Source organism: Lientehia hominis (assembly GCF_021044755.1).
Taxonomy (GTDB): domain Bacteria; phylum Bacillota; class Clostridia; order Lachnospirales; family Lachnospiraceae; genus Lientehia; species Lientehia hominis.
This window is the reverse complement of sequence record NZ_JAJNOR010000005.1, coordinates 227,505-313,614: the sequence shown is the minus strand read 5'-3', so window position 1 is coordinate 313,614 and position 86,110 is coordinate 227,505. Positions and strand designations below refer to the sequence as shown.

General features: G+C 46.3%; 82 protein-coding genes, 12 tRNA genes, 1 rRNA gene, 1 pseudogene and 1 riboswitch (1 of these 97 running past the window's edge). Of the genes and pseudogenes, 84 read left to right on the top strand and 12 right to left on the bottom strand.

Going from position 1 to position 86,110, the window contains the following annotated elements; genetic code table 11:
- The 8 genes from LQE92_RS10445 to LQE92_RS10410 all read left to right on the top strand — a co-directional run.
- Positions 1–118: ribosomal RNA gene (locus tag LQE92_RS10445) — 23S ribosomal RNA — on the top strand; the annotation flags it as partial.
- A gap of 91 nt (positions 119–209) precedes the next feature.
- Positions 210–281: transfer RNA gene (locus LQE92_RS10440), tRNA-Asn, on the top strand.
- Between the two features lie 375 nt (positions 282–656).
- A complete protein-coding gene (locus LQE92_RS10435) occupies positions 657–1,997 on the top strand; it encodes an aspartate aminotransferase family protein (protein WP_231062897.1) in 1,341 nt (446 codons plus the stop codon).
- Between the two features lie 28 nt (positions 1,998–2,025).
- Complete coding sequence (locus LQE92_RS10430; protein ID WP_231062896.1) at positions 2,026–3,045, top strand: sugar ABC transporter substrate-binding protein; 1,020 nt, start codon at positions 2,026–2,028, stop codon at positions 3,043–3,045.
- A gap of 93 nt (positions 3,046–3,138) precedes the next feature.
- Complete coding sequence (locus LQE92_RS10425) at positions 3,139–4,620, top strand: sugar ABC transporter ATP-binding protein (RefSeq protein ID WP_231062895.1); 1,482 nt, start codon at positions 3,139–3,141, stop codon at positions 4,618–4,620.
- Positions 4,621–4,633: 13 nt separating this feature from the next.
- Positions 4,634–5,599: an ABC transporter permease gene (locus LQE92_RS10420; RefSeq protein WP_231062894.1), complete on the top strand. Its 966-nt coding sequence runs from the start codon at positions 4,634–4,636 to the stop codon at positions 5,597–5,599.
- A 10-nt stretch (positions 5,600–5,609) separates the two neighbouring features.
- Positions 5,610–6,572 (top strand): ABC transporter permease, encoded by a 963-nt coding sequence (locus tag LQE92_RS10415; RefSeq protein ID WP_231062893.1) that lies wholly within the window; start codon positions 5,610–5,612, stop codon positions 6,570–6,572.
- A 148-nt stretch (positions 6,573–6,720) separates the two neighbouring features.
- Positions 6,721–7,794 (top strand): LacI family DNA-binding transcriptional regulator, encoded by a 1,074-nt coding sequence (locus tag LQE92_RS10410; RefSeq protein ID WP_231062892.1) that lies wholly within the window; start codon positions 6,721–6,723, stop codon positions 7,792–7,794.
- Positions 7,795–7,823: 29 nt separating this feature from the next.
- Here LQE92_RS10410 and pdaA read toward each other — a convergent pair whose 3' ends face one another.
- Positions 7,824–8,636, bottom strand: a complete 813-nt coding sequence (gene pdaA / locus LQE92_RS10405; protein WP_231062891.1) for a delta-lactam-biosynthetic de-N-acetylase — start codon at positions 8,634–8,636, stop codon at positions 7,824–7,826.
- A 248-nt stretch (positions 8,637–8,884) separates the two neighbouring features.
- On the opposite strand from pdaA, the gene LQE92_RS10400 reads away from it, so the two are divergent.
- The 7 genes from LQE92_RS10400 to LQE92_RS10370 all read left to right on the top strand — a co-directional run bounded on the left by LQE92_RS10400 (position 8,885) and on the right by LQE92_RS10370 (position 11,453).
- A tRNA-Glu gene (locus LQE92_RS10400) sits at positions 8,885–8,956 on the top strand.
- Between the two features lie 13 nt (positions 8,957–8,969).
- Positions 8,970–9,042, top strand: a tRNA-Thr gene (locus LQE92_RS10395).
- Positions 9,043–9,055: 13 nt separating this feature from the next.
- A tRNA-Ile gene (locus LQE92_RS10390) sits at positions 9,056–9,129 on the top strand.
- Positions 9,130–9,185: 56 nt separating this feature from the next.
- Positions 9,186–9,259: transfer RNA gene (locus tag LQE92_RS10385), tRNA-Asp, on the top strand.
- Between the two features lie 39 nt (positions 9,260–9,298).
- Positions 9,299–9,383: transfer RNA gene (locus LQE92_RS10380), tRNA-Leu, on the top strand.
- A gap of 73 nt (positions 9,384–9,456) precedes the next feature.
- A tRNA-Arg gene (locus tag LQE92_RS10375) sits at positions 9,457–9,530 on the top strand.
- A gap of 225 nt (positions 9,531–9,755) precedes the next feature.
- Entirely contained in the window at positions 9,756–11,453 is a 1,698-nt protein-coding gene (locus LQE92_RS10370) for an FUSC family protein (RefSeq protein ID WP_231062890.1), read from the top strand.
- Positions 11,454–11,525: 72 nt separating this feature from the next.
- Here the strand turns inward: LQE92_RS10370 and LQE92_RS10365 are convergent, their stop codons facing one another.
- Complete coding sequence (locus LQE92_RS10365; protein WP_231062889.1) at positions 11,526–12,146, bottom strand: response regulator transcription factor; 621 nt, start codon at positions 12,144–12,146, stop codon at positions 11,526–11,528.
- Positions 12,133–13,575, bottom strand: a complete 1,443-nt coding sequence (locus LQE92_RS10360) for a sensor histidine kinase (RefSeq protein ID WP_231062888.1) — start codon at positions 13,573–13,575, stop codon at positions 12,133–12,135. The genes LQE92_RS10365 and LQE92_RS10360 overlap by 14 nt, the downstream gene beginning before the upstream one ends.
- Positions 13,576–13,819: 244 nt before the next feature.
- On the opposite strand from LQE92_RS10360, the gene LQE92_RS10355 reads away from it, so the two are divergent.
- Genes LQE92_RS10355 through LQE92_RS10335 form a run of 5 tightly spaced genes read left to right on the top strand, consistent with a single transcriptional unit; the run spans position 13,820 to position 20,249 of the window.
- Complete coding sequence (locus LQE92_RS10355) at positions 13,820–16,360, top strand: DUF5050 domain-containing protein (protein WP_231062887.1); 2,541 nt, start codon at positions 13,820–13,822, stop codon at positions 16,358–16,360.
- 17 nt (positions 16,361–16,377) lie between these two features.
- Positions 16,378–16,962: an FHA domain-containing protein gene (locus tag LQE92_RS10350; RefSeq protein ID WP_231062886.1), complete on the top strand. Its 585-nt coding sequence runs from the start codon at positions 16,378–16,380 to the stop codon at positions 16,960–16,962.
- A complete protein-coding gene (locus LQE92_RS10345; RefSeq protein ID WP_231062885.1) occupies positions 16,947–18,095 on the top strand; it encodes a PP2C family protein-serine/threonine phosphatase in 1,149 nt (382 codons plus the stop codon). The genes LQE92_RS10350 and LQE92_RS10345 overlap by 16 nt, the downstream gene beginning before the upstream one ends.
- A gap of 12 nt (positions 18,096–18,107) precedes the next feature.
- On the top strand, positions 18,108–19,514 hold the full coding sequence (locus tag LQE92_RS10340; RefSeq protein ID WP_231062884.1) for a PrsW family glutamic-type intramembrane protease: 1,407 nt from the start codon (positions 18,108–18,110) through the stop codon (positions 19,512–19,514).
- Positions 19,515–19,529: 15 nt separating this feature from the next.
- Entirely contained in the window at positions 19,530–20,249 is a 720-nt protein-coding gene (locus LQE92_RS10335; RefSeq protein ID WP_231062883.1) for a PP2C family protein-serine/threonine phosphatase, read from the top strand.
- Here LQE92_RS10335 and dtd read toward each other — a convergent pair.
- A complete protein-coding gene (dtd, locus tag LQE92_RS10330) occupies positions 20,236–20,670 on the bottom strand; it encodes a D-aminoacyl-tRNA deacylase (RefSeq protein WP_231062882.1) in 435 nt (144 codons plus the stop codon). The two genes, LQE92_RS10335 and dtd, sit on opposite strands and share 14 nt — an antisense overlap.
- Before the next feature lie 31 nt (positions 20,671–20,701).
- Positions 20,702–21,202: a DUF1700 domain-containing protein gene (locus LQE92_RS10325; protein WP_231062881.1), complete on the bottom strand. Its 501-nt coding sequence runs from the start codon at positions 21,200–21,202 to the stop codon at positions 20,702–20,704.
- 355 nt (positions 21,203–21,557) lie between these two features.
- Here LQE92_RS10325 and LQE92_RS10320 point away from each other — a divergent pair, with 355 nt between their 5' ends.
- From LQE92_RS10320 to LQE92_RS10245, 16 genes are all read left to right on the top strand, one after another.
- The gene (locus tag LQE92_RS10320; RefSeq protein ID WP_231062880.1) at positions 21,558–21,785 is read left to right on the top strand and encodes a hypothetical protein; all 228 of its coding nucleotides are present in this window, start codon (positions 21,558–21,560) and stop codon (positions 21,783–21,785) included.
- Positions 21,786–21,895: 110 nt separating this feature from the next.
- Positions 21,896–22,180, top strand: a complete 285-nt coding sequence (locus tag LQE92_RS10315) for a rhodanese-like domain-containing protein (protein WP_231062879.1) — start codon at positions 21,896–21,898, stop codon at positions 22,178–22,180.
- 70 nt (positions 22,181–22,250) lie between these two features.
- Complete coding sequence (locus LQE92_RS10310; protein WP_231062878.1) at positions 22,251–23,417, top strand: THUMP domain-containing class I SAM-dependent RNA methyltransferase; 1,167 nt, start codon at positions 22,251–22,253, stop codon at positions 23,415–23,417.
- 2 nt (positions 23,418–23,419) lie between these two features.
- Positions 23,420–24,820 carry a lectin like domain-containing protein gene (locus LQE92_RS10305; RefSeq protein WP_231062877.1) on the top strand — a complete coding sequence of 467 codons (1,401 nt, stop codon included), beginning with the start codon at positions 23,420–23,422 and terminating at the stop codon, positions 24,818–24,820.
- A gap of 16 nt (positions 24,821–24,836) precedes the next feature.
- Positions 24,837–25,448, top strand: coding sequence for an XTP/dITP diphosphatase (locus LQE92_RS10300; RefSeq protein WP_231062876.1), 612 nt, complete (start codon positions 24,837–24,839; stop codon positions 25,446–25,448).
- Positions 25,445–25,924: a metallophosphoesterase family protein gene (locus LQE92_RS10295; RefSeq protein ID WP_231062875.1), complete on the top strand. Its 480-nt coding sequence runs from the start codon at positions 25,445–25,447 to the stop codon at positions 25,922–25,924. The genes LQE92_RS10300 and LQE92_RS10295 overlap by 4 nt, the downstream gene beginning before the upstream one ends.
- 97 nt (positions 25,925–26,021) lie before the next feature.
- A tRNA-Gly gene (locus tag LQE92_RS10290) sits at positions 26,022–26,092 on the top strand.
- Between the two features lie 6 nt (positions 26,093–26,098).
- Positions 26,099–26,172: transfer RNA gene (locus tag LQE92_RS10285), tRNA-Arg, on the top strand.
- 44 nt (positions 26,173–26,216) lie between these two features.
- Positions 26,217–26,290: transfer RNA gene (locus tag LQE92_RS10280), tRNA-His, on the top strand.
- A gap of 47 nt (positions 26,291–26,337) precedes the next feature.
- Positions 26,338–26,409 (top strand) — tRNA-Gln (locus LQE92_RS10275).
- Positions 26,410–26,450: 41 nt separating this feature from the next.
- Positions 26,451–26,523, top strand: a tRNA-Lys gene (locus tag LQE92_RS10270).
- A 400-nt stretch (positions 26,524–26,923) separates the two neighbouring features.
- Positions 26,924–27,547, top strand: a complete 624-nt coding sequence (locus tag LQE92_RS10265; protein ID WP_231062874.1) for a TetR/AcrR family transcriptional regulator — start codon at positions 26,924–26,926, stop codon at positions 27,545–27,547.
- Positions 27,548–27,627: 80 nt separating this feature from the next.
- On the top strand, positions 27,628–29,370 hold the full coding sequence (locus tag LQE92_RS10260; RefSeq protein WP_231062873.1) for an ABC transporter ATP-binding protein: 1,743 nt from the start codon (positions 27,628–27,630) through the stop codon (positions 29,368–29,370).
- Positions 29,367–31,106, top strand: a complete 1,740-nt coding sequence (locus tag LQE92_RS10255; RefSeq protein ID WP_231062872.1) for an ABC transporter ATP-binding protein — start codon at positions 29,367–29,369, stop codon at positions 31,104–31,106. Before LQE92_RS10260 ends, LQE92_RS10255 begins: the two co-directional genes overlap by 4 nt.
- 434 nt (positions 31,107–31,540) lie before the next feature.
- Positions 31,541–32,137, top strand: coding sequence for a recombinase family protein (locus LQE92_RS10250; RefSeq protein ID WP_231062871.1), 597 nt, complete (start codon positions 31,541–31,543; stop codon positions 32,135–32,137).
- A gap of 352 nt (positions 32,138–32,489) precedes the next feature.
- Complete coding sequence (locus LQE92_RS10245) at positions 32,490–32,744, top strand: hypothetical protein (RefSeq protein ID WP_231062870.1); 255 nt, start codon at positions 32,490–32,492, stop codon at positions 32,742–32,744.
- Between the two features lie 147 nt (positions 32,745–32,891).
- Here LQE92_RS10245 and LQE92_RS10240 read toward each other — a convergent pair whose 3' ends face one another.
- Together LQE92_RS10240 and LQE92_RS10235 are read right to left on the bottom strand one after the other, a co-directional pair.
- Positions 32,892–33,068, bottom strand: a complete 177-nt coding sequence (locus LQE92_RS10240; RefSeq protein ID WP_231062869.1) for a hypothetical protein — start codon at positions 33,066–33,068, stop codon at positions 32,892–32,894.
- A 162-nt stretch (positions 33,069–33,230) separates the two neighbouring features.
- Entirely contained in the window at positions 33,231–34,424 is a 1,194-nt protein-coding gene (locus LQE92_RS10235) for a metallophosphoesterase (protein ID WP_231062868.1), read from the bottom strand.
- Positions 34,425–34,550: 126 nt separating this feature from the next.
- Between LQE92_RS10235 and LQE92_RS10230 the strand changes: the two genes are divergently transcribed.
- The 14 genes from LQE92_RS10230 (at position 34,551) to LQE92_RS10165 (ending at position 47,406) form a co-directional block, all read left to right on the top strand.
- Complete coding sequence (locus LQE92_RS10230; protein ID WP_231062867.1) at positions 34,551–35,228, top strand: response regulator transcription factor; 678 nt, start codon at positions 34,551–34,553, stop codon at positions 35,226–35,228.
- A 1-nt stretch (position 35,229) separates the two neighbouring features.
- Complete coding sequence (locus LQE92_RS10225) at positions 35,230–36,231, top strand: sensor histidine kinase (protein ID WP_231062866.1); 1,002 nt, start codon at positions 35,230–35,232, stop codon at positions 36,229–36,231.
- A gap of 73 nt (positions 36,232–36,304) precedes the next feature.
- Entirely contained in the window at positions 36,305–36,937 is a 633-nt protein-coding gene (locus LQE92_RS10220) for a 3D domain-containing protein (RefSeq protein WP_231062865.1), read from the top strand.
- Between the two features lie 95 nt (positions 36,938–37,032).
- Positions 37,033–37,383, top strand: coding sequence for an Hpt domain-containing protein (locus tag LQE92_RS10215; protein ID WP_231062864.1), 351 nt, complete (start codon positions 37,033–37,035; stop codon positions 37,381–37,383).
- A gap of 49 nt (positions 37,384–37,432) precedes the next feature.
- A complete protein-coding gene (locus tag LQE92_RS10210; protein WP_231062863.1) occupies positions 37,433–39,556 on the top strand; it encodes a bifunctional diguanylate cyclase/phosphohydrolase in 2,124 nt (707 codons plus the stop codon).
- Positions 39,557–39,841: 285 nt separating this feature from the next.
- Positions 39,842–40,054 (top strand): hypothetical protein, encoded by a 213-nt coding sequence (locus LQE92_RS10205; RefSeq protein WP_231062862.1) that lies wholly within the window; start codon positions 39,842–39,844, stop codon positions 40,052–40,054.
- 337 nt (positions 40,055–40,391) lie between these two features.
- Positions 40,392–41,273: a DegV family protein gene (locus tag LQE92_RS10200; protein ID WP_231062861.1), complete on the top strand. Its 882-nt coding sequence runs from the start codon at positions 40,392–40,394 to the stop codon at positions 41,271–41,273.
- Between the two features lie 47 nt (positions 41,274–41,320).
- Positions 41,321–41,548, top strand: coding sequence for a hypothetical protein (locus LQE92_RS10195; RefSeq protein WP_147596811.1), 228 nt, complete (start codon positions 41,321–41,323; stop codon positions 41,546–41,548).
- Positions 41,549–41,722: 174 nt separating this feature from the next.
- Positions 41,723–43,270: an NAD(P)/FAD-dependent oxidoreductase gene (locus LQE92_RS10190; RefSeq protein ID WP_231062860.1), complete on the top strand. Its 1,548-nt coding sequence runs from the start codon at positions 41,723–41,725 to the stop codon at positions 43,268–43,270.
- Positions 43,257–44,576: an NAD(P)/FAD-dependent oxidoreductase gene (locus tag LQE92_RS10185; protein WP_231062859.1), complete on the top strand. Its 1,320-nt coding sequence runs from the start codon at positions 43,257–43,259 to the stop codon at positions 44,574–44,576. The genes LQE92_RS10190 and LQE92_RS10185 overlap by 14 nt, the downstream gene beginning before the upstream one ends.
- The gene (locus tag LQE92_RS10180) at positions 44,560–44,940 is read left to right on the top strand and encodes a DUF1667 domain-containing protein (RefSeq protein ID WP_231062858.1); all 381 of its coding nucleotides are present in this window, start codon (positions 44,560–44,562) and stop codon (positions 44,938–44,940) included. The genes LQE92_RS10185 and LQE92_RS10180 overlap by 17 nt, the downstream gene beginning before the upstream one ends.
- Before the next feature lie 17 nt (positions 44,941–44,957).
- Positions 44,958–45,545: a glycerol-3-phosphate responsive antiterminator gene (locus tag LQE92_RS10175; RefSeq protein WP_231062857.1), complete on the top strand. Its 588-nt coding sequence runs from the start codon at positions 44,958–44,960 to the stop codon at positions 45,543–45,545.
- Between the two features lie 3 nt (positions 45,546–45,548).
- On the top strand, positions 45,549–47,051 hold the full coding sequence (gene glpK / locus LQE92_RS10170) for a glycerol kinase GlpK (protein ID WP_231062856.1): 1,503 nt from the start codon (positions 45,549–45,551) through the stop codon (positions 47,049–47,051).
- Positions 47,052–47,178: 127 nt separating this feature from the next.
- Positions 47,179–47,406 carry an HPr family phosphocarrier protein gene (locus LQE92_RS10165; protein ID WP_147596817.1) on the top strand — a complete coding sequence of 76 codons (228 nt, stop codon included), beginning with the start codon at positions 47,179–47,181 and terminating at the stop codon, positions 47,404–47,406.
- 376 nt (positions 47,407–47,782) lie between these two features.
- Here LQE92_RS10165 and LQE92_RS10160 read toward each other — a convergent pair whose 3' ends face one another.
- Positions 47,783–48,325 carry a helix-turn-helix domain-containing protein gene (locus LQE92_RS10160; RefSeq protein WP_231062905.1) on the bottom strand — a complete coding sequence of 181 codons (543 nt, stop codon included), beginning with the start codon at positions 48,323–48,325 and terminating at the stop codon, positions 47,783–47,785.
- A gap of 132 nt (positions 48,326–48,457) precedes the next feature.
- Here LQE92_RS10160 and LQE92_RS10155 point away from each other — a divergent pair, with 132 nt between their 5' ends.
- The 4 genes from LQE92_RS10155 to LQE92_RS10140 all read left to right on the top strand — a co-directional run bounded on the left by LQE92_RS10155 (position 48,458) and on the right by LQE92_RS10140 (position 53,925).
- The gene (locus LQE92_RS10155; RefSeq protein ID WP_231062855.1) at positions 48,458–48,946 is read left to right on the top strand and encodes a GNAT family N-acetyltransferase; all 489 of its coding nucleotides are present in this window, start codon (positions 48,458–48,460) and stop codon (positions 48,944–48,946) included.
- 342 nt (positions 48,947–49,288) lie between these two features.
- A complete protein-coding gene (locus LQE92_RS10150) occupies positions 49,289–51,751 on the top strand; it encodes an ATP-dependent DNA helicase (protein WP_231062854.1) in 2,463 nt (820 codons plus the stop codon).
- 107 nt (positions 51,752–51,858) lie between these two features.
- Positions 51,859–52,098: a polya polymerase gene (locus LQE92_RS10145; protein WP_147596824.1), complete on the top strand. Its 240-nt coding sequence runs from the start codon at positions 51,859–51,861 to the stop codon at positions 52,096–52,098.
- 221 nt (positions 52,099–52,319) lie between these two features.
- Positions 52,320–52,446, top strand: a riboswitch (glycine riboswitch).
- Between the two features lie 105 nt (positions 52,447–52,551).
- Positions 52,552–53,925 (top strand): alanine/glycine:cation symporter family protein, encoded by a 1,374-nt coding sequence (locus LQE92_RS10140; protein WP_231062853.1) that lies wholly within the window; start codon positions 52,552–52,554, stop codon positions 53,923–53,925.
- Between the two features lie 69 nt (positions 53,926–53,994).
- On the opposite strand, the gene LQE92_RS10135 is transcribed toward LQE92_RS10140, so the two are convergent.
- Both LQE92_RS10135 and LQE92_RS10130 read right to left on the bottom strand, forming a co-directional pair.
- The gene (locus LQE92_RS10135; protein WP_231062852.1) at positions 53,995–54,342 is read right to left on the bottom strand and encodes a hypothetical protein; all 348 of its coding nucleotides are present in this window, start codon (positions 54,340–54,342) and stop codon (positions 53,995–53,997) included.
- 101 nt (positions 54,343–54,443) lie between these two features.
- On the bottom strand, positions 54,444–55,523 hold the full coding sequence (locus LQE92_RS10130) for a serine/threonine protein kinase (protein WP_231062851.1): 1,080 nt from the start codon (positions 55,521–55,523) through the stop codon (positions 54,444–54,446).
- A gap of 89 nt (positions 55,524–55,612) precedes the next feature.
- Between LQE92_RS10130 and LQE92_RS10125 the strand changes: the two genes are divergently transcribed.
- The 21 genes from LQE92_RS10125 to LQE92_RS10025 all read left to right on the top strand — a co-directional run bounded on the left by LQE92_RS10125 (position 55,613) and on the right by LQE92_RS10025 (position 77,093).
- Positions 55,613–56,044, top strand: coding sequence for an XRE family transcriptional regulator (locus LQE92_RS10125; RefSeq protein WP_231062850.1), 432 nt, complete (start codon positions 55,613–55,615; stop codon positions 56,042–56,044).
- Positions 56,045–56,207: 163 nt separating this feature from the next.
- The gene (locus LQE92_RS10120; RefSeq protein WP_231062849.1) at positions 56,208–56,810 is read left to right on the top strand and encodes a GNAT family N-acetyltransferase; all 603 of its coding nucleotides are present in this window, start codon (positions 56,208–56,210) and stop codon (positions 56,808–56,810) included.
- 472 nt (positions 56,811–57,282) lie between these two features.
- On the top strand, positions 57,283–58,314 hold the full coding sequence (tdh, locus tag LQE92_RS10115; RefSeq protein ID WP_231062848.1) for an L-threonine 3-dehydrogenase: 1,032 nt from the start codon (positions 57,283–57,285) through the stop codon (positions 58,312–58,314).
- A gap of 18 nt (positions 58,315–58,332) precedes the next feature.
- Positions 58,333–59,655, top strand: coding sequence for a four-carbon acid sugar kinase family protein (locus LQE92_RS10110; protein WP_231062847.1), 1,323 nt, complete (start codon positions 58,333–58,335; stop codon positions 59,653–59,655).
- Complete coding sequence (locus LQE92_RS10105) at positions 59,603–60,679, top strand: Ldh family oxidoreductase (RefSeq protein ID WP_231062846.1); 1,077 nt, start codon at positions 59,603–59,605, stop codon at positions 60,677–60,679. Before LQE92_RS10110 ends, LQE92_RS10105 begins: the two co-directional genes overlap by 53 nt.
- 14 nt (positions 60,680–60,693) lie before the next feature.
- Positions 60,694–61,452 carry an RraA family protein gene (locus LQE92_RS10100; protein ID WP_231062845.1) on the top strand — a complete coding sequence of 253 codons (759 nt, stop codon included), beginning with the start codon at positions 60,694–60,696 and terminating at the stop codon, positions 61,450–61,452.
- 34 nt (positions 61,453–61,486) lie between these two features.
- Complete coding sequence (locus LQE92_RS10095) at positions 61,487–62,737, top strand: ABC transporter substrate-binding protein (protein ID WP_231062844.1); 1,251 nt, start codon at positions 61,487–61,489, stop codon at positions 62,735–62,737.
- Positions 62,738–62,761: 24 nt separating this feature from the next.
- Positions 62,762–63,643 carry a branched-chain amino acid ABC transporter permease gene (locus LQE92_RS10090; protein WP_231062843.1) on the top strand — a complete coding sequence of 294 codons (882 nt, stop codon included), beginning with the start codon at positions 62,762–62,764 and terminating at the stop codon, positions 63,641–63,643.
- Entirely contained in the window at positions 63,640–64,653 is a 1,014-nt protein-coding gene (locus LQE92_RS10085; protein WP_231062842.1) for a branched-chain amino acid ABC transporter permease, read from the top strand. Before LQE92_RS10090 ends, LQE92_RS10085 begins: the two co-directional genes overlap by 4 nt.
- Positions 64,637–65,362, top strand: coding sequence for an ABC transporter ATP-binding protein (locus tag LQE92_RS10080; RefSeq protein ID WP_231062841.1), 726 nt, complete (start codon positions 64,637–64,639; stop codon positions 65,360–65,362). The genes LQE92_RS10085 and LQE92_RS10080 overlap by 17 nt, the downstream gene beginning before the upstream one ends.
- Positions 65,355–66,059, top strand: a complete 705-nt coding sequence (locus LQE92_RS10075) for an ABC transporter ATP-binding protein (RefSeq protein ID WP_231062840.1) — start codon at positions 65,355–65,357, stop codon at positions 66,057–66,059. The genes LQE92_RS10080 and LQE92_RS10075 overlap by 8 nt, the downstream gene beginning before the upstream one ends.
- A 9-nt stretch (positions 66,060–66,068) precedes the next feature.
- Positions 66,069–66,425 carry a cupin domain-containing protein gene (locus tag LQE92_RS10070; RefSeq protein ID WP_231062839.1) on the top strand — a complete coding sequence of 119 codons (357 nt, stop codon included), beginning with the start codon at positions 66,069–66,071 and terminating at the stop codon, positions 66,423–66,425.
- Between the two features lie 38 nt (positions 66,426–66,463).
- Positions 66,464–67,483, top strand: a complete 1,020-nt coding sequence (pdxA, locus tag LQE92_RS10065; RefSeq protein WP_334301395.1) for a 4-hydroxythreonine-4-phosphate dehydrogenase PdxA — start codon at positions 66,464–66,466, stop codon at positions 67,481–67,483.
- A gap of 237 nt (positions 67,484–67,720) precedes the next feature.
- Positions 67,721–70,702, top strand: coding sequence for a DUF3427 domain-containing protein (locus tag LQE92_RS10060; RefSeq protein ID WP_231062837.1), 2,982 nt, complete (start codon positions 67,721–67,723; stop codon positions 70,700–70,702).
- A gap of 26 nt (positions 70,703–70,728) precedes the next feature.
- The gene (locus tag LQE92_RS10055; RefSeq protein WP_331001281.1) at positions 70,729–71,115 is read left to right on the top strand and encodes a (deoxy)nucleoside triphosphate pyrophosphohydrolase; all 387 of its coding nucleotides are present in this window, start codon (positions 70,729–70,731) and stop codon (positions 71,113–71,115) included.
- Between the two features lie 296 nt (positions 71,116–71,411).
- The gene (locus LQE92_RS10050) at positions 71,412–72,389 is read left to right on the top strand and encodes an NERD domain-containing protein (RefSeq protein ID WP_231062836.1); all 978 of its coding nucleotides are present in this window, start codon (positions 71,412–71,414) and stop codon (positions 72,387–72,389) included.
- Between the two features lie 93 nt (positions 72,390–72,482).
- The gene (locus LQE92_RS10045; RefSeq protein ID WP_231062835.1) at positions 72,483–72,797 is read left to right on the top strand and encodes an HNH endonuclease signature motif containing protein; all 315 of its coding nucleotides are present in this window, start codon (positions 72,483–72,485) and stop codon (positions 72,795–72,797) included.
- A gap of 17 nt (positions 72,798–72,814) precedes the next feature.
- Positions 72,815–73,633, top strand: coding sequence for an HNH endonuclease (locus tag LQE92_RS10040; protein WP_231062834.1), 819 nt, complete (start codon positions 72,815–72,817; stop codon positions 73,631–73,633).
- On the top strand, positions 73,602–73,922 hold the full coding sequence (locus LQE92_RS10035; RefSeq protein ID WP_231062833.1) for a nucleotidyltransferase domain-containing protein: 321 nt from the start codon (positions 73,602–73,604) through the stop codon (positions 73,920–73,922). Before LQE92_RS10040 ends, LQE92_RS10035 begins: the two co-directional genes overlap by 32 nt.
- A 667-nt stretch (positions 73,923–74,589) precedes the next feature.
- On the top strand, positions 74,590–75,945 hold the full coding sequence (locus LQE92_RS10030; protein WP_231062832.1) for an N-6 DNA methylase: 1,356 nt from the start codon (positions 74,590–74,592) through the stop codon (positions 75,943–75,945).
- Entirely contained in the window at positions 75,945–77,093 is a 1,149-nt protein-coding gene (locus LQE92_RS10025; protein ID WP_231062831.1) for a restriction endonuclease subunit S, read from the top strand. Before LQE92_RS10030 ends, LQE92_RS10025 begins: the two co-directional genes overlap by 1 nt.
- A 56-nt stretch (positions 77,094–77,149) precedes the next feature.
- Here the strand turns inward: LQE92_RS10025 and LQE92_RS10020 are convergent, their stop codons facing one another.
- Together LQE92_RS10020 and LQE92_RS10015 are read right to left on the bottom strand one after the other, a co-directional pair.
- Positions 77,150–78,298, bottom strand: coding sequence for a BstXI family restriction endonuclease (locus LQE92_RS10020; protein WP_231062830.1), 1,149 nt, complete (start codon positions 78,296–78,298; stop codon positions 77,150–77,152).
- A 326-nt stretch (positions 78,299–78,624) separates the two neighbouring features.
- Positions 78,625–79,026, bottom strand: a complete 402-nt coding sequence (locus LQE92_RS10015) for a helix-turn-helix domain-containing protein (protein WP_231062829.1) — start codon at positions 79,024–79,026, stop codon at positions 78,625–78,627.
- A 319-nt stretch (positions 79,027–79,345) separates the two neighbouring features.
- Here LQE92_RS10015 and LQE92_RS10010 point away from each other — a divergent pair, with 319 nt between their 5' ends.
- The 9 genes and pseudogenes from LQE92_RS10010 to LQE92_RS09970 all read left to right on the top strand — a co-directional run.
- On the top strand, positions 79,346–79,519 hold the full coding sequence (locus tag LQE92_RS10010; RefSeq protein WP_231062828.1) for an excisionase family DNA-binding protein: 174 nt from the start codon (positions 79,346–79,348) through the stop codon (positions 79,517–79,519).
- A gap of 21 nt (positions 79,520–79,540) precedes the next feature.
- Positions 79,541–81,448 carry a YfjI family protein gene (locus LQE92_RS10005; RefSeq protein WP_231062827.1) on the top strand — a complete coding sequence of 636 codons (1,908 nt, stop codon included), beginning with the start codon at positions 79,541–79,543 and terminating at the stop codon, positions 81,446–81,448.
- 76 nt (positions 81,449–81,524) lie between these two features.
- The gene (locus tag LQE92_RS10000) at positions 81,525–81,779 is read left to right on the top strand and encodes a hypothetical protein (protein WP_231062826.1); all 255 of its coding nucleotides are present in this window, start codon (positions 81,525–81,527) and stop codon (positions 81,777–81,779) included.
- Positions 81,760–81,969, top strand: coding sequence for an excisionase (locus LQE92_RS09995; protein WP_231062825.1), 210 nt, complete (start codon positions 81,760–81,762; stop codon positions 81,967–81,969). Before LQE92_RS10000 ends, LQE92_RS09995 begins: the two co-directional genes overlap by 20 nt.
- 55 nt (positions 81,970–82,024) lie before the next feature.
- Positions 82,025–82,288, top strand: coding sequence for a MerR family transcriptional regulator (locus LQE92_RS09990; RefSeq protein WP_231062824.1), 264 nt, complete (start codon positions 82,025–82,027; stop codon positions 82,286–82,288).
- Positions 82,288–83,422, top strand: a pseudogene (locus tag LQE92_RS09985) (integrase DNA-binding domain-containing protein). Before LQE92_RS09990 ends, LQE92_RS09985 begins: the two are co-directional and overlap by 1 nt.
- Positions 83,423–84,105: 683 nt before the next feature.
- Positions 84,106–84,210 carry an SEC-C metal-binding domain-containing protein gene (locus LQE92_RS14700; protein ID WP_408611454.1) on the top strand — a complete coding sequence of 35 codons (105 nt, stop codon included), beginning with the start codon at positions 84,106–84,108 and terminating at the stop codon, positions 84,208–84,210.
- 167 nt (positions 84,211–84,377) lie between these two features.
- Positions 84,378–84,839, top strand: a complete 462-nt coding sequence (locus LQE92_RS09975) for a low molecular weight protein-tyrosine-phosphatase (RefSeq protein ID WP_231062822.1) — start codon at positions 84,378–84,380, stop codon at positions 84,837–84,839.
- 291 nt (positions 84,840–85,130) lie between these two features.
- Positions 85,131–86,110 carry the 5' portion of a glycosyltransferase family 2 protein gene (locus LQE92_RS09970; RefSeq protein WP_231062821.1) on the top strand. Its footprint extends 277 nt past the window's final position, so 980 of the gene's 1,257 nt are visible here — the first part of the coding sequence; it begins with the start codon at positions 85,131–85,133; its stop codon lies off the right edge, out of view.

Genomic DNA, 86,110 nt, shown 5'->3' with positions numbered 1-86,110 from the left:
GATATCTCATAGCAAAAGCTAGTAAGGCCCCTTGAAGACGACGAGGTAGATAGGCTGGAGGTGGAAGTGCAGCAATGTATGGAGCTGACCAGTACTAATCGGCCGAGGGCTTGTCCAGGCGGTTTAGGATGTTCTGGAGATGGATGACAATGTGCAGTTTTGAAGGTATGGGAAGCCCGGAAGGTGGGCAGACTAGCCTTCAGAGATGATCCTCGATAGCTCAATGGTAGAGCACTCGGCTGTTAACCGAGTTGTTGTAGGTTCGAGCCCTACTCGGGGAGCTAAAAAGTCCTCAAATTTAATAATGATAAATTAAGGTACAGAAAAAGTCCCGAGTAGCACTCGGGACTTTTTATTTCACAATTTTTGCATTATACAATAATAATAACGTTGTATACAAAAAAATCATAATAAAATCATGAAATACATCAAATTATTAAAAAAGAAGATAGACGTAGAGGGGCATTACAAAGGAAAAATACAGTGAAACGGAGATGAAAACCACATTAATATTGAAATAAAGAGATAAAACGATTGAATTATCAAAAAACAGTTGACAATAATCAAAAAGGAGTGATAAGATAAAATCATAAATTTTTGTTGGCCACAAAAATAATAACGTTGTAAATAGAAAACGGAAAGAAAGGTGAGGAGAGATGATTAATGACTGCGCGAAAAGCAAGGAACTATCTAAAAGGTTCAATGAAATTTATCCTGCGGGCCATTCAAACAACAAAGACCCCTATGAAGTGGCGGATTATCGTCTTTTTATCAAAAAGGCAAAGGGATCGCATGTGTGGGATATTGACGGAAATGAATATATTGAATTCAACAGTGCTTTTGGGCCAACCTTGCTTGGACACTGCAATGACGAGTACATAAGAGCTTTGGAAGATGCTCTGGAGACATCGGCGACCTTGTCAGGAAGCAATCTTCTGTTTTCCGAGGACGATGTAGAAGTGGGCGAGGTTATTACAAAATATGTACCCTGCGCCGAGCAGATTAAATTTAATATGACAGGCAGTGAGGCGGTGCAGATGGCGATCCGTATTGCAAGGGCCTATACAGGGAAAAACATGATTTTACGTTTTACCGACAATTACCACGGATGGATCGATAATATCTACGGCGGCAGACCGGGCGATCTGAAATCAGAAAAGATGCCTGTAGCCGAGGAAGATCCGGACAGTGATTACCAGACTCTCGGAAAATTTCCCGGAGCGATCAGGGAAAATATCATTCTTCCGTGGAATGACTTTGATGTTTTCAAGAAGACGATGGAGAAATATCATGATGAGATTGCCATTGTACATTTTGAGCCGATCGTCTGCAATCACTTTGGATTTTTCCCCAAGCCGGGTTTTCTGGAACTGATCCGCGAACTTTGCACCAAGTACAACGTAGTCATGAGTATGGATGAGATCATCACTGGTTTTCGGCTTGGCTTCGGCGGCGCTCAGACATATTTCGGTGTAACGCCGGATATTTGTACTCTGGCAAAATCCATTGCGGGAGGACTTCCCATGGCCTGCGTAGCCGGTCGGAAAAAAGTTATGAGCATTTTGGATGGCAGAAAGGTGGCTGCTTCCGGTACATTTAACGGATGGAATCTCGGTATGCGCGCGGTCCTGGCCACGACAAAAATCCTGGAAAGGGACGGCGGAGCCGCTTACAAGAAAATGTACGCACTAGAGGATAAATTGATTGAAGGAATTCTCACAAGTGCCGGAAGGCACGGCATAAAGATGCGGATCAACGACTGCCCCGGAGCATTCTTCACGTTGTTTGGCGTGGAGGGCGGCAGACAGCGGGTATATACTCCGGAAGATATGAAGGAGATCGATATCCCTTTGTTTAAAAAATTCCGCAGAATCCTACAGGAGGAAGAGGGAGTTATTACACTTCCTGCTGCCAGGTGGTATATGAATATTTCCCATACGGAGGCCGACATTGATTATACGATCGCCGCGGTTGACCGGGCAATGGGAAAACTTTAAGATCAGTAGAGGAAAAAGGGAGGAGAATATGAGTAAACGATATAATATTATGATCACCATAGTTCTTATTTTGACTCTGTTCTGCGCCGGATGCGGAGGAGGAAAGGTCAGACAGGAGACAAAGGAAGCGTCGAAAAGTGCGGAGGAAAGTACAGGCGGATCCAAAGAAGAAGGATTAAAGGAAGGTTCACTGGTCGCTATTATCCCCAGCGATATGTCGGACCCGAATTTGGTCTACGTTTCCAAATGCCTTGAAAAATACTGCGATGAAATGGGATATGAATCTGCGTTGTTTGATCCCCAGGCCAACGCGCAGACACAGGCAAATATGATCAGCAACGCGGTAGCTCAGGGAGCGTCGGCTGTGGTGTTTGATCCGATTGATTCTGCCGCTTTGGGAACCGCGATGATGGAAGCGAAGGAAGCCGGCGTATTAGTCATAACGACAGTGGGGGATATTGATGAGATGTACCATGAATACCGCGACGTATATGTTGGTCCGGACGATCTGGTGGCGGGAGAAATGGCGGCGGAGTGTTTCAAGGAACATTTTCCCGACGGGGCCGAGGTGGTCTGCATAGAAGGGGCGGCGGGTCACAGCGCACAGATCCGCAGGCGCGATGGATTTGCGGCAGGTATCGAAGGCGGCAATATAAAAATCCTGGACAGCAAGTCCTGTACTTCTTGGTCAACTTCCGACGCGATGACCATTGCAGAAGATTTCATTGTGATGCACGGAGATAAAATGGATGGGATCTTCTGCCATTGGGATAACGGCGGCGTCGGCGTGGTAGAAGCCCTGGAAGCGGCAAAGTATGAACCGGGCGATGTTTTTATGGTGACAATTGACGGCTGCTACAATGGTTTTGACCTGATCCGGGAGGGCTGGGTATACGCATCTATTATGCAGGACTGCAATACAATGGCCAGAGTATGCATTGAGTCCATTAAAACTTTGCAGGAGGGCGGCGAAGTAGAAGAAATTATTCATCCCGATTTGATTCTCGTGACAGAAGAAAACGTGGACAGCATCGATCCAGGCTGGTGATCTGCGCGCCATATGGGGACGCCGCTATGTATCCAGTCTCTGCACAAAAGCAGAGACTGGATTCTCGTCATGACAGATGAAAGGAGAAGACACATGGCAGACGAAATAACAGATAATATTTTAAATATCTGTAATGTAAACAAATCATTTCCGGGAGTCAGGGCGCTGAACAATGTCAGTATCCGCATCCGGCGCGGAGATATCCATGGAATCGTAGGGGAAAATGGCGCTGGAAAATCTACGCTTATGAAGATTCTGTCAGGTGTATATGAAAAGGATTCCGGCACGATAGAGTTTGATGGTGAAACGGTGGAGAACACGACGCCGGTTAAGTCGCTGCGGAGCGGCTTGAGTATTATATATCAGGAATTTAATCTTGTTAATACCATGAGTGTAGGAGAAAATATATTTTTGGGACGTTTCAGAAAGATGAAGGGAATGAGAGGGACTCACGGGGAGGCAAGGAAACTTTTGGACAGCATTAATTGTTCTGTCGACACCCATGCGCCGGTGGAGAGCTTAAGCGTTTCAGAAAAACAGATGGTAGAGATTGCGAAAGCCCTTTCTTTTCAGGCAAAGCTGATTATTATGGATGAACCCAGCAGCAGCTTGACCACTGAAGAAATACGGCATTTGAGCGTCATTATTAAGGATCTGCACGAAAAGGGGATCACGATCATCTACATCAGCCATAAACTGGACGAGATTTTTGAATATTGTGACAGAGTTACCATCATGCGCGATGGGTGCGTAGTGGATACCAAACCGATCAAAGAACTGGGGCGGGATGAGATGATCGCAAAAATGGTCGGAAGAACCATTGAAAATGAATATCCCGAACGGCCTCATTGTGTTGGAGAGTCTTTACTTGAAATCAGCAATTTAAATTCCAGGAAGCTTAAGAATATATCATTTACTTTGAAACGCGGCGAGATTCTGGGAATGGTAGGGCTGGTGGGATCCGGACGTACGGAAATCGTCCGGGCGATTTTTGGAGCGGATAAGGTGAAAGGCTTGATTCTTCAGATAGACGGTAAAACTGTTTCCATAAAAAAGCCCGCAGACGCAAAAAAAGCCGGCATTGCCCTGGTTCCGGAGGACAGGAAACAGCAGGGGCTTATCCTGCCTTTTTCAGTGAAATCGAATATTTCCATGGCGGCTCTTAAAGGCCTGGCGAAGAGGATCTTCCTGAACAGAGGGAGCGAAGTTTGTATGGCAAAGCGTCAGATGGAGTCACTGGCGATAAAAACACCGGGAATCAATGCCAGGGTAGAAAATCTTTCAGGAGGAAATCAACAGAAGTGCGTACTGGGGAGATGGCTGGAGACGGACTCCAGAATTTTAATTCTGGATGAGCCGACCCGAGGGATTGATGTGGGCGCTAAATATGAAATTTATCTGCTGATGAAAAAAATTGTGGAAAACGGCGGTTCTATCATTATGATCTCTTCTGAGCTTCAGGAAGTGCTCAGTATGAGCAATCGGATCCTGACTATCAGCGATGGACGTATAACCGGTGAGTTTGATCCTGAGGATACGTCGGCGGAAGAGATTATGAAGAGTGCGTTGGCGTAACGGAGGAAAGAATATGAAAAAAGAACTTAATCTCAAAAACGCCTTTTTTTCATTCATTAAAAATTATTTTGTGGGTTTTTGTATTATTCTTCTTGTCGTGATCACCATGATTTATCAGCCGCGTTTTCTCAGCGCGTCAAATCTGCTCAATATTATTCGGCAGCTTGGCCCTCTAAGCATCGTGTCCCTTGGAATGAGCTTTGTTATTTTTGCCGGATACCTGGATCTTTCCGTGGCCGGGACGATTTCCCTGGTGGCGGTAGTGACGGTCTCCTTGATCGAACCGCTTGGCCAAATGGGCGCGATCTTGGCTGGAATCGTAATCGGGACTGCAGCGGGGGCCCTGATCGGGGCGGTAGTACTGGTGGTCGGTGCGAACAGAAAATCAGAAGCACTTTTTATTTCCTATGGGATGGGGATGGCATACAGCGCGCTCGCTCTGATGTACAGCGGAGGCGTAACACAGAAGCTTGGAGAAAATCAGAAGATTTTCGAGGTGATCGGTAAAGGAGGGTGGGGAATTCTATCTGTTTCTCTGGTTATCTTCATTGTCTGCCTGATCATACTGCAGATTTTACAGAGTATGACTTATATCGGCCGTTCTGTCATGCTTGCGGGAGGAAACCCGGTCGCGTCCAGATTATCAGGGATTCCGGTAAATGCTGTCGTTGTCCTTGTATACACACTTTCAGGGCTGCTGGCGTCCATAGGTTCTGTAGTACTTGTCTCCCGCGTTACGACAGCGTCTCCGGTGATTGGAAAGACTTATGAGACAAATGCGATCACCGCGGTATTGATAGGCGGCACCTCGCTGAAGGGCGGGAACGGAAGCGTGATGAGAACGGTGCTGGGTGTAGTCCTGATCTCTTTAATGTCCAATTGTATGAATTTGCTGGGGATTTCCAGTTATATGCAGAGTGTGGTGCGGGGGCTGGTCTTGATCCTGGCCATTTGGCTGGACAGCAAAAGGAATAGTTAGGAGGCGCGGCATGAAAACAAAATGGGTTGCGAAAAAGATATTAACGGCAGTTTACCGGCAAAAAGCGATTGCTGCACTTATCCTTGTCTTTGCTGTCATGCCTTTAGTGAATACCTCTTTTTTTACGGTATACAATATGGTTGATATGTTAAAGTCGGCTTCGGTGTATATTACAATCGGCTGCGGAGTTACAGTGGTCGTCATAAGCGGCGCCTGTGATCTGTCAGTCGGCGGGATCATGTGCCTGGCGGGAATCATCACAGTAAAAATGATGGGAAAATATCCTCTTTTCATTTGCATAATCTTCGCGCTGCTGATGGGAGTTCTGGTTGGTGCGGTCAATGGATTTTTTGTTGTGCGGCAGAAGTCAGAAGCATTTGTCATTACGCTGGGAATGGGGGCTTTATTGAAAGGAGTGGCGCAGCAGCTGACAGATGCCCATCCCATTGCCGGAACAAATAAAGCTTTTTTTGAATTTGGGACAGGCAGCTTTTTAGGACTTCCCAATATAACGGTGATGATGTTCCTCATTTTGATCACTACCTGCTGTCTGCTGCGTTTTACCCAATTTGGGCGGAACTGCTACGCGGTGGGAGGCGACTATGACGTGGCGGAATATTCGGGGATTCCTGCGCTCAGGACAAAATGGCTGGCGTTTGTGATCAGCGGTTTTCTGGCTGCACTGGGAGGCGTGCTGCTCACAGCCCGTTTAAATACAGGTGCTTCTACTTATGGGGACACGACGGCGCTGCTGGTGAACTGCGGCACGGTGCTTGGCGGGACCTCTTTTGCGGGAGGGATTGGAAATGCCTGGAAGACAGCATTGGGACTTCTGCTGTTTACCGTTCTGGAAAGTGCGTTGGGAATGGGTTCCTTGAACGCATATGCGAAAGAATTGGTGATCGGAATCATCATAGCGGTCATTATCGGTATAGATTCCTACGATCAAAAGAGAAAAGCAGAAATGGTCTAGAGGAATCTTGGAATAAAGACAGAAGGAATTGACAAAATTTGGAAACAAACGGATAATGGTACTATCGTTATAAATAGCGTCGATTGACAGGAGCCAAATGCAGGGTGTCGATCGACGCTAGTGTTTCCAAAGGGATGTGAGGAAAAACATGAAAAAAAGTAAATCTTCCAGTACGGAGGGGAAATCCAGCAATGTAACCATAAAAACCATAGCGAATGAACTGGGCGTTTCCTTTTCTACTGTGTCAAAGGCCTTGAATAACAGCAATCTGGTTAAAGAGGAGACGAGACAGATTGTGTGGGAGAAAGCTAAGGAGCTCCATTATTCTCCCAATATGCTGGCCAGGGGACTCAGAGGAAAAGAAACCAAGATAATCGCCGCAATCATAAACGACACGGTTAATTCGGTGATCAGCTATATGCTGAACGCCATTACCTGTGAAATGAACAAATACGGTTATACGCTGCTGGTATGCGATCCGCAGTTTGATAAGGATACGGAGCGGAATATTATACTCTCTATTTTGTCAAAACAGCCGGATTTCGTGATTTTTTCGCCGGCGACTTGTAATATGGATAATTTACGCCTCTTTTCCGGAAGGGAAGGGGAACTTATTTTGATGGGCCGGAAGATACAGGGAATCGACTGCAACTATGTGGACGTAGATTATGAAGCCGGAGGATATCTGTCGGGCAGTACGATATTGGCTCAAGGACATAAGGATGTGATAATCCTCTGTGAGCCTCTGGACTTTCCGCTTAGCAGACGTTTTGTTTCTGGGGTGGAGAGGGCATTTAAGGAATACGGACTTCCTTTTGACTCTTCCAGGATCCGGTATACCCAAACGACTGTGGAGAGCGGATTTGGGGTGCTCAACAGCATGTGGGACGAGGAAGCTCAGGACTATAGTCCTAAATTCACGGCAGTGATCTCGTTTTGCGACATCGTAGCTCATGGAGCTTATAAATCTCTGTATATGCACAAAAAAAGGATTCCGGAAGATGTCAGCGTTATCGGGTTTGACGACAACCCTTTAAACGAGTTTTCCATGCCCCCTCTTACCGCTGTCCGTCTGCCCAGCGAAAGTATCACAAGAAACTGCGTTTCAATCTTGAAATCAAAACTGCTGCAAAAGAGCAGCAATATCTATTGTGATTCGATCATGCCGGTCTTAAGCTGGAGAAAATCAGTGGGCCCCGCGCCGGACAGACGAAAAGAGTGATCAGGTCCTCGAGCCTTTCCTCTTTGAATTTATGATGGCAGATTGTTCAGAGAATCGAAATGATAGCCCATTTCCTCCCACTTGGTCAGAAGCTCATCCAGAATCTGTGCGTTGGTGGAAGAAGTGCTGTGGAGAAGGACGACTGCTCCGGGATGGATACGCCCCAGCAGCTTTTCAAAGGCGGCTTCTTTTGTAGGCTGGTCATCCTGATACCAGTCTACATAGGCCAGGCTCCAGAAAAAGGTCCGGTAGCCCATTTCATTGGCCATCTGAAGATTGCTTTCGCTGTATTTTCCTTGAGGCGGCCGGTAGAATTTGGTCATGGTCTGACCGGTGGTTTCTTCGAAGAGCTTTTCCAGGTCTCCCAATTCTTTTTCAAAGGCTTCCTTTGTGGAGATTTGGGACATATTCGGATGATGATACGTGTGGTTTCCGACGGTGTGGCCTTCCTCTACCATTCGTTTGACCAGATCCGGACTTGTTTCTATGTAATTGCCCACCACAAAGAAGGTGGCCGGCGCCTGGTGCTTCTTCAGCGCATCCAATATGGCGGCCGTATTTCCGTTTTCGTATCCGGCGTCAAAGGTCAGGTAAATCACTTTATCTTCGGTTTCCTGGACGAAATAGGCATTGAATTTCTTCAGATAATCGGCAGTAGCATTGCCGACAGGCGCTTTTCCTTCCTGTTGGAAGCTCAGTCCCCAATTGCTTTCGGCGGAAGAGGATACGGCTTTGGAGGGGGCCGGCCTGGTGAAACGGGCGGCTGCATATCCCACTAGATAAGCCAGGGCAAAAATAAAGACACGTATTATGATTTTTTTTCTTTGAGACGATTTATTCATGGCATTCACCAAGGGCAGTATTGCTAAAATATATGAGTAAGACATCCGGGATAGTACCATGAGGACTTACGCCCTAAAAGAAAAAGTGTTAATTTTTCAGATAAAAGAAAAAAGTTCTTGCAAACCCCCCGAGTTTATGGTATTATCGTTTCGTTGAGTATATGAAAATGAGATAGTTTCCCCGTGTGGTAGTTTGAGCTGTACACGGGAAGTCAGCAGACTCCACGGAGTTTTTTTAGCAGACATGAGGCTCCATGGTCAAGCGGTTAAGACACCGCCCTTTCACGGCGGTAACAGGGGTTCAAATCCCCTTGGAGTCACTTGAATGATTTTGCCGATGTGGCTCAATTGGCAGAGCAGCTGATTTGTAATCAGCAGGTTATCGGTTCGAGTCCGATCATCGGCTTTGCTTCTTATATGGACCTTTAGCTCAGTTGGTTAGAGCAACCGGCTCATAACCGGTCGGTCCTGGGTTCGAGTCCCCGAAGGTCCACTCTTTTCCCACAAAAGCAGATAAATCATATCATCAGTTTTACAGCGTCAGATTTTGGCCCGGTGGCTCAGCTGGTTAGAGCGCCGCCCTGTCACGGCGGAGGTCGTGGGTTCGAACCCCATCCGGGTCGTTTTACAAGTTTTGTTCCGTTGTTTTAATAAAACATCATGCCGGCGTGGCGGAACTGGCAGACGCACAGGACTTAAAATCCTGCGGCCTTTAAAGCCGTACCGGTTCGATTCCGGTCGCCGGCACTGTTTTTAGAAATTTGATGGAAAGCTTGTAATTTTTGGAAATATGTATTATAATCAGTATTTGGAATGATGTGCGGCAGTAGCTCAGCTGGATAGAGCACTTGGCTACGGACCAAGGTGTCGGGAGTTCGAATCTTCTCTGCCGCGTGAAAAAAGAAACGTGTTGTTCAGACAACTGTTTTAGACAGTTGGGGCAAAGCGGCCATGCAAAAGTGAGAATCTTTTGTGGGGCTGTTTTTTTATTCTCCAAAACAGTCGATATATGCCTGTAACATAAAGGTCCCCAATTTTGCTGCCATAAGTCTATGCATAAAGGGAATTGTTGTTTCATGCGAAGCGTGCTATAATAGATAGTCAAAGGAGATGTTATATATGCGTAAAATTGCGCAGAATGTCAGGGCGAAATTCATTTTTGCCACATTGAGTTTTATCTTCATCATTATCTATGTCAACTTATTCCCACGTATCTTCGGCCAGGAAAACAACATCGTTGCAGTGATATTTACAATCATGATGTCCGCTTCCATGGTTCGCGATCTGACGGCTGTCCCTCTGAAGCATCTGATGATTCAGGCGTTTACAATGGTGATGATGGCAGTATGTGCGTGCCTCGTATCCAACTTGGATCCATGGCTGGCGCTGCCGGTCAACTTCATGATGATTTTTGCCATTTTGTATGCGTTTACTTATGAATATGCGGATCATCTGTACTTTCCCTACATATTGTCCTATTTATTTCTGGTGTTTATCTCGCCTGTCGGATTCAGCCGGCTGCCTGTGCGGATGCTGGCGATGGCGGCAGGGGCGGTATCGGTGATTGGTTATCAGCTGGTCATGGGACGGAAACGTGTGGCAGTGACAGCACGCGGCATATTGTGCAGTCTTATTGATTTTGCCCAGGAGAGCATCAGCTGCCGGCTGGAAGAGTGTGATTCCATGCCCGACCGGAATGAAGTTCATCGTCAGGTCTGCGGGCTCAGCCAGACCGTACATGATCGTAGAAAAAAGCTCTTTCAGGTATCAGATGCCGGCTTTGCCATGATTGATGCGGGCCGGGGGCTCGAACACGTTCTGCTGCTGCTCTCTGAGAACGAATTATGGTCCGAGCCAGAAAAACAGGAGGAACTGAAAGCGGTGCGCTCTGTATTGAATCAATACCGTGCGTTTCTTGACGGGAGAAAAGACGGTCTTCCTACGGAAGACGATGGGATGTTTGAAAGAGTGGGGGAGATAAAGGACGCTCTATTATATGTGCGTGATAAACTGCAGGAAATGACCAGTCCTAAGAGACGCACTCACATTTGCAAAACTGCGTTGTCTCCGAAAGCGCGCTTGAAGGCCGCCATTGGCGTAAGCCCGGTCCGTTTGACTTACGCGCTGCGGACGGCTATCCTGCTGTCGGCGTTTACGCTGTTTGTGCAGACTCTGGCTCTTCCACATGGCAAATGGCTGCTGTTCACGCTGGCTTCTTTATCTCTTCCGTATTCGGACGACGTACAGCCTAAAATGAAAAAGCGTGTGCTGGCTACGGTGATCGGCGGCGTATCCTCTGCAACGATCTATTCGCTCATCCCTTCGGCCGGTGGACGTACCGCAGCCATGATGGCTTCCGGATATCTGTCATTTTATTTTGCTGATTATACGGGCACTTTTGCGTGTTCAACAGTGGGCGCGCTGGGAGGTGCTGTGTTCATGAGTTCGTTCAGCTTTGCGGATGTGGGCGGCATGGTACTTGTCCGGCTGTGTTATATTATTCTGGGGGCGCTGATCGCATATGGAGCTAATTGTCTGATATGTCCTTACAGCCGTGAAAAAGCAACAGTGCAGCTTCTTAAAAAGTATACCGAGACAGCGGAGCTCATAAAAAAATTGTGCAGACAAGGGATCTGTGACATACAGATGTATTATGATCTGGTGATGAATGTCCATATGCAGGAGGAGAAACTGCGCAGGAACGCACAGATTTCAGGCTGGAAGGAAATGGATGTGCTATTGGAACGGATCAGAAGCCAGGTAAGGCAGGAGCACCGGCGGTATGCGGACCGGCCGGCGCTGCAGACCGCGGAATAAGGATAAATGTGGCGTGCCCCCGTTGTGACGGAACGTCTGATCTATAATGAGCCCTGCCGGATACGGCAGGGCTCATTCCAGATAGTTTTTAAAGATATGTATCAAATCTTCCTGATGGCGCAGTCCCATCTTTTTTAAGATGCTGCTTTTTTGGTTGGCGATGGTCTTGGAGGAGGAATGGAGGAATACATTTTTTCCGAGGAGCATCTGGAGCACGCTTTGTTCAGCGGCAGAGAGGTCGGATACGATCAGGGAGCAGATGAGATGAAGCTGAGGCGTAGGGCCGGCGGCGGTTTTCCTCACACTTTCGACCAGAAGATCGAATTGGCTCTTAAATACATAACCGGAAGCAAAGGTACGCTTACAGGCGTTTACAATGGTAGCCGAATCTTCATAGGCGGTCAGGATGATCAGCTTCGCGTCGGTGCGGAGCCTTATCAGCCGTGCCGCGTGGACTCCATCCGAAGGAGAGGAGGACAGATTCAGATCCATCAGTATAATGTCTGGTCTGCAGGATTCCAGCCGGCAGAGCGCGTCGGCTTCGTTTGCGGCATGGCCTATGACTTCCATATCGTTTTCTCTGTTTAAAGTGGTCTGTATCAGGAAAGCAAAGTCCAGATCGTCTTCCACTGTGAATATCTGTATTTTCTTAGAAGCGGAGTAGTCGGCTCCCATATTATCACCCATTTCCATTTCTATTTTGCAAAGCTTTTTTCCGGGGAAAGTGCAGGGAAAAAGTAGTGCCCATATCTGGCAGGCTGTCTGCCGTAATCTTTCCTCCATGCTTTTCCATTACTTTTTGGCAAAAATAAAGGCCGAGTCCCATATGCCCATCCGAGGTCTTGGTGCTGCTGTAAGGCTCGAACAATTTAGAAAGAGCCTCCGGGCGGATACCGATGCCGGTATCGCTGACTGAGATGACGAGCCATTCCCGTCTTGGAAAAACGGAGGCCTTTACGGTGAGAGTGCCGTTTCCGTCCATGGCATCCGCGGCGTTGAGGATCAGATTGTTGAGGACCTCTTTGACATATTCTCTGTCACAGGACAAGAACAATTCTTCGCTGCACTGAATATCCATCTGTATATTGGGAAACTGGCGTTTATACGCAGCAATGCAGTCTTTCAAAATGTCGGAGACGGAACACAGCTCAAGGTTCAGACGGATATCCTGGGAATAGTACTGTATTTTTTCCAGGCAGCTTTTGAGATGCTCAGTCGAATGGACGATGATGCGGGCGTATTCCCCAGTCTCTTCCAGACCAGAGGATGAGGTGAGGTTTTTGGCACACCATTCGATCTTGGAAATTTCGTTTTTTAAAAGATGCTGAGTACAGCGGGCGTTTTGATTTATCAGCTGGCCTTTTTTATCCCAGTCAAAGGTCTCGTGCTTAAACCTGGTGCCCATGATGCCGTCCCGGAAAGCGTAGCGGAGGAAATAGACCAGCAGGAATACCATAATAAGGAAATTCCCCTGCCAGGCCTTGAAATATCTGGTAAGACCGAGGGAATGGACGAGTAGAGCGCTGGTCAGCCAGTACCAGATGGGGACCAGTACCAGGATGGAGACCATCTTCTTTTGATGGTAACATTCTTCATGCCGCTCCTTGTACAGAGTCCTGACAATCATAAAAGTCAGTAAAATCCCATATATCCAATTATAAAATGTGATGGAAAGGAAATATGGACGGCTGTTCAGCTGATAATAACGGGTATCCGGATATGGAAAGAAAAGGCCAAAGGCGAAAGCCGGGAGGAAAGCCGCCAGGCGTGCCCATGGGAACATCCGGGGATGCTTTTCATTAAAATGGCAGTAATACAATCCAAAAACGAGAGCGGCCGGCATGGAAAAATAGTAAAAGATTCCGGTCAGCACAGAATAGACGGCCAGAGCCTTTGATTGATCAAAATGGGAAGGATAGGCAGAAATCAGCCAGGGGAAAAAGGTGAAATACAGATATTCTTTGAAAACACCTATGCTGAACACCATGCCGCTCAGAAAGCACCAGCGGTTCAGCATATTCTGAGAATTGCCGAGACGGATCAGGACGAACAGGATCCAGATTAAAACTGTGAAAAGAAGCAGAAATTCTCCGGGCAGTCCTTTTTGTATTTCAGCTGGCATGGCAGTTCTCCTTTGGATAGAAGAATGATAAAAACAGTCTTCTAATAAGAACTTATCATATTTAAAATCATACATCAAGGATATTACGCGTTCGGGCTTCCTAAATTTTTTGGGAACAGAAGACAGAGAAAAAATGATATGATAGCAATGAGTTCGGATTATTAATAAAACAAGCGATGTTTTGGCGAATAATGGCCTTTCGGAGCCGTGGAAAACGGCATGGCGGGCCGGGGAGGAGCAGTCTATGGAGAGCATGGAAAAAAACTCCGGAGCGGAGGGGGCCAGAGCTCCGCATCATCTTCCTTTCCGCACGATACTGAACGGAAAGTATATGGTGCAGCGCGTTCTGGGAGAGGGGGGCTTTGGCATCACGTATGAGGGCTGGGATCTTAATCTGGAACTCAAGGTGGCGATCAAAGAATATTATCCCTCCGGTTTTGTAACACGAGGAAATACAGAAGTCATCGCCTACACGGGAGGCGGAGAAGAGTATTATGAGAAGGGAAAGCAAAAGTTCCTCAGTGAAGCCAAGACGCTGGCCAGATTTTACTTTCTGCCCGGGATCGTAGGTGTCAAAGACTTTTTCCTGGAAAACAATACAGCCTATATCGTAATGGAATTTCTGGACGGGGTAACTCTTAAGACTTATACTGAGCAGGCGGGAGGACGCCTTCCGTCGCAGCAGGTCCTGGATTTCATGAGGCCGGTCATGCATTCTCTGGCTGAGGTACATAAATCAGGTCTGATACACCGGGATATCAGCCCGGAAAATATCATGATCACAAAAGAGGGGCAGGTTAAACTGCTGGATTTCGGAGCGGCCAGGGATATTTCGCCAGAGGGAGAAAAGAGTCTGTCTGTGCTGCTGAAACCGGGCTATGCGCCGGAAGAACAGTATAGGACACACGGAGAACAAGGGCCCTGGACGGATGTCTATGCATTATGCGCCACAATATACAGGTGCGTGACGGGAGAGTCTCCGGAGGAGCCGCTGGAAAGGGCGAGACATGATGAATTAAAACCGCCTTCCATGATGGGAGCTCAGCTGACTCCGCAGCAGGATATGGCCATCGTCAGGGGGCTTTCTCTTTATGCTGAGAATCGGTTTCAGAACGTGGAGGAGCTGGAGGCCGCGCTGTATGGAGGCAGTTTTACGGGAGAGCCTCCCGTGCCGGAGCCGCAGACGAATATAAACAGGACGCTGCCGGAAAATCCGGCGGCCAATCCATATGCGATGCCAGAGGGAAACATCCAGGCTGCGCCCGTTATGCAGAAAGAAGGAAAGAAAAGAGGTAAGAAGGTTATAATCGGCCTGATCGCTCTGATATGTATCCTGGCAGGAGGAATCATATGGGTCCTGTCAACGGGAAAAAGAGGCGGTACGGCCATGGGCAGCAGCAACGGAAATATCCACAATAACGGATTTGTGGCCTCGGGAAAATCGGGTGATGTTTATGCGTGCCGGTTGGGCGGCTATCTGGCGGTAGAGAATTCCATTGGGAACTGGGAGGTCATTGAAGGGGAAAACGGCGGGTATGTAAACGTCTGGAAGAATTGGATCTATTATCTGGATGAGGATTACCGAGTTGTTAAACGACCTCTTTCAGATCCGGAGAAAAGCCCACAGACCGTGGGAGGAAGGGAGGTCGGAGGATTTTTGATCTCCGGCGGCACCATTTATTACTTTGATGATGATGGGGCGATACATCGGATGAACCTGGATGGAAGCAAGGACGAGGTTATCAACAGCGGGGAAAACATTGGGCTGAATATAGAAAACGGCTGGGTCTATTTTCTGAGAAATGAAGGCAGCTCCGGCATCCTTTACAAGATGAAGACGGATGGGACGAAGCTGCAGAAGGTGGGCACAGACGAATCGGAAATGTTCATTGTCCAGGACGGCTGGGTTTACTATACCAATATGAGCAAGGACAACGAGCTGTACCGCATGCGTGTGGACGGAAGCCAGAATCAGTCCCTTGGAATAGGGGAAGCAGATATGTTCAATATCTGCGGAGACTGGATCTATTACCAGGGAGTGGACCATGACAGAGCGTTATGCAGGGTGAAGAAGGACGGAAGCGGTGAGAAAGTATTGGATTCCAAGGTCCCGGAGCTTTTGTTTTCTTCCGGCGATACGGTCTATTATATTGTGCAGGAGGATTCGGATGCTTCTTACAGCCTGTACTCCATGCCAGTGAATGGTTCCAAGAGCGAACTGGTGCTCACGCAGAACGGAAAGACCTCCCTGGCCGAAAAGACGCCGCAGAGAGAGACAGAGGAGGAACCCAGCATTCCGCAGAATGAGGGGGACGGCGGTGAGCTTATGTACCAGGGAGAGCCATTTGACTACCAGGATACAGTGATAGACCGAATCAATCAGGATGAGATGCAGAATCTGGAGGTAGGGACAGAAGCGGGACTTACCTATGTGGACTACAGAGTAGAGGGCTGTGATCTGGCGGATGGTCTTAACTCCGACGGTTCGCAGACGCTTAAGGTCTATATTTCCTTTATTTGTGACCGGGACATGGAAATACTGAATTATGATTTTATGATTATAGCCATGAAGGAAAATGCAGACGGAGACGACGAAGACCTTAAGCTCTGTGTCGCATCGAGTATGAATGACAATGAGTTTCCGGTGAAAGCAGAGGGAGAAGGAGTCTACAGCGCTGTATTTGAATACAAGGTTCCATATGGATATGAGTACATTCTGATGTATACCAATATCATAGACGATAAAACAAACGGATCCCTTTATCTGACGTATCTTTACGAGTGAAAAGGAGGAATGGAAAAATGGAAATGAAGCGCTGTCCAAACGGGCACTTTTATGATCCGGCTCTTTATACGGAATGTCCGTATTGTCAGGGGGCGTCGGCAAATGCGAATGTGAATGGGACGTCTGCTCAGCCGAACGTCGGCGCTACGATGCCGGTGAGACAGGAGGAAGGAGGAGGCTATAAGATTCCTCCAAGGCAGGAGGCGCAGCCGGAGGAAGGACAGAAAACAGTTGCGGTCATACAGCAGAAGACAGGGATAAATCCGGTGGTCGGCTGGCTGGTGTGCGTCGACGGAACTGAGAAAGGAAAGGATTACCATCTTCACAGCGGAAATAACTTTATCGGACGCAGTTCTAAAATGGACGTCTGTCTGCCCCATGACGAAGCTGTCTCCAGGGAAAATCAGGGAATCGTGAGCTATGACGATCGTCACAAGGCTTTCTATGCCGCGCCCGGAACCGGACAGAATATCATCTATCTGAACGGAGAGCCGCTGTTGATGATCCACGAGCTGAAAGCCTTTGACCGGCTGGAGGTGGGGAATACAACGCTGATGTTTATGCCATTATGCGGGGAGGAGTTTCAGTGGGAGAAAAAATAGGCATAATGTTCCTGGGCGCCGGTACGGCGGATGACTGGCTGTCTGGTACCCCTTTTGGAACGGAGGCCGGAGAGGAGAGCTCTGCTGAAGCGGGAAGCGAAGGTGAAGAAGCGGGACCTGCGGAGGCCCTGGAAACAGCTTCTGAACCTGGGGAAGGAGATCCAAAGGGGAAGGGGAACGGAATCAGCTCTGCCTGGATCTGGTTTTTGGGAGCAGGTATTCTGCTTCTTTTGGCTGCCTTGCTCTTGTACAGGGCGTTTTTTAGAAAAAAAAGAAGCGTACGGGAGTGTGAGGACAGTTCAGAAGGCGAAGAACTGGGCCGGGCCGCCGATGTGCGGATGCCGGCCTGCCCTCCGGTCCCGGTGACGGTATCTCACATAGGAAATCTGCATCATATCGGCGGCAGAGAAGAGCAGCAGGACAGCTTTGCAATCTCCGATGTGACCAACAGCACACTGTGTGAAAAAAGAGGATCTTTTGCCGTTGTGGCAGATGGAATGGGAGGTCTTTCTAATGGAGCCAGGATCAGCGCGATCGTGACCTCTTCCATGATGAGCCGGTTTGAAGAAGGGAATAGAGAGGAATTCCGCGGAGAACGAGAAATTCCTATGGAGCTTTTGCAGATGGTGCAGAATGCGGAAAGGGAGGCGCTGCGTTTTCTGGGAACGAGTCATGAGCAAAGTGGATCCACTGTGGTGGCTGCCTGGATCTATGCAGGCCGGCTGTATTTTATTTCCGTGGGGGACAGCCGGATTTGTCTACTGAGGAACGGAACAGTGACCATCCTCAATCGGGAGCATACCTATGGTTCAGAACTGGATGAAATGGCGGCAAGAGGAGAGATTCCCATAAAAGAGGCCAGAGAAAATGTTCAAAGGCACGCTCTGACCAGCTATATTGGAATAGAGCCGTTGGAAAAGATAGACCGAAACATACACGGCCTTCCGCTTCTGCCGGGAGATAAAATTCTGCTCATGTCGGATGGCGTGTTCGGAACGATATCAGAGAAAGAGATATTGAAAGCGGCGGTCCAGGATGCGGCGGTGATGGCTCAGGATCTGCAGGCTATGGTTCTTTCACACAGACGGAGCGGCCAGGATAATTTTACAGCGGTGATCTTACAGTGTGAATAGGAGGAAAAGCAGATGAATTGTTCCAGATGCGGGAACCCGATTCCGGAAGGGGCGGACCGATGTCCTCATTGCAGCAGCAGCGTCCGCTACGGAGGAAATACAGAATTTTTTGGAAAGGCGGCAGCGTCCGGTTTACATTTTAAAGATATTTTTTCTGATGTTTTTAAAAAGCATCCAAAGTCTGACGGTGAGCGGTTGTTTATGGCCGGGACGCAGCAGACTACGCCCAGGGAAGATGAGATGCTGCGGGAATGGCGGAAGCCGTGGGTATTTGCCTGGGTCGGCATAGTCGGCATCATCCTGACGGTCGTCCTATATTTTATGTCTTCTTATATGAGATCCTATGCCGCGTTTATGACAGTCGGCTCTTTTATCATGCCTATAACGGCGCTTTTGTTTTATTGGGAGATGAATATACCGAGAAATATCCCGCTGTATGAAGTGATACTGATGTTTCTGGCCGGAGGAGTCCTGTCCTTTTTCATTTCCATGATCTTGTTCCAGGTGATATCCACGGAGACGGCATCCTTTGCCGCTTTCTGTGAAGAACCGGCCAAACTGCTGGCGCTGGCTTTTTTTCTGAGAAAATCAGACAAAAAGTATATTCTGAACGGCATATTGATTGGCGGTGCCGTAGGGGCAGGCTTTTCTGCCATAGAATCTTTGGGCTATGCATTTGACTATGCGGCTGTGGGAGGAGAAGTATATGGCACGGCTACAGTCGTGCTTCGGGGAGTGCTGTCTCCGGGCGGCCATGTGGTATGGGCGGCCATCTATGGTGGGGCCCTGGCCATGGTAAAGGGAAGAGAGCCGCTGAAAGGGCCGCATTTTATAGACCTCAATTTCTTAAAATATTTCTTTATATCCGTGGTACTGCATTTTATATGGAATTCCGGGATTTCCTTGGTTCCGCTTCCGATAGTCGGAGATCTGTCCTATGTGCTTTTGACCGTAGCCGCATGGGTGGCATTGTTCTGGATTATGAACAAGGGGATTCGCCAGATCGTGGATATCACCAACAGCTATGGTTCCATACCGGCGGGATACGGCCGGCCGCGGGCTGCCGCTCCTTTATCAGCAGCGGCGGGAGAGCAGGCAGTATCCAGATCCGGGCCGGCCATGTTAGTTGGCATCGGAGGTGTCTATGCGGGACAGACTATCAGTTGTCAGCCGGGACAGTTGGTATTCGGACGAGAACCGTCCGTCTGTAATCTGGTATTTCCATCCGGAATTCCGGGAATCAGCCGGAAACACTGCATTCTGGAGCTGAAAAACGGGAACTTCTTTCTGTCTGATTGCGGTTCGACCTACGGGACTTTCTTGGGAGACGGCAGGCGTTTGAATACTGGGGAACAGGTGCTTTTACAGAGCGGGCAGCAGTTTTACATGGGGCATGAGGTGTTTGAGGTGAGGAATTAAGCGGGGAATATGGGCATGAGAGCTAGAGCGTCAGGCTGCTCCTTTCAAGGGAGCAGAAAATACAATGAGGATACGATTTTTTATGAGGAAACAGATACCGGATTTCTGGCCGCGGTGGCAGACGGCCTGGGCGGACACGGAGGAGGAGCCGAGGCCTCGGACGCGGCGGTGCGTTCATTTGTTCAGGGATTCCGGGAAACCCCTCAGATTACCGAAGAGAATCTCCGCAGTCTTCTGGAACAAGCAAACCGGATCATACGGGACAGACAAACTGAGCGGCAGAAAATGCGGACTACCTTTGTGTCCCTTGTTTGTGGCGAAAAAGAATGGGCGGCAGTACATGTGGGAGATTCCAGGCTGTACTGGTTTCAGAATGGATTTCTGCGGTTTCGCACGTTGGATCACAGTGTTTCCCAGATGGCGGCCCTGGCCGGAGAAATCGGGGAGGAACAGATCCGATTCCACGAGGACCGAAATAAAGTGCTGAGGGCCTTGGGCGGAACAGAGATGGTCCGTCCGGATATCATGAGACAGGAGGGAAGTCCGGCCGGCTCAGCGTTTCTTTTGTGTACGGATGGTTTTTGGGAAAATGTCTGGGAGGATGAAATGCTGACAGACCTTTTAAAATCAGGAACGCCAAAGACATGGCTTTCATATATGCTGGCGCGCATCGGCAGAAGAATGGATGAAAAAAGCGACAACCTGTCGGCTGTCGCTGTGTTTATTCCAGAATGATGGTAAATGGTCCGTCATTGGTGAGGGATACGTCCATATGGGCTCCGAACGTGCCATGGGCCACATTGGGTACTGTCTCACGGCATTTGGCTACAAAATATTCATAGAGTTCACATGCCAGTTCCGGCTTTGCTGCGAGAGTAAAGCCGGGCCTGTTGCCGTGGCGGCAGTCTGCATATAAAGTAAACTGGGACACGACGAGGAGAGAACCCTGCACATCCAGAAGAGATAAATTAATTTTGCCATTTTCATCGGAGAAAATCCGGAGATTGATCATTTTTTTTACGATCCGGTCCGCATCGGCACGGCTGTCTTCCTGCCCTACGCCCAGCAGAACAAGGTAGCCTTTTCCAATTTGTCCGACGATTTCACCTTCTACGGTGACAGAAGCGTCTGATACACGCTGAATCACTGCCTTCATATTTTATCCTTTCTTATGAGATCCATATTGGTCACCTTCGCCTGGTTAAGGAAAAGATGATGAATAGTATGATGATCCAGAACCAGATTCCGTGAAAAGAGAACAAGAGCTTGAATATGGTCTTAAACATGAAAAAGAGAACACTCAGGATGATAAATAATACCAGGAATAGAATACCAAATACGACCCATTTATTAACATGGAAGCTTTTCTGACGGAAAGCTCCCCGGCTGTCTCTTTCCGAAACATCGCTGTCTGAAACGTCCGAATCGTTATAGGAATAACCATAACTGTCATAGCTGGGACCGCGGCCCGATTCGTAGGATGCCGGTCCGCCTTCGGCATCTATAATAGTCCGGGCGATCAGTCTCGGATCACCCAGCTCGTCCAATATGTCCTGTTCGCTGCGGCCTTTGCGGGCCTCACCGGAAATATAAGAATCATAATAATTGAGATTTTCTGTGGTCACGCCAGGAGATACCTGGCCGTTCAGAGCTTTTCTCAAAGTATCCAAAAACTCGGCTTTTGTCATGTCGATCCTTTCTATATTCAATAACGGCAGCGATAATTCAGTCTGCCTTATATGCGTTATCATTAGAATCTCATATTTTGACAAATAAATCAAGTATGCTCATAAAAAATTCAGAAAGATTAAAAAAAGAAAGAGAAAACCAAAGGGGAGCAATGGTTTTCTCTTTGAGGGGAGTATAAATAATTAATAAGGGGTTGAATCAGGAAAAAGATTTGAAGGAAAATCATTTTTCCTAGTTCGATTATAATAAGCGCCTGTAAAAAAGTCAAGAAATTTCTGGCCCCAAAAGCATAAAAACTCAAAATACAGAGATACTAAGTACGCAAGATAAATTTATTTTAGGAGGGATGTCACCATGGCAAATACCAAGAATTATTCCAATAACCAGGAAAACTGCTCTCAGAACTGCTCTCAGAATTACAGCCAGAACAATTCTCAGAACAGCCAGAAAAACAGCCAGAAGAACAACAGCCAGAATAATTCCCAGAAGAACAGTTCTCAGAACAATTCTCAGAAAAACAACTCTCAGAATAGCTCTCAGAACAATTCTCAGAACTGCAGCCAGAAGAACTCTGACTACTAAAAACCTGGATGCCTTCGGGCATCCATACATAATTTGCGGGTGGCATTTTGCGGAAATAGGAATATCTTATATTGTAGGATAGGGAGAAAGTAAAAGTATGGTGAAAAAAGATGAAAGAGCTGGAAACAATAGCTTTTCGCGAGATAGAAAAGTATAAAAATGACAAAAATTGTATAATTATAGATCTTCGAAGCAGAGAACAGTTCCGTGAAGGGCACGTAGACGGAGCATGGAATATACCATATGAGTATTTGGAGGAAGCACGCCCTATGCTTCCCCGGCAGAAATTGCTGCTGCTTTATTGTGAAAGAGGCGGCACGGCGATGCTGGCGGGTAAGGAATTGATGGAAAAAGGCTATCATGTCAAAGCGGCAGTGGGCGGATTTGAGCATTGACAGCAGACGGGGAAGGCTTTAAAATGGTACTATGAATTTTGGGCGCATGCGCCATACAGAGGAGTACCGGATGAAGACTTATGAATTGATCGCCCCTTGTCACTTTGGTCTGGAGACAGTCTTAAAAAAAGAGATTATTGATCTGGGATATGAAATCAGTCAGGTGGAGGATGGCCGTGTGACTTTTATAGGAGATGCGGAAGCCATCTGCCGGGCCAACATCGGCTTAAGGACGGCCGAGAGGGTACTTCTCAAAGTGGGAAGCTTTCGCGCGCTCACCTTTGAAGAGCTGTTTGATGAGACAAAGAAGCTTCCCTGGGAGGAGTATATTCCCGTAAACGGAAAATTCTGGGTCACAAAGGCCACTTCTATCAAGAGTAAGCTGTTCAGTCCGTCCGATATCCAGTCCCTTGTGAAAAAGGCGATCGTGGAACGGCTTAAGGTTACCTATCATATAAATTGGTTTGGAGAAAGTGGGGCTGCCTATCCCATTCGTGTGTTTTTAATGAAGGATATGGTCACGGTCACTTTGGATACCAGCGGTGATTCTCTTCACAGACGCGGATACAGGAAGCTTGCCAGCAAAGCCCCGATCACGGAGACGCTGGCGGCGTCCCTGATTCTTTTGACCCCGTGGAAGAAAGACAGGATTCTGGTGGATCCTTTTTGCGGCTGCGGTACATTTCCCATAGAAGCGGCTCTTATGGCAGCCAATATCGCCCCCGGCATAAACAGGACCTTTTGTGCGGAAGAATGGGAAAATCTGATTCCGAAGCAGGAATGGAACGGCGCCAGAGAGGAAGCCAGGGAGGCCGTGGATCTGACTGTAGAAACCGATATCCAGGGATATGATGTGGATGGGGAAATAATTAAAGCAGCCAGGGAGAACGCCCAGCTGGCAGGAGTGGATCATCTGATTCACTTTCAGCAAAGGGACGTGGCCCTGATGAGCCATCCGAAAAAATATGGTTTTTTGATCACAAACCCTCCATACGGAGAGAGAATGGAAGAAAAAGAAAGTCTGCCAGGTCTTTACCGTACGATCGGAGAGAGAATTGCTCTGTTGGATTCTTGGTCGGCCTATATCATAACGGCCTATGAAGACGCGGAGAAATATATTGGAAAAAAAGCGGATAAGAACAGGAAGATTTATAATGGGATGATGAAGACGTATTTTTATCAGTTCCTTGGGCCGAAACCGCCCAGGCGGAGCAGGCCGGCTGAGTCTGGAGAATAAAATTGAAATTAAAATATAAATGGATATGCAGATTGATTTCTGTCTGCGTTTTGTCCGTGACACTGACAGGATGTACGGTGCCATGGGCAGCTTTGGATATGCAGCAGACAACGGAGTCTGCGGAAACACGAAAGGAGACAGAACCTGAAAGCAAAGAACTGCCGTCTGTGCCGGAGACGGAAGAAACAGAGGAGACGACTCGGACCAGAGTAAATGCGGTAGCAGTGCCATCCAAATATGATTATCGGGAGCACGGCCGGTGCCCGGCCGCCGGAAGTCAGGGGGAGCTGGGGACATGCTGGGCTTTTGCCACGATGATAGCGCTGGAGTCCTCTCTGCTTCCTCAGGAATCCTTTGATTTCAGCGAGGATCATATTTCCCTGCGAAACAGTTTTGGAATGTCCCAGGATATGGGAGGAGATTACACCATGTCCATGGCTTACCTGCTGGCCTGGCAGGGCCCTGTATTGGAAGAAGACGATCCGTATGGAGACGGAGAGTCTCCCGATGGGCTGGAGCCGGTGAAGCATGTACAGGAGATCCAGCTTCTTGATAATAAAGACTATGCCGGAATAAAACGAGCGGTCTATTTTCATGGCGGCGTGCAGACTTCCCTGTTTACGGCGCTTGAGGATGAAAGCAGCCAGTCCGAATACTATAACGAGGATACATACTCTTATTATTATACGGGGAATCAGATTTCCAATCATGATATCGTGATCGTGGGCTGGGATGACTCTTATTCCAGGGAAAACTTCAATCAAGATCCCGGGATGGACGGAGCGTTTCTTTGCATGAACAGCTGGGGGACGGAGTTCGGAGACGGCGGGTTGTTTTATGTTTCCTATGCAGATACAAATATTGGGATACACAGCCTGGCTTATACAGGGATAGATTCTCCGGATAACTATGAAAACATTTATCAGGCAGATCTGTGCGGCTGGCTGGGCCAGCTGGGCTATGGCGATGAGGAAGCGTATTTCGCGAATGTTTACAGAGCAAGAAGCGACGAGAGGATAGAAGCTGCCGGTTTCTATGCTACAGGAGCCGATACGGAATATGAAGTGTATGTTTTGGGCGGTGCGCCGGAAAATGGAAAACTGGTCCTGGATGAGCCTGTGGCTTCCGGGAGATTTGAACAAGCCGGTTATTATACGGTCGATCTGAAAAGACCGGTGGATGTAAAAGCGGGAGAGCGTTTTGCCATGGCAGTGCGTATCAGAACTCCGGAGGCGGTTCATCCAGTGGCCATCGAATACCAGGATGGGAGCAGTGAGATCATGACACAGGTGGATTTGAGCGATGGAGAAGGCTATATCAGCGCCGATGGGCGCAACTGGGCGAATACGGAGAAGGAGCAGGACAGCAATATCTGTCTGAAAGCTTATACGAGCGCCAGATAGAAGAAATGGAGGAACTATGGACGCACACAGGATAATTTTTGCCACTTCGAATGAAGGGAAGATGAAAGAGGTCCGGATGATTCTGGCGGATTTGGGAATGGAGATCCTTTCCATGAAGGAAGCCGGGATACAGGCGGATATTGTGGAAGATGGAAAATCTTTTGAGGAAAATGCCTCCATCAAGGCGACTGTCATTCAGAAAATAGCGGGGGGGATCGTTCTGGCCGATGATTCCGGCCTTGAAGTGGACTTTCTGGGCGGCGCTCCCGGTATTTATTCCGCCCGGTATATGGGAGAAGATACTTCCTATGACGTCAAGAATCAGGCGATCATTGATAAACTGAAAGACGCGAAGGGAGAGGAGCGGAGTGCCAGATTCGTCTGTGCCATCGCTGCGGCTCTGCCGGACGGAATCGTACTGACGACGAGAGGGGTCATTGAGGGGCAGATTGGATATGAAATAGTCGGAAACGGCGGCTTTGGATATGATCCGATCTTTTACCTGCAGGAAAGAAAGAAGTCGACGGCGCAGCTGACTGCGGAAGAGAAAAATGAGATCAGCCACAGGGGAAAGGCCCTGAGGGCGATGAAAGCGAAGCTGATGGAATACCTGGGGGATTCTCAATGAGGATATTGGTGGTAAGCGACACCCACAGGCAGAATGGAAACCTGTGCAAAGTCCTGGCGAAGGTTGGAAAGATGGACATGCTGATCCATCTGGGGGATGCAGAGGGCAGCGAGGATTATATCCGGGAGATTGCCGGATGTCCTTTGGAGATCATTGCGGGAAACAATGACTTTTTTTCCAGCCTTCCCAGGGAAAAAGAAATAGAGATTGGCGGCTATCATGTACTGCTGACTCACGGACATTTTTATAATGTATCCTTTACACTGGAGCGGCTTCGGGAAGAGGCCGGGGAAAGAGGGATGCAGATTGCGATGTTTGGGCATACTCACAGGCCAGTCATAGATCAGGGGGGTGCCGTGACTTTGATAAATCCGGGAAGTCTTTCCTATCCACGGCAGGAGGGACGGAGGCCTTCTTATATCATCATGGAACTGGACCGGGAAGGCGTGGCGCATTATACGATCAATTATTTATGATTTGCTCAGTTTCTGAAAATAATGGTTGACAAGAAACGGTCCCTACGATATAATGTTTCTTGCGTCGAGTTGAATCGGTTTGAATCAGACGCCATGCGCGGGTGTAGTTCAATGGTAGAACACTAGCCTTCCAAGCTAGATACGTGGGTTCGATTCCCATCACCCGCTTTTCCTGTGTCTGTAGCTCAGTTGGATAGAGCAACGGCCTTCTAAGCCGTGGGTCTAGGGTTCGAATCCCTACAGGCACGTTCATCCATTGCCGCAGCGCCGGACAGATGAAAAACTTTATATGGTGGGTATAGCGTAGTTGGTTAACGCGTCAGATTGTGGCTCTGAAGACCCAGGGTTCGAGTCCCTGTATCCACCCTCTTATGTATGGCCAAGTGCCGTGCACATCATTAACAGCAAAATGATGGGCTATCGCCAAGCGGTAAGGCACAGGACTTTGACTCCTGCACTCGCTGGTTCGAATCCAGCTAGCCCAGTGCAGATGCAGTCTGATGCTGTACATCTGGTTTTTTCATATGGGCCACTAGCTCAGGTGGTAGAGCACTTGACTTTTAATCAAGTTGTCTGGGGTTCGAATCCCCAGTGGCTCAGGACTTTTTAATAGCGGAGAATCCTTATTTTACGAGGGTTTCTGCTATTTTTTATTTGATAAATCCTAACAATTTGATTGATCCGGCTTCAAACTATCTTGGCCGTTCCGGCTGCCCAGACATGAACTGGAAACATCAATACTATCCATTGCGGCCACATGATGAATATGTTTATATGGAATATCAGTTAGATTTCGATTAACGAATAAAGGAAGAACTATTAGAATGTTTTGTCAGAATTGTGTATGACGTTAAGGGAAGACACAATAAGGATTTGGGAATAATTGCAAGAGTGCTGCGTAAGCAGGCGGGCACCTTATTTATTCTTGACAAAAGAGAAAAAAAGGCGTATAATTCATAACGATGTTACAGAACGGCGTTATGAATTGAGGATGAGAGCGTGGCAAAACAGATCGAGGGCGTATATGAGAAGGTTATTGAATGCGCCAAGGAGGAATTCGGGGAAAAGGGGTATGTGGACGCATCCTTGCGTACCATTGCCGCCGGAGCGGATACCAGCACCGGTTCCATCTACACCCGTTTCGGTGATAAAGCCGGACTATTCCAGGCTATCGTACAGCCAGCTGCCGATAAGCTGAAGGAGATGTTCCTTGAAATACAGGAGAGCTTCCATCACTTTGACGCCGAGACCCAGAGAGAACAGATGGCTCGATATACTTTGCACGGAATGGACCGGCTTCTCGACTATATGTATGAGAATAAGGATGTATTCCGGCTGCTACTGGACGCCTCCTATGGCACACAGTTTCAGAGCTTCGTGGATGAACTGGTAGATATTGAGGTGGATTATACCTATCGCTATCTTCAGGTCATCGGCGCAGAGCGGGCAAAGGATGAGCCGCTTACATTAGAGATTGTCCATATGGTGGTTACTGCCTTTATGAATGGGATGTTTGAAGTGATCCGGCATGACATGAGCCGGGAGGATGCCGGGAGGTATATTGAACTTTTGAGCCAGTATCACCGGGCGGGTTTTTGCGCGATTCTGCCAATAGAGAGCTGATGGGAAGGCTGCGGTTTTTGACTGCAGCCTAAAAATAAATTATATAGTTAGGAACAACTAACTTGAAAGGAGACAAATTTATGCAAAAACAGAGTCCGCTGCTCCGCATATGGGAGCTGGGGAAAAAAGAACGTGGCGGGTTGATCCGCGCAATGGTTTCCGCGCTGGCCGGCACGATGTCAGGAATCGTGCCTTTTTATGCTGCTGCACAGATTATCATTGGCATCGTCAGGGAGGAGAGGGAGCTTTCCTATTACCTGCTGTGGTGTGGGATTGGTCTGGCAGGATACCTTTTGAGGACGATATTCTATAATCTTGCCCTGTCCATATCCCATAAGGCAACCTTTAAAATTTTGAAGGATATCCGGCAAATGGTGCTGGCTAAGCTGCCAAGGCTGCCGCTGGGGACGGTGATGGAGACCTCCAGCGGAAAAATCAAACAGATTGTGGTGGATCAGATCGATAGTATGGAGACGACCCTGGCTCACCTGCTGCCAGAGATGACCTCAAATATCCTGGCGCCTCTCTGCGTCGTGGCTTACCTCTTTGTCCTGGACTGGCGCATGGCATTGATCGCCCTGATCACCTTGCCAGTGGGCATGGCGTTCATGATGGCGGTTATGGGCGGCTATGGTAAAGACTATCAGGGCGCAGTGAAAACCACGCAGGCAATGAACGAGACTATCGTAGAGTACATCGGAGGAATTGAAGTCATCAAGGCATATAACCAGGGAAAAAATTCTTATGCGAAGTTCTCTGACCGGGTGGAGGCCAACGCCGCCTATTATTACAACTGGATGAAAAAGTGCCAGTTCAAGATGTCTATGGCCTACGCCATTGTGCCGGCCACATTGATTACTGTACTCCCGGCCGGGTGGTTATTTTACCGGGCAGGAAGCATTCAGATCGATACCTTCCTTACCTGCGTTATTCTTTCTCTCTCAATTGCAGGGCCGCTGATCGCCGCGATGAGCTTTGTGGATAACCTGGCAAAAGTGGGTACCACTGTCGGCTCCGTGGATGAGATTTTGAAGGCGGAGGAGCAGCACCACAGTGAAACGCCAGTTGTGTTCGGCGAACCCTGTATCAATTTGGAAAACGTGTCATTTGGTTACCACAGAGATCGAGAGATTTTGCATGACGTCAGTCTGACGATTCCGGCTGGGAGCATGACGGCGCTTGTGGGTCCATCTGGCAGCGGAAAATCCACTATAGCCAAGCTGATTGCCGGCTTTTGGGATGTGACAGCGGGGAAGATTGTTCTTGGAGGCGTGGATGAGAAGGAAATACCTTTGACCCAGCTCTATGAACAGGTGGCCTTTGTCTCCCAGGATAATTACCTCTTCGACGACACCGTGCGGGAAAATATCCGTATGGGCAGGCTCTCTGCCTCGGACGCAGAGGTGGAGGCTGCGGCAAAGACAGCCGGCTGCGATGCCTTCATCCGTAGTCTGGAAAAGGGCTATGATACCAATGTGGGAGGGGGAGGAGCCCATCTGTCAGGCGGAGAAAGGCAGCGTATCGCCATTGCCCGCGCTATGCTGAAAGATGCACCCATTGTCATCCTGGACGAGGCGACAGCCTACATAGATCCGGAAAACGAGGCAGTCGTTCAGAAGGCAGTGGCACAGCTGGTCAAGGGAAAAACTCTGATTGTTATTGCCCACCGTCTCTCCACAATCACCCAGGCGGATCAGATCGTGGTAGTAATGGACGGCGGAATCACTGATATTGGCACACACGAAAAGCTGTTGGAATCTTGCCCGTTGTACAAGAACATGTGGCAGGCCCATACGGGTGTAAAGGAGGGGGAAGTGGCATGATTGAGGCTTTGAAAAGAATCTGGGACTTTTCCGGTAAGGAGCGCGGAAACATCAATAAATCGATAGCTTTCTGCTTCTTAAATGCGGTCTTTCACATGTTTCAGGTAGGAGCGATCTACTTTGTAGTGCTTGCCCTGGTGGACGGCACGGACAGTCTGGCGCCTGCTTTGCTGGCAATCGTGCTGATGCTCCTCAGTATCATTGGCGGGGCGGCGACCAAATCTGTCTCTCAGCTGCAACAGACCCATGCAGGGTACTTTATGGCAGCAAACAGCCGCATCGGTATCGCGGACCGACTGAAAAGCGTTCCTATGGGCTATTTTAATGACAACAGCCTGGGTGAGATTACCGGCGTGTCCACTACGACCTTGGACAATATTGAGACCATAGCGCCTCGGGTGCTGGTCATGGTATTGAGCGGCTTTATCACAACGGCAGTGTTCTTAGTCATGGTGTTCTCTTTTGACTGGCGCATCGGCCTCATTGTTCTAACAGGTGTTCTGCTCTATCTGCTCATTACTTCAAAAATGCAGAAAAAATCGATTGCTCTTGCACCCTTGCGTCAGAAATCGGAGACTGTTTTGGTGGAAGCAGTGCTGGAATATGTGCAGGGCATGAGTGTGGTCAAGTCTTTTAACCTTACGGGAAGAGGGGATAAAACAGTACAGGACGCTTTGGAATTCAACCGCAAAAGCAACAGCGATCTGGAAAAGCTTTTTACTCCTTACGTCATGGTCCAAGGCGCGGCACTGCAGATCGCGGGTGTCTGCATGATGCTTGCCTCAGCCGGATTTTTTCTGGCAGAGACCATCCATGCCGCCAATGCGTTGATGGTAGTGATTATGTCCTTTCTGGTGTTTGCACAGATCGAATCGGCGGGCAGCAGTCTCTCTATCCTGCGCGTGGTGACCAGCTGTATTGAGAAGGTAGAGGAACTGGACTCCATGCCCCAGATGGATGAGCGTGGGGAAAGCCTGAAGCCTGTCAGCCATGACATTAATTTTGAGAACGTCAGCTTTTCCTATGAGAAGAGGGAGATACTCCACGAAATCAACCTGACGATTCCCAATAAGACCACCACCGCTGTTATTGGTCCCTCAGGTTCCGGAAAGACTACCCTTTGCAGCTTGATTGCCCGATTCTGGGATGTGGACAGCGGCAGCGTGAAGGTTGGGGGGCGAGATGTGCGGGACTATACGCTGGAGTCTCTGATGGATCAAATCAGTGTGGTGTTCCAGAATGTCTATCTTTTTGCGGATACTATCGAAAATAATATCAAGTTCGGCTGCCCGGATGCTACCCGCGAGCAGGTGATAGAGGCGGCAAGAAAAGCCTGCTGCGACGACTTTATCGAGGCGCTGCCAGACGGATATAATACCCTGATCGGGGAAGGCGGGGCGTCTCTCTCCGGCGGTGAACGACAGCGCATCTCCATCGCCCGGGCCATGCTAAAGGATGCACCGATCATCATTCTGGACGAAGCAACCGCCAACGTCGACCCGGAAAATGAAGACCGGCTGCAAAAAGCCATCGAGGAGCTTACCCGGAACAAAACGATAATCATGATTGCGCACAGGTTGAAAACCGTGCGCAATGCCGATCAAATTTTGGTAATTGACGGTGGGTGTATTGTACAGAAAGGACGGCATGAGGAGTTGATCGAACAGCCCGGTATTTACGCGGATTTCGTCACAGGGCGCAAAGAGAGCATCGGCTGGAAATTGTCAGCGGTGTAAGAATAGGCAGGGGCTCCGGGTCAAAGGGAAGCATATGATACGAAGGCAGGCAGCTGTTTTTTCAGCGGTCTGTCTTTTTTTCTCGTAAAGAATTCTTTCCAGAATAGAAATATTAATATGGTGTCAGAACGAATTTATAATATAGGCGCTGATTAAAGAGACCAGGCGCCTTTTTTGATGGCATGATTTGTCTCTACAACCTGAAAATAGTGTGGTATGAAAAGGGGGCGAAACGCTGAAAATGTCCGGCTTGAACAAATCTTTTTTTCCGGAGGACGAATGCACTTTGGCTTTGCGTTGATGAAATTGCCAACTGAAGCTTCCAGTTCCTTTTGCACGGGCTGGTTGCGTTGTAGTAATATGGAAGATAAAATCTCCTTTAAAATTGTGCTAAGAGCAAATACTACTTACAAAACAATAAAGGAGGTTTTTATATGGAATGCAAAATTTACGGATACGTCCGCGTATCCACCAAAGAACAAAACGAGGATCGGCAGCTTCTTGCCTTACTGGATTTTCCAGTTTCAGAAAAAAACATCTATATGGATAAACTCAGCGGGAAGGATTTTAACCGCCCACAATATCGGAAAATGATTAGAAAACTCCGGCCAGGCGACATTCTGGTAGTAAAATCTATTGATCGGCTGGGACGCAATTATGAAGAAATCCTGCAGCAGTGGCGGATTATCACCAAAGAAAAGAAGGCGGATGTGGTGGTGCTCGATATGCCGCTTTTAGACACCAGAAAATCAGGCAGCGATTTGACCGGTACTTTCGTTGCTGATCTGGTCTTACAGATTTTGTCTTATGTGGCGCAGACGGAACGTGAAAATATCCACCAGAGACAGATGGAAGGGATCGCGGCCGCAAGGCTGCGCGGTGTACAATTTGGGCGGCCAAGAAAAACGGTGCCGGAACAGTTTTGGAAGCTTAAAATTGAATGGGAAGATAAAAAAATCACCTCACGGGAGGCGGCCAGGCAGCTTTCTATTGCACAGGACACCTTCCTGAGATGGGTTCATGGAAAATAATACAGCTATTAAAACAGGAAAATGTAGGAAATATCATTCATTGTTTTTACATAGATTTCAGCTTTTTTTCCTTCCCATATCAGTATAAATATCCGTATTTTGATAGTATACCATACCGGAACGGAAAAGTCTGATATATCGTGCTTGGACAGTGCGAAATGTCGGTCTTTTTTGCGGAGAAAGGAGAAATTGTCATTGAAAGAATTATTGTAGCATTGCAGTATGGCAACGGGATGCGGGGAACAGATCATTTGGCGGAAAATTCGCCACAGACGCCTAAGGACGGCAGGTATAAGGTGATTTTTTGGAAAAGCCGTGGATTGAAGAAAAAACTAAAGATATAGGAGGAAGCATGGAACTATTAGAATATTTGCGCATTCAGACAGATTGTGCATATATCTCTGATTTAAGAGGAAGCACAAGGTTTCATTCTATCAAGAATGCGATTGACCATTGCCATGTGCAACAATACAGCTTACGGGAATGGAATGATGCGGTAGAGTACATTACCGGTAAGGCGATTCTTTTTTCAAAGGCGGAGGAGGCAGCGGAATGCCTTAAAAGCTATTTAGGGAGCAGGGCTTCTATTCCGGCGACGAATAGATAGGTCAGGTGAGGAAAGGATGAAAGACCAGGAGCTGAAAAAGCTCAAGTGGATTGATTAAAACTGCTGCTCGCCCATGAGCCGGAAATACAACGATCATACATGGGATTTCCGTTTTTTCGTTCCGCAAGGAATTTTTCCGCCGTGTGCCTACCGTAAAACTTCTTGGCTTTTTAATATATCAACTGTCCAGCGCAGCTTTGCCGCCGTGTTGATATCGTTATGCTCCTTGTGCAGCAGCATCTGCATCATGACCGGCAGGGATGTGAAATATTTGCGGGTACTGCTGCTGCGGGACAGCAGCTCCGATAGATTCTGGTAAACCATGTATTATCACCTCAAGAGCAGGATAACCGCTCGAGAGGTATTTTATACGAGAGTAGGAGCAGCATACGATGGCGAGGAGCGTTTTAAACCGTTTCTGGCCATAGACGGAATGACCTTTTTCAAAAGCGGACAAGGCCTGGTATACCGGCTGGAGACAAAAGCTCAGTCCTTTCGGAATGAGACCTGGATTTCTACGATCTCACTGTCGGTTCCGACACGCATGTCCGGCCCCCAGACGCCGACACCGGAGGTGACGATGGAATACATGCTGCCCTTTTTCTCCAATCCGTAAGGATTTTCCCACAGGAGTCCGATGGTCAGGTTACCGGGAAACAGCTGGCCGTTGTGAGTATGGCCGCAGAGATGGGCGTCCACACCGGCTTCTGACAGCTCGGAGAGCTGTTTGGGCTGGTGTTCCAGTACAATGACAGGTTTGCTTTTATCAAGCCCTGACGTCAGTTCTTCGGGGCTTTTTCTGATATGTTCAATTTTACGCACTCTTGCAATGTCTTTACGCCCGATCAGGTAGAAGGAATCATCGATGCACACGGTCTCATCATTTAACAGGGTGATGCCGGCATCCTGCAGAAGGCTGCCCATCCTGTCGTCATCGGTCAAAGACTTTTTAGAGCCGAAGGTGAATCCAGCCAGTATCTTTTCTGATATATCGTGATTCCCCCAACAGGCATAGGTGCCATAAGTGCTCTTCATACTTTTTAACGCGGCTGTGATGGCGGCTGGATCGTCCAGGGCGTCATATTCGTTGTCGAAAATATCCCCGGCGATACAGATCAGATCCGGTTCCATATCATTGATCTTCCGGGCCATTTTTTCGATGTAGCTGTGTCCGATGCTGTAGCCCATATGCAGGTCAGCAATAAGCACCACCTTCATATCGCCGGTCTCACAGGTCTTGTCTATGGTTATTTCATATTTTTTTGTTTTCAGGTCTCTGGCGTGGATGATTCCGTATGTGCTGACGGCAACGATGCAGAAGGTGACAATGGCCCCGCTGATGATGAATGTTTTCCTTGAGTGAAGCTTGACCTTGTTGACACGTTTTATATGCAGAAGGATGAAACGGATGATGTCACCGATCACCACGGTTAGTATGATATAGAGCAGAGTACCGAGCCAGTAGTTGCTGAGATGTTTAAAGAACCATTTTAGGGACGGCTCCCGAATGAAAAATGCGATGATAAGAGACAAAGAGATAAAAAGAAAGACAAAGGAATAAATAATCCGAAAGGCTTTTTTGCGGAAAATGGAGCTGCAGGCTGAAAGCCACCATAGATTCCAGCGGAGTATATATAGAATAAGAAGGATATAGATTGGAGATAAAATTACGGCAACCATTTGTACGCTGTCCTTTCCGGCATTGTATTTATATCATTCCAGTATAGCACAGGCGGTGAAAATGTGTATATCATTTTTCTTATGATTATATTATAATTGAGGAAATATGAGAGGAAGGGAAAGCAAATGAAAGTGTTGTTTGTAGAAGACGACCACAGCATTGCCATGGGGCTCGAATATTCGCTGAAACAGGAAAATTATGAAGTGCGTACCTGCCATCTCGCTTCAGAGGCATTGAAAGCTTTAGACGAGGAATGCTTCGATCTGTGTCTGCTGGATGTTTCACTGCCTGACGGAAACGGCTACGATATATGCAGAAAAGCAAAAAAGCGGGAAGAGACAGCGGTGATCTTTCTGACAGCATGCGATGATGAAGGAAACGTGGTCATGGGTCTGGATATGGGGGCGGACGACTATATTACCAAACCTTTCCGCATCCGGGAGCTTCTATCCAGAATGAAGTCTGTGCTCAGGAGATATCAGAAAGCGGATAATTCTGAAAAAATCTTCCTCATCGGAGATATTTCCATCTATCCTCTCCAGGCGAAGGTGTACAAAAGCGGTGAAGAGCTGTTTCTGACCACGATGGAATACCGGCTTTTGCTGGCGCTGGCCATGGCAGAGGGACAAGTTCTGACAAGAAACCAGCTTTTGGAGAGCCTGTGGGATATTGGCGGCGACTATGTCAGTGACAATACGCTGACGGTTTATATCAAACGGCTCAGAGAAAAACTGGGCGGAGAAGACGGAGAGACAGATTTGATAAAGACTGTGCGCGGGCTGGGATACCGTTTGGGGGAATGATATGTTTCGAAATCAGGAAGTGAAATATGGATTTTGGGTGCTGCTGACGGTGGGAATACTGTCGGGAAGCGCTATATTTGCGGAGTCGGGAGGGGGATTTCAGTATTTTTTTCTTTTCTTTCTGGCAGCAGTTATTATTTACTTGCTGGTAAACCATATCAGGTATCGTAAGATATCCAGCCTTTCTCTATACTTGAAGAAGGTGCTGAACGGCGATAAAAAGCTGGACATACCAGATAATGTAGAAGGAGAACTCAGCCTCCTTCGAAATGATATATACAAAATAGTGACGAGACTGGAAACGCAGGCGGAGCTGTTATCGGAGGACAAGGCCTATCTGGCCGGTTCTCTTTCGGACATTTCCCATCAGCTGAAAACTCCGATGACATCCATGATGGTCATGACGGATATTCTGAGGGATGAGAGTCTGCCGGCAGAAAAAAGGGAAGAATTCATAGATTCTATCCGTTCTCAGCTCAAACGGATGGAATGGCTGCTGAGCTCTCTTTTAAAGATGTCAAAGCTGGATGCAGGGGCTATACAGTTCAAGCAGGAGCCTGTTCAGGTATCGGAACTGGTGAGAAAAGCGGCGGAGCACCTGTTGATTCCGATGGAACTGAAAAACCAGACGCTTGTGGTGGAGATACCGGAGTCTCAGCATATCAGCTGCGACGTGCCCTGGACTTCGGAGGCCATTTCCAATATTTTGAAAAACTGTATGGAACACACGCCTGAGGATGGAAAGATCACCATATACAGTGAAGAGAGGGGAGTATATCTGCAGCTGGTGGTTGAGGACAGCGGGGAGGGGATCGCACCTGAAGACTTGCCTCATATTTTTGAACGGTTTTATAAAGGGAAGAACGCCGGAAGAGACAGCGTGGGAATCGGCCTGGCCATGGCCAAATATATATTGAATATCCAGAACGGCCAGGTGGAGGTGGAGAGCACGCCGGGCGCGGGCAGCCGGTTTTTCATACGTCTGTACCGAAAAGTGATATAGGTGCGGAATAAATAGGAAAAAAGAGGAAATACTATGACAAACCCATTAAGATTGAAAGGAAAGGAAGAATTTCATGAAAGCAGGTTTTGTCATAGGATTAGGTCTTTGCCTCATGGCGTCGCCCGTAAAAAGCTACGGACCGGCGCAGGTAGGAAATCATATGGCTGGCTTTAACAGCCAGTGGGTAAGAAATTATGAGCCGGCGAAGGAGGACGGTATTTCCAGGGTCGGAGAACCAGACTGGGAAGCCTCCGAGACGGTGGAAGCGGCGGAGGTCCAGACAGACGCGGGCCCTGCCAAGACGGAGCCTGTCATTCCGGCAGAAGCACCGGAGAGTACGGAAGCAGCGCAGGGAGAAGGAGATGAGGCCGGCCAGGAGCCCGATGAGGAGGCCGGGGGAGAATGGATCAGCCTGGGGGATGACTGGGTCATAACTTATTATTGTCCGCTGGAATGCTGCAATGATCAGTGGGCATGGCAGACCAGCACCCAGGCGCCCATGCAGCTCCATCACACCATTGCTGTGGACCCTTCTGTAATTCCATATTACAGCCACGTAAGAATCGGCGGACTGGACTATGAATATGTGGCCGAGGACTGCGGAGGCGGAATCAAAGGGAAGCGGATCGACGTGCTGGTCGCAAACTGCACCATAGCCAATGAAATGGGTGTGGACAGGAATGTAGAGGTCTGGGTACAGAAGTAAAGAGAAGACGTTGACAAAAAATATTAATGTATATACAATGTTAGAATAAACCTGAAAAGGAAAAGCACCGTAACAGCGTAAGAGAGGGAAAGAGAATGGATTTCTTAGAAGCAATGCAGAAAATCGTACCGGACGTGGACAGGACGCTTTGCAGGTTTTCCGGCAATCAGAAATTGTGGGAACGTTTTGTAAAGAAATTCGGAGATGATTCCAGCTATTCAGAATTGGGAAAAGCCGTTGAAGAAAACGACGAAGAGGGAATCGAACGTATGGCTCATACGCTGAAGGGAGTCGCGGCCAACATGGGCTTTGACCCGCTGAGCGGGGCATGTGCGAAACTGGTATACGCGGTCAGGAATAAGAAGACAGAAGAATATGCCGAGAACTGGACGATGATTCAGGAGCAGTATGGGAAAATCATGGACGTGATCAAAGATCTTTGGTAGGACAGAGGATATTTGAGACTACGGGGCCAGGAGTCTGAGGGAGAAATTGATGAAATCCAAGTCCAGCGGAATGATTCTGATCGTAGACGATTCAGAACTGAACAGAGCGATACTGAAAGAAATTTTTTATAATGAATATTCCATAGAAGAAGCGGAGAACGGCAGAGCAGCCATCGAGATCATTGAAAACTCCAAGACTCTGCCGGAAGCGCTTCTTCTGGATATTGTGATGCCTGAACTGGATGGGTTCGGGGTTTTGGAGCAATTGTCGGAAAAAGGGCTTATAAAGAGCATTCCGGTGTTTCTCATTACTTCGGACACATCCTCTGAAGTGGCTGTACAGGGATACGAGAGCGGCGTGGTCGACGTCATCAACAAGCCGATCGTGGATCCGGTTATCGTGCGGAAACGTGTGAATAATGCCATTGAGCTGTACCGGAGCCGGAACCATCTGGCGAGTCTGGTGGATGAACAGGTCAAGACCATTAAGAAACAGGCGGAGCGCCTCCGTTTCACCAATGTGACGATCATCGATATGCTCAGTTCTGTCATCGAGTTTCGGAGCGGTGAATCCGGACAGCATGTACGGAGGATCCGCCGTGCGACAAAGATCATGCTGGAATGGTTTGGCAGGAGCTATCCGGAGTATGAGCTGACTCCTGAAAAGATTGAAGTGATATCCAACGCTTCCGCCATGCATGACATCGGAAAGATTTCAATTCCAGATTACATATTGAACAAGCCCGGCCGGCTGACAGCCGATGAATTTGAGATCATGAAGAAGCACACCTTGTATGGCTGCGAGATTCTGCAGAGCATACCGTTTTTCCATGATGAAGAAATATTTGAATATTGTTATGAGATCTGCCGTCACCATCATGAGAGATGGGACGGGAGGGGCTATCCCGACAGGCTGAGGGGAGAAGATATCAGCATATGGGCACAGGTGGTCTCTATGGCTGACGTCTACGACGCCTTGGTCAGTGAACGTTGCTATAAAAAAGCCTATCCCCATAAGACGGCTGTGAAAATGGTTATGGGAGGGGAGTGCGGAGCATTTAACCCCAGGCTTCTCCAATGTTTTTCTGAAGTGGCGGAATATCTGCACGATACTCTTTATCTGAATGGAGGGGAAGAAAAGTTCCCTACGGAAGCGCAGAGCGACTGGCAGGCCGGCGCCAATAAAAAAACGCAGGAAAGAAATGTTTCTGAGGCGACGCTTGCCCTTCTGGAAAGAGAAAGGCAGAAATACCACTGGCTGTCGGAGATGGCTGATGAAATCTTGTTTACGTTCGATAAAAACGCGGATACCATAGAATTCACCGGAAAATTCACCGAGGTGTTCCGGGAGGGACCGCACGTATTGCATGCGGCCGACTACTTTGCTCATGATGAACGGATTGAAGCAAAGGACCTGGAAGAGATTAAGAGGGACATACAAAAGATAACGCCGGAATCTCCAGTTTATTCCACGGAGGTCAATCTTTTGAATGGAGACGGGACTAGGGAATGGTATGAGCTCTATCTGAGGGCGATTTGGGATGATGGAGAAGATGAAAAGCCCAGTGGTTATATCGGAAAGCTGAACAGTATCAATGTACTGAAGGAAGAGGCACTTCGCTGGAAGAGGCAGGCGCTGCATGATTACCTGACGGGGCTGTATAACAGGCAGGCCCTGGAGGGCATAGTGCAGGAGATGATCGAGGAGGGCGAGGAAGCCTTTATCATGCTGTTTGTGGATGTGGACGATTTTAAAAAGGTCAACAGTACCATGGGACATCTGGCAGGCGACGTGCTCTTGAAAAAGATTGCCAAAGAGATTCCAGCGCATCTGCGCTCCACTGATTTTGTTGCCCGGATAGGAGGCGATGAGTTCGCCATAATCATAAAGGGAAGCATGCCGGACCGGCTCCTGCAGCAGAAAGCAGAGGAAATCTGCTGGTTTTACCGCGGGAAGGAATTTTCCGAATATGAGATTTCCATATCCGGAAGCATGGGTGCTGCCCGATATCCGGAGGACGGAAGCAGCTATCAGGCGCTGATGTCCAGGGCGAACTGTGCTCTTTGTGAGGCGAAGAAAAGAGGCGCGGGGTCCTATGTGCTATATCGTGAAAATATGGAATCTCCAGTATGTGAGTCGGTGCTTTCAAGCGTAGATAAGATAGAAGAATAGCAGGAAAAAACAGCAGGACATACGGAAGTATGTCCTGTTTTTTGTACCAATAAATACCTTATATACAAATTTATCTTTGTAAACCAGAGGAGACAGGAGTAAGTCCGCTTCCATCCAGGCGGGTCGCTGGCAGCCGTAACCAGAATCTTTGCGGCCTCCTGTTCCTCTTCCCGCACCGAAATAAGCTTATGTTTGTTGTGAAAGCCATTGGGGCGGCCATGGAGGACCGCTGCCGTAAAGCGTGCGGGCCCTGTGGATATCCGATTCTTTTCTGGAATCAGGAAAATGGAGCATGTCTGTAACGGTGCGGCAGACAGGAAACCGGCAGAACGATTTCGGGCCGGCCTAAAGGTGAGCGCCGCAGGGCAGAGGCCGGTGTTCCTCAGGCGGAGGGAGGCAGAAACGGAAATACTGATTCCGTTTCTGAGCGAACAGGAGACGGGAAATCATAAAGATTTCCTGCCGACATGTGAGCGGTACTGCCGGAGCGGGGGATAAAGCGGCCCCTGCATCGCCAGCGAACCGAAATCGTGACGGTCCGGAACTTCTGCCGGTGCTGAACCGGAACTTGATCGGAGCTAACTATAAATGATTCCAAAAAGTATTTTGTATCATACCTTGCCGCACGAAGTGCGCCTGCCCGAAGGGCCTGTATTAAGGGGTGCCCTTGGGTATATCCATAGGAATCTGAATCTTCATGGAAAATGAATCCCACGAAGATATAAAATTTACCAACTGGAAAAAAAGAAAGAATAGTATACAAGCAGATGAATTAATGATACAATTACTATAATTATTGCCTGGATGGCGTTTTTACTATAGGAGGAAAAAAAGAATGGCGGATTATGTGATTGTGACTGACAGCACTGCAGACCTGCCCAGTGAAGTGTACAGCAGGATGGGTGTGGAGGTCGTGCCCATGGAATTCATTATGGGAGACACGGTCTATCAGCATTACGCCGATGCCAGGGAGATGGGATTCGAGGAGTTTTATACCCGGGTCAAGGCTGGTGAAAAGGTCAGCACTACACAGATAAATTATTACACATACGAGCAGGTATTTCTGCCGATTCTGGAAGCGGGAAAGGATATTATATATATTTGTTTTTCATCCGGTCTGAGCGGAACTTATCAAGGTTCCAGGCTTGCCGCAGAAGATCTGCTGGAGAAGTTTCCGGAAAGAAAAATTTCATGCATCGATTCTCTCTGTGCATCGATTGGAGAAGGGCTTTTGGTGTACAGGGCTGCGCTTCTTCAAAAGTCTGGGATGGGATTTGAGGAGCTGGAAAAATGGGTGTATGACAACCGGCTTCGCTCATGCCACTGGTTTGTGGTGGATGATTTGGAGCATTTGCGCCAGGGCGGAAGGATATCTGCCGCACAGGCTATCCTAGGGACTGCGCTGAATGTAAAGCCTATGCTCAGCGTGGATGATGATGGCCAGTTGGTTCCGGTCATAAAGCTGAGAGGAACCAGAAAAATCATGGACACCTTCTGCAGGAAAATTGAAACGGACGGGGATCACGTAGAGGAACAGACCGTGATCATCGGTCATGCCGGGGCTCCCGTGATGGCGGCACAGTTGGAGACGGTGCTGAAGGAACGCGGCCTCATAAAGGATGCGATCATTACGGATATCGGGCCGATCATCGGCGCGCATGTGGGAGCGGGTATGTTTGCTTTGGTATTTATGGGAAAGAGAAACCTGGGACGGTAACTGGACATTCCAGAGTGCCGAAGAGCAGATTGGGACAGGAGTGAATCATGAAATTTTATGAAGTGGTGTGGGAGATATTCAACCAGTGTTCCAACAATCAGATGCGGGATGTCCTGTTTGATGAGGTGGAGCTGGATGACCCCGAGGATTATGTTAAAAAGAAATTTAAAGGAAAAGAAGTATCCTATGAAAAGGAGATTCTGGAGGACGGGACTGTGATTTTTCATATTGACGCGTCCGGGATTAGAGAGCGGTGCACTTTTACGGAGATTTGAGGAGGAGTGTCTCCCCGCTGCTTGACATTTCAGACGGTTTCTTCTATACTGGGATTAAGTTAATATTTATCAGGAGATGAGAGCGATACAAAAATGCTTTTTTTGTATTGCTTTTTTTATTTTATTGAAAAGTCTTTTTGGCGGATGTCCGGTTTGTTCATGGGAGGAAAAATAATGTATGATGTTTTGATCATAGGAACGGGTATCGTGGGATGCTTTCTGGCACATGAATTATCCCATTATGAGCTGTCTTCAGCGGCGGTGGACAGGGAAAATGATGTTGCCTGCGGCGCCACCATGGCCAACAGTGCGATCATCCACGCGGGGAACGATCCGGAAGACGGAACTCTGAAAGCCAGGCTGAACCTGGAAGGTGCCAGACAGTATGAGGATATCTGTAATAACCTGCATGTGCCCTATGAAAAGGTCGGCTCTTTTACTGCGGCCGCAGGAGAAGAGGAAGAGAAGACGCTTTTTGAGCTCTACCGAAAAGCGAAAGAACGGGGGATATCTGCCAGTATATTGGACGGAGCAGAAGCGAGAAAAATGGAACCATTGCTGAGCAGCCATGTGACTAAAGTTCTGGCGCTTCCGGACACAGCGGTCGTCTGCCCTTGGGAGACAGCGGAAGCGCTGATGGAAGAGGCGGTCTTAAACGGGACAGAGCTGCTTTTAAATCATCAGGTGACCGGTATAGAAAGAATGGAAGAGAACGGAAGCCGGTTCCGGGTACATATGGAAATTCATAGAGGCGGGAAGGAGAATGGGAACATAGAAAAAGCAGTCGTCGAAGCAAAGGTGATTCTCAATGCCGCCGGAGTATTCTGTGATGATATCTATGGTCTGGTCTGTCCGGAACGCACCCTGAAGGGCGACAGCGAAATAAGGATGAAGATCGGTCCCAGAAGAGGAGAGTATTTTGTTCTGGACCGGCAGGAGAAGCCGGCAGTGTCCAGAGTTCTCTATCCTGTGCCGGGTAAGACTGGAAAAGGCGTTCTGGCAGTTCCCACCGTCCATGGAAACGTTCTGCTGGGGCCGGATTCCCGGGATACAAGCGACAAGGAGGGAATCGATAATACGGCGGAAGGCCTGGAATACGTGAAAGAGCAGATTGGAAAAGTTTTGGAGACGGTGCCTTGGCTGAAAATCATAAGGAGCTTTGCGGGACTGAGGGCCAAAGGGAATACCGGGGACTTTATCATAGAAGAGTCTCCGGAGGTGCCCGGCTTCATTAATGTGGCGGGAATCGAATCGCCGGGACTGTCGTCGGCTCCGGCCATTGCTTCCTATGTAAGAAAGGATATCCTTAAAGAAAGGATGTTCGGAGAAGGTTTTACATGGAGAAAAAAGGTGGAATACCAACGCAGAAAACCGCCTGTTATTATGGAACGATTATCCAGGGAAGAAAAAAACCGTATGATCGCAGCCAATCCCACATACGGCAAAATAGTCTGCCGCTGTGAACGGATTTCAGAAGGAGAGATCATAGATTCAATACGAAAGCCGGTGGGAGCCAGGAGTATAAAAGGGGTCAAGAAGCGGGTGAGGCCTGGAATGGGACGGTGTCAGGGCGGCTTTTGTGAGCCGGAAATTGTGCGGATACTGGCGCGGGAACTGGGAATCAGAGAAGAGGAAGTGGTATATGACCGGGAAGGAGTGAGACTTTTTGAGGCGATGGAAAAAAGTCTGACGGAAGGGAGGAGGACTGATGAAGCATTATGAGCTTGTAATAGCCGGCGGGGGCAGCGCAGGCATGGCGGCAGCTCTGTCAGCCAGAAGAGAGGGAGTATCCAGTATCCTCATCCTGGAGCAGGGAAAAGAGCTGGGGGGAGTTCTTCTCCAGTGCATCCATAACGGGTTCGGCCTGCATACGTTCGGAGAAGAACTGACGGGACCCGCATACGCAGAGCGGTATATTCGGATGGTTAAGAAAGAACAGATAGAAACCAAGACAGAGACTACAGTCCTTCATATAGGAAAGGACAGAAGCGTAACTTATGTGAATTCGCAGGAGGGATATATGACAGTGCAGGCCGGAGCGGTCATTCTGGCGATGGGATGCAGGGAGCGGCCCAGAGGGGCACTTTCTATTCCAGGATACCGGCCGGCCGGAGTTTGGACGGCCGGGGCCGCACAGAGATATTTAAACCTGGAGGGCTGTCTGGTGGGCCGCAGAGTATGGATTCTCGGAAGCGGGGATATTGGCATGATCATGGCGAGGAGGATGACGCTGGAGGGGGCGGAGGTCTTGGGAGTGGCAGAGGTAATGCCTTATTCCAACGGTCTGCCGAGGAACCGGAGACAGTGTTTGGAGGATTTTGGAATTCCCCTTTATCTAAGCCATACTGTCACCAGAATAATAGGGAAAGAACGGGTGGAGGCTGTGGTGATCTCCAGGGTAGATGAGAACAGAAGGCCCATTCCCGGCACAGAACAGGAATTTGCCGTAGATACGCTGCTGCTGTCTGTAGGGCTGATTCCGGAAAATGCACTTTCAGAGGAGGCGGGCATCCCACTTGACGGAAGGACGAAGGGACCGTCTGTAAATTCCGCGTACGAATCCGAGATTGCGGGCATTTTTGCCTGCGGCAATGTGCTTCATGTCCACGATCTGGTGGATCAAGTAAGCCGGGAAGGGGAACAGGCAGGGAAGGCCGCCGCGGCTTATCTGTCCGGGCCGCAGGCGGGAGAGGCGGGGAAAACCATGGAAATATCGGCAGAAGCAGGAGAAGGACTGTCTTATGTGCTGCCTCAGCGTATCCGCCCGGGGGACGCAGAGCGCGACGGAGGCATAGAGTTCAAATTTCGGGTCAGAAGAAGCTTCAGACAGGCAGCCCTCGAAGTGAGAGCAGGAGAAGCCCTGATCAAATCCGTCCGAAAAAAATACATGGAACCATCGGTCATGGAAACTGTGCAGGTGAAGTGGGAAGAATTGTCCCATATGGGATTGTTCCGCAGGGAAGACGGAATACCTGTACTTAGATTCATTTTGAGGGAGGAGGCAGGGAGAGATGAAGGTGATGCTTGACTGTATTGTCTGCCCGGCCAGCTGTCATATTCAGGTGGAGCTTTATGAAGACGGAAAAATAAAGAAAATTACAGGGAACACATGCCGCCGCGGCATGGATTATGCGATAAGCGAGATTACGGCACCTGTGCGTATGGTTACCAGCACAGTGGCTGTGGAGGGAGGAAATACGAAGCGGCTTCCGGTGGTCACTTCTTCTCCGGTGCCGAAGGAGAAAATATTTGCGGTCATGGAGCAAATTCACAAGATTATGGTTTGCGCTCCGGTATCGGTTGATGATATAATCATTTCAGATGTGTGCGGCCTGGGAGTGGATGTTGTCGCCAGCAGAAGCATACGGGAGCGGAAGGAAGAAGAGGCCTGAGAGAACGGGGACGATGCATGAAGAAAAATGAGGACTGGAACGGGCAGGTGGTGCTGGCCATTTCCACCATGAAGGAGTTTGAAGGCTTTCTGGACAGCAGGTTCACCTGGGGAGTTTTGATGGAATTTCATGTCGCCCTTTTGTCCGGCATGGTGAAAGCGGCCCACAGGCAGGGAAAGAAGATCATGTTTCATCTGGACCTTCTGCGGGGAATCTCCACGGATGAATACGGATGTGAGTACGCCTGTCAGAAGCTGGGGGCTGACGGAATCATTTCCACGCGCCCAAAAGTGCTGGAGACGGCCAAGAAAAATAAATGTCTGGCGATCCTTCGGCTGTTTTTAATTGACACCAGGTCTCTGGAGCGGGGAATCGGGCTCTGTAATACTTTGGAGCCGGATTACGTGGAAGTGCTTCCGGGCATTGCCTGTGGGATTCTTGATTATATCCGGGAACGGACCAAGGTGCCGCTCATGTGCGGGGGACTCATACGGAGACCGGAGGAGATAGAAGCCTGCTTTCAGAACGGAGCCTGTGCCGTTACCATTTCCAACAGGAAAGCGGCAGAAGAATTCTCAGAGAATAAAGATACATGGGAGGAGTAATTTATGGAGCGGTATATTATGGCGATCGACCAGGGGACGACCAGCAGCAGAGCCATACTTTTTGACAGGCATACCAGGATTGTAGCAAATGTCCAGAAGGAATTCACACAGTTCTTTCCAAAAGCCGGCTGGGTGGAGCATGACGCTACGGAAATATGGCTGAGTGTGCAGGCTGTAATGACGGAGGCACTGATGTCGTCGGGCATCGGACCGGAACAGGTGGAGGCCATTGGAATTACGAATCAGAGAGAGACAGCGGTCGTTTGGGATAAATACACAGGGATTCCCATTTACCACGCCGTTGTATGGCAGTCCCGCCAGACAGTGGACATATGCGATGAACTCCGGCAGCGGGGGATGGAAGAAATCATACGAAATAAAACAGGGCTTTTGATCGATCCATATTTTTCCGGTACCAAGATCAAATGGATCCTGGACCATGTGGAAGGAGCGAGAGAACGGGCAGAGAGAGGAGAACTGCTCTTTGGCACCATCGATACGTGGCTGGTATGGAATCTGTCGGGCGGGGCGGCCCATATCACCGACTATTCCAATGCTTCCAGGACTCTGCTCTATAACATCCACGAACTAAAATGGGACAGGGAACTGCTGGCTATGATGGACGTGCCGGAGGCCATGCTGCCTCAGGTGAGGCCGTCCTCCCATGTATATACTAAGACGGCGCCAACTCACTTTTTCAACTGTGAGGTGCCGATCGCCGGCATTGCCGGGGATCAGCAGGCAGCTCTTTTCGGCCATGCATGTTTCCAGCCGGGAATGGCGAAAAACACTTATGGCACGGGCTGTTTTATGTTGATGAATACAGGGGAAAAGCCCATTCGGTCAGAGCATGGGATGCTGACTACCATTGCCTGGGGCGTGGGAGGACGGGTGGAGTATGCGCTGGAAGGAAGTATCTTTGTGGCAGGCAGCGCCATTCAATGGCTCAGGGACGGACTGGAGATGATACATACGGCTCCGGAGAGCGAGGAGGTGGCGAAGGGAGCCGAGGACGCGGGAGGGCTTTACGTAGTGCCCGCATTTGTAGGACTGGGAGCTCCCTACTGGGATGACAAAGCGAGGGGTGCGATTTTCGGGATAACGAGGGGCACGACAAAGGCGCATTTCGTCCGCGCGACACTGGAATCCCTGGCTTATCAGACAAAGGACATTATAGATGCCATGTCCAGAGACAGCGGAATCCGGCTGACAGAGTTGAAAGTGGACGGTGGGGCTGTGGCGAACAATCTGCTGATGCAGTTCCAAAGTGATCTCCTGGATGTGCCGGTGGAGCGTCCGGCCGTGAATGAGGTGACGGCGCTCGGAGCGGCCTGTCTGGCCGGCTTAGCTGTTGGATTTTGGAACAGCAAGGACGAGGTCATCCAGAATTATCAGGTCGATCAGATATTCCGCCCCGGCATTACAGAAGAGAAGAGACGGCGTCTGTATGCGGGTTGGGAAGCCGCGGTAAAGGCCACCTGTACCTTCCACCCGGAGCAGGACTGAGTAAAAAACCGCTTGACAACCGCATAAAGTAATGATATAACACTATTCAACATCAGTGTGATAACAAAATGACAAGTGTTATTGCCCATATTGTTAGTGTTTTATATTTGCGGAAAGGATGTTAGTGATGAACAAGAGGCAGATAAAGATATCAAAAGTTGAGGACGCGAAGGCCTTGGTGTCTACCGCGGGTAAATGCAATTTTGACATCGACGTATACTATAACCGGATGGTTGTAGATGCAAAATCCATTTTGGGCGTGATGAGCCTGGATTTTGGTCAGCCCTTGACTGTAGAGTACAGCGGAAAGGATGCGAAATGGGAGCATCTGCTGGACCGTTTTGCCCTGTGCTGACGGTTTGTTTCGAAAGATATGACGTAGATATGAACGAAGATGACGAAGAACGAAAAAGCAGGACGAGGAGAACCGCTGCCGGGCAGAACCGGCGGCGGTTTTTTATTCGCTGCCTTTGAATATCATTTAAACAAATTCATCTTTACAGCCAGAGAAGACAGGAGGAAATCCGCTCCCCTTCCGATGGAATCGGAACGTTCCTCTTGCTCCTCTTCCCGCTCCGAAATAAGCTCCAGTTTGTTGTGAAAGCCATTGGGGCGGCCACTGCATCGCCAGCGAACCGAAATCGTGACGGCCCGGAACTTCTGCTGATTTCTCGACTAGAACTAATAGAATGATTCCAAAAAGTATTTAGTATCGTTATTCTAAAAATTCATCATGGATTATATAAAATCATATGTAATGAAATCTTTTCACTTCCAACATTTCGATAAGAATGTATGGTATCTCCTTTAAACCGAATGCTGTCATCCTTAGTTACAATGAAGGTTTTATCGTCGGATTGTATTTCGAGTTTGCCGCAGAAAACAGTAATAAACTCAATGGTTCCCCGCAGATGTGGTTCGGATTTCCAATAACTTCCGGGAGCCAGCTCCAAATAATATACGGCAAATCTGCGGTTTTCGTCATCAGGGAAAAGAGAATAATTTTTAACTTTTCCTTCATCTTCCAGCAATGGCTGTATTTCGGACAGTTTTACAATTTCATAAGGAGATTTTTGGCGTACCGTCAAAGCATCAAAGGGAACTTTCATGCCGTTAGAAATCTTCCATAATGTGGAAACTGTAGGATTACCATCCCCCCGTTCAATCTGTGCCAACATACTCTTACTGACACCGCTTAGTTTTGAAAGTTCATCTATACTTAATTTGTTCTTTTCTCGTAACGACTTTATATTGTGGGCCACGATCTGATTCATTGTATGCAAGTTTTTGTCCTCCTGCCTATTGACAATATATTGAACAAGTTGTATCATTATATCGTTGACAATATAATGTCCTTTTTATTCTATTATATTGTTCAAAGCCTTAGCTGTAAAGGGGTAAATCAAATGAAACAAATAAATTTGCACAATAGGGAGTGGGACAAAATGAAAATCATATCTTATCAGGAAAATTATAAGAAAGATTTTGTAAGGCTGAATTTGCTGTGGATAAAAAAGTATTTTAAAGTAGAGCCTCAAGATGTTGAGATGCTGAACGATGTAGAAGATTTCCTTGCAAAAGGTGCGGCAGTATATTTTGCCGTGGAGCAGGATAGAGCAATCGCAGCTTGTATGGTAGTACCAAGAGAGGGGCGAATATGGGAAATATGTAAACTTGCCACGGATGAACACCATATGGGAAAAGGAGCTGGTTCTGCGGTATTAAAGGCATGTATAGACTATGCGAAAGAGCATGGCGCTGAAAAGCTGATGATTGTTTCAAATACCGTTTTATCCGCAGCCATGCATTTATATGCTAAGGCTGGCTTTAAAGAAGTACCTATTGACAATATGGAGTATGAACGTGTGAATATACAACTTGAATTGAACGTTTGATTTATGCTGTAAATGCCTGTATTAATTCTGGAATGCTTTTGGGAAAGGTATACCGCGGCAGACTTCTGCTGTGTCTGCCGTACTCGATGGCCTCGCTTGGGTATCGGTGATATAAAACTTTTTTGTGTGAATAAATATCTGGTAGAAAGCAGTATTTATAGTGCCGCTGCATTTTTATCCTGAAAGGACACGGCAGGTTGTGAAAACGCCTTGCCGCTGACTGCCGGAAATAATTTCAAAAAGTATTTTGGACCGTAGTAATTGACGCAGTACCATGCTATAATAGCTTATTGAGAACAAATGTTTGCAGGGGTAAAGATCGGTCCGGAGGGAGGCAGCGTCATGGCCAGGCTGGAGGAAAATAAAATACGGATTTCTGTCAGAAACCTGGTGGAGTTTCTGCTGAGAGACGGCGATATCGACAACCGGCGGAAGGGAAAGAAGGACCTGGATGCCATGGCGGCGGGCGCGAAGATTCACAGAAAGATCCAGAGCAGGATGGGAATCGGATACAAGGCGGAGGCAGCACTTAAGGCGGATTTTGAGATGGAAGATATCGTCATCAGCCTGGAAGGACGCGCCGACGGCATTTTTGAAAAGGATGGGATCCTGAATGTAGATGAGATAAAAGGGGTCTATTGGGATATTGAAAAACTGGAGGAGCCTGTGCCTGTCCATCGGGCCCAGGCGCTCTGTTATGCCTATATGGCTTTGCTCTCCCGGGAGAAAGAGGCAGAAGGATCGGAAGGAGAAGGGAAGGCAGGGAAGGAAGAGCCGCGCGCCGGGGTACAGCTGACTTACTGTCATCTGGAGACGGAGGAGATACGAAGATTCCGGGAGGTTCTGGATTTTTCGGAGATAGAGAGATATGTGCATCATCTTCTGGAGGAATATGCCAACTGGGGAAGGTATCAGTATCATCACCGTCAAATGAGGAACGTATCAATCCGCGGGCTGGATTTTCCGTTTCCTTACAGACAGGGACAAAGAGAGCTGGCTGTTTCCACATACCGGGCCATCCAGAGAGGAAAGCCTCTGTTCATCCAGGCGCCAACGGGTATTGGAAAGACCATGTCCGTTCTGTTTCCTGCAGTCAAGGCTGCGGGAGAGGGGCTGGGGGACAAGGTTTTTTACCTGACGGCAAAGACGATCACCAGAACAGTTGCGGAGGAGGCGATGGAGATTCTGCGGGAAAACGGCCTTCGTGCGTCCTCCATTACTCTTACAGCAAAAGAAAAGCTCTGTCCCCTGGTGTCTGAAGGGGGAAAGGCAGAGTGCAATCCTGAGGCCTGTCCATATGCAAAGGGACATTATGACCGGGTGAATGAAGCTGTTTTCGACTATATTCATCAAAAGGAGACGGCCGGGAGAGAAGACATCCTCGCTTGGTCCGAACGGTATCAGGTGTGCCCGCACGAGTTTTCTCTGGATTTGAGCGTCTGGCTGGATGTGATCATATGCGATTATAATTATGTATTTGACCCAAACGTTCAGCTGAAGCGGTATTTTGGTGAAGGGATGGGAGGAGATTATCTTTTTCTGGTGGATGAAGCGCACAACCTGGTGGAACGGGCCAGGGAAATGTACAGCGCTTCTTTGTATAAGGAATCGTTTCTGGCCGTCAGAAATCTGGTGAAGCCTCACAGCCGGCGCCTGGAGAGAAAGCTCTCTAGATGCAATAAGCTGCTCCTGGAAATGAAGCGGGAGAGCGATGAGCCCATGGTGCGGGATTCCATTGACCAGTTTGTGCTGGCACTCACCGGCGCGTTCAGCGAGATGGAAAAGTTTCAGGAAGAGTTCCGCGTGATGGACGGAAATGAGGAGTTTGGGAACCTTTATCTGGCGGTCCGCCATTTTCTCAATATGTATGACAGGCTGGATGATTCCTACTGTGTCTATACAGAGCATGTGAGCCGGGAATCCTTTCTTCTTAAGCTTCTCTGTGTGAACCCGGCGGAGAATCTTTCGCTTTGTTTGGAGAAGGGAAACAGCACGGTCTTTTTTTCAGCGACACTTCTGCCGGTCCAGTATTATAAAGAGCTGCTCTGTGGGAGCACGGAGGAATATGCGGTCTATGCGCCGTCGCCATTTGACGCTTCCAAGCGCCTTCTCGCTATTGGGAAGGATGTGAGCAGCCGGTATAAAAGGAGAAACAGCCGGGAATACTTAAAAGTGCTGGATTATGTATTGACTGCAGTGAGGCAGAAGAAAGGGAATTACCTGGTGTATTTCCCTTCCTATGCTTACATGCACGGCGTATATCAGGCGGCACAGGATAATGGGCTTGCAGGGGAGCTTTCAGGAATGGAAGCAGGACCGGTACAGACAGACGGTCCGGATATTATCCTTCAGGCCAGCCATATGACAGAACAGGACAGGGAATCGTTTCTGGCGGAATTCAGCCGGGACAGAGAACACTCTTTAGCGGCATTTTGTGTCATGGGCGGCGTCTTTTCGGAGGGTATTGACCTGAAGGGAGAAAAGCTGATCGGAGTGATCATCGTGGGAACCGGATTGGCGCAGATTTGTACGGAGAGGGAAATCCTGAAAAGCTGGTATGAAAAGCGGGGCAAGGACGGCTTTGCCTACGCTTATCGATATCCGGGAATGAACAAAGTTCTGCAGGCAGCCGGGCGGGTGATCCGTACGGATACGGACGAAGGCATCATTTTACTGCTGGATGACAGGTTTCTTTATAGTGAATATCAACGATTGTTCCCGAGGGAATGGTCGGACTACCATGTAATAAATTACGAAAGTTTACCGGGTATTTTATGTTCATTCTGGGAGAATGGTAGAAAATGACAGAACTTATTTACAAATAATGGCCGATGTGCTATGATGGGGCCAAAATAGAGAAACAGATAGAAATTCTATCGGCGGCTCTTATAAAAAAGAAAGGAGATATTAGAATGAAGATCAAAAATGTCAAAGACGTTGAGAAATTTTTCAAGGTGATCGACGAGTGCAAAGGCAAAGTGGAACTGGTGACAGACGAAGGCGACCGGCTTAATCTGAAATCAAAGCTTACGCAGTACGTAGCTCTTTCCAGTGTGTTTGCAGATGCGACAATCGGTGAAATGGAGCTTATCGCCCATGAGCCTGAAGATGTACAGAGACTGGTGATGTTTATGTACGATGGCGAGGTCTAAAGAGTAATATATCAAATCTTTAAATTCTTTTCATGACATCATTGCTGTTCTGATAAAATGATTCCAAACGATTACTTGTTATGATGAAAAAATCCGCGGCGTATGCCGTCAGCGGAGGAAAGGCGCTCAGATCGCTTGGGCGTCTTTTTAGCGTTTTGACAGGACAGTATTTTATGCTTGCATTTTCCATGTGTTTATGCTATTTTTATAAAGTCGACTTTATGCGACACTCTGGAGAGTCTTTCCGCCGGCTGAAAGCATGTGCAGGAAAGCGCCGAAGGTGTACAACAGCCAGGACCGTTCCGGCGGGGCTGTCTATCTCTCAGGCAAACGGACAGGGCATATTTCATATGTTATGAGAAAAGGCAATGTTCTACTCTTTGGAGGGCTGATAAGATATCGGCTCTTCTTTTATTATATAGAAAAGTAAGACAGAATAAGTGAGGGGAAAATATGTTACCGATTGTTGATAAGGCCAATGATTTCTTGTGGAATGTGCTGCTGATTCTGATTCTGTGCGGTACCGGCGTTTTTTTTACCATCCGGCTTAAGTTTATTCAGATAAGAAAGTTCGGGGAGGGCTGCCGGTTGGTTTTCGGCCACTTCAGTTTCAAAGGAAAAAAAGGTAAGAAGGGGGAAATGACTCCGTTCCAGTCGCTGGCTACGGCGATTGCAGCTCAGGTGGGCACCGGGAACCTGGCCGGCGCGGCCACGGCTTTGATCGGCGGCGGTCCGGGCGCGATCTTCTGGATGTGGCTATCGGCGTTTTTCGGCATGGCTACTATTTACGCGGAGGCATCGCTGGCGCAGGAATACAAGACCACAGTGGACGGAGAGGTGACCGGAGGTCCCATCTATTACATAAAAGTAGCGTTTAAAGGAAAGCTGGGAAAATTTCTGGCCGCTCTGTTTGCTGTGTTCATCATTCTCGCTCTGGGCTTTATGGGAAATATGGTCCAGTCCAACTCCATAGGCGCGGCTTTTTCCGAAGTGTTTGCCGCGAGGAACATCAATATTCCTCCCATTGCCATAGGCGTGGCACTGGCAGGACTGGCCGCTTTTATTTTTATCGGGGGAACCTCCAGACTGGCGGCAGTGGTGGAGAAGATCGTTCCGTTCATGGCGGGCATTTATATCCTGGGAAGCCTTGCGCTGATTCTCATGAATGTCAGTCAGGTGCCGGCAGCGTTTAAAATGATCTTTACGGGAGCCTTCAGCCCCCAGGCGGTTTTGGGGGCGGGCGCCGGAATTACGGTGAGAGAAGCGGTCCGTTTTGGCGTGGCGAGAGGTCTCTTTTCCAATGAAGCAGGTATGGGGTCCACTCCTCATGCCCATGCCCGCGCGACAGCCAAGAATCCCCATGAGCAAGGTTTGACTGCGATGATCAGCGTATTTATTGATACGTTTGTAATCTTGAATCTGACGGTGCTGTCTATTCTCACTTCAGGCGTTCTGGGAAGTGGAAAGGAAGGGACTGCGCTGACACAGGCGGCGTTCTCTGCCGGATTCGGAAGCCTCGGTGATATTTTCGTGGCTGTCTGTCTCTTGTTTTTTGCATTTTCTACGATACTGGGCTGGCATTTTTTTGGAGAGATCAATGCCAAATATCTGTTTGGAAAAAAAGCGGCTAAGGTGTATTCCCTTCTGGTTGTAATCTTCATTATCGTTGGATCAACTCTGAAGGTGAAATTAGTCTGGTCTCTGGCCGATTTCTTTAATGGCCTCATGGTGATTCCTAATGCATTGGCGCTGCTGGCACTCAGCGGCGTCGTGGTGAAGATTTGCAAGACTTTTTCAGGGAAAAGAAGAATGAACAGAAGAGAATAGAAGAAATGAAATAGAAATGCCGGTTCTCATGGGGAGAACCGGCATTTCTGCTGACTTTGGAAAAGAATATCAGCTTTTTTTCTTTATGAGATTTCCGATGATGAATACTGCGGCGAACAAAAAACAGACGACAGACCAAAGGATCAGATCGCCATAAGAGCCGGCATTTGTAAGCCCCAGGATTCCGCCCAGCGCATAGAATGCGCCGGCTGCGAAAGGACCTTTGCCGCCGTTTCTTGTGACAATGCCGACGATGCCTGCTATCAGTAAGATAACAGCTACCATAAGTCCGGCGGTCCCGCTGACTTCTTCATTTGCCTGCAGCGCGTTTCCGATTCCCACCGCGCAGGACTGAAAGAGTACGATGACGGCCAGGACGATGGAAAGAATGCCGATAACGAGCCTGGATGTTTTCATGAAATTTCCTCCCTTGTAATTAAAGTTCTGACCTTATTTTACCGTAAGCAGGGAGACTTTTGGTATGCGCCGAGCATACAGGCTGCCGAATGTGAATCTCACTAGAAAAGATAAAGGATGATGGAGGAAACCAGGACTTCTGCCAGGAGCACAAGAAATCCATACAGGATATAACCGACGGCCCGAAGATACCATCGCGGACTTCCGCACGGAGGAAAATACGCAGCGATTCCTCTGTAGTTTCCAATCAGGAATACCAGGAAAAACAGAGAAATACCCGTGCAGATCCGGTCGGTGATGAGCGGAAGACCGCTGGAGGGAATCCCATCTTTTGTATAAACGATGGTACAGCAGATATACAGGAGGAACAAATAGCCGCATGCAGACAGGAGCATTTTCCATACAATGCCAGAGCGGAAACCTGGAGGGGCCCAGGAGCGGCCGGGTATTCTTTCGGCAGTCTCTTCCTGCAGGCGAGCGGCAGGAGAGACGAAGTTAAGTGCACGGAGCAGGGAAGAGGCAGATGGATAGCGGTTATCTGGGTCAATGCTCATACACTTTTCAATGATACGGGACAGGCGGGGAGAAGAGGGACGATTACCCATCATCTCTTTCATCAGCACCCCCAAGGCATATAGGTCTGTCCTTCCGTCGCTCTGGGAGAACCCGAATTGTTCGGGAGCGGCATAGGAGACGGTTCCCATGATCCGGGTATCTTTATCCTTGTCCGAACGGAATTCGCGGGAGATATTAAAGTCGATCAGGTAGAGCGCGTGGTCTGGAGTGATCATAATGTTGGACGGTTTGACATCCCGATGGATGATGGGCGGCTGACTGCCATGGAGCCTGTCCAGAATCCGGCAGAGAGACATAGCTGTACGGATGATTTCTCCCTCCGTGAAAGCATGATATTTAAGGATATCTGCCAGATTTTCTCCGTGGATATATTCTTCGACCAGCACCAGCTTCTCTTTTTCCCGGCATATTTCATAGATGACGGGCACTCCCGGAACCGGATGCTCCTTAAGTCTGTAATAGACTTCGGGATTGTATTCGGACAGCACTTTCCTTACGTAAAAATGCCCGTCGGTCTGGTTCTGGACCAGATATATATTCGGGTTCCCGGAAAGCGGGACCAGTTCTTTATACATGGATAAAATACATTCAGACTTGATGTCCATCCGTGTCCTCCGTGTTTTTCACTTGCTCTTTTAGACAAATTATACTATATTATTGTAAAATAAGAAATTCTTTTCTGGCAGGAGGCGGCATGGACAGGAAAACAACGGATGAATTGCTGAAAATACTGGGAGATGTAACAAGTGAGCGTGCTTTGGAAAAATATGTAGAGGATCATACCAAAAAACCGGAAGGTTCTTTGTCTGGTTATTTGGAAAAAACGCTCGCGGAGAAGGGACTGGAAAAAAGCAGCGTGATTCAGGCGTCAGGACTGCAGCGGAATTATGGGTATCAGATTTTTTCCGGAACGAGGGGAGCGGGCCGCGATAAACTGCTCGCACTTTGCATCGCGATGAAGATGACGGCGAAGGAAGTGCAGAAGGCCCTGCAGCTGGCCGGGCTGAATGGGCTGTATGCAAGGGTGCGGCGGGACGCGGTCCTGATATTTGCCGTCAATAAAGGTCTGTCGGTTCTGGACACCAATGAGCTTTTGGATGAAATGGGCGAGAGCATATTGGAGTAGACAGGCGTTCAGCCATTTATACGTGGAAAGGGAATTTCCCATGGAATCCTAGAGAAGATTGATGAACTGCATCATCTCTTTGGAGAGCACATGGTCATATTTCTTGGGCTGACGCTGAACTGGAAAAAGGGTGTTCATTGAATGAGAAAGTGAGATAGAAAATATGGGAGATCAAGGTGTGGAGATTCGAATCGCGAAAATAGAGGATGCGGAAAAACTATTAAAAATATATGCCCCCTATGTGGAACGTACCGCCATAACTTTTGAATATGATATTCCGACTGTGGAAGAATTTGCGGAGAGGATCCGACATGTTTTAAAAAAGTATCCATATCTGGTGGCGGAGCAGAATGGGGAACCTCTGGGATACGCGTATGTGGAATGTTTCAAAGATCGGACGGCGTATGACTGGGCGGTGGAAACCTCAATCTATGTGGACCAGGAGAAAAAACACAAAGGGACCGGAGGCAAACTGCACCATGCGCTTGAACAGATTCTGAAGGAGCAGGGGATTCTGAACATGAACGCCTGTATTGCTTATCCGCAGGAAGAGGATGAGTATCTGACCAGGAACAGTGTCGAGTTCCACGAGCATCTGGGATATCGTCTGGCAGGGGAGTTTCGGCAGTGCGGGTATAAATTTGACCGGTGGTATAACATGGTCTGGATGGAGAAGCACATCGGAGAGCATCACCAGGGACAGGCCGCACCTAAAACCTTCGGGGAGGTCAAAGAGGCCATAAAAGAAAAATATCAGATTGTATAATACGAAATACTTTTTGGAATCGTTCTGCCGGTTTTTTACCCGCCGCACCGCTATGATATTCGCCATTTTCCTGATTTCAGAAAAGGATTGGATATCCCGGCGGCTGCCTCGATTTCGGTTCGCCGGTTATAATGGATATGAAAACTATGCTTTCCTAAAGGAAGGTACGGAGAAGCCTGAAAGCAGGCTTCTTTTTTATATATAAGGATACTGCATCCTGTGATGTAAAAACGTCCCAAGTGAATTGCGCTGTGTTTAAATATGTTTCAATACAAAACAAAATGAGATAAAAATTCATATAATGGTTTAAAAATAAATATGGAAAATATTGGAAGTTATAAAAATGTTCTAAAATAGAACAAAAATCGCGTTTTATACCATTGCCAGGGAATTCCATAAAATGTATAATTTGAATCAGAAATACACGAAAAATTATGCGGATCACATAAAGCGATCGGATGGGAGGGTGAAAATGCGGGCATTATTGAAGACAGAAGAGAAACCGGGAGCGTACTGTTGTGAAAATATACCAGTGCCGGAAATTGCGGAAAATGAAGTGCTGGTGAAGGTACATGCTGCGGCAATCTGCGGTACGGACATGCATATTTATGACTGGACGGCTTATGCGCAGGAAAGGCTGAAGCTGCCGATGGTATTCGGCCATGAATTTGCCGGGGAGATCGTCAGTCTTGGCAGCCAGGTGAGCGGATATGCCATTGGCGACAGGGTGGCCGGTGAAACGCATATTCCCTGCGGACACTGTGTCCAGTGCAGAACGGGGAATCAGCACATCTGTGAGAATATGAAGATCATCGGCGTTCAGGCTCCGGGGGCTTTTGCAGAATATATCCCTGTACATAAAGACTGCCTGTGGCGGCTGGACGATTCTATGGATTACGAGACGGGAGCGCTTCTGGAACCAATGGGAGTGGGAGTCCACGGCGTTTTGTCCGGGGAGATCGGCGGAAAGACAGCCCTTATCCTGGGATGCGGACCCATCGGCCTTTGTGCTGTGGGCGCAGCTAAAGCGTCAGGAGCCAGCCTGGTCATCGCCGCCGATGTCATTGACAGAAAGATGGAAGAAGCGAAAAAACTGGGAGCAGATCATACCATCAATACAAGGGAGCAGGATTTAAAGGCGTCAGTCATGAAACTGACCGGAGGCCGCGGTGTGGATGTGGTGGTGGACTACACTGGAAACGAGCGGGCGATCCAGGGTGGTTTTGAGGCGCTGAGAAAAGGCGGACGTTTCACCTTTGTAGGGCTTGCAAACGGTCCTGTCAGCCTGGATATCAACGATGCTGTCATTTATAAGGAAGCGAAGGTGAACGGTGTCACGGGCAGGCTGATGTATCAAACATGGTATGACTGTGAGGCGCTGATAAAGAGCGGCCGGTTTGATGTAAAGAAGATCATAGGCGGTGTTTTTGACCTGAAGGATTACGAGGAGGCGTTTGCGGCATTGAAGGGCGGAGCCCCGGGGAAAATGCTGTTGATTCCGTGAAAGCAGAGGTGCGTCTGATTGATTGAATTATTGGTAATAGCCGACGATTTTACGGGTGCGATGGATACCGGCGTACAATTCTCAAAATTTGGAATCTCGACTTTGGTGGTGCTTGAAAATGGCCTTCCCGGGTGTTTCGGAGAATTTGATGAGGATGTGGAGGTTCTTGTGGTGGACACAGAGAGCCGCCATATCGAAGCAGAAAAAGCATACCGGGCCGTCCGGAGAGTGACGGAATTGGCCGTGAAAAACGGGATTCATTACATATATAAAAAAGTGGATTCCACCATGAGGGGGAATGTGGGCAGTGAGCTGGAGGCCGTCAGGGACGGAAGCGGCTTTGAGGATACGCCGCTCCTTTTTATTCCGGCATTTCCTGCTCAGGGGAGATTCACCCGAAACGGGATCCAATACATCGGCGAAGTGCCTGTCGGTATGACAGAATTTGCAGAAGATCCTTTTACTCCTGTGGAGGAAAGCAGCATACCTGTCATTATCAGCCGGCAGTCGGAGATTCCGACAATGCTGGCCGGCCCGGAGGATATTGAACAGATCTTTCGGGAAGGGAGAGGAATGGCAGCCATCATCGATGCTCAGACCGATGAAGAATTGGGACGGATCGCGAAGCAGATCAGACGTCAGGGAAAGGAACAGCTTCTATTGGCGGGAAATGCCGGTTTTGCCGCGAAACTTCCACAGATTATAAGATTCCATGTGGAGGAGCTGGGAGGAGACAGAGGGACAGATGAGCTCCTGGTCGTATGCGGCAGCCTGAATAAAGCTTCTTTTGAGCAGCTGTACCAGGCGGAACAGGCAGGGATTCCCAGTGTGACTCTTACAAAGGAACAGAAAAAAACACCGGGATATTTTGAGACGGTCTGCGGTGCCAGAGATATGCGGGAATGGGAACGGGTCCTCCGGGAGGCAGGAAGTCTTATCATCAAACTGTCAAATGAAACAGAGCTTCCTGATATTAGAAAAGAAGAGAGGGAAGAGAACAGAGAGCATCTGAGGATTGCAGGAAACGTCGGCCACATGGTGGCGAAGCTTTTGAGGGAAACGAAATTGGAGGCCATAGCAGTCTTTGGGGGGGACACCCTTTACGGAATTGTATCCGGCATGGATGGATTCCGCATTAAACCACAGAAAGAGATTCTTCCCGGTGTGGTGCAGTCGGAATTGGATTTTGAAGGAAGACGTCTTCTGGCGGTCACGAAAGCAGGCGGGTTTGGGGAAAAAGATACCTTATTGAAAATTTTCAGGCACTATAGGCTAAAGGAGGGCAATCATGGATGCGGAGCGGATACTGAGGATTGGGGAAGAGGAATTAACTGGGCTTAGCGCAGGAATATTCGGGGCCTGCGGTATGAATGGGGAAGATGCGGCAGCACTGTCCAGATCTCTGGTCTATGCGGATATGCGGGGGATAAAGAGCCACGGCCTTGTGAGGATTCCCAGCTACGTGGAGCAGCTGGAGGAGGGAGTCTTCTCTCCGGTGACAAAACTGGATGTGGTAAAGGAGACAGCTTTTTCCACGGTCCTGGAAGGCAATAACGGCCTGGGTGCGGTAGTCAGTTATAAAGCAGTGGAACTGACCAAAAAGAAAGCCCGGGAAAATGGGATCGCCTTTACGGCGGTGAGAGGAAGCAACCATTACGGGGCGGCAGGTCTGTGGTCCTGCCTTTTGTCCCAGGATAAGGACTTGATCGGGTTTACGGCGACAAATGCGATTCCCATTGTTGCCGCGGTTGGAGGAACCGGGCGGGGGATTGGAAGCAATCCGTTTTCATTTGCGGTTCCCGCCGGAAAATATGCCAACATGTGCCTGGATATTTCCGTAGGACATATGGCACAGGGAAAGATCTGGGAGTACAAGCGCCTTGGCAGGCCGCTGCCGGATGGGGCATGGATGGGTCCGGACGGAGCCGTGACTACAGATCCTGACAAATTTGACATCAACGAATATATCATGATGCCCTTTGGCGGTCATAAAGGTTTCGGTCTGGGCGTCATTATGGAAATGCTGACGTCTGCGCTGGCAGGCGGCGAGTTCCATCAAAAATTTGGCGGACTGACAAAAGATATGCCGAAGACAAGCCACTGTTTCATGGCGATGCGGCTGGATGCTTTTACAGATGCGGATGATTACAGAAAGGACGTGGACGATTACATTGACTATCTTCATGCACTTCCTGTAAAAGAAGGTTTTCAGACGGCGAAATATCCCGGTGAAATTGAAGCAGCATATGAGGCGGACAGCGTAAAAAACGGAGTTCCTGTCCCTTATAAGGTACTGACGGATATGAAGAAAACAGCGGAGGATAAAGGCCTGGATGTTTCCGGATATGGCAAGTATCTGGATTAAAGGAGGAGAAGAATATGGGTGCACATTATTTGTCACATGCGGATATTTTAGAACTTCGGCGCTTCAATACGCCGACCATTTATAACGGATGGGAGGCTGTTGCTGAGAGGGACAGGCTGGAGTGTAACTGCAGCTGGGGAGAGATCACCGATTTCACACCACAGATGGGACCTATGACCGGATTTGCCGTGACTGTGGAATATGTGTGCGGAGACAAGGCGGAAAGACTTTCCAGAAAGAATCCTTTTGGCGATCTGTATGAATATCTGGCGGGAATTCCCGGTCCAAAGATCTTGATCGCCAAAGACTTGGAGGCACCGGACAGCAAGGGCTCCATCTTCGGAGAAGTGACGGGAAATGCCTACCGGGCGCTGGGCTGTTCCGGCGGAATTACCGACGGATATGTCAGAGATGTGGACGAGGGGGCTTACGGAGGTTTTAAAATGCTGGCGAAACGCTTGGGCGTGGGCCATGCCTACTCCTGTCCCGTCCGGTTTGGCACGGCAGTGGAGATGTACGGTACGGTCATCGAGCCCGGCATGTTTGTCCACGCGGATAAATATGGCTTTATTGCCATTCCCGATGAAGAGACAAAGTATCTTCTGGAGGCGGTCAGGGGGTTAGACGGGGCAGAATGTAAAACGACCATTCCCACAGGACGGGAAGCAGGCGGAAAGTCTTTTGCGCAGGTGGCAAAGGAGCTGGCAGAAGCGAGCGCCGAGCAGGCGAGAATATCAGAGGAATTTATAAGAAAGCTGAAATCAGGCCGATAACGGCTGATGATAAAAGTATAAAAGGAGGAAGAATATGAGAAGGTATCGAAAACGAATGGCAGTTATGTGTATGGTCCTGGCGATGGCGCTGGTTTTTGCGGGCTGTGGGAGCAAAGCTGCGGAGGGGACAAAGGCAGAGACTAAGCCGGTAGAGTCTGCCGGTCCTGTGACCATTGCCCTCTGTATCCCTCTGTCCGGTTCCGTTGCAGATGCAGGCCGCATGGCACAGGACGGGGCAAAACTTGCGGCAGAAGTGATCAATGAAAACGGAGGAATCCAGTCTCTGGGGGGTGCAAAGATCAATTTGGAGATTCTGGATACGACCAGTGACGCCGATCAGTCTAAAAATGTGGTCGAACGGGCTATATCCGGCGAAAATGTGGTAGCAGTCGTGGGATGCGGGACGAGCGCACTGACACTTCCGGCGCTTCCGGTTTTGGAAAAAGCGCAGATTCCCATTGTAACTTATAGTAACTCGGCAGAGCTCAATAATCAGGGATATCAGTATGTGTTTTCCATTTCTCCCACCGCGGTGGATGTGGGACAGTCGCAGCCGAAATTCCTGAAATGGCTGAATGAGGAAAAAGGTTATGACTATAAGAAAGTCGCTATTGTTTATGAAAATTCATCCAATGGAATTTCTACGGCAGAGGGTTATCGGAAAAAAGCCGAGGAAATGGGGCTGGAGATTGTTTATGACGAATCCTTCCAGCCGAATCTGGCGGATGCTTCTTCTATCGTGACAGCAGTGAAGAGCTCCGGGGCGCAGGTAATCCTGCCTTCCTGCTATGCCAATGATAATAAGCTTCTGGTGGATACCATGAACAGTATGGATTACCATCCGCTCTGGCTGGGAGTATCCTGCTGGGCGTCCTTTGGAGAGTCCCTGGGAGATTCTGCCAATGGGCTTATTGCCAATGGAAATTGGAATCATAAAAACAGCACGGTTCTTGGAAATCCGGAGTATGTGAAGATAACGGAAAAGTTCGAAGAGAAGTTTGGGTATTTCATGGCGGAACAGTCGGGAAGTGCTTTTGCCTGTGTACAGTTGATCGCAGGCGGGCTGGAACTGACCGGATCAACCGATACTACGGCGCTTCGGGACGCGCTTTCCGGGAATACTTTTGACAGCATTATGCAGCCTGGACAGGTGGCGTTTGATGAGACGGGAGTCAACAAGCTGGCAACAGTAGGGGTGCAGCAGTGGCAGAACGGAGAATGTATCTGTATTTGGCCGGAAGAGCTGGCCGGTGCAGACTATATTGACCCGTCAGAATCCAAATAGGAAAGACGGCAGGGAGGAGACGGCATGAATGTGTTATGGATGATCGGGCAGTCCATTCTCAACGGACTGACAATGGGAGGGATCTATGCGCTTGTAGGTGTCGGGCTGACCATTATCTTTGGGGTCATGAAAGTAGTGAATTTTGCGCAGGGTGAATATCTGGTCATCGGAATGTACATTACTCTGGTACTGAATCAGCTGACCGGCCTCAGCCCATATTTGCTGCTTCCGCCGACGATTCTGATCGCGTATCTTTTCGGAAGGATTTCTTATGGTGTCGTCGTGAAGCCGCTGCTTGGGCAGCCTGGGCAGTATTTCGTAGTGGCCACCATGGGGCTGTCCTTTGTTATCATCAGTGTGCTTCAGCTGGTATTTACTACAAACTTCTGGGCGGTGGAGACGAGCTTAAAATCTGTTTCCATCACCTGGAAAGGATTTTCCCTGGGGCTTCCCAGGATCATTGCCTGCGGCTTTATGATATTTTTTGTGGTCCTGGTGGATTTTTTTCTGAAACGTACAGATTTCGGCAGGGCTATGAGGGCCACCTCGGAAAATACCGAGGTGGCGCAAAGCCTCGGCATCAATACCAATAAAATGTACGGGTTTTCTTTTGCCGTCGGTACGACCTTTGCGGCGATAACAGGACTTTTGCTGTCCCCCATTTATTTTGTATACCCTACGGCAGGCACGCCCTTTAAGACGATCGCCATGGTGATCATCGTCATGGGGGGACCGGGCAATATCGGAGGAGCCGTTGCCAGCGGCCTGATCGCGGGGCTGGTGGAGGCCTTTACCGCAACCTTTGTGTCCAACGATCTTGCGCCTGCCGCAGCTTATCTGCTCCTGATCATTGTATTGGCGTTTAAGCCGGCGGGGCTTTTTGGGAAGGGGGCCAGGGTAGCGTGACACTGAAAGAAAAGATCAACTTGAAGACATTGGGAATCATGGGAGCGCTGTTTCTGGCGGCCTGCGTCTTCCCGGCGCTTACGAAAAACAATTATCTGATATCCGTGGGAGTCGTGCTGTTTACTTATGCGGCGCTGGGGACCGCATGGAATATTATCGGCGGATATGCGGGGCAGACCTGCTGGTGCCTGGCCTCCTTCATGGCGATAGGGGCATATACAAGCTTTATTCTGAAGATTCATTTTAATTTAAGCCCTTGGCTTGGGATTTTTGCGGGAATGATAGTTTCAGCTGCTTTGTCCATGATCATCGGTCTTGTTTCTTTTAAACAGAGAAATATGTTCTTTTCTCTGATGACCATAGCGTTTTCGGAGATTATCCGGGTGGTTTTGGTCTATGGGAAAGGAATAACCGGGGGCTCCAACGGGATCTTCATCACATATAAAAAAGACAGCCTCTGGCAGCTGACCCTTAAATCGGACAAAATATTCTTTTATATCATGCTGGCAGTATTGGCAGTCGTGATCACAATATCCTGGGCGGTGGAACAGACGAGACTTGGCTACTATCTCCGTTCCATCCGGGCGGATCAGGACGCGGCAGAATCTCTGGGGATCAATTCCTACAGAGCAAAACTTAAATCCTTTGTGATCAGCGCGATGGCAGCCTCTGCCATCGGCACCTTCTATGGTTTTTTTCTTACTTATTTGGATCCGACCACAGTGAGCTCTTTAAACGTCTCGACGAAAATCGGTACGATGGCGATCGTAGGGGGGCTGGGACATCTGTTCGGGCCTTTGATCGGAGCGGCGGTTTTGATCCCTATGACAGAGGTGGCCAATGCGGTCCTGGGATCCAGCGGTTCTGGAATGCTGCTATACGGCGCTGTGCTGTTGGCGGTGATCATATTTAAACCCGGCGGTATTATCAGCTTTTTCCAAAAGGACGGCCGGATGAAAAAGAACGGAAGAAAAACGGAGAGGAGGCGGGCGCATGGATCCGATTCTTGAGATCAGACATTTAAGCAAGGCGTTTGGAGGAATCAAGGCGGTCAACGATGTCAGCTTCTGTCTGGGAAAGGGAGAACTGCTCGGCCTGATCGGACCGAACGGCTCAGGGAAGTCCACCTGCGTGAATCTCATAAGCGGCGCTTATATACCCGACTCGGGACAAGTATTATTCTGCGGAAAAGATATTCAGGGAAGCAATATCTGTCAGAGAGCGAGGATGGGGATCGGAAGGACCTTCCAGACCCCAAAGCCGTTTAACGGACTTACTGTTTATGACAGTGTATATACGGTAGCGCTTCAATCCTGCGCGTATAAGGAAGCGGCAGATAAAACGGAAGAGATTCTGGAAATGATGGAGCTGGCGGATCTGAGCCGGATGTTCTGCGAAAAACTGCCGATTGAAAAGCGGAAATGGCTGGATATGGCCAGAATTTTGGCAAATGACCCGAAGGTGATCATGCTGGACGAGGTAATGGCAGGCCTTAACCCGGCCGAGATGGAAGAAAGTATCCGCCTTGTCAGGAAACTCAATGAATCCGGAATCAGCATCATATTCATTGAACATGTGATGAAAGCGGTGATCAAACTGAGCCATCGGCTTGTGGTCTTAAACGAAGGGAAACTCTTGTGCGGGGGAGATCCGGAAGAGGTCATGCGTAATGAGAGTGTGATCAAAGCATATCTGGGAGGGGGACGGCACCGTGCTTGAAATTAAAAATATAAATGCCGGATATGGGGATCTGCAGGTTCTTTTCGATGTATCCATGGAAGTCAAGGACGGAGAATGTGTGGCATTGGTAGGCTCCAACGGCGCAGGAAAAACATCACTTTTGAATGTTGTTGGAGGTCATCTGAAAGCGTCTGCCGGGCAGGTGATATGGAACGGGGAAGATATCTTAAAAACGTCGCCTACGAAACGGGCGGATCTGGCCATATCTCATATTCCGCAGGGCAGAGGAATACTGGGTACCCTGAGCGTGATGGACAACCTGCTCCTGGGAGGTTACTGCAGAAGAGTCAAGAAAAAGCGGATGGAAAATATAGAGAAAGCCTTTGATATGTTTCCGAAACTGAAAGAAAGGCAAAAACAAGTTGCCGGATCCATGTCGGGAGGAGAGCAGCAGATGCTGGCAATTGCCCGGGCCCTCGTCATGGAACCGGATCTGCTGATGCTGGATGAACCTTCTCTGGGACTGGCGCCGGTGGTGGTGGATGAGATGTTTGATTATATTGCCGCTGTCCGTGACAGCGGGGTATCGATCCTTCTTATTGAACAGAATCTGCCGGCGGCGCTCAGTATAGCCCAGAGAGGATATGTGATGGAAAACGGAAGGATCGTACTGGAAGGAAACAATCATGAGCTGGCGGAAAATGAGGATGTGAAGCGGGCATATTTAGGAATTTAGGAGGAGTGTATGATCAGACGCAGTTTGGAACGGACCGCGGAAGAACGGTTTCAAATGCTGGGCGGGAAAGGAACGGCACGGCTTTATCCTCTGTTTACAAAAGGAGAATATCTGGGACATGCGCGGCTAATGTCTGTAGTAGAATTGCAGCCGGGCTGTTCTGTCGGGGAACACAGGCACGATGATGAGGAAGAATTTGTCTATATCTTGTCGGGAACGGCCGTTTATTATGATAACGGAGAGAAACAGGAATTGAAGCCGGGAGACGCGGCAATCACCATATCGGGCCAGACACACCGTATTGACAATGAGGGGATTGAACCGCTGACGTACCTGGCGATGGTCCTGACCTACGGTGAGACATGAGAAAGGGCGGGAGTATGAAGCATATTATTACCATAACCATGGGCGACGCAGCGGGAATCGGCCCGGAAATCGCGGTGAAGGCCCTTTCTAATAAGGATGTTTATGAGAGCTGCATACCGGTAGTGATTGGGGACAGGATTCCCCTGGAGGAGGCCTTGGAATATGCACACAGCGATTTGAAGCTTCGGGAGATCAAGGCGCCGGAGGAGGCAGCGGGAGAATTTGGAACCATCGACTTTATTAATCTGAACCTTTTGAAGAAAGGGGACTGGACTTACAAAACCGTATGCAAAAGTTCAGGTGAGGCGTCTTTTCAGTACATCTTAAAAGGCATTGAACTCGCCATGAAGAGAAGGAGCCACGGGGTGGTGACCGGCCCGATCAATAAAGAAGCCATTAACTTGGCAGGCCACCACTATTCCGGCCATACGGAGATTTTCGCGGAATATACCGGCTCAAATACATATGGCATGCTGCTGGCTTCTAAAAAGCTGCGCGTCATCCATGTGACGACTCATGTTTCCATGCGGAACGCCTGTGATATGATTCGGGAGCATCCGGAAAAGGTGGAACACGCAATCTATTTGGCGAAGGACGCCATGGAGCAGTTGGGAATAGAACAGCCGCGGATCGCCGTCGCCGGTTTGAATGCCCACAGTTCGGAGAATGGGCTTTTTGGCGACGAAGAGGAAAAGTCTATTATTCCTGCCATAGAGAAATGCCAAAAGGAGGGGATTCTTGCAGAGGGGCCCGTGCCGCCAGACACGGTGTTTGTAAAGGCCATGGCCGGTCAATATGATGTGGTAGTGGCGATGTACCATGATCAGGGCCATATCCCTTTGAAACTGTCCGGGTTTCAGATGGATTACGAGAAAAAGTGTTATACGGCCATGTCGGGAGTTAATTCCACCATTGGGCTTCCCATCATACGGACTTCTGTCGATCATGGAACAGCCTTTGGAAAAGCAGGTGAAGGGCGCGCTAACGAAGAAAGCCTGGTGGAAGCCATCGCGGTCGCCGTACAGATGGCAGACAAAAGATTTCCATTGGCAGAATGAAGGATGTACCATTGGCTGCTGTTTTATAGGTTTAATATTTTGTTTGCTGCAGAGCGCTCCGGCTTAGGCCGGGGCGCTTTGAGGTGGTCAGAGGAGATGATTAAAGGGAGATATTATTTTAATTTCGTTGCTGTTGCTGGAATAAAAAGGTATACTGAAATATAGAAGTGAGCACTGGTTACATGAACTATTGCGATGAGAGATAATGACTAGACACACAGATGAAGGAGCAGCGGTATGAAGCATATTTGTGAGTTACGGAATGGATTAGAAAGTGCATTTTTAGATCAGAACATTAATTCTAACCTTGCTTATCGTCCAGAGTTTGTGTCAAATGATTACAGGCGAGGGAAGAGAGTGATCTCCTCTATTGAACAGGAGCTTCGTGATTGCGAAGAATTCTTTGTCAGCGTCGCGTTTATTACTCTGGGCGGATTAACTCCTCTATTACAGATATTCAAAGAACTGAATTTAAAAGGAATTAAAGGAAAAATTCTTACAACGGATTATTTGGCATTTAATGATCCGGCGGCGCTGGATAAACTAAATTCTTTGCCTAATATAGAATTGAAAATGTTTTGCAGTAATGAAGATAAGGATGGATTCCATACAAAAGGGTATATTTTCAAAAAGGAAGAAATATATCGAATAATTGTCGGCAGTGCCAATATGACTGCAGGTGCCCTGAAAATAAATCGTGAGTGGAATACAAAGCTTGTGGGGTATGAGTCGGGAGAGGTGATAGGAGATATTCTGCGGGAGTTTCATTTACTATGGAATGATCAGCACTGTTTGGACTATGAGGATTTTATTGAAAGTTATCGTACTAGATATGAATTGATCAAGAAGCAGAAAAAGATCGCAATAGATACAACCCCTGTTTCTCTCGAACAATATAAGCTGCAGCCAAATGCTATGCAGGTTGCATTTGTTAAAAATATTAAAGAGCTGATTGATAAAAAAGAGCATAAAGCACTTTTGATATCTGCCACAGGAACTGGCAAAACTTATGCTTCCGCTTTTGCATTACGGGAAATAAATCCGAGAAGGGTATTGTTTCTTGTACATAGAGAACAAATTGCAAAACAAGCTTTGGACAGTTATCATATTGTATTTGGTGACAAACGTATTAACGGTTCTGCCTATAGATATGCTTTGCTTTCTGGAAATACTTCTGGGAATATTAAAAATATAAAGGAATCAGATTTGGTTTTTGCAACTATGCAGATGATGAGCAAAGATAATATATTAAATGAGTTTCCCAAAGATGCATTTTCCGTCATCGTCTTGGATGAAGCGCATCATTCTGGAGCAGGCAGTTATCAAAAAATCATGAATTATTTTCAACCAGATTTCTGGCTGGGCATGACAGCAAGTCCAGAAACTGAACGGTTTGATGTTTATGAAATATTTGACCATAACATTGCGTATGAAATCCGATTACAGCAGGCGTTGGAGGAAGACTTACTTTGTCCGTTCCACTATTTTGGCATTACAGATTTAAGCATTGATGGAGAAATTATTGGAGATGAGGATTCCTTAGCTGGACTTCGCAGCTTTAATCGTTTGGTAAGTGACGACAGGGTAAATTATATAATTGAACAAGCAAAGTATTATGGTTATAGTGGAGAACGAGTTAAAGGTTTGATTTTTTGCAGCCGTAGAGAAGAGGCAAAGATGCTTTCTCAAAAATTTAATGAGAGAGGACTTCGAACCGAGGTTTTGACTGGAGAAGATAATGAGACAAGAAGAGAGAAAATTATAGAACGTCTTGTACAGAGTGTTACAAAAGAAATGATGCCAAGGGCTGATTATTTGGACTACATATTTACAGTGGATATTTTTTCAGAAGGTGTTGATATACCTGAAGTTAATCAGGTTATTATGCTTCGGCCCACGCAGTCTGCGATTGTGTTTGTACAGCAGCTGGGAAGAGGGCTTAGAAAGGCAAAAAACAAAGACTTTGTTGTTATTCTTGATTTTATTGGCAATTATAAGAATAATTTCTTGATTCCCATTGCTCTATCTGGTGACCGCAGCTATAACAAAGATAATATTCGAAGATATGTTATGGAAGGAGATCGAGTGATTCCCGGTGCATCGACGATACACTTTGATGAAATCAGCCGTAAACGAATATTTTCAGCGATAGATTCCGCAAATTTCAGTGATATAAAATTGATAAAAGAAAATTATACTTATTTAAAATATAAGCTGGGAAAAATTCCTGCTCTAAAAGATTTTGATAAGTATGGAGAGATGGACGTATGCCGTATTTTTGATAATAACAGCCTTGGTTCATATTATAAGTTTTTAGTAAAATATGAAAAAGAATATACCATACGTTTATCGGAAAAAAAAGAAAGAATAGTAGAATTTATATCAAAAAAGTTGGTGTCAGGTAAACGGATTTATGAGTTAGAATTGCTGAAGCGTCTTTTAAAATATCAACATGGAATCCTAGGGTTATTAGAAAAGAATCTTTGGAAAGACTATGGAATCAGCATGGACAGTAGTATTCAGAAAAATGTTATAAATATCATGACTAATGAATTTGCATCCGGCTCAAGCAAGAAAACATATGCATCTTGTATATTTATCAAGAAAGAAGGGGCAGAGTATGGGATTTCTGATAGCTTCGGTGAAATGCTGAGGGATCAGGATTTTTATGATATTGTTGAGGAATTAGTTGACTTTGGCATCTCCAGATATAATACGAATTTTAGCAAGAAGTATCAGGATACGGATTTTGTTTTGTATCAAAAGTATACATACGAAGATGTATGCCGCATTCTGAATTGGGAGACTAATGAAGTGCCTTTAAATATTGGAGGATATAAATATGATAAAAAGACTAAGACATTTCCGGTATTTATAAATTATGACAAATCAGATGACATCAGTGAAAGTACAAAATATGAAGATCATTTTATAAATGCGAATACATTAATTGGTATATCTAAATCGGGCAGAACAATGGATTCGGATGATGTACAAAACTTATTGCATGCAAGAGAGAGAGGAATCGACGTACATTTATTTGTACGGAAAAACAAAGATGATAAAATTTCAAAGGAATTCTATTATCTTGGACGTATGAATGCATCTGGAAATGCTGAAGAGGTTTGTATGAATAATACAATAAAAACAGCAGTTGAAATTGAATGGACGTTGGATACTCCTGTGAGAGATGATATTTATCAATACATCATTGGATAGAAGACATTTAGAGAAAGGAGCAGACTGTGAAGACAGTAAAAGTGGCAGCGGCAGTCATAAAGGATAATAAAAAAATATTTGCAACTCAAAGAGGTTATGGTGATTTTAAAGATGGATGGGAGTTTCCGGGAGGAAAGGTCGAGATAGGCGAAACGCCAGAATGCGCATTGGTCAGGGAAATTCAAGAAGAGCTTGATACAAAGATTTCAGTAGGAAAAAAAATAGATTGTGTAGAATATGATTATCCGACGTTTCATTTGTCAATGGAATGTTTTTGGGCTGAAATTATTTCTGGTGATTTGATATTGAAAGAACACGAAGCTGCAAGATGGCTTTCAAAAGAAGAATTGAACAGTGTGGATTGGCTGCCAGCAGATCTTGAATTGATTGAGAAAATAAAAGAGAAGATGTAGTGTGAGATGATGTGCTCCCCATAACGAAGAAGGTCAAAATTATAAAACTGTATATTTGAAGAAAGGGTATTACTTACGCCTAGAATCGTATCATCCAAAGTAGAACCTTTAGACAGTACCATATACATGATGACCATCTGTTGATTATCAGTTAGTTACTATACATCCCTTTTAAGATGGCAATAACATGTGTATTGTGTAAAAAATATGAACAGACTATTAAAGTATCAGAACGTGAGATTAAGATACGGAAACGAAACAATAAAAGTTTATATATTAAGCTGAGGAAGAATTATATGGGAATATTTGATAAATACAAAGAACCGGTATTTTTAAAGGAATCCAGCAATGCGGCTGAAGAAATCGATCTGTTGCAGTCTTTGCTGGAAAAGGTTCCAGAAGATGTACAAAAACAAATACAGCAGGATATAAGATGCCTACAGGCCGGAAATATAGGAGAGGACCGCATTGCATTTGAACTTAAGAACAGCCATATGCCGATGTTTATTTTGCATGATTTATATCTTGTGCATGGAGAATACACTGCTCAGATTGATTATTTAATTATTACACGTAAGAGATGTTTTGTTCTTGAATGTAAGAATTTATATGGTGACATCGAAGTGAATTCTGCCGGGGATTTTATTCGTACAATGAAATATGGTAATCGATATGTGAAAGAAGGTATTTATTCGCCAATCACACAGAATCAGCGTCATATGGAAGTGATTAAGGCAGTTCGATGTGAATCAAGGGGCAATATAGTCACAAAGACACTTTTTGAAAAGTTCTTTGAGCAAAACTATCGCAGCGTGGTTGTATTGGCTAATCCACATACAGTTCTCAATTCACGGTATGCCAAAAAAGAAGTGAAGGACAAGATTATTCGTGCCGATCAACTTGTTACATATATTAAGAAAGTTAATAGTGAACGTGGTGCTGAAGATAACGGGGAAAAACACATGGAAGAGGTTGCTAGATGGTTTCTGGGAAAACATCAGGATAATCCAAAGAATTATTTTGCTAAGTATGAAAGTATGATCAATGCCGAAAAATTGGAAAATAAAGTTGAAGCTGTGACAAGAGAACCGGCAGAAGTAATTCCTGAGAATACTGTGGCTGCAAAAGGAACTAACTCAGCCACTGCGGTTATATGCCCCAGATGTGGTGCACATATGGTGAAAAGAAAAGCTACAAAAGGAGCAAATGCAGGAAATGAGTTTTATGGTTGTTCCAGATATCCAAAGTGCAGAGGGATTATAAATATAAAGTGAGATTTATTTTAGGAGTTTTAGATTTATCAAACAAGTGGCAGTATTTTGTAGAATGTATTGCAAAATGTTTATAATTATAGAAGAAGGTTAAAAATGGGAAGAGATGCAACAAAGAAATATGTTGAGAGAAAAATTATAGCTGAATCGATGGGGAGGTGTATGAATCCAACTTGTCAAGAAGAGCTGTTTAGAGGGCCAGGAGATATTATTGAACGGGCGCATATAATTCCATACTATGATACAAAAGATAATTCGTATGAAAATTTAGTGGTTTTATGTCCGAACTGTCATACTGATTTCGATAAAATCAAGCATTCACTGTTGAAGAAATTAAAGAGTGGAAAAAGATACGAAAAAATGAGCTGGAAAAGGTCTTTGCAAAAAAGTTTTCTTGTTTTACAGATTTAAAATCCAAGGTGAAACCATTGCTGTTAGAGAATAAATTGATATATGAAAATTATTACTTAAATGGGCAGAAAGAATTGTGGGATAAATTTGAACCACTCATTTTAGTGAACAATAGAAAGATTAAAATGCTTTTGGAAAAAAATAAGCATTTAATTCATGTTAGCGATGATAAAAATTATTCTAACTTGTATTATATACAGCAATTACTCTTACATATTAAGGAATTTGAAGGTTCAAGATGCGATGAAGAAAAAAGAAGATTTCTTTTATTTCCTAAAGAAGTAGATTCTATGTTCGGTGTGGAACCAGTTGATGATTATTTTATCCCTATGACAGAATCACTAGAAAAGTTAATCTATATATTGAAGAAGAAAGGACAATTCTGCGAAATAGTATTAGGAGAAGATAAGCCGTACATATCAGTATTAGAAAATGGCAAAAAAGAAATTATATATCTTACAGATGCACCGAGATTGAGACAATTATATTTTGAACATAAATGTTTTATTAAAACCAAAGTTAGATTAAACAGTTTAAATTTCGCGTTGAAATATGTGAAACAGGCGTGCGGTCTGCCTTTTAAATTTGCAAATGATACAAGCTTAAGGGAAGTAATTATAAAAAATAAACACGTTATCTTTGTTTACGAGTATTGTCTTAGCAAGGCAGATGTTTATGAATTGTCTCCTGCAGAAGCTGTAGTAGTAAATCTTCATGGTTGGAATGGGCGTGGTTGTATTTCAAGTGATGCGTATAAGATGGCAGATCAATTTAATACAGAGTTGTTGACGATGGAAGACTTTTATGGATACATTAGAAAACTTAGAGATAATTAATACAGTCAAAAAAATAATCAATGAAAATCAGCATTTAGCAGATAAATTTAATGAAGTCTATGTATTTGGATCGATATTGAAAAATGTTTATTATCCGAATGATTTAGATTTGTTGTTTATATATAGAGTATTTGAGGATAAATTGCTTGATTATAGGCAGGCTTTAGTGGATTTAATTGAAGCAGAAATTGGCATACCTGTTGATGTTACTATGTTGAGTATTGAAGAAAAAGAGGAAACGAAATTTCTTGACTTAATAAAAAAGTATATTAGAATTTATAAAGAATGATAAGTGCCTTCCAAGGTATTATAAAGGTATTTTATATTTTTTTAATCAATCAATAGTCCCGGAGGAAACGCTACAAAGCCGGGTATGAATCCAAAGACATTGCAAAAGATTATGGGGTATTCTGATATTGGGGCAATACTGGATACTTGTACGCAATGCTGACTATACTGGTTCTTGCGAAAACAGAAAAATATACAAGATTGTAGAAAGCCCATTAAATCAAGGAAAATCAAAGATATGAGGAGATATGCGAGCATGATAAAAGTACTATTCGTCTGCCACGGCACTCCAGTTTTACTACAATGCAGACCTTTGTAGAGTGGGGCAGAGCAGGGCATTATGCGGCAGGAAACCGCATGGATACTACGATTCCTACTACTAAGGCACAAGGTGATAATTTGAATAGGGACAAATGTTTTGGGATAATTCCTTAGTAGTAATGGACTACTTAGGGATGAAAAGTGGATGCTGGAAGAATTGGATATTAATAGTTAAGAGCGTATGTAAGATGCTTTATGTCTGCTCTTTTTTGCGTGTACAAATATTGGGACAGATAATAGTGTATATTGATGAAAGACGAAGAAATGAAAAAGAATGTTCCAAAAAAAGGATAGACTTTTTTGTTGGAATATGATAATGTGTTCAGTAGAAAAATAGGAGGTGCTATATGGGAAATTATGAGAACGAATTGTTTAAAACTGCAAATAAACTAAGGGGAAAGATTCCGCCATCAGATTATAAGTTTTATGTGCTGCCATTGGTTTTCATGAGATATATGTCAGAAAAAAAGGGGAACACAGTATGGAATGAGATTGTTGAAAAGAGTGATGATGAAAAGATAGCAAGTTTATTGGACAGTGAACTAATAAAAATCTTACCACAATTCAGTAACATAGCTAATCCATATGAGGATATGTATTCGAATAGTAATCTTCCGGCTAGAACAATAAAAGATTTGATAAATCTAATAAATGAAATCGATTTAAAAAACAGTGGAGGGAAAATAGATTATTTGGGGCAAATCTACGAGTATTTTATAGGCAATTTTGCTGCAACAGAAGGAAATAGAGGCGGTGAGTTTTTTACCCCCCCTTCAGTAGTGAATCTGTTAGTAAGCATGCTAAATCCAACAGAGGGAGTAGTATATGATCCGGCATGTGGAACAGGCGGAATGTTTATTCAATCAAGCAGATACAGCAAATCAAGATTGAAGTTTTTAGGGCAGGAACAGAATTGTAAAACAATTTTACTTGCGTACATGAATGGAGTTCTTCATGGCCTAGATATGGAAATAAGAAATGGAGATACTTTACTTGACGACTGTTTCAAGGAACTAAAAGCAGATTATGTAATCAGCAATCCACCGTTCAATATGAAAGAGTGGGGAGCAGAACAATTGAACTCAGAAGATCCAAGAGTTTTTGGAATGGTGAATAAGAACAATGCAAATTATATGTGGATTCAGCATTTCATTTATCATCTTAAACCAAACGGGAAAGCCGGGTTTGTTATTTCTAATGGGGCATTAACAAGCTCGAATGAAGCAGATTTATTTACACGAAGGAAAATGCTTGAAAGAAATATAATCGATTGTGTAGTACAGCTGCCATATAAGATGTTTATTGGAACAGCGATACCAAGTGCATTAATTTTCATTGATATGAATAGAAAAGATACGGATAAGATCTTGTTTATAGATGCAAGTAAATATGGTGTAAGCGTGAGTAAAACACAAAAGATTATTACTGAAGATAGTATTGAGTGTATTTCAAAATTGTACAAGTCGTTTAAAGAAAACAGAAAAATTAAGTATAATGTAAAAGGTTATTCTTGGCTTACTGAAGTAAATGAGATTGTTAACAATGGTTGTAAATTGATGCCAAGTATTTACACAGGGGTTGAGGAAATAGTTGTTAATAAGGAAGAAAATGAAAAGGCAATTAATTTGCTGAAAGAAAGCTTAAAAGAACAAATAAAAATATCCAATAATCTAGCTAATGTACTATTAAAGGGGTTGAATTGATGAAGAAATACAGATTGGAGGAAGTTGCTGAAATTTATAGTGGAGCAACTCCTTTAACAAAAGAAAAAAAATATTATGAAAATGGTACAATTTCATGGATAACTCCAAAAGATCTGTCTGGATACAATCATAAATACATTTGCGAAGGGCAACGAAATATTACTGAAGAAGGATTTCAAAGTTGTGCAACTTACAAACTACCTGAAGGAACGGTTCTATTTTCCTCCAGAGCACCAATCGGGTATGTAGCACTAGCCGGAAAAGAATTGTGTACAAATCAAGGATTTAAGAGCTTTGTTTGTAAGGAAGAGTTGCTTTATAATCATTATTTGTATTATTATCTATTGTTCAACAGAAAAAAAATAGAAGCATTAGGGAATGGAAGTACTTTTAAGGAGATTTCTAGAAAGACTATAGGAAAGTATGAAATTGAATTGCCTAATGTTGATGAACAAAAACGAATAGTAGATGAGCTAGTTAGTCTTGATGATAAATACGAGCACAATTGTGAAATGATGGATAATCTTCAAACACTTTTAGAAACACTATATATTCACTACTTTGAAAATGAAAACTGTGTATATGAATACAAGACATTATCAAGCATTGTCGAACTCGTGACAGGTGGAACGCCATCGACTAAAAATGAAAACTACTGGAACAATGGCGCGTATGATTGGTATACACCGTCAGATGTTACTTCATGCAATAGAATATTTTCATTTTCGGCAGGAAAAAAAATAAGTATTCTTGGATTGGCTAATAGCGGAGCAAAACTCATTCCAAAGGAATCAGTAATTATGTCTAGTAGGGCAACTATCGGCGAATGCATAATAAATATAAATGAAGCTACTACCAATCAAGGTATGCTGGCGTTAATTCCTGATAAAGAAAATATTTGTGCGTTGCAATTGTTTTTTTGGATTAAGCGACATAAAGCTTTGATTGAATCTATTTCAAATGGAAGTACTTTTAAAGAAGTATACAAAAAAGATATGGATAAACTTAAAGTAGTAATAAATAAAGAAAAAATGAGAGAATTTATGGAAGAAACCAAATTAATAATCGAATACTATGAAAGTCTTATGGAAGAAAATCATCTAATTGAACAATTGAAAGAAAAAATAATGCAGATGCTTTTTGCATAAGAAAGAGGGGGAGGAGAGTCAATTTATGATTGAGTCTCCCCGATTTATTATTTGGTTTATTCGTCACCTTTTGAAATTCTAATCCAAACATCACCGTTTTGTGAACGAATAAAGTTCTGACTTGCATTTGCATATCCAAGAAGCCGTTTTTTCTGTCCTTCATTTATTTCTATTTCAATCTCTGTAGATTGTAAATCTTTAAAGGTATAACAACGACGTTGACCTAATCTAGTATTACATATTGCGTGTCCCCAAGAAACTTGTGTAGGTATGTTTTCTAATGAAGAATAACATAGCGGAACCATATGGAACAAATTCACTTTTGTCGATCGCGTAGAACCTACTTGATCGGTAGAATTTTCTAGACCTTCTTCATCGTCAAAAGAAATCATTTCATTTAATTCACTATGAAAAATTGTTCTTTGGCATAACGGACAAGTGGTTTTTCCATTATGAAGAATATAATCATTCTCAAAGTGTGGAGAATCCAATAAATTATGTTTTTTTAATATTGCTTTTAAATGCTCGAAATCAGATTCATCATATGGTGAGTTTTCTGTTTTGATTATAAGCCATGCTAATACTGCTTGACATAAAAAGTTCGTATTTGTGTCAGCATATTCTGGCGCAAATATTCCTTGCGCAGGTCCTTCAAATTTGTTTTGTTTTTTATTGGTTCCACTGTTTGAAATTCTTAGTAGATAATGACCACAGTCTATCATATCACCGCCTCTATCTTTAGAGGGGATGCAATATGCCTTTTTGTGCTTGTCATATTTAAGGATAGATCGAATTTCCCATGTTGACAGGGGTGGATAGTTTTCAAAGTCTTCATATGTCCTATACAGAACAAATGCGTTCTCTCCGACGATAACATCGGCATTTTCTATAAATGCTTCATTAACAGTGTTTTTTGCGGAAAAATATTGAGAAGGAAATAATCTAATAACATATCCATCTTGATAATTATCAAGATTAACTTCAGATAATTTCTCATATGGTATTATTACTTTGCTGTTTCTGTTTACATGATTTTGATAGCCGCCCTTAGCGCCACCTCTTGGAGTACAGTACCCTGCCTTGTCTATTTTATTTATATCCTCTGCAATAAAATGGTCTTTCCAGGCTTTTTTATAAACAAATTGATGTTTTCCTTTGTGGTTAGAAAGTAAATTACAATTTGGATTAGTACATAGAGTAACCAATTATATCACTCCTTTTCTTGTGCATTATTTATAGTATATTTTATCAGAAAAGGAAGAAAAAAAATAGGAGAAAATGTAGGAGGGGGATAATAATCTTTACAGGATTTTAAGAAGACCGATGCCCCCTTAAACGCAAATTTTCGCGAAATTGCATAGGTGGTATTAGCCGGTATCTTTGATTTTTTATATGAAATTTAATGAATTGGTTCTGTGATCAATAGAAATAAAGACAAATTGGGTTTTGACCGCGTTTCGTGTAAAAGTATAAAAAAGCTGGGAGTTTAAATGTCTCCCAGCTTATTTTTATACCTGTATGTTGTCTCTCTTTAAAGAGACCGCAATAGAAAAGTGTTTGTTAAGGTTTCCTGCGAAGAACATCTTTGATATTCGTTTAATATAAGTTGCTTAACAGCAATAGATCCATATTCGTCAAGAGAGAGAAATTTTCTAAATACCTCATATACCTCATCCTCGATAGTCCAAGCCGCAATCTGTTTTAGATCATCGGTTGTTGGATTGTTATACCCTTCTTCGTCAGATTTTCCGGTTAAGTAATCATAGCTAACATCTAAAAGTGTAAGTAACTTATCTAAAGTTTCAAATTCGGGATTTCTTTTACCGGTTTCCCACATGGCAACAGAGCCTTTTGATACTCCAAGAGTTTCTGCTAAAGAAATTTGTGTAAATCCGCGGTCTTTTCGTACTTGTTTGAGTCGTTCACCATTCATATTGACACCTCCTATGTAAGAATAATAACATTTAACGTGATGTTGGAAAAAGACGGACGTCAACCAGGCAGGCTGTTTCCCGTTCCTTAACTTAGCAGGAAGGGATAAGTCTGTTTTATTTTTACCAAAAGGAGGTACAGAACATATGTAAAATCGCAAAAGACAAAGAGAAAACCGCAGAAAGAAGTATGTAACGGAAAGGCTTGATAAGCATAACCAGTATGGTGTGAAAGACTTAACTGCTTATAACGCCATACTTCAGGCGGAAACAAACGGGCGATCAGAGATCGCGCTGAGATAGAAAGGAGGCGAGAAAACTATGGATAAGACAACCATGAGCGTGCAGGAGCTTGCATCGGAAATGGGGATCAGCCTTCCAAAGGCATATCAGCTTGTGAAGGAACCGGGATACCCGACGATCAGAGTCGGTACACGTATTCTGATTCCTACAGAGGCTTATAAGGAATGGCTTCTTAGGAGTTCTGTAAAATAATGTTTTGGAGGTTATTCTGAAATGAATACAAGAGAATTTCTTGATATCCTCTACGGAAAAATGGATGACGGATTTATCGGCATTTCATATATCGAAAAAAAGAATGTAATCACAAAATGGTTTCAGGCCTTAGAACTTGATTCTGCAGTAGCATATACGGATCTCGATATAAAGGGTTCAGCGCATGCAGAGAGGAATTTACCGGAAACAAAAGATCAGATCATCGATTTCATGAAAAATGAATCTCCGATGAAGCCTTCATTGCTGATATGGTCTGGAAACGGTATTCATGCCATGTGGCTTTTTGAGGCTCCCTACATGATAGATGGCAACGCCGGTTATGTGCCAAAGGAGAAAACATGTAATACCAAAACAGCCGTACCATCGGAAGACGAGGATGCGTTCGCCTGTATGGGAACCAGCAGTGCAGATGAATTAATCAGCAAGTGTCGGTTATTGCAATATTGCCAAGAGAATGCGGACACACTTTCAGAACCATTATGGCAGGCTATGATTTCTAACGTAGCTTTAACTGCAGATGGACAGGAGAAGGTACATGAACTGAGTAGTCCGTATCCGAAATACACGTATGCGGAAACGGAGAAAAAGTTTCGACTGGCTGTCCTTGCAGTTTGCCTGCAGGGAAAATACCGGTTCAAAGCAAAAGCAAACTGGTCAGAGCCATTAAACAGATTGATCGGCTTTATCATGGCGTTCTCTACCGCTGATTTTCTTTCCGATGGCTCCATGATATTTAAGTACAAATATGTTGAAGCGGAGCAGAATCCAGCAAGGGCGGTGGAGATTGAAAAGAGCAAGACGAGAAAACAGATTCTTGAACAAAGGCAGAAAGCTTTGATAAGTCAGGCTGCGGAGGGGAAAGTCGATATGTCAGAGGTGGATAAAGTGTCAGAAGAGATTGCTAATTTCAGAGAGGCGAAGCCGTTGAAGTTATATGTGGATGATATCACAACCGAAAAACTAACATCTGTCCTTGCGGACAATGATGGTAGGGCGGCGGTCCTTTCTACAGAGGGCGGCATCTTTGATACTCTTGCAGGCATCTATACCAAAAATGTAAATATAGACGTTATCCTCAAAGGGTATTCCGGGGACAGCATCCGTGTGGATCGTATCGGCAGGCAAAGCGAAAGCGTAATGACACCGGCACTTACGATGTTTCTGATGGCGCAGCTGAGCGTTCTTTCCGGACTGATGGGAGATGGAACCTTCCGGGGCAGAGGTTTAACAGCCAGATTCCTGTATAGCATTCCTGCCTCAAAGGCGGGATGCAGGCGTTATAGATCTGTGCCTGTACCGATGAATGTTTGCAGTAATTATGAAAAATGTATTTGTAATCTACTGGAGGACGAATACGAGAAGGATCCTGAAATGATTATGCTGTCCCCGGAAGCGGATCGTATGATTGAGGCTTTCGCAGAGGAAATGGAGCCAAAGCTGAAAACAGAGTTTGCAGATATTTCGGATTGGGCGGGAAAGCTGGTGGGAAATGTACTTCGGATCGCGGGGCTGCTCTGCCGGGCATCGGTTTACAGATGTCATGATTTTCTGGCAGTTGCGGATGAGCTGATCGTGGATGCTGAGACGATGCAAAACGCCATCCGCATCGGGGAATACTTTGTCGAGCACGCGAGAGCGGCATTTTTGCTTATGGGTGTTGATGAAATAATAAAACAGAGCCGATATGTACTGGATGCGATAAAAAATGCAGGACTTGCGGAAGTAACTCGCAGGGATGTGCAGCGATTATGCAGACGGTTTAAAAGGGCAGAAGAATTACAACTGGTGTTGGATAACCTTGTGGGTTATGGATATTTGTCCGTAATTGATGACGGGAAGTATAAAGGTAAGGGTAGACCGCCTGCCATGAAGTATGCGGTAAATCCATACATCTATCACAACAAATGATTTATGTCCTTTCTGTCACGTGTCCTTTTAGTAGAAGAATCACTATTAAAAGAAAAAAGAAAGGGGCGAATGTATTATGCCAGGTAAAAATTCATATATCAAGGCTTTATGCAGGAGCCTTGGCGCAGAGTACTGCGTCAGAGAAATTGATCTTGAACCCATCATCTATCGTGATTTCGGGAATGGATTCAATGTTGAAATCAGCGGTGTGTATACCGCAAGCACAAAGAAAAAAGCGACCAGATATTTGTGGCATGGGGAGCTGCCGCCTGAATGCATTATCGTAAAAACTTGTAGGAAGGAGACATACTATGAAAGCAGAAAGCAATGAGATGCTTCCTGTCAGTGAGAAGTATATGCTCACCATCAAGGAGGCAGCAGCTTATTTTAACATCGGGATAAAGAAGATGAGAAGAATCGCAGAAGACAACCTCGGTATTGTGGCTGTCTACAGCGGTAACAGGTTCCTGATCATCCGACCAGAGTTTGAAGAATATATCCTGAATTCGTCAGAAATATAATTCCTTTTATCTGCCAAAAGTAGTTGCTATTACAGGGGATTAGAGGGAATATACGATGAACCCAATAAATCTTAAAAAACTGCCACTTTTGGTAGAAAGGAATGATATCATGGCAAAACCAAATTTAGCAGAAAAGGACATATTAAACCCAAGTGAGGCGATTGAATATTTCGTCTTGAGCCGTAGGGAGTTTTACGAATTTTTGGATACCACAGATGGCGGAGATTTCCTGGCATATTACGGGAGTCGTAAGCTGATTATCCGTGTAGCCATTGAAAAGTATTTACGAAACCATCCAGAGTTAAGGAGACGGGCATAATGGAAAAAGCAGGAAGAGACCAGACGAGGCGTGATTCCAAACGAAGAGTCCTTCGTCCGGGGGAAAGCGTCCGAGCCGATGGCAAATACCAATATAAATACCATATCGACGGCAAACCGCATTTTGTTTACAGTTGGAAGCTGGAGCCGACTGACAAGCTTCCGAAAGGGAAAAAGCCCTGTCTGTCGCTCCGGGAATTGGAAAAGCAGGTAAATGCAGACCTTGAGATTTGCCTGAATATCGCAGCCGAGAAAATGACGGTATGTGAATTGGTGGATCGATACCTCAAAACCAAGGCGGGAGTAAGGCAGAGCACCAGACAGGGTTATGTGACCGTACAGAGGATGCTGGCAAAAGCGTCCTTTGGAAAGAAGACCATACGCAGTGTGAAAACATCCGATGCAAAGCTGTTCCTGATCAAGCTGCAGCAGGAGGACGGGAAAAGCTACAGTTCCATCCGTACCATTCGGGGAGTGCTCAGACCGGCATTTCAGATTGCGGTGGACGATGATATTATTGTAAAGAACCCCTTCGGATTTCGGCTTGCCGGAGTACTGGTGAATGATGCGGTCACGAGAGAGGCAATCACCAAAGATCAGATGCGGAAGTTTTTGAAATTCGTGCATGACGATATGAGGTACATCATTGAGCAGACCAAGACAGATGCTGGATCAAGAGTGCTTCCTATAACAGACGATGTCGCAGACATGTTTCGGGCAATTATCGAGGACAGGAACGCACCGAAAGTGGAGACTTCGGTTGACGGATACAGCGGATTCCTTTTCTACGATGAAAACAGGATGCCCTTGGTGGCGATGCACTGGCAGCACTGATTCAATCACATGGCCGGCCGGTACAACGATATCTACCAGGTACAGATGCCAAACATCACGCCCCACATCTGCAGGCATACCTATTGCTCCAACATGTGGAAAATACGGAATGAATCCAAAGACGCTACAATACCTCATGGGGCATTCAGACATCTCCGTTACGATGAACGTATATACGCATATCAACTTTGATGATGCCGAGGCAGAGTTCAAACGGATAGATGAATTCAGAAAGGTACAGGTGGAAATCGAGAAGAAAAATGACAAGCCAATGTCGCAGAAGATGCTTAAAGCAACTTAATACGGAAGACGAATGACGCTCTGGCTTCGGCTGGGGCGTTATTTTTGTGGAAAAAAATTGTATTTGAGGATATAATATACTTTGTTGTATTAAAAGTAAAAATGATATTATGAATTCAATTAAGGTAGAGTGGTAATAAAATATATCGAAAAAATTCAAAATGCAGTTTTGGATATGCGTTATTGATGTGCTTAGATTAAAACCATGAAATCAGAACGTGAAGGAGTGAGTCGATTGGTATATAACGAGTATATAAAATGTGAGGTCTGCGGAAGCATTACTAGAATAAGATTACAAGTTGGATGGCTAGATGAGCATTCTATTGCTGTGGCATGTGGGTAATGTGGTATTGATTCATTGGACAAATTCATAGGCGCGGCAAAGGCGAATAGATTTCATCTGTATAATACAGATGAAATTTATATGAGAACTTTAGATGTAAAGTATAATCAAAAGCTTCGAAATGCAATTGGACATAATGATATTGAATATGACACTCCCACTCAAAGAATTAGCTATATTCCCAATTCTAAAAAGAGAGAAAAGAAGAGTACAGAATACCTGTTGGAATTTGAAATTGAGGCATTAAGTATGTTTCAAGCAGTTTTGGTCGCTTCAGAGTACCTATATAAATTAAGAGAACTAGAATTAATTTGGGAAGGCGTGAGACCTTTACCAATTGAATATTCAACAAAGACAGTACGGAAAAAATATATCCTAATGAAAAATGTCCATGTGGTAGTGGACTGAAATACAAAAAGTGCCACGGAAAACTCAAAAATCCTTAGTAGTAAGAATTTCCGTTTTACTACTAATTTTACTACTAACAGGTGATAGTAACTTGCACTTTTTTGCTCTGATTTGCCACATCTCATCATTTCGGAGTAATTCACAACAATCCCGGAATCCCTTGCAAAATGGGGCATCTCCGGGCAAAAAGGAGTAAATGAAAACTATGATTAAGGTATTATTCATCTGCCACGGCAATATCTGCCGTTCTCCCATGGCAGAATACGTTCTTAAGGATATGGTAAGAAAGCGCGGCCTTGAGGACTGTTTTGAGATTGAATCTGCGGCGACCAGCTATGAGGAGATTGGGAATCCGGTGCACCGGGGAACCCGCAGCAAACTCCGGTCCTGCGGCATCCCTGCAGGAGATCACCGGGCAGTGCGGATGAAAAAAACGGATTATGATAAGTACGATTATCTGATTGGTATGGAGCAGAGGAATATTTCCAACATGTTCCGGATTCTTGGTATGAGGCCGGAAGAGGACACAGAGCATAAGGTGAGGCGTCTTTTGGACTTTGGGAGCAGGCCGAGGGATATTGCCGATCCCTGGTATACAGGCAATTTCGATCTGACCTATGAAGATATTCTGGAAGGCTGCGAAGCTTTCCTGAAATATGTGCTATAAAAAAATTAATAAAATTGTAAGAAAAAGATGTGATTCGAAACCGGAAAAGCCCGGTAAGAACAAGGTTCCGGCACTGTAAAAAACAACAGTGCATGGAATCTTTCTTTTTTGGGAAAATAACAGTAAGAAACAAAGGAAAATTTAAAGGAAAATTTAAACCTTTAGACACAAAATAGACACAGGTTTTTCTGTATACTGGTGCAAGTAGTAATGAAAGTATTGCTGACGGAATACTGTGTTTTTTATGGGATGAGAGTATAACGGGAAAAAATCGAGAGGAATTGACGTGCTATGACTATATGGATTCGAAATTTTAATTTTCTGATCTTATTGCTTTTCAGCGTCTGTTATTTATACCAAATAGTGTTTGTTTTTATTCGTCTGTTTTCCAAAAAGAAACACTATGATACGGATAAGCTCCATAAATTTGCGGTGGTGATCTCCGCCAGAAATGAGGGGACGGTCATAGGAGAGTTGCTGGACAGTATCCATAGGCAGAATTACCCCTCAAATTTGATAGACATTTATGTGGTAGCGGATAATTGTACAGATGATACTGCGCAGGTGGCTAGAGAACACCGGGCAATCGTCTACGAGCGGTTTGACCATATTCAGGTGGGAAAAGGGTACGCGCTCAATTATCTGTTTTCCAAGATCGATACGAAGGCAGGCCTGGAGACTTATGACGGATATATGGTTTTCGACGCGGACAACGTTCTGGACGAAAATTATGTGGCAGAGATGAATAAGGTGTTTGGAAACGGGTATTCGGTAGTCACCAGCTACCGGAATTCGAAGAATTACGGTTCCAATTGGATTTCAGCCGGCTATGCTCTGTGGTTTTTAAGGGAATCCAAATATCTGAATGGTGCGAGAATGCAGTGCGGGACCAGTTGTGCCATATCTGGTACAGGTTTCCTGGTATCCAACGAGATCATCCGAGAAAACAATGGATGGAAGCATCACCTTCTAACTGAGGATATTGAATTTTCCACTGACAATATAATACAGGGCCGGATCATCGGATATTGTGAAGATGCCATTCTTTATGATGAACAGCCCATCCGCTTTAAAGAATCCTGGAATCAGCGGCTTCGCTGGGCGAAGGGATTTTACCAGGTACTTGGAAATTACGGGGGGAGACTCATGAGAGGAATGGCCACAAAGCACAGCTTTCAGTGCTACGATATGATGATGACTCTTGCACCGGCCACTTTACTGACTATGGTGACGCTGGTGATCAACGGCGTGTTTGGGACAGCCGGACTGCT

Coding starts and splice junctions, on each gene's coding strand:
- LQE92_RS10435 (WP_231062897.1), top strand. CDS start 657: ATGATTAATGACTGCGCGAAAAGCAAGGAACTATCTAAAAGGTTCAAT.
- LQE92_RS10430 (WP_231062896.1), top strand. CDS start 2,026: ATGAGTAAACGATATAATATTATGATCACCATAGTTCTTATTTTGACT.
- LQE92_RS10425 (WP_231062895.1), top strand. CDS start 3,139: ATGGCAGACGAAATAACAGATAATATTTTAAATATCTGTAATGTAAAC.
- LQE92_RS10420 (WP_231062894.1), top strand. CDS start 4,634: ATGAAAAAAGAACTTAATCTCAAAAACGCCTTTTTTTCATTCATTAAA.
- LQE92_RS10415 (WP_231062893.1), top strand. CDS start 5,610: ATGAAAACAAAATGGGTTGCGAAAAAGATATTAACGGCAGTTTACCGG.
- LQE92_RS10410 (WP_231062892.1), top strand. CDS start 6,721: ATGAAAAAAAGTAAATCTTCCAGTACGGAGGGGAAATCCAGCAATGTA.
- pdaA (WP_231062891.1), bottom strand. CDS start 8,636: ATGAATAAATCGTCTCAAAGAAAAAAAATCATAATACGTGTCTTTATT.
- LQE92_RS10370 (WP_231062890.1), top strand. CDS start 9,756: ATGCGTAAAATTGCGCAGAATGTCAGGGCGAAATTCATTTTTGCCACA.
- LQE92_RS10365 (WP_231062889.1), bottom strand. CDS start 12,146: ATGGAAATGGGTGATAATATGGGAGCCGACTACTCCGCTTCTAAGAAA.
- LQE92_RS10360 (WP_231062888.1), bottom strand. CDS start 13,575: ATGCCAGCTGAAATACAAAAAGGACTGCCCGGAGAATTTCTGCTTCTT.
- LQE92_RS10355 (WP_231062887.1), top strand. CDS start 13,820: ATGGAGAGCATGGAAAAAAACTCCGGAGCGGAGGGGGCCAGAGCTCCG.
- LQE92_RS10350 (WP_231062886.1), top strand. CDS start 16,378: ATGGAAATGAAGCGCTGTCCAAACGGGCACTTTTATGATCCGGCTCTT.
- LQE92_RS10340 (WP_231062884.1), top strand. CDS start 18,108: ATGAATTGTTCCAGATGCGGGAACCCGATTCCGGAAGGGGCGGACCGA.
- LQE92_RS10335 (WP_231062883.1), top strand. CDS start 19,530: ATGAGAGCTAGAGCGTCAGGCTGCTCCTTTCAAGGGAGCAGAAAATAC.
- dtd (WP_231062882.1), bottom strand. CDS start 20,670: ATGAAGGCAGTGATTCAGCGTGTATCAGACGCTTCTGTCACCGTAGAA.
- LQE92_RS10325 (WP_231062881.1), bottom strand. CDS start 21,202: ATGACAAAAGCCGAGTTTTTGGATACTTTGAGAAAAGCTCTGAACGGC.
- LQE92_RS10320 (WP_231062880.1), top strand. CDS start 21,558: ATGGCAAATACCAAGAATTATTCCAATAACCAGGAAAACTGCTCTCAG.
- LQE92_RS10315 (WP_231062879.1), top strand. CDS start 21,896: ATGAAAGAGCTGGAAACAATAGCTTTTCGCGAGATAGAAAAGTATAAA.
- LQE92_RS10310 (WP_231062878.1), top strand. CDS start 22,251: ATGAAGACTTATGAATTGATCGCCCCTTGTCACTTTGGTCTGGAGACA.
- LQE92_RS10300 (WP_231062876.1), top strand. CDS start 24,837: ATGGACGCACACAGGATAATTTTTGCCACTTCGAATGAAGGGAAGATG.
- LQE92_RS10295 (WP_231062875.1), top strand. CDS start 25,445: ATGAGGATATTGGTGGTAAGCGACACCCACAGGCAGAATGGAAACCTG.
- LQE92_RS10260 (WP_231062873.1), top strand. CDS start 27,628: ATGCAAAAACAGAGTCCGCTGCTCCGCATATGGGAGCTGGGGAAAAAA.
- LQE92_RS10255 (WP_231062872.1), top strand. CDS start 29,367: ATGATTGAGGCTTTGAAAAGAATCTGGGACTTTTCCGGTAAGGAGCGC.
- LQE92_RS10250 (WP_231062871.1), top strand. CDS start 31,541: ATGGAATGCAAAATTTACGGATACGTCCGCGTATCCACCAAAGAACAA.
- LQE92_RS10245 (WP_231062870.1), top strand. CDS start 32,490: ATGGAACTATTAGAATATTTGCGCATTCAGACAGATTGTGCATATATC.
- LQE92_RS10240 (WP_231062869.1), bottom strand. CDS start 33,068: ATGGTTTACCAGAATCTATCGGAGCTGCTGTCCCGCAGCAGCAGTACC.
- LQE92_RS10235 (WP_231062868.1), bottom strand. CDS start 34,424: ATGGTTGCCGTAATTTTATCTCCAATCTATATCCTTCTTATTCTATAT.
- LQE92_RS10230 (WP_231062867.1), top strand. CDS start 34,551: ATGAAAGTGTTGTTTGTAGAAGACGACCACAGCATTGCCATGGGGCTC.
- LQE92_RS10225 (WP_231062866.1), top strand. CDS start 35,230: ATGTTTCGAAATCAGGAAGTGAAATATGGATTTTGGGTGCTGCTGACG.
- LQE92_RS10220 (WP_231062865.1), top strand. CDS start 36,305: ATGAAAGCAGGTTTTGTCATAGGATTAGGTCTTTGCCTCATGGCGTCG.
- LQE92_RS10215 (WP_231062864.1), top strand. CDS start 37,033: ATGGATTTCTTAGAAGCAATGCAGAAAATCGTACCGGACGTGGACAGG.
- LQE92_RS10210 (WP_231062863.1), top strand. CDS start 37,433: ATGAAATCCAAGTCCAGCGGAATGATTCTGATCGTAGACGATTCAGAA.
- LQE92_RS10205 (WP_231062862.1), top strand. CDS start 39,842: ATGGAGCATGTCTGTAACGGTGCGGCAGACAGGAAACCGGCAGAACGA.
- LQE92_RS10200 (WP_231062861.1), top strand. CDS start 40,392: ATGGCGGATTATGTGATTGTGACTGACAGCACTGCAGACCTGCCCAGT.
- LQE92_RS10195 (WP_147596811.1), top strand. CDS start 41,321: ATGAAATTTTATGAAGTGGTGTGGGAGATATTCAACCAGTGTTCCAAC.
- LQE92_RS10190 (WP_231062860.1), top strand. CDS start 41,723: ATGTATGATGTTTTGATCATAGGAACGGGTATCGTGGGATGCTTTCTG.
- LQE92_RS10185 (WP_231062859.1), top strand. CDS start 43,257: ATGAAGCATTATGAGCTTGTAATAGCCGGCGGGGGCAGCGCAGGCATG.
- LQE92_RS10180 (WP_231062858.1), top strand. CDS start 44,560: ATGAAGGTGATGCTTGACTGTATTGTCTGCCCGGCCAGCTGTCATATT.
- LQE92_RS10175 (WP_231062857.1), top strand. CDS start 44,958: ATGAAGAAAAATGAGGACTGGAACGGGCAGGTGGTGCTGGCCATTTCC.
- glpK (WP_231062856.1), top strand. CDS start 45,549: ATGGAGCGGTATATTATGGCGATCGACCAGGGGACGACCAGCAGCAGA.
- LQE92_RS10165 (WP_147596817.1), top strand. CDS start 47,179: ATGAACAAGAGGCAGATAAAGATATCAAAAGTTGAGGACGCGAAGGCC.
- LQE92_RS10160 (WP_231062905.1), bottom strand. CDS start 48,325: ATGAATCAGATCGTGGCCCACAATATAAAGTCGTTACGAGAAAAGAAC.
- LQE92_RS10155 (WP_231062855.1), top strand. CDS start 48,458: ATGAAACAAATAAATTTGCACAATAGGGAGTGGGACAAAATGAAAATC.
- LQE92_RS10150 (WP_231062854.1), top strand. CDS start 49,289: ATGGCCAGGCTGGAGGAAAATAAAATACGGATTTCTGTCAGAAACCTG.
- LQE92_RS10145 (WP_147596824.1), top strand. CDS start 51,859: ATGAAGATCAAAAATGTCAAAGACGTTGAGAAATTTTTCAAGGTGATC.
- LQE92_RS10140 (WP_231062853.1), top strand. CDS start 52,552: ATGTTACCGATTGTTGATAAGGCCAATGATTTCTTGTGGAATGTGCTG.
- LQE92_RS10135 (WP_231062852.1), bottom strand. CDS start 54,342: ATGAAAACATCCAGGCTCGTTATCGGCATTCTTTCCATCGTCCTGGCC.
- LQE92_RS10130 (WP_231062851.1), bottom strand. CDS start 55,523: ATGGACATCAAGTCTGAATGTATTTTATCCATGTATAAAGAACTGGTC.
- LQE92_RS10125 (WP_231062850.1), top strand. CDS start 55,613: ATGGACAGGAAAACAACGGATGAATTGCTGAAAATACTGGGAGATGTA.
- LQE92_RS10120 (WP_231062849.1), top strand. CDS start 56,208: ATGGGAGATCAAGGTGTGGAGATTCGAATCGCGAAAATAGAGGATGCG.
- tdh (WP_231062848.1), top strand. CDS start 57,283: ATGCGGGCATTATTGAAGACAGAAGAGAAACCGGGAGCGTACTGTTGT.
- LQE92_RS10105 (WP_231062846.1), top strand. CDS start 59,603: ATGGATGCGGAGCGGATACTGAGGATTGGGGAAGAGGAATTAACTGGG.
- LQE92_RS10100 (WP_231062845.1), top strand. CDS start 60,694: ATGGGTGCACATTATTTGTCACATGCGGATATTTTAGAACTTCGGCGC.
- LQE92_RS10095 (WP_231062844.1), top strand. CDS start 61,487: ATGAGAAGGTATCGAAAACGAATGGCAGTTATGTGTATGGTCCTGGCG.
- LQE92_RS10090 (WP_231062843.1), top strand. CDS start 62,762: ATGAATGTGTTATGGATGATCGGGCAGTCCATTCTCAACGGACTGACA.
- LQE92_RS10080 (WP_231062841.1), top strand. CDS start 64,637: ATGGATCCGATTCTTGAGATCAGACATTTAAGCAAGGCGTTTGGAGGA.
- LQE92_RS10070 (WP_231062839.1), top strand. CDS start 66,069: ATGATCAGACGCAGTTTGGAACGGACCGCGGAAGAACGGTTTCAAATG.
- pdxA (WP_334301395.1), top strand. CDS start 66,464: ATGGGCGACGCAGCGGGAATCGGCCCGGAAATCGCGGTGAAGGCCCTT.
- LQE92_RS10060 (WP_231062837.1), top strand. CDS start 67,721: ATGAAGCATATTTGTGAGTTACGGAATGGATTAGAAAGTGCATTTTTA.
- LQE92_RS10050 (WP_231062836.1), top strand. CDS start 71,412: ATGGGAATATTTGATAAATACAAAGAACCGGTATTTTTAAAGGAATCC.
- LQE92_RS10045 (WP_231062835.1), top strand. CDS start 72,483: ATGGGAAGAGATGCAACAAAGAAATATGTTGAGAGAAAAATTATAGCT.
- LQE92_RS10035 (WP_231062833.1), top strand. CDS start 73,602: ATGGATACATTAGAAAACTTAGAGATAATTAATACAGTCAAAAAAATA.
- LQE92_RS10030 (WP_231062832.1), top strand. CDS start 74,590: ATGGGAAATTATGAGAACGAATTGTTTAAAACTGCAAATAAACTAAGG.
- LQE92_RS10025 (WP_231062831.1), top strand. CDS start 75,945: ATGAAGAAATACAGATTGGAGGAAGTTGCTGAAATTTATAGTGGAGCA.
- LQE92_RS10015 (WP_231062829.1), bottom strand. CDS start 79,026: ATGAATGGTGAACGACTCAAACAAGTACGAAAAGACCGCGGATTTACA.
- LQE92_RS10010 (WP_231062828.1), top strand. CDS start 79,346: ATGGATAAGACAACCATGAGCGTGCAGGAGCTTGCATCGGAAATGGGG.
- LQE92_RS10005 (WP_231062827.1), top strand. CDS start 79,541: ATGAATACAAGAGAATTTCTTGATATCCTCTACGGAAAAATGGATGAC.
- LQE92_RS10000 (WP_231062826.1), top strand. CDS start 81,525: ATGCCAGGTAAAAATTCATATATCAAGGCTTTATGCAGGAGCCTTGGC.
- LQE92_RS09995 (WP_231062825.1), top strand. CDS start 81,760: ATGAAAGCAGAAAGCAATGAGATGCTTCCTGTCAGTGAGAAGTATATG.
- LQE92_RS09990 (WP_231062824.1), top strand. CDS start 82,025: ATGAACCCAATAAATCTTAAAAAACTGCCACTTTTGGTAGAAAGGAAT.
- LQE92_RS09975 (WP_231062822.1), top strand. CDS start 84,378: ATGATTAAGGTATTATTCATCTGCCACGGCAATATCTGCCGTTCTCCC.